Annotated in this window: 104 protein-coding genes (2 of these 104 running past the window's edge); 32 read left to right on the forward strand and 72 right to left on the reverse strand. The window is 69.8% G+C overall.

Translation table 11 applies throughout. The features are described from left to right. Together IWX89_RS05420 and IWX89_RS05425 are read right to left on the reverse strand one after the other, a co-directional pair. Window positions 1-299, reverse strand: partial view of an AzlD domain-containing protein gene (locus IWX89_RS05420; RefSeq protein WP_196902544.1) — the 5' portion only. It extends 13 nt beyond the left edge of the window; the window shows 299 of its 312 coding nt (coding positions 1-299); the start codon lies at window positions 297-299; the stop codon falls past the left edge of the window. Further along, on the reverse strand, window positions 296-1,045 hold the full coding sequence (locus IWX89_RS05425) for an AzlC family ABC transporter permease (protein WP_196902545.1): 750 nt from the start codon (window positions 1,043-1,045) through the stop codon (window positions 296-298). The genes IWX89_RS05420 and IWX89_RS05425 overlap by 4 nt, the downstream gene beginning before the upstream one ends. A gap of 171 nt (window positions 1,046-1,216) precedes the next feature. Between IWX89_RS05425 and IWX89_RS05430 the strand changes: the two genes are divergently transcribed. Next, the gene (locus tag IWX89_RS05430; protein WP_231382923.1) at window positions 1,217-2,152 is read left to right on the forward strand and encodes a DNA-3-methyladenine glycosylase; all 936 of its coding nucleotides are present in this window, start codon (window positions 1,217-1,219) and stop codon (window positions 2,150-2,152) included. Between the two features lie 37 nt (window positions 2,153-2,189). Here IWX89_RS05430 and IWX89_RS05435 read toward each other — a convergent pair whose 3' ends face one another. The 7 genes from IWX89_RS05435 to IWX89_RS05465 all read right to left on the reverse strand — a co-directional run bounded on the left by IWX89_RS05435 (window position 2,190) and on the right by IWX89_RS05465 (window position 9,813). After that, the gene (locus tag IWX89_RS05435) at window positions 2,190-3,470 is read right to left on the reverse strand and encodes an HNH endonuclease signature motif containing protein (RefSeq protein ID WP_196902546.1); all 1,281 of its coding nucleotides are present in this window, start codon (window positions 3,468-3,470) and stop codon (window positions 2,190-2,192) included. Window positions 3,471-3,682: 212 nt separating this feature from the next. Further along, the gene (locus IWX89_RS05440; RefSeq protein ID WP_196902547.1) at window positions 3,683-4,786 is read right to left on the reverse strand and encodes a VIT1/CCC1 transporter family protein; all 1,104 of its coding nucleotides are present in this window, start codon (window positions 4,784-4,786) and stop codon (window positions 3,683-3,685) included. Then, complete coding sequence (locus IWX89_RS05445; protein WP_196902548.1) at window positions 4,783-5,082, reverse strand: hypothetical protein; 300 nt, start codon at window positions 5,080-5,082, stop codon at window positions 4,783-4,785. Before IWX89_RS05445 ends, IWX89_RS05440 begins: the two co-directional genes overlap by 4 nt. Continuing rightward, window positions 5,082-6,587 (reverse strand): Asp-tRNA(Asn)/Glu-tRNA(Gln) amidotransferase subunit GatB, encoded by a 1,506-nt coding sequence (gene gatB / locus IWX89_RS05450; protein WP_196902549.1) that lies wholly within the window; start codon window positions 6,585-6,587, stop codon window positions 5,082-5,084. Before gatB ends, IWX89_RS05445 begins: the two co-directional genes overlap by 1 nt. Further along, window positions 6,587-8,134, reverse strand: a complete 1,548-nt coding sequence (gene gatA / locus IWX89_RS05455) for an Asp-tRNA(Asn)/Glu-tRNA(Gln) amidotransferase subunit GatA (protein WP_196902550.1) — start codon at window positions 8,132-8,134, stop codon at window positions 6,587-6,589. The genes gatB and gatA overlap by 1 nt, the downstream gene beginning before the upstream one ends. Window positions 8,135-8,136: 2 nt before the next feature. Next, window positions 8,137-8,433 carry an Asp-tRNA(Asn)/Glu-tRNA(Gln) amidotransferase subunit GatC gene (gene gatC, locus IWX89_RS05460; protein ID WP_134507059.1) on the reverse strand — a complete coding sequence of 99 codons (297 nt, stop codon included), beginning with the start codon at window positions 8,431-8,433 and terminating at the stop codon, window positions 8,137-8,139. Between the two features lie 36 nt (window positions 8,434-8,469). Continuing rightward, window positions 8,470-9,813 carry an alpha/beta hydrolase gene (locus IWX89_RS05465; RefSeq protein ID WP_196902551.1) on the reverse strand — a complete coding sequence of 448 codons (1,344 nt, stop codon included), beginning with the start codon at window positions 9,811-9,813 and terminating at the stop codon, window positions 8,470-8,472. Window positions 9,814-10,066: 253 nt separating this feature from the next. Between IWX89_RS05465 and IWX89_RS05470 the strand changes: the two genes are divergently transcribed. Together IWX89_RS05470 and IWX89_RS05475 are read left to right on the forward strand one after the other, a co-directional pair. Continuing rightward, the gene (locus IWX89_RS05470) at window positions 10,067-10,591 is read left to right on the forward strand and encodes a PadR family transcriptional regulator (RefSeq protein WP_196902552.1); all 525 of its coding nucleotides are present in this window, start codon (window positions 10,067-10,069) and stop codon (window positions 10,589-10,591) included. Beyond that, window positions 10,588-11,352 carry an alpha/beta fold hydrolase gene (locus IWX89_RS05475; protein ID WP_196902553.1) on the forward strand — a complete coding sequence of 255 codons (765 nt, stop codon included), beginning with the start codon at window positions 10,588-10,590 and terminating at the stop codon, window positions 11,350-11,352. Before IWX89_RS05470 ends, IWX89_RS05475 begins: the two co-directional genes overlap by 4 nt. A 1-nt stretch (window position 11,353) precedes the next feature. On the opposite strand, the gene ligA is transcribed toward IWX89_RS05475, so the two are convergent. From ligA to IWX89_RS05490, 3 genes are all read right to left on the reverse strand, one after another. Beyond that, entirely contained in the window at window positions 11,354-13,642 is a 2,289-nt protein-coding gene (gene ligA / locus IWX89_RS05480) for an NAD-dependent DNA ligase LigA (RefSeq protein ID WP_196902554.1), read from the reverse strand. Further along, on the reverse strand, window positions 13,635-14,777 hold the full coding sequence (gene mnmA / locus IWX89_RS05485; protein WP_196902666.1) for a tRNA 2-thiouridine(34) synthase MnmA: 1,143 nt from the start codon (window positions 14,775-14,777) through the stop codon (window positions 13,635-13,637). Before mnmA ends, ligA begins: the two co-directional genes overlap by 8 nt. A 93-nt stretch (window positions 14,778-14,870) precedes the next feature. After that, the gene (locus IWX89_RS05490) at window positions 14,871-16,058 is read right to left on the reverse strand and encodes a cysteine desulfurase family protein (protein WP_196902555.1); all 1,188 of its coding nucleotides are present in this window, start codon (window positions 16,056-16,058) and stop codon (window positions 14,871-14,873) included. An 82-nt stretch (window positions 16,059-16,140) separates the two neighbouring features. On the opposite strand from IWX89_RS05490, the gene glgX reads away from it, so the two are divergent. Next, on the forward strand, window positions 16,141-18,183 hold the full coding sequence (gene glgX, locus IWX89_RS05495; RefSeq protein WP_196902556.1) for a glycogen debranching protein GlgX: 2,043 nt from the start codon (window positions 16,141-16,143) through the stop codon (window positions 18,181-18,183). A 22-nt stretch (window positions 18,184-18,205) separates the two neighbouring features. After that, a complete protein-coding gene (ybaK, locus tag IWX89_RS05500) occupies window positions 18,206-18,700 on the forward strand; it encodes a Cys-tRNA(Pro) deacylase (RefSeq protein ID WP_196902557.1) in 495 nt (164 codons plus the stop codon). A 38-nt stretch (window positions 18,701-18,738) separates the two neighbouring features. Here ybaK and glgP read toward each other — a convergent pair whose 3' ends face one another. After that, a complete protein-coding gene (glgP, locus tag IWX89_RS05505) occupies window positions 18,739-21,324 on the reverse strand; it encodes an alpha-glucan family phosphorylase (RefSeq protein WP_196902558.1) in 2,586 nt (861 codons plus the stop codon). A 216-nt stretch (window positions 21,325-21,540) separates the two neighbouring features. Here glgP and IWX89_RS05510 point away from each other — a divergent pair, with 216 nt between their 5' ends. Together IWX89_RS05510 and glgB are read left to right on the forward strand one after the other, a co-directional pair. Next, on the forward strand, window positions 21,541-23,526 hold the full coding sequence (locus IWX89_RS05510) for an alpha-1,4-glucan--maltose-1-phosphate maltosyltransferase (RefSeq protein WP_374220490.1): 1,986 nt from the start codon (window positions 21,541-21,543) through the stop codon (window positions 23,524-23,526). After that, window positions 23,523-25,784, forward strand: coding sequence for a 1,4-alpha-glucan branching protein GlgB (gene glgB / locus IWX89_RS05515; RefSeq protein ID WP_196902559.1), 2,262 nt, complete (start codon window positions 23,523-23,525; stop codon window positions 25,782-25,784). The genes IWX89_RS05510 and glgB overlap by 4 nt, the downstream gene beginning before the upstream one ends. 94 nt (window positions 25,785-25,878) lie before the next feature. Here the strand turns inward: glgB and IWX89_RS05520 are convergent, their stop codons facing one another. Together IWX89_RS05520 and IWX89_RS05525 are read right to left on the reverse strand one after the other, a co-directional pair. After that, complete coding sequence (locus IWX89_RS05520) at window positions 25,879-26,853, reverse strand: tetratricopeptide repeat protein (protein WP_196902560.1); 975 nt, start codon at window positions 26,851-26,853, stop codon at window positions 25,879-25,881. Further along, the gene (locus tag IWX89_RS05525) at window positions 26,850-28,646 is read right to left on the reverse strand and encodes a hypothetical protein (RefSeq protein ID WP_307836432.1); all 1,797 of its coding nucleotides are present in this window, start codon (window positions 28,644-28,646) and stop codon (window positions 26,850-26,852) included. The genes IWX89_RS05520 and IWX89_RS05525 overlap by 4 nt, the downstream gene beginning before the upstream one ends. 253 nt (window positions 28,647-28,899) lie before the next feature. Between IWX89_RS05525 and IWX89_RS05530 the strand changes: the two genes are divergently transcribed. Together IWX89_RS05530 and IWX89_RS05535 are read left to right on the forward strand one after the other, a co-directional pair. After that, on the forward strand, window positions 28,900-30,513 hold the full coding sequence (locus IWX89_RS05530) for a DivIVA domain-containing protein (RefSeq protein WP_196902562.1): 1,614 nt from the start codon (window positions 28,900-28,902) through the stop codon (window positions 30,511-30,513). A gap of 23 nt (window positions 30,514-30,536) precedes the next feature. Next, the gene (locus IWX89_RS05535) at window positions 30,537-31,586 is read left to right on the forward strand and encodes an AI-2E family transporter (RefSeq protein ID WP_196902563.1); all 1,050 of its coding nucleotides are present in this window, start codon (window positions 30,537-30,539) and stop codon (window positions 31,584-31,586) included. Here IWX89_RS05535 and IWX89_RS05540 read toward each other — a convergent pair. From IWX89_RS05540 to rpsB, 9 genes are all read right to left on the reverse strand, one after another. Further along, entirely contained in the window at window positions 31,583-32,323 is a 741-nt protein-coding gene (locus tag IWX89_RS05540) for an alpha/beta hydrolase (protein ID WP_196902564.1), read from the reverse strand. The two genes, IWX89_RS05535 and IWX89_RS05540, sit on opposite strands and share 4 nt — an antisense overlap. Before the next feature lie 32 nt (window positions 32,324-32,355). Further along, on the reverse strand, window positions 32,356-32,658 hold the full coding sequence (locus tag IWX89_RS05545) for a hypothetical protein (protein WP_196902565.1): 303 nt from the start codon (window positions 32,656-32,658) through the stop codon (window positions 32,356-32,358). 50 nt (window positions 32,659-32,708) lie between these two features. After that, the gene (locus IWX89_RS05550) at window positions 32,709-33,380 is read right to left on the reverse strand and encodes a lytic transglycosylase domain-containing protein (protein ID WP_307836433.1); all 672 of its coding nucleotides are present in this window, start codon (window positions 33,378-33,380) and stop codon (window positions 32,709-32,711) included. Window positions 33,381-33,434: 54 nt separating this feature from the next. After that, a complete protein-coding gene (locus IWX89_RS05555; protein WP_307836434.1) occupies window positions 33,435-33,983 on the reverse strand; it encodes a DivIVA domain-containing protein in 549 nt (182 codons plus the stop codon). A gap of 46 nt (window positions 33,984-34,029) precedes the next feature. Further along, entirely contained in the window at window positions 34,030-35,043 is a 1,014-nt protein-coding gene (locus IWX89_RS05560; RefSeq protein WP_374220486.1) for a phosphatidate cytidylyltransferase, read from the reverse strand. Window positions 35,044-35,058: 15 nt separating this feature from the next. Further along, window positions 35,059-35,613: a ribosome recycling factor gene (gene frr, locus IWX89_RS05565; protein ID WP_134507028.1), complete on the reverse strand. Its 555-nt coding sequence runs from the start codon at window positions 35,611-35,613 to the stop codon at window positions 35,059-35,061. Between the two features lie 31 nt (window positions 35,614-35,644). After that, window positions 35,645-36,373: a UMP kinase gene (gene pyrH, locus IWX89_RS05570; RefSeq protein WP_196902566.1), complete on the reverse strand. Its 729-nt coding sequence runs from the start codon at window positions 36,371-36,373 to the stop codon at window positions 35,645-35,647. 119 nt (window positions 36,374-36,492) lie between these two features. Beyond that, on the reverse strand, window positions 36,493-37,320 hold the full coding sequence (gene tsf, locus IWX89_RS05575; RefSeq protein ID WP_134507024.1) for a translation elongation factor Ts: 828 nt from the start codon (window positions 37,318-37,320) through the stop codon (window positions 36,493-36,495). A 10-nt stretch (window positions 37,321-37,330) separates the two neighbouring features. Next, window positions 37,331-38,263 carry a 30S ribosomal protein S2 gene (rpsB, locus tag IWX89_RS05580; RefSeq protein WP_196902567.1) on the reverse strand — a complete coding sequence of 311 codons (933 nt, stop codon included), beginning with the start codon at window positions 38,261-38,263 and terminating at the stop codon, window positions 37,331-37,333. Between the two features lie 318 nt (window positions 38,264-38,581). Here rpsB and IWX89_RS05585 point away from each other — a divergent pair, with 318 nt between their 5' ends. Continuing rightward, window positions 38,582-39,094: a M23 family metallopeptidase gene (locus IWX89_RS05585; RefSeq protein ID WP_196902568.1), complete on the forward strand. Its 513-nt coding sequence runs from the start codon at window positions 38,582-38,584 to the stop codon at window positions 39,092-39,094. Here the strand turns inward: IWX89_RS05585 and IWX89_RS05590 are convergent. The 8 genes from IWX89_RS05590 to IWX89_RS05630 form a co-directional block, all read right to left on the reverse strand. Continuing rightward, complete coding sequence (locus tag IWX89_RS05590) at window positions 39,072-40,067, reverse strand: tyrosine recombinase XerC (RefSeq protein ID WP_374220487.1); 996 nt, start codon at window positions 40,065-40,067, stop codon at window positions 39,072-39,074. The genes IWX89_RS05585 and IWX89_RS05590 overlap by 23 nt on opposite strands. Before the next feature lie 91 nt (window positions 40,068-40,158). Continuing rightward, on the reverse strand, window positions 40,159-41,103 hold the full coding sequence (locus tag IWX89_RS05600; RefSeq protein WP_196902569.1) for a phosphodiesterase: 945 nt from the start codon (window positions 41,101-41,103) through the stop codon (window positions 40,159-40,161). 80 nt (window positions 41,104-41,183) lie between these two features. Continuing rightward, window positions 41,184-42,302 (reverse strand): alcohol dehydrogenase catalytic domain-containing protein, encoded by a 1,119-nt coding sequence (locus IWX89_RS05605; RefSeq protein WP_196902672.1) that lies wholly within the window; start codon window positions 42,300-42,302, stop codon window positions 41,184-41,186. Between the two features lie 37 nt (window positions 42,303-42,339). Further along, a complete protein-coding gene (dprA, locus tag IWX89_RS05610; protein WP_196902570.1) occupies window positions 42,340-43,620 on the reverse strand; it encodes a DNA-processing protein DprA in 1,281 nt (426 codons plus the stop codon). Next, window positions 43,617-45,152, reverse strand: coding sequence for a YifB family Mg chelatase-like AAA ATPase (locus tag IWX89_RS05615; RefSeq protein ID WP_196902571.1), 1,536 nt, complete (start codon window positions 45,150-45,152; stop codon window positions 43,617-43,619). Before IWX89_RS05615 ends, dprA begins: the two co-directional genes overlap by 4 nt. Further along, the gene (locus tag IWX89_RS05620) at window positions 45,152-45,508 is read right to left on the reverse strand and encodes a YraN family protein (RefSeq protein WP_196902572.1); all 357 of its coding nucleotides are present in this window, start codon (window positions 45,506-45,508) and stop codon (window positions 45,152-45,154) included. The genes IWX89_RS05615 and IWX89_RS05620 overlap by 1 nt, the downstream gene beginning before the upstream one ends. A 158-nt stretch (window positions 45,509-45,666) precedes the next feature. After that, complete coding sequence (locus IWX89_RS05625) at window positions 45,667-46,392, reverse strand: SGNH/GDSL hydrolase family protein (RefSeq protein ID WP_231382924.1); 726 nt, start codon at window positions 46,390-46,392, stop codon at window positions 45,667-45,669. A 73-nt stretch (window positions 46,393-46,465) separates the two neighbouring features. Then, window positions 46,466-47,584 carry a dipeptidase gene (locus IWX89_RS05630; protein WP_196902574.1) on the reverse strand — a complete coding sequence of 373 codons (1,119 nt, stop codon included), beginning with the start codon at window positions 47,582-47,584 and terminating at the stop codon, window positions 46,466-46,468. A 48-nt stretch (window positions 47,585-47,632) separates the two neighbouring features. On the opposite strand from IWX89_RS05630, the gene IWX89_RS05635 reads away from it, so the two are divergent. Next, window positions 47,633-48,073: a nitroreductase family deazaflavin-dependent oxidoreductase gene (locus IWX89_RS05635; RefSeq protein ID WP_196902575.1), complete on the forward strand. Its 441-nt coding sequence runs from the start codon at window positions 47,633-47,635 to the stop codon at window positions 48,071-48,073. Between the two features lie 26 nt (window positions 48,074-48,099). Here the strand turns inward: IWX89_RS05635 and IWX89_RS05640 are convergent, their stop codons facing one another. The 11 genes from IWX89_RS05640 to rpsP all read right to left on the reverse strand — a co-directional run bounded on the left by IWX89_RS05640 (window position 48,100) and on the right by rpsP (window position 55,703). Then, window positions 48,100-49,584: a glyceraldehyde-3-phosphate dehydrogenase gene (locus tag IWX89_RS05640; protein WP_196902576.1), complete on the reverse strand. Its 1,485-nt coding sequence runs from the start codon at window positions 49,582-49,584 to the stop codon at window positions 48,100-48,102. Between the two features lie 122 nt (window positions 49,585-49,706). Further along, window positions 49,707-50,030, reverse strand: coding sequence for a DUF2469 family protein (locus tag IWX89_RS05645; protein ID WP_130176401.1), 324 nt, complete (start codon window positions 50,028-50,030; stop codon window positions 49,707-49,709). A 12-nt stretch (window positions 50,031-50,042) separates the two neighbouring features. Next, on the reverse strand, window positions 50,043-50,687 hold the full coding sequence (locus IWX89_RS05650) for a ribonuclease HII (protein WP_196902577.1): 645 nt from the start codon (window positions 50,685-50,687) through the stop codon (window positions 50,043-50,045). Continuing rightward, the gene (lepB, locus tag IWX89_RS05655; RefSeq protein ID WP_196902578.1) at window positions 50,688-51,434 is read right to left on the reverse strand and encodes a signal peptidase I; all 747 of its coding nucleotides are present in this window, start codon (window positions 51,432-51,434) and stop codon (window positions 50,688-50,690) included. Between the two features lie 77 nt (window positions 51,435-51,511). Continuing rightward, window positions 51,512-51,856, reverse strand: coding sequence for a 50S ribosomal protein L19 (gene rplS / locus IWX89_RS05660; RefSeq protein WP_196902579.1), 345 nt, complete (start codon window positions 51,854-51,856; stop codon window positions 51,512-51,514). 241 nt (window positions 51,857-52,097) lie between these two features. Continuing rightward, window positions 52,098-52,637 carry an MFS transporter gene (locus IWX89_RS05665; RefSeq protein ID WP_196902580.1) on the reverse strand — a complete coding sequence of 180 codons (540 nt, stop codon included), beginning with the start codon at window positions 52,635-52,637 and terminating at the stop codon, window positions 52,098-52,100. A gap of 28 nt (window positions 52,638-52,665) precedes the next feature. Next, on the reverse strand, window positions 52,666-53,403 hold the full coding sequence (trmD, locus tag IWX89_RS05670; protein WP_196902581.1) for a tRNA (guanosine(37)-N1)-methyltransferase TrmD: 738 nt from the start codon (window positions 53,401-53,403) through the stop codon (window positions 52,666-52,668). A gap of 9 nt (window positions 53,404-53,412) precedes the next feature. Then, window positions 53,413-54,252 (reverse strand): formate/nitrite transporter family protein, encoded by an 840-nt coding sequence (locus IWX89_RS05675; RefSeq protein ID WP_196902582.1) that lies wholly within the window; start codon window positions 54,250-54,252, stop codon window positions 53,413-53,415. A gap of 94 nt (window positions 54,253-54,346) precedes the next feature. After that, a complete protein-coding gene (rimM, locus tag IWX89_RS05680; RefSeq protein ID WP_196902583.1) occupies window positions 54,347-55,012 on the reverse strand; it encodes a ribosome maturation factor RimM in 666 nt (221 codons plus the stop codon). A 26-nt stretch (window positions 55,013-55,038) separates the two neighbouring features. Continuing rightward, entirely contained in the window at window positions 55,039-55,275 is a 237-nt protein-coding gene (locus IWX89_RS05685) for an RNA-binding protein (protein ID WP_134524588.1), read from the reverse strand. A gap of 2 nt (window positions 55,276-55,277) precedes the next feature. After that, the gene (gene rpsP / locus IWX89_RS05690) at window positions 55,278-55,703 is read right to left on the reverse strand and encodes a 30S ribosomal protein S16 (protein WP_196902584.1); all 426 of its coding nucleotides are present in this window, start codon (window positions 55,701-55,703) and stop codon (window positions 55,278-55,280) included. A gap of 301 nt (window positions 55,704-56,004) precedes the next feature. Between rpsP and IWX89_RS05695 the strand changes: the two genes are divergently transcribed. Both IWX89_RS05695 and IWX89_RS05700 read left to right on the forward strand, forming a co-directional pair. Continuing rightward, window positions 56,005-57,144, forward strand: a complete 1,140-nt coding sequence (locus IWX89_RS05695) for a glutamate--cysteine ligase (RefSeq protein WP_196902585.1) — start codon at window positions 56,005-56,007, stop codon at window positions 57,142-57,144. A 145-nt stretch (window positions 57,145-57,289) separates the two neighbouring features. Next, complete coding sequence (locus IWX89_RS05700; protein WP_196902586.1) at window positions 57,290-58,552, forward strand: HNH endonuclease signature motif containing protein; 1,263 nt, start codon at window positions 57,290-57,292, stop codon at window positions 58,550-58,552. A gap of 5 nt (window positions 58,553-58,557) precedes the next feature. On the opposite strand, the gene IWX89_RS05705 is transcribed toward IWX89_RS05700, so the two are convergent. Both IWX89_RS05705 and ffh read right to left on the reverse strand, forming a co-directional pair. After that, entirely contained in the window at window positions 58,558-59,349 is a 792-nt protein-coding gene (locus tag IWX89_RS05705) for an LLM class F420-dependent oxidoreductase (RefSeq protein ID WP_196902587.1), read from the reverse strand. Between the two features lie 50 nt (window positions 59,350-59,399). After that, window positions 59,400-60,980, reverse strand: coding sequence for a signal recognition particle protein (gene ffh, locus IWX89_RS05710; protein ID WP_196902588.1), 1,581 nt, complete (start codon window positions 60,978-60,980; stop codon window positions 59,400-59,402). A 78-nt stretch (window positions 60,981-61,058) separates the two neighbouring features. On the opposite strand from ffh, the gene IWX89_RS05715 reads away from it, so the two are divergent. After that, window positions 61,059-61,370, forward strand: a complete 312-nt coding sequence (locus IWX89_RS05715) for a putative quinol monooxygenase (RefSeq protein ID WP_196902589.1) — start codon at window positions 61,059-61,061, stop codon at window positions 61,368-61,370. 25 nt (window positions 61,371-61,395) lie between these two features. Here IWX89_RS05715 and IWX89_RS05720 read toward each other — a convergent pair whose 3' ends face one another. Continuing rightward, complete coding sequence (locus IWX89_RS05720) at window positions 61,396-61,899, reverse strand: DUF2004 domain-containing protein (protein WP_196902590.1); 504 nt, start codon at window positions 61,897-61,899, stop codon at window positions 61,396-61,398. A gap of 7 nt (window positions 61,900-61,906) precedes the next feature. Beyond that, window positions 61,907-62,782: a signal recognition particle-docking protein FtsY gene (gene ftsY / locus IWX89_RS05725; RefSeq protein WP_134508045.1), complete on the reverse strand. Its 876-nt coding sequence runs from the start codon at window positions 62,780-62,782 to the stop codon at window positions 61,907-61,909. A 67-nt stretch (window positions 62,783-62,849) separates the two neighbouring features. Between ftsY and IWX89_RS05730 the strand changes: the two genes are divergently transcribed. From IWX89_RS05730 to IWX89_RS05790, 13 genes are all read left to right on the forward strand, one after another. After that, on the forward strand, window positions 62,850-63,305 hold the full coding sequence (locus IWX89_RS05730) for a hypothetical protein (protein WP_196902591.1): 456 nt from the start codon (window positions 62,850-62,852) through the stop codon (window positions 63,303-63,305). A gap of 58 nt (window positions 63,306-63,363) precedes the next feature. Continuing rightward, complete coding sequence (locus IWX89_RS05735; RefSeq protein ID WP_196902592.1) at window positions 63,364-64,074, forward strand: sirohydrochlorin chelatase; 711 nt, start codon at window positions 63,364-63,366, stop codon at window positions 64,072-64,074. Window positions 64,075-64,281: 207 nt separating this feature from the next. Continuing rightward, a complete protein-coding gene (locus tag IWX89_RS05740) occupies window positions 64,282-65,991 on the forward strand; it encodes a nitrite/sulfite reductase (RefSeq protein ID WP_307836435.1) in 1,710 nt (569 codons plus the stop codon). Then, a complete protein-coding gene (locus IWX89_RS05745) occupies window positions 65,988-66,746 on the forward strand; it encodes a phosphoadenylyl-sulfate reductase (protein WP_196902594.1) in 759 nt (252 codons plus the stop codon). Before IWX89_RS05740 ends, IWX89_RS05745 begins: the two co-directional genes overlap by 4 nt. Then, the gene (gene cysD, locus IWX89_RS05750) at window positions 66,728-67,681 is read left to right on the forward strand and encodes a sulfate adenylyltransferase subunit CysD (RefSeq protein WP_196902595.1); all 954 of its coding nucleotides are present in this window, start codon (window positions 66,728-66,730) and stop codon (window positions 67,679-67,681) included. Before IWX89_RS05745 ends, cysD begins: the two co-directional genes overlap by 19 nt. After that, on the forward strand, window positions 67,681-69,096 hold the full coding sequence (locus IWX89_RS05755; protein WP_196902596.1) for a sulfate adenylyltransferase subunit 1: 1,416 nt from the start codon (window positions 67,681-67,683) through the stop codon (window positions 69,094-69,096). Before cysD ends, IWX89_RS05755 begins: the two co-directional genes overlap by 1 nt. Further along, window positions 69,093-70,169, forward strand: coding sequence for an ABC transporter substrate-binding protein (locus tag IWX89_RS05760; protein ID WP_196902597.1), 1,077 nt, complete (start codon window positions 69,093-69,095; stop codon window positions 70,167-70,169). The genes IWX89_RS05755 and IWX89_RS05760 overlap by 4 nt, the downstream gene beginning before the upstream one ends. 3 nt (window positions 70,170-70,172) lie before the next feature. Then, a complete protein-coding gene (locus IWX89_RS05765) occupies window positions 70,173-70,994 on the forward strand; it encodes an ABC transporter ATP-binding protein (RefSeq protein ID WP_196902598.1) in 822 nt (273 codons plus the stop codon). Beyond that, entirely contained in the window at window positions 70,984-71,931 is a 948-nt protein-coding gene (locus IWX89_RS05770; RefSeq protein ID WP_196902599.1) for an ABC transporter permease, read from the forward strand. Before IWX89_RS05765 ends, IWX89_RS05770 begins: the two co-directional genes overlap by 11 nt. After that, window positions 71,928-73,217, forward strand: coding sequence for a uroporphyrinogen-III C-methyltransferase (gene cobA / locus IWX89_RS05775; RefSeq protein ID WP_196902600.1), 1,290 nt, complete (start codon window positions 71,928-71,930; stop codon window positions 73,215-73,217). The genes IWX89_RS05770 and cobA overlap by 4 nt, the downstream gene beginning before the upstream one ends. Next, window positions 73,214-74,620 (forward strand): FAD-dependent oxidoreductase, encoded by a 1,407-nt coding sequence (locus IWX89_RS05780; protein WP_196902601.1) that lies wholly within the window; start codon window positions 73,214-73,216, stop codon window positions 74,618-74,620. Before cobA ends, IWX89_RS05780 begins: the two co-directional genes overlap by 4 nt. After that, complete coding sequence (fdxA, locus tag IWX89_RS05785; protein ID WP_196902602.1) at window positions 74,617-74,946, forward strand: ferredoxin; 330 nt, start codon at window positions 74,617-74,619, stop codon at window positions 74,944-74,946. The genes IWX89_RS05780 and fdxA overlap by 4 nt, the downstream gene beginning before the upstream one ends. A 34-nt stretch (window positions 74,947-74,980) precedes the next feature. Continuing rightward, window positions 74,981-75,376: a four-helix bundle copper-binding protein gene (locus IWX89_RS05790; RefSeq protein ID WP_196902603.1), complete on the forward strand. Its 396-nt coding sequence runs from the start codon at window positions 74,981-74,983 to the stop codon at window positions 75,374-75,376. A 5-nt stretch (window positions 75,377-75,381) separates the two neighbouring features. Here IWX89_RS05790 and smc read toward each other — a convergent pair whose 3' ends face one another. Further along, window positions 75,382-78,960, reverse strand: coding sequence for a chromosome segregation protein SMC (gene smc / locus IWX89_RS05795; protein ID WP_196902604.1), 3,579 nt, complete (start codon window positions 78,958-78,960; stop codon window positions 75,382-75,384). 190 nt (window positions 78,961-79,150) lie between these two features. On the opposite strand from smc, the gene IWX89_RS05800 reads away from it, so the two are divergent. Next, window positions 79,151-80,116, forward strand: a complete 966-nt coding sequence (locus IWX89_RS05800) for a GNAT family N-acetyltransferase (RefSeq protein WP_196902605.1) — start codon at window positions 79,151-79,153, stop codon at window positions 80,114-80,116. Here the strand turns inward: IWX89_RS05800 and mutM are convergent. The 10 genes from mutM to IWX89_RS05850 form a co-directional block, all read right to left on the reverse strand. After that, complete coding sequence (gene mutM / locus IWX89_RS05805; protein WP_196902606.1) at window positions 80,067-80,972, reverse strand: bifunctional DNA-formamidopyrimidine glycosylase/DNA-(apurinic or apyrimidinic site) lyase; 906 nt, start codon at window positions 80,970-80,972, stop codon at window positions 80,067-80,069. The two genes, IWX89_RS05800 and mutM, sit on opposite strands and share 50 nt — an antisense overlap. Window positions 80,973-80,995: 23 nt before the next feature. Further along, the gene (rnc, locus tag IWX89_RS05810; protein ID WP_196902607.1) at window positions 80,996-81,685 is read right to left on the reverse strand and encodes a ribonuclease III; all 690 of its coding nucleotides are present in this window, start codon (window positions 81,683-81,685) and stop codon (window positions 80,996-80,998) included. Window positions 81,686-81,808: 123 nt separating this feature from the next. Continuing rightward, a complete protein-coding gene (gene rpmF, locus IWX89_RS05815) occupies window positions 81,809-82,012 on the reverse strand; it encodes a 50S ribosomal protein L32 (RefSeq protein ID WP_134508074.1) in 204 nt (67 codons plus the stop codon). Between the two features lie 2 nt (window positions 82,013-82,014). Next, on the reverse strand, window positions 82,015-82,587 hold the full coding sequence (locus IWX89_RS05820; RefSeq protein WP_307836437.1) for a DUF177 domain-containing protein: 573 nt from the start codon (window positions 82,585-82,587) through the stop codon (window positions 82,015-82,017). Window positions 82,588-82,598: 11 nt separating this feature from the next. Beyond that, window positions 82,599-84,956, reverse strand: coding sequence for a DUF3488 and transglutaminase-like domain-containing protein (locus tag IWX89_RS05825; protein WP_196902608.1), 2,358 nt, complete (start codon window positions 84,954-84,956; stop codon window positions 82,599-82,601). Further along, on the reverse strand, window positions 84,953-86,329 hold the full coding sequence (locus tag IWX89_RS05830; protein WP_196902609.1) for a DUF58 domain-containing protein: 1,377 nt from the start codon (window positions 86,327-86,329) through the stop codon (window positions 84,953-84,955). The genes IWX89_RS05825 and IWX89_RS05830 overlap by 4 nt, the downstream gene beginning before the upstream one ends. Window positions 86,330-86,333: 4 nt before the next feature. Further along, window positions 86,334-87,308 (reverse strand): MoxR family ATPase, encoded by a 975-nt coding sequence (locus IWX89_RS05835; protein WP_196902674.1) that lies wholly within the window; start codon window positions 87,306-87,308, stop codon window positions 86,334-86,336. 149 nt (window positions 87,309-87,457) lie between these two features. Beyond that, a complete protein-coding gene (gene coaD / locus IWX89_RS05840; protein WP_134539322.1) occupies window positions 87,458-87,946 on the reverse strand; it encodes a pantetheine-phosphate adenylyltransferase in 489 nt (162 codons plus the stop codon). Between the two features lie 53 nt (window positions 87,947-87,999). After that, window positions 88,000-90,291: an ATP-dependent DNA helicase RecG gene (locus IWX89_RS05845; protein ID WP_196902610.1), complete on the reverse strand. Its 2,292-nt coding sequence runs from the start codon at window positions 90,289-90,291 to the stop codon at window positions 88,000-88,002. Continuing rightward, window positions 90,288-91,142 (reverse strand): tetratricopeptide repeat protein, encoded by an 855-nt coding sequence (locus tag IWX89_RS05850; protein ID WP_307836438.1) that lies wholly within the window; start codon window positions 91,140-91,142, stop codon window positions 90,288-90,290. Before IWX89_RS05850 ends, IWX89_RS05845 begins: the two co-directional genes overlap by 4 nt. A gap of 87 nt (window positions 91,143-91,229) precedes the next feature. On the opposite strand from IWX89_RS05850, the gene rsmD reads away from it, so the two are divergent. After that, complete coding sequence (gene rsmD / locus IWX89_RS05855) at window positions 91,230-91,808, forward strand: 16S rRNA (guanine(966)-N(2))-methyltransferase RsmD (protein ID WP_196902611.1); 579 nt, start codon at window positions 91,230-91,232, stop codon at window positions 91,806-91,808. 81 nt (window positions 91,809-91,889) lie between these two features. On the opposite strand, the gene thiL is transcribed toward rsmD, so the two are convergent. After that, the gene (gene thiL, locus IWX89_RS05860) at window positions 91,890-92,897 is read right to left on the reverse strand and encodes a thiamine-phosphate kinase (RefSeq protein WP_196902612.1); all 1,008 of its coding nucleotides are present in this window, start codon (window positions 92,895-92,897) and stop codon (window positions 91,890-91,892) included. 24 nt (window positions 92,898-92,921) lie between these two features. Here thiL and IWX89_RS05865 point away from each other — a divergent pair, with 24 nt between their 5' ends. The 3 genes from IWX89_RS05865 (at window position 92,922) to IWX89_RS05875 (ending at window position 94,913) form a co-directional block, all read left to right on the forward strand. Then, window positions 92,922-93,437, forward strand: a complete 516-nt coding sequence (locus tag IWX89_RS05865) for a DUF3515 family protein (RefSeq protein WP_134505893.1) — start codon at window positions 92,922-92,924, stop codon at window positions 93,435-93,437. A gap of 127 nt (window positions 93,438-93,564) precedes the next feature. Then, entirely contained in the window at window positions 93,565-94,626 is a 1,062-nt protein-coding gene (locus IWX89_RS05870; protein WP_196902613.1) for a YeeE/YedE family protein, read from the forward strand. Between the two features lie 59 nt (window positions 94,627-94,685). Next, on the forward strand, window positions 94,686-94,913 hold the full coding sequence (locus IWX89_RS05875) for a sulfurtransferase TusA family protein (RefSeq protein WP_196902614.1): 228 nt from the start codon (window positions 94,686-94,688) through the stop codon (window positions 94,911-94,913). A 36-nt stretch (window positions 94,914-94,949) separates the two neighbouring features. On the opposite strand, the gene IWX89_RS05880 is transcribed toward IWX89_RS05875, so the two are convergent. The 13 genes from IWX89_RS05880 to IWX89_RS05940 all read right to left on the reverse strand — a co-directional run. Continuing rightward, on the reverse strand, window positions 94,950-96,059 hold the full coding sequence (locus IWX89_RS05880) for a D-alanine--D-alanine ligase family protein (RefSeq protein WP_196902615.1): 1,110 nt from the start codon (window positions 96,057-96,059) through the stop codon (window positions 94,950-94,952). After that, on the reverse strand, window positions 95,962-97,089 hold the full coding sequence (locus IWX89_RS05885; protein WP_196902616.1) for an NAD(P)H-dependent glycerol-3-phosphate dehydrogenase: 1,128 nt from the start codon (window positions 97,087-97,089) through the stop codon (window positions 95,962-95,964). The genes IWX89_RS05880 and IWX89_RS05885 overlap by 98 nt, the downstream gene beginning before the upstream one ends. Continuing rightward, window positions 97,079-97,888 carry a lysophospholipid acyltransferase family protein gene (locus tag IWX89_RS05890; protein ID WP_374220488.1) on the reverse strand — a complete coding sequence of 270 codons (810 nt, stop codon included), beginning with the start codon at window positions 97,886-97,888 and terminating at the stop codon, window positions 97,079-97,081. Before IWX89_RS05890 ends, IWX89_RS05885 begins: the two co-directional genes overlap by 11 nt. 7 nt (window positions 97,889-97,895) lie before the next feature. Beyond that, window positions 97,896-99,224: a UDP-N-acetylglucosamine 1-carboxyvinyltransferase gene (gene murA / locus IWX89_RS05895; RefSeq protein ID WP_196902677.1), complete on the reverse strand. Its 1,329-nt coding sequence runs from the start codon at window positions 99,222-99,224 to the stop codon at window positions 97,896-97,898. Between the two features lie 101 nt (window positions 99,225-99,325). After that, window positions 99,326-99,934, reverse strand: coding sequence for a 3-isopropylmalate dehydratase small subunit (gene leuD, locus IWX89_RS05900; RefSeq protein WP_196902617.1), 609 nt, complete (start codon window positions 99,932-99,934; stop codon window positions 99,326-99,328). A gap of 2 nt (window positions 99,935-99,936) precedes the next feature. Beyond that, on the reverse strand, window positions 99,937-101,382 hold the full coding sequence (gene leuC, locus IWX89_RS05905) for a 3-isopropylmalate dehydratase large subunit (RefSeq protein WP_196902618.1): 1,446 nt from the start codon (window positions 101,380-101,382) through the stop codon (window positions 99,937-99,939). Between the two features lie 159 nt (window positions 101,383-101,541). Continuing rightward, the gene (locus IWX89_RS05910; RefSeq protein WP_196902619.1) at window positions 101,542-102,057 is read right to left on the reverse strand and encodes an FHA domain-containing protein; all 516 of its coding nucleotides are present in this window, start codon (window positions 102,055-102,057) and stop codon (window positions 101,542-101,544) included. A gap of 9 nt (window positions 102,058-102,066) precedes the next feature. Then, window positions 102,067-104,442, reverse strand: a complete 2,376-nt coding sequence (locus IWX89_RS05915) for a transglutaminase domain-containing protein (protein ID WP_196902620.1) — start codon at window positions 104,440-104,442, stop codon at window positions 102,067-102,069. Beyond that, a complete protein-coding gene (locus tag IWX89_RS05920) occupies window positions 104,439-105,740 on the reverse strand; it encodes a DUF58 domain-containing protein (RefSeq protein ID WP_196902621.1) in 1,302 nt (433 codons plus the stop codon). The genes IWX89_RS05915 and IWX89_RS05920 overlap by 4 nt, the downstream gene beginning before the upstream one ends. Beyond that, window positions 105,737-106,705: a MoxR family ATPase gene (locus IWX89_RS05925; RefSeq protein ID WP_196902622.1), complete on the reverse strand. Its 969-nt coding sequence runs from the start codon at window positions 106,703-106,705 to the stop codon at window positions 105,737-105,739. Before IWX89_RS05925 ends, IWX89_RS05920 begins: the two co-directional genes overlap by 4 nt. A gap of 68 nt (window positions 106,706-106,773) precedes the next feature. Then, window positions 106,774-112,071 carry an Ig-like domain-containing protein gene (locus tag IWX89_RS05930; RefSeq protein WP_196902623.1) on the reverse strand — a complete coding sequence of 1,766 codons (5,298 nt, stop codon included), beginning with the start codon at window positions 112,069-112,071 and terminating at the stop codon, window positions 106,774-106,776. Between the two features lie 64 nt (window positions 112,072-112,135). Continuing rightward, a complete protein-coding gene (locus IWX89_RS05935; RefSeq protein WP_196902624.1) occupies window positions 112,136-112,831 on the reverse strand; it encodes a hypothetical protein in 696 nt (231 codons plus the stop codon). Continuing rightward, on the reverse strand, window positions 112,828-114,060 hold the 3' portion of the coding sequence (locus IWX89_RS05940; RefSeq protein WP_196902625.1) for a serine/threonine-protein kinase. Its footprint extends 468 nt past the window's final position; the window shows 1,233 of its 1,701 coding nt (coding positions 469-1,701); its start codon lies beyond the right edge, outside the window; it ends in the stop codon at window positions 112,828-112,830. The genes IWX89_RS05935 and IWX89_RS05940 overlap by 4 nt, the downstream gene beginning before the upstream one ends.

The raw sequence follows: 114,060 nt of genomic DNA on the forward strand, positions 1-114,060 counted from the left end.
AGCACCCGGAGCCCGGCGGCCGCGGCGGCACCCGCGATCACGACCACCAGGAACGGCGCCTTCAACCAGAGGGCGACGGCCGCGACGATCAGCGCCCCCACCCGGGAGTCCAGGCTCAGGGTCTGGCCGGTCGCCACGGCGTTGGCCATCGTCAGGGATGCAAGGAGTCCGATGGTCAGGGTGCCCGCCACCCGGGCGATGCGCGGGTTGGTCAACCATTTCCGCGGCACCAGGTAGCCGAGCAGCTTGGTGAGGAAGGCCAGGACGCAGGCCACCAGGATCCAGAACCACAGGCTCATGAGGCGCCCCCTGTTCCCGGCGCGTCAGGGGCAGCGTACGGGTCGATGTCGGGTTCCAGTCCCTCGCCCGCGGGGCCGCGCCGGTAGCCGAACCAGCCGATCAAGCCCGCGACGACGGCCGCGACCAGGATGGGCAGGCCGGGCGGCACGAAAGGCACGACGAGCACGGTTGCGAGGGCGCACACTGCGGCGACGGCCCCGGCCTCGCGGGAGCGCAGGCGCGGCCAGAGCAGCCCGAGGAACGCCGCCACCGCGGCCCCGTCCAGACCCCACCTCTTCGGGTCGCCGAGGCTGTCTCCCGCGAGAGCCCCGACCAGGGTGAACAGGTTCCAAAGCACGAAGATGCCGAGTCCGGCCACCCAGAACCCGCGCTTCTGCTCGAGCAGGTCGGCCTGCCCGGTGCTCGTGGCCAGCGACTCGTCGATGGTCACCTGGGCTGCGGCGAAGCGGCGCCAGCCCCGCGGGTGGATCAGGGCGTTCATCTGCATGCCGTAGACCGCGTTCCGGATGCCGAGCAGGGCCGCCGCGCCCGCGGCCGCCACCGGACTCCCCCCACCCGCGATCACCCCGATGAACGCGAACTGGGACCCCCCGGAGAAGAGCAGCAGGCTCAGCGCCGAGGTCTGCCAGACGCTCAGCCCCGACGCCACCGAGAGTGCGCCGAAGGAGACGCCGTAGAGCCCGGTCGCCACCGCGATCGACAGGCCGACCCGGGCGGCGGGGGAATCGCGCAGTCTCGTCGGCACCGGTCCATGCTACGGGCAGGCGGACAGGCCCGGTCCTCGCGCAGCCGGCCGAACGCGTACACTTTTGCGAAACGATCGCTCCGATCGAGACGCTCATGCCCGGCGTCTGCCCGAGTGCACGCTCGCCCCTGCGGCACACCGGGAGTTGGATGGCTACGGCCGACGAGGACGATGACTCTCCCACCCACGATTTCCCCGGATGCCGCCTCCACCTGGCACCCGCAGCATCCGACCGACGTCGCCCTCACTCTTGCCCGTCTGCGGCGCGGCCGGGCGGACCCGACCCATCAGGTCGCCGCCGACGGATCGCTCTGGCGCACCACACTCACCGTCGACGGACCGGCCTCGCTGCGGTTCGCGCAGTCGGACCTGGACACGCTCACCTGCCAGGCCTGGGGTGCCGGTGCCCGTGCCGCGATCGACGCGGCACCCGCGATGGTCGGGCAGGATGATGACCCGGCCGGGTTCTCCCCCGCCCATCCGGTGCTCGACGGCGCGCACCGGCGGCATCCGGGCCTCCGCATCCCGAAGACGGGACGGGTGATGGAGGCGCTGATCCCGGCGATTCTCGAGCAGCGGGTCATCGCCGTGCAGGCGACTGCGTCGTGGCGGCGGTTGGTGCACGCGTACGGCACGCCGGCGCCCGGCCCGACCCCCCGCCCCATGCTGGTCGTGCCGACCGTGCGCGCCTGGCAGTTGATCCCGTCCTGGGAATGGCACAAGGCCGGCGTCGATCCGCAACGGTCGCGAACGGTGATGGCTGTCCTGGCCGTCGCGCGCCAACTGGAGCGCTGCGTCGAGTTATCCCCGGACGAGGCGATGACCCGGCTCCGATCGGTGCCGGGCGTCGGTGTCTGGACGGCAGCGGAGGTCGCCCAGCGGGCCCTCGGTGACGCGGATGCGCTCTCGGTCGGCGACTACCACCTCGGCGGGTTCATCGGGCATGCCTTGTTCGGCGTGGAGTTCGACGACCGGCAGCTGGTGGCGGCCATGGAGCAGTGGCGGCCGCACCGCTTCCGGGTGGTGCGGCTGGTTGAGACCAGCGGCGTGGCCGGGAGACCCCGGCGCGGACCGCGGATGCCGTTCGTCGACCACCGCGCGCACTGATCGGGAGTCGGATAGCGGGGAACGGCCGGGCCGTGAGTCAGAACGGAGGGTCGTCGGGGAGGTCAGGCGCGGCTGTTTCTGGCGCCCCTGCTGTCGGCGGCCCGGTCGGCAGGACGGTGGCGGGTTCGGTGACGAAGTCCCGCCCGGTCGGGGACGTCCAGGTCAGGATCCCGCCGGGTTTCTGGGCGACGGTCCACCGGGTCTGGGTTTTCAACGCGTGGTTGGGTTTGCACAGGTGGGCGAGGTTGTCGTGCGCGGTCTCGCCGAGCAACCCCCAGTCATGACTGTGGTCGAGCTCCGCACCCCTCGCGGGACGATTGCAGCCTGGAAAGCGGCAGGTCTCATCGCGCAAGCGGAGGAAGCGGCGCATCGCCTTGGGGGTTTTGTACCGGTCCCTCCCGACGGAGAGGATCACCCCGGTCTCCGGGTGGGTGAGCAACCGGGTGAAGCTCGGCGCCCTCGACGCCAGATCCCGCGCCGTCTCCGGGTCGATCGGCCCGTACCCTTCCAAGTAGCCGGGTTCCTCACTGTGCCCGAGGAGCGTCAGCACCGGCACAGTCACGTGCACGGTCGCTTTCACGCCGGTGCCGACACCTGTCGGGGTGACCCCGTGGATCAGCAGGTCACTGAGCACATCGGTGCGGATCTGCGTCAACGTGCGTTCCTCGCCCGGACCCTGCAGGCTCGCGGCGAGGTCGGTGGCCCGGTGGAAGATCGCCTGCACCAGCTCCGCCCCCGTCGTCAGGAACAACGTCGCCATCCCGTCGGCCCCGGCCTCCACGGACGAGGTGCGCTTCGCGATCGACTCGGTATGCCGCGCGGTGATCGTCTCCGGGTGCAGCCGTTCCCGCAGCAGCCGGGCCTTGTGCTTGAGCTTGGCCACAGTGAGGTGCTCGGCCGAGGGCAGCAGGGCCTGTTCGAACGCGGCCAAACCCTCCTCGGGGATCGACCAGGACTGCTGGACTATCGCCTGCGCGTGCCGGTAGCTGATCCGCCCCTCCGCCAACGCCGCCCGGGTGCCGGGGAGGTCTTCGACCAGGGCCTTACTCTCCGCGAGCAGGGTCTCCGCGCTGCGTTCCGGGATCCGTAATGTCACGGCCAACTCGCTGGAGAGCTCCCGCTGGGCGATCTCCTCCCGGCTCCACAAGGACTGCGGGCTGAGCGGAATCGACGTGGCCTGCGCGACGCTGAACCGGCGGGCCCGATCGACCGCCTCGGCCCGCACCGCGAAGCACCGGGCAATCGCCTTGTCGGCCGCCGCGACCTCGTCGAAGAGCCGTCCGAGCTGCTGCTGGGTGGTGCTCACCGGGATGGCCATACCCGCACACTACGACCAGCCACCGACATTCCCCGGGGCACAACCGGACCTCGCGATTGGGTGTGGATAAGCTGATCAAACCCGTTTTGTGGAGGACAAGTCCAGGGTGATTTCGACAAGCTCAATCACCGGGAACGGCGGTCGAGCCTGTCGAGACCCGGTGGGGTGATTTCGACAAGCTCAATCACCCGGATGGAGGGAGACGGGCCAGATCAGGCCATCGACGTGCCGAAGAGCAGTCCGAGCAGGTAGGTGACGCCGGCGGCGCCGAAGCCGATCAGCAGCTGTCGGAGGGCGCGCCGCAGCGGCGGTCCGCCGGAGAGCAGCCCGACGATCGCACCCGTGGCCAGCAGGGCGAGGCCGACGAGCACGGCCGCCACGATGATCGCCGCCGCCCCGCTGAGCCCGAACAGGTAGGGCAGGACGGGCAGGATCGCCCCGGAGGCGAAGAAACAGAAACTCGACGTTGCCGCGCCGAGGCCGGTGCCGATCGCCTCGTGCTCGTCGACCGCGGGCGAGAGACCGCCCCGGGGAGCGACTTCGACCGGGCCCGTGGCGATGGCCACCGTGCGCAGCACCTCACGGGCGTGCACCTCGGCCCGCTCCGCGGTCATTCCCTGCGCCCGGTAGACCAGGGTCAGTTCGTTGGCCGCAAGGTCGAGGTGGGACAAAACCGTTCGGGTCGCCGGGTTCGGGGTGGACGCTTCGAGCAGTTCCCGCTGTGAGCGCACAGACACGTACTCCCCCGCTCCCATCGACAGGGCGCCGGCGAGCAGCCCGGCGATGCCGGTGAACAGGATTGTGGCCGTCGGAACCCCAGTGGCCCCGATTCCGAGCACCAGGGCCAGGTTGCTCACCAGGCCGTCGTTGATGCCGAAGACCGCGGCACGGAAGGTTCCGGCCAGCCGCTGGCGACCGCGGGCCGCGAGGCCGCGCACGACCTCCTCGTGGATGCGTTCGTCCGCCGCCATCGTGCTGGTGGCATCCGCGTCGTCATCGTAGGGCGAACGGGACTCGGCCCGCTGGGCCAGGGCGAGCACGAACACCGAGCCGAACCGGCGGGCCAGGAAACCGAGGAAGCGGGTGCGCATGGCGCCGCGCCGGGGCGTCCCGGCCTGGTCTCCGAGAAGCCCCCTCCAGTGCGCTTCGTGGCGGCCCTCCGCCTCGGCGAGGGCGAGCAGGATTTCCTTCTCCTCGCCGGTGCGGCGCGCGGCCAGGTCGCGGTAGACCGCGGCCTCGGCCTGTTCGTCAGCCAGATACTGTCGCCAGCGACGGATGTCCGCAGCGCCGGCCGGGCGCTCGTGGGTCACGCTCATGCTTCCGGCGCCGCTTCGAGGTGACTCTGCGTCACCCGGGCTGACTCGTGCGGGCCCGACCCGTCGAGCCCGTAGAACGGTTCGTCGAATTGCACGACCCAGACCGCCTCGCGCAGGGTCACCGGGGCGTAGAGCGCGGCGCCTTCCATGTCGCCACCGGCCACGATCACCCCGCTCGGGTCCGGTGCGTCGGAATCCGGGTAGTTGCCGCGGTCGAGCCGCACCACGACCTGGACTCCCACGCCGAACCCGGTTCGCCCGGGTCCGGCCGGCCGCTGCTTCTTTCCGAATGCCATTACTCCGCCGTTCCGGCTCTCTCCAGCACGAGCTCGCGCACCCGTGCGGCATCCGCCTGGCCGCGCATGGCTTTCATGACGGCACCGATCACGGCGCCGGCGGCCTGCACCTTGCCGTCGCGGATCTTCGCGAGCACGTCGGGCTGCGCGGCCAGGGCCTCGTCGATCGCGGCGATGAGCGCGCCGTCGTCCGATACGACCGCGAGGCCGCGCAGTTCGACGACCTCGAGCGGGGTGCCCTCGCCGGCGATGACGCCCTCGAGCACCTGGCGAGCCAGGCGGTCGGTGAGCGTTCCGGCCACGACGAGTTCGATCAGCGCTGCAACCTGCACGGGGTGCACGAGGGAGTCGGCGGCCACGCCGGCCACGTTCGCGAGCCTGGCCACCTCACCGGTCCACCACTTGCGGGCGGCCTGGGCTGCCGAGCCGGCGGCGATGGTGGCCTCGACGGCGTCGAGCAGGTCGGAGTTGACGACGTCCTGGAACTCCAGGTTCGCGAAGCCCCAATTGGCCTGGAGACGTTTGCGGCGGGCGGCCGGGGGCTCCGGCAGGGTGGCACGAAGCTCCTCGACCCATTCGCGCGACGGCGCGACGGGCACGAGGTCGGGCTCGGGGAAGTAGCGGTAGTCGTCGGCATCCGACTTGGGCCGGCCGGCGGAGGTGATGCCGGTGTCCTCGTGCCAGTGCCTGGTCTCCTGGGTGATCGTTCCGCCCGCGGCCAGCAGCGCCGCCTGGCGCTGGATCTCGTAGCGCACGGCGCGCTCGACCGAACGGAGCGAGTTCACGTTCTTGGTCTCGGTGCGCGTGCCCAGGATGTTCGAGCCGCGGGGGCGGAGCGAGACGTTGGCGTCGCAGCGCACGTTTCCCTCCTCCATCCGGGCGTTGGAGACGCCGAGGCCCTTCACGATCTCGCGGATCGCGGCCACGTAGGTGCGCCCGATCTCCGGGGAGTCGGCCTCGCCGCCCTCGATCATCTGGGTGACGATCTCGACCAGCGGCACTCCGCCGCGGTTGTAGTCCACGAGCGAGTAGTCGGCACCCTGGATGCGGCCGGTCGCGCCGCCGACATGGGTCAGCTTTCCGGCGTCGTCCTCCATGTGGGCGCGTTCGATGTCGACCGTGACCAGGCGGCCGCTTTCGAGCTCGATCGTGAGTTGCCCGTTGAACGCGATCGGCTCGTCGTACTGCGAGGTCTGGAAGTTCTTCGCGGTGTCCGGGTAGAAGTAGTTCTTGCGGGCGAAGCGGGAGTACTCGGCGATCTCGCAGCCGAGGGCGAGGCCCAGGCGGATGCTCGACTCGATCGCCTTCGCGTTCACCTGCGGGAGCCCGCCCGGCAGGCCGAGGCAGGTCGGGCAGGTGTTCGTGTTGGCACCCTGGCCGAATTCGTTGGCACAGCCGCAGAACATCTTGGTCTTGGTGTTGAGTTCGACGTGCACCTCGAAGCCGAGCACCGGCTCGAACAGTTCGAGGGCCTTGTCGTAGTCCATCAGTTCGGCCTTTTTCATCAGACGACTCCCTCTTCGCTGGCGAACATTTCGGTGGGCGCGAGTTCGGGCGCCTGGCTGAGCAGGGTGTGCCCCCAGGTCGCTTCGAGCAGGCGCTCGACGGCGGCCCCGAAGGTGTACAGGCGGGCATCCAGTTTCGCCGGCGCCATGATCTGCAGGCCGACGGGCAGCCCGTCCTCGGGCGCGAGCCCCATCGGAAGGCTCATCCCCGGCACTCCGGCGAGGTTCGCCGGGATGGTGGTGACATCGTTGAGGTACATCGCCATCGGGTCGGTCATCTTCTCCCCGAATTTGAAGGCCGTGGTGGGCGCGCTCGGCGACACCAGCACGTCGACCTGGGCGAAGGCCGCGTCGAAGTCGCGCTGGATGAGGGTGCGCACCTTCTGGGCGCTGCCGTAGTACGCGTCGTAGTAGCCGGCGCTCAGGGCGTAGGTGCCGAGGATGATGCGGCGCTTGACCTCGGGGCCGAAGCCGGCGTCGCGGGTGGCCGCCATCACCCGCTCGCTGGTGAGAGGACCTTCGGCCGGGTTGACCCGGATGCCGAAGCGCACCGAGTCGAACCGGGCCAGGTTGCTCGACGCCTCCGCGGGCAGGATCAGGTAGTACGCGGCGATCGCATACTCGAAGTTGGGCGCGCTGACCTGCACGATCTCCGCGCCGGCCTTGGCGAGGAGGGCGAGCGTCTCTTCGAAGCGCTGCTTGACGCCGGGCTGGAATCCCTCGCCGGCGAGCTCCTTGATCACGCCGACGCGCACGCCCTTCAGGGCGCCGTCGGCCAGTCCGGCGCGGGCGGCGGCGGCCATCGACGGCCAGGAGTCGGTGAGCGACGTCGAGTCGAGCGGGTCGTGCCCGCCGATCACATCGTGCAGAAGGGCCGCGTCGTAGACCGTGCGGGTGACGGGGCCGACCTGGTCGAGCGAGGACGCGAGCGCGATCGAGCCATAGCGTGACACTCCGCCGTAGGTGGGCTTGACGCCGACCGAGCCGGTGACGGCAGCCGGCTGGCGGATGGAACCGCCGGTGTCGCTCCCGAGGGCGAGGGGCGCCTCGAAGGAACTCACCGCGGCGGCGGAGCCGCCTCCCGACCCGCCGGGGATCCGGTCCAGGTCCCACGGGTTGTGAGTCGGGCCGTAGGCGGAGAACTCGGTCGACGAGCCCATCGCGAACTCGTCCATGTTGGTCTTGCCGAGGGGAATCAGCCCCGCGTCGCGCACGCGGCGCACGACGGTGGCGTCGTAGGGCGGGATCCAGCCCTCGAGGATCTTGGAGCCGGCCGTGGACGGCATGTCCTGGGTGGCGAGCACGTCCTTGATGGCGATCGGCACCCCGGCGAGCGGGCCGAGGACGTCGCCGGCGGCGCGGCGGGCGTCGATCCGGGCCGCGGTGGCGAGGGCGGCATCCCTGGCCACGTGGAGGAAGGCGTGCACGTCGGTGTCGATGGCCGCGATGTGGTCGAGGTGGGCGCGCGTCACTTCGACGGAGCTCACCGATCGGTCGGCGAGCAGGCCGGACAGGTCGGCGGCGGACAGCTTGATCAGGTTGGTCATGGTCACTCCTCGTCCAGGATCGCGGGCACTCGGAACTTGTCGCCGTCGTGGTCGGGCGCGCCGGAGAGCGCCTGTTCGACGGTGAGCGAGGGAACGACCGTGTCGGGGCGGAAAACGTTGGTCAGCGGCATCGGGTGGCTGGTCGCCGGAACGTCGGGGGTGGCCACTTCGGCCACCTTCGCGACGGAATCGACGATCTGGCCGAGTTCCGTGGTGAGGCGGTTGATCTCCTCCGGGCTGAGGTCGATCCGGGCAAGGTTGGCCAAATGCGCTACCTGCTCGGCCGTGATTTCAGACATGTTGCTCCGATTATCGTCGAGGTGGATTCCCCAATTCTATTCGGAGCCGTTGGTGACCAGATCCGCGTTGTCCGTTCCGATCAGGGCCATGTTGTGCAGCGACTCGCTGCCCCGGTCGAAATATCCGTTGTGGCCGAGCGAACCGGCGAGCCAGGTTCCGGTGAGCCGGTCGTGCGCTCCGAACACGCCCAGCGGCCGGGCGCCGTACGATTCCGCACCCGGGTCGCTGCCGAAGAACGCGCTGTTGACCGCCGGGTCCCAGTCGGCCTTGCCCACGAAGACGTTGCCGTTGGCCACGCTCAGGCTGTCCACGGACTGGATCTGACTGCCCGGTGAACCGACCAGAACCAGCGCGTCGACCTCGAACGATCCGCGGGACAAGGCCGTGAGCGCGACCGTCGAGCCGTAGGAGTGCGCGAACACCGAGACGAAGGGCTGGTCGCCGGCACGGTCCGAACGGATGCCCTGCGAGTACTTCTCGAGGAAGTCGGCGCCCGCGACGGCGTGGTCGAGGCCCCCGACGCTGAACAGGTCCGGGGCTTCGTAGCCGATCCACGACACGACGGCGATGCTGGCGGCGACAGAGCCTCGGGCACTCGCGGCCCGCTCGGCGAGGACTGCGCGCTGCTCCGCGTACAGGGCTTCCGCTGTCGCGGTCCAGTTCACGATCTGGGGTTCGACCCCGTAGTTCATGCCCGGCACCAGATAGCTGACGAATGCGGCGGTGTCCGGGTTGCCGAGGGCGATGGCGGCCCGGCCTCCCGCCACAGTGTCGAGGAGGATCAGGGATCGCCGGGGACCTCCGTCGGTTGGGCGGAGAGCGGCCTGCACATGGGTCAGGATGGCGCGCTCACGCGTGGCGGCCTCCCGGGACGCGTCGTCGAGCGTGCCGGCGAGCCGGCGATCCACCGCGGCCAGGCTCTGGCCCAGGTAGCGGGCGTTGGCCCGCCCGCGTTCGCGGAAGGGTATCCCGTCGAGGTTGCCGACCAGCCGCGGCGCCCCGGCGAGGAGGGACGACCGCTCGGTGCCCTCCAGTCCGGTCCACCACCCGGTGACCTCGGTTGCGGCGGGGGGCACGGCCAGCAGGGAGTCGACCTGCCCGGGGAACTCGGCGACGAAGGTGGAGATGTCGCCGACGGACAGCCGTGAGAGGCCGGCGAGGAGGCTGGCTCCCGACATCCGTCGCACGGAATCGAGAGTGCCGTCCGCGCCCTCGACCAGTGAGGCCGCCGGTTGCACGGAGATGGCCGGTTGCCCGGCGCCGGGCTCCCCGGAGGCCGCGAGGTCCAGTCGGAGCGGCGCGGAAAGGATGACGACGCCCCCCGGGGCCGGGGCGGCCGAGACCCGGGCGCTCACCGCCGGGGGCGTGAGCGAGTGCACCCCGAGGGGCTCACTGACCGTGTGGAAGGTCAGTGAGGCGGATATCAGTGCCGCCGCCGCTAAGAGCAAACTCGGTTACGTCCCCTCACGAACACCGAGCAGTCGGGTAGCTCGACGTGAAACACAAGGCCTGCCTACTCAGAGTACTGAAACGGGGGCCCGGTTGACGGGTTGCGATCCCCCAATAAAGGGGTGCTTTTTTCCCCGAATTTTATACTTGCTAGGTCTTATATATGCATGGTCTAATATAGGCATGTCACTGAAATTCGCCATCCTCGGGGTTCTCGAGCTGAAACCGCACACGGGCTACGACCTCAAGAAGACCATTGAAGCCTCTGTCGCCCACTTCTGGTCCGCCGACCAGTCCCAGATCTACCGCACGCTGGCCCTCCTCGTCGCCGACGGTCTCGCGGAGGTGGAAGTGATCAACCAGGACGGGCGTCCGGACCGGCGCCTGCACCGGATCACCCCGACCGGCCTGGCCGCGCTGCACGAGTGGCTGACCTCACCGCTGCCCCCGGAGACCCCGCACGACGCCTTCCTGGTGCGGGTCTTCTACGTCGGCGAACTCGGGATCCCCGCCGCGGCCGCGCTGCTCCAGTCCCGCCGGGCCGAGGCAGACGCCGTCCTGTCCCGGCTCACCGCCCTGGTCGGGCAGGAAAGCGGGGATCCCGTCGACCTCGCTCACAGGCTCCGGCGCGCCACCCTCCGGTATGGGATCCGCCACGCCGAGGCCGAGCTGGCCTGGCTGACCGAAACCGTGGAGGCGCTGTCATGAGCTACCCCCTCGAACACGGCGCCGAGGCGACCGAAACCGACACCATCGTCTTCCTGCACGGCGGGTCCGTCGCGGCCTGGTCCTGGGAGCCCCAGGTCGCCGGCCTCCCCGGCCGCCACCTGCTCACCCCTGACCTGCCGGGCTTCGGCGCCCGCTCCGACGAGGACTGGCGCTCACTCGCCGAGACCGCCGACGACGTCGCCGCCACCATCGCCGAGCACGCGCACGGCGGCCGCGCCCACCTGGTCGGGCTCTCCCTCGGCGGCCTCGTGGCGGTGCAGGTGATGGCACGCCATCCCGGCCTGCTGCGCTCCTGCCTCGTCTCGGGCGTTCCCCTGGACGGCATCCACGGCCTGGCCCGCTTCGTCAACACCCTGCAACTGCGCCTCTGGGGCCGCCCCTGGTACTGGCGCGCGCAGGCGAAGGCCTTCGGACTGCCCGCGGATGCGGTGACCGTCTTCGTCGAACACGGCCTGGGCATCCGGCCGGACAACGCCGCGCGGGTCTTCGAGGACGTGAACCGCGGCGGCAGCCCCGAGGGACTGGGCGGCTACCGCGGCCCGCTCCTGGCCGTGGCGGGCGAGAAGGAATCCCGGCTCGTGCGGGACAGCCTGGCCACCCTGCAGACGCTCCTGCCGCAGACCCGCACCTGGATCGCGCCGGGCATGCACCACGTGTGGAGCATCGAGGACGCGGAGTTGTTCACGCGGATGGTGGCCGGCTGGATCGACGACGGAACCCCGCCGGCCGCCGGCCGCTGAGTCAGTCGGCGGTGCCGGACGGAGTCTCCCCCGCGCCGTCCGCCGGCGCAGCGTCTCCGAGCGCGCCAGGTCCCTGCGTCACCAGCAGGTGGAACTCGGCGGGGTCGAGGATCCGGAGGCCGAGTTGCTCTGCTTTGGCCAGCTTCGACCCTGCGCCGGGCCCGGCCGCGACGAAGTCCGTGTTCTTCGACACGCTGGAGGCGGACTTGCCGCCGGCGGCGATGATGGCCTCCTGGGCCTCCTCCCGGCTGTAGCCCTCGAGGGAGCCGGTGGCGACGACCGTCAGTCCGCTGAGCACCCCGCCGGCCGCGGCCGCGGCGCCGGGACCCGGATGGCCGGGCGTGGTGAACCGGACCCCGGCGCGCGTCCACTGGTCCACGATCTCGCGGTGCCAGTCGACCTCGAACCAGGCGAGGATGGCGTCCGCGATGATGCCGCCGACCCCGTCGACCTCGGCGAGCTCCTCCCTCGTGGCCGCGCGGATCAGGTCGAGGGACCCGAAGTGGTCGGCCAGGGCACGCGCGGCCACCGGGCCGACGTGACGGATGTTGAGGGCCACCAGCAGCCGCCAGAGCGGCTTGGTCTTCGCCAGTTCGATCTCGCGCAGCAGCTTGATCGCATTCGACGACGGTTGCGGCCCGGTCAGCCCCTGTTTCTTCTCCGCGGCCGACGGGTTGCGCCGGAACGGCGTGCGCAGGCGGATGGAACCGTCCTCCTCCTCGCGCGGCAGCCCGGTCTCGGCGTCCCGCACGACCACCTCGATCGGCAGCAGGTCGCCCAGGGTGAGGTCGAACAGGCCGGCCTCGGTGGAGAGCGGCGGCTCGGCGGGCACCGTCGGCTGGGTCAGCGCAGCCGCGGCGACCTCGCCGAGAACCTCGATGTCCAGGGCGCCCCGCGATCCGATATGTTCGACCCGTCCGCGCACCTGGGCGGGGCAGCTGCGCGCGTTCGGGCAGCGCAGGTCGATATCCCCTTCCTTGGCCGGGGCGAGCGGGGTGCCGCACTCTGGGCAGTTCACGGGCATCACGAAGGCGCGTTCGGTGCCGTCGCGGAGTTCGATCACCGGGCCGAGCACCTCGGGTATGACGTCGCCGGCCTTGCGCAGCACGACGGTGTCGCCGATCAGGATGCCCTTGGCCTTGACCACGTCCTGGTTGTGCAGGGTGGCCTGGCGCACCTCGGAGCCGGCGACGCGCACCTTCTCCATGACCGCGAACGGGGTGGCCCGACCGGTGCGGCCGACGCTCACGACGATGTCGAGCAGTCTGGTGTTGACCTGTTCCGGCGGGTATTTGTAGGCGATCGCCCAGCGGGGCGCCCGGCTGGTGGCACCGAGTTCGGCGTGCAGGGCGAGTTCGTCGACCTTGATCACGATGCCGTCGATCTCGTGCTCGACGCTGGCGCGGTGCACGCCGTAGTACTCGATGAAGCTCGCCGCCTGCGCGGCGGTCGGCTCCACCGTGAAGTAGGTGCTGGTCGGCAGACCCCAGCCGCTCAGCAGCGCGTAGACCTCGGACTGGGCGGCCACGGGCGGGTTCGCCCAGGCGCCGATGCCGTGCACCAGCATCCGGAGCCGGCCGAGCCTGGCGCGCATCAGCCGCAGCGGTTCGGCGGCCCTGCCCTCGGCCTTCTGGCGCAGCGAGCCCGCCGCGGCATTGCGCGGGTTCGAGAAGACCCGCTCACCGGCCGCTGCTTGCTCGGCGTTGAGTTCACGGAAGGCCGCCACCGGGAAGAAGACCTCGCCGCGCACCTCGATCAGGGCAGGGTGGCCGGTTCCGGCCAGCTGTCGCGGGATGCCCGGAACCCAGTGGATGTTCTCGGTGACGTCTTCGCCGACCACGCCGTCGCCGCGGGTCGCCGCGGTGACCAGCACGCCGTGTTCGTAGCGGAGGTTGATGGCGAGCCCGTCGATCTTGAGTTCGCAGAGGTAGTGAACGCTGCGGCCGGCGTCCCGCTCCACCTTCGCGGCCCAGTCCTCGAACTCGTCGATCGAGAACACGTTGTCGAGGCTGAGCATGCGTTCGGCATGCTGCACGGGTGCGAACAGGCTGGTCTCGGCCCGGCCGCCGACGGTCTGGGTCGGGCTGTCCTGGCTGGCCAGCTCGGGGAATTCGCGCTCGAGGACGCCGAGGCGGTGCACCAGGGCGTCGTAGTCGGCATCCGAGATCACGACCTCGTTGCGCTCGTAGTAGGCGTCCCTGGCCGCCAGGATCCGCTGGGTGAGGTCGGCGACCTCCGCCGCTGCCCGGTGCAGGTCGGCCGGGGTTTCGGCGGCCGCGCCGTCAGGCATGTGCGGCGGCGGCCGAGTCGACAGGGACGGCGCTCACGGTGCGGTCGATGGTGCACTGGCCGAGCACGCGGGTGCCGAGGTAGACCACAGCGGTCTGGCCGGGCGCGACGCCGGTCAGGGGCTCGACGGGAAGGATCCGCAGTTCCACCCCGCCCGTGGTCGAACCATCGGTGGTCGAGCTTGTCGAGACCAGCTGCGCCACCGCGGGAACCGGGTCGGCGTGGGCGCGGATCTGCACGTCGCAGTCGAAGGCGATCTCCGGGTGCTCGGGGGCGACGCCGCACCAGGTGAACTTCGTGCCGGCGATCTCCTTGATCGCGAGCGCTTCCTTGGGTCCGACGACGACCGTGTTGGTGATCGGGCGCACCTCGAGCACGAACCGCGGCTTGCCGTCGGCGGCGGGGGTGCCGATCTGGAGGCCCTTGCGCTGGCCGACCGTGAACGCGGCGGCGCCCTCGTGCCGGCCGAGGGTGTTGCCGTCACGGTCGAGGATGTCGCCGGTGGCCGGCGGCACGCGCTCGGCCAGCCAGCCGCGGGTGTCACCGTCGGGGATGAAGCAGATGTCGTAGGAGTCGGGCTTGGTGGCCACGGAGAAGCCGCGCTCGGCGGCCTCGGCACGCACCTCGGCCTTGGACGGGGTCGCCCCGAGCGGGAACATCGAGTGTGCGAGCTGGTCCTGGGTGAGCACACCGAGCACGTAGGACTGGTCCTTGGCCCAGGCGCTGGCCCGGTGCAGCTCACGGTTACCGTCGGCATCCGTCAGGATCGTGGCGTAGTGCCCGGTGGCGACGGCGTCGAAGCCGAGGTCGAGGGCCTTCTCGAGCAACGCGGCGAACTTGATCCGCTCGTTGCACCGCATGCAGGGGTTGGGGGTGCGGCCGGCGGCGTACTCGGCGATGAAATCGTCGACCACGTCGAGCTTGAACCGCTCGGAGAAGTCCCATACGTAATAGGGGATGCCGATGATGTTGGCTGCCCGCTGGGCGTCCATCGAGTCCTCGACCGTGCAGCAGCCGCGGCTTCCGGTGCGGAGGGTGCCCGGCATCCGGCTCAGCGCCAGGTGCACGCCGACCACCTCGTGTCCCGCCTCGACCGCGCGGGCTGCGGCGACGGCGGAGTCCACCCCACCGCTCATTGCTGCCAAAACCTTCACCTGACGAGTGTAATCGGGCCAGGGCGTTTGGCCAACGCGGGCCTTTCGGCGAACTCAGGCCAGTGAGAGCGCAGGTCAGCGACCCGGCACGCGGTCGGCCATGCCGGCCCGGGAGGCCTGGGCGTGCGCGGCCGGGAGTGCGGCGAGCAGGGCGTCGACGTCGGCCATGGTCGAGGTGCGGCCGAGGGTGATCCGGAGGGCCCCGCGGGCCTCCGCCTCGGTGCGGCCCATCGCCCGGAGCACGTGCGAGGGTTCCGGAATGCCGGCCTGGCAAGCCGAACCGGTCGACACGGAGACGCCGGCCGCGTCGAGCAGGAACAGGAGCGAATCGCCCTCGCAGCCGGGGAAGCTGAAGTGGGCCGTTCCGGGCAGGTGGCGGACCGGGTCGGGGTCGCCGTTGAGCTGCGCCGTCGGCACCGCCGCGAGCACCCCGTCCACGACGGCCTGCCGCAGCAGCGCCACCCGCGCGTTCTCCCCGGGCAGGTCGACGCCCGCGGCGGCCGCGGCCACGGCGAACGCCACGGCCGCCGCAACGTCCTGGGTGCCGCTGCGCACCTGCCGCTGTTGCCCGCCGCCGTGCAGGAGCGGCTCCACCGTCGCGCGGCGGGACAGGACCAGGGCGCCGATGCCGACCGGGCCGCCGATCTTGTGCGCCGAGATGCTCACCGCGGACACTCCCCCGCGGCTGAGCGTGCGGAAGTCGATCGGGACGTGGCCGTAGGCGGCCACCGCGTCGACGTGCACCGGGATGCCGTGGGCCGCCGCGAGCGCGGCGACCTCGGCCACGGGCTGGATCGTTCCGACCTCGTTGTTGGCGGCCAGCAGGGTGACCAGGGCGATCTCGTCGGGGTGGGCCGCGATCGCCCGGGCGACCTCGGCCGGGTCGGCCCGGCCGTGCTCGTCCAGGGGCAGCCAGTCGATCACGGCGCCCTCGTGCCTTTCCAGCCATTCGACGGTGTCGACGGTGGCGTGGTGTTCCCCGCCGGGAACGAGGATGCGCCGCCGTGGTGCCCGGGCCCAGAACAGCCCCTTGATGCCGAGGTTGACGGACTCGGTGCCGCCGGCCGTGAACACGACCTCGATCGGGTCGCAGCCCACACTGGCCGCGACGGTTTCGCGGGCTTCCTCGAGCATCCGTTTCTTGAGCTGGCCCTGGCTGTGGATCGACGCGGGGTTGCCCACGACCGTCATCGCTTCGGCGAACGCCGCGATGGCGCCAGGGAGCATCGGCGTGGTCGCGGCGTGGTCCAGGTAGACCGGCATGGGGATCCTCTGCGGGTTTTCGGGCGTAGGCAGGTCTGATTGTGGTCAAAACCGACCGTCTGTACTCATTACTCTAGAACCCATGACTTCCGGTGATCCCCTGCGCAACCTCGGCGTCCGGTTGGGGGCCAACGGCGGCGAGCTACGGGTGTGGTCGAAGAACGCCGACTCCATGGAACTGTGCATTTTCGACGAGACCGACCCCAACTGGATCATCAAGACCGTCCCCATGACCAGGGACGCCAACGACGTCTGGTTCGGGCGGTCCCGCACCCTCGCCCCCGGCCGTCGCTATGGCATCCGGGTCTCCGGTCCTGCCGCGGCGAGGAACTCGTTCCACCCGGAGAAAACGCTGATCGAGCCGTATTCCCGGGGCCTCGTGCGGGTGGGTCCCGACCAGTGGCAGTCCTCCGTCGTGGACGGCGGCTTCGACTGGGCCGGGTCGCTCAAACCGAAGATCGCGCTCGACCACACGGTCGTCTACGAAGCCCACGTTCGCGGCCTCAGCAAGCTCAACCCGGCGGTCCCGGCAGAGCTGCGCGGCACCTACGCCGGCCTCGCCCACGAGTCGACGATCGGGTACCTGAAGAACCTCGGTGTCACCTCCGTGGAGCTGCTCCCGGTGCACGCATTCGTCTCCGAGCAGCGCCTGATCAAGCAGGGCCTGACCAACTACTGGGGTTACAACACCTTTAATTTCTTCTCGCCGCACGCCGACTACGCCACCATGGCCTCCCAGTCCGCCGGCCCGGAGGCCGTGCTCCGGGAGTTCAAGGGCATGGTCAAGCTGCTGCACGAAGCCGGCCTGGAGGTCATCCTCGACGTGGTCTACAACCACACCGCCGAGGAAGGGCCGAACGGCCCGGTCAGCAGCCTGCGCGGCATCGACAACGCCACCTATTACCGCCAGAACGACGCGGGCGCCTACGTCGATGTCACCGGCTGCGGCAACACTCTCAACGTGTCGCACGAGGTGCCGCACCGCCTGGTGCTCGACTCGCTGCGCTATTGGGCGAACGACGTGCAGATCGACGGCTTCCGCTTCGACCTGGCGGCGACGCTCGGCCGGGACTCCAACGTCGATTACCAGCGCGACCACCCCCTGCTGACGGCGATCCGGACCGACCCCGACCTCGCCGACGTGAAGCTCATTGCCGAGCCCTGGGACATCGGGCAGGGCGGCTGGCAGACCGGCAACTTCGCCGACGGCTGGACGGAATGGAACGACCGCTACCGCGACCGGATGCGCTCGTTCTGGCTGACCGACCTCGCCGCGGCGCGCGACGGTCATGCGGGCAGCGGCATCGGCCGCTTCGCGACCCGTCTCGCCGGGTCGGCCAACACGTTTTCGCAGGAGCGCGGGCCGCTCGCCTCGCTGAACTTCATCACCGCCCATGACGGCTTCACCATGGCCGACCTCACCGCCTACAACGTCAAGCACAATGTCGGCAACGGCGAGTCGAACCGGGATGGCACCGACAGCAACAACTCGTTCAACCACGGCGTCGAGGGCCCCACCCGTAACACCACCATCCTCACCACCCGGCGGAAGGCCATGCGCAACCTGCTGGCCACGCTCCTGCTCTCGGCCGGCGTTCCGATGATCACCGCCGGCGACGAATTCGGGCGCAGCCAGCGCGGTAACAACAACGCGTACTGCCATGACAGCGAACTCACCTGGCTGAACTGGGACCTGGATGACTGGCAGGTCGACCTGCACCGGGTCAGCCGGCGCCTGCTCGAACTGCGCCGGGAGAACCCGGCCCTGCGGCCGGTACGGTTCGGCCGGCCGGGCGAAACGACCCTCAGCGCCAGCGAAATGGACTGGTACAACGCGGTGGGCGAGTCGATGTCCGAGGAGGACTGGCACTCGTCGAATGAGCGCACTCTGCAATACCTCGCGGCCAGCACCCCGGAACACGAGGAATTCAACCGGATCCTGCTGATCGTGCAGGGCCGGGAAGCGGATGTCACGGTGACGCTGCCGGTGCACGCGGGAGTCGGCTCGTACACGCTGCTCTGGGACTCGAGCCACGACGACATCAGCGACGCCGTGATCGAACATGCCCCCGGAGCCCGGTTGCTCGTGCCCGGGGCGTCGATGCAGCTCTTCCGGGCCCACTAGCAGTCACCCGGGGACACACGGCATGGGCAGGCGGGCGGACCACGGTGCGGGCACCCCCGCCACGATCGCCCTCGAGAAGGCCGGCATCGCCTTCACCCCGCACCTGTACGATCACGACGCCCACGCGACCAGCTTCGGCCTCGAGGCCGCGGCGAAACTCGGCCTCGACCCGGCCCGGGTGTTCAAGACGCTCCTCGCCGAGGCGGACGGCATCCTCGTCGTCGGCATCGTCCCGGTCACCGGCCAGCTCGACCTCAAGGCGCTGGCCGCGGCCGTCGGTGCGAAGAAGGCCGTGATGGCCGATCCGAAGACCGCGGAACGCAAGACCGGCTACGTCGTCGGCGGGATCAGCCCGATCGGGCAGAAGACCCCGTTGACGACGGTCATCGACGAGGATGCCCAGCTCTTCGACACCGTCTTCGTCTCAGGCGGCCGGCGGGGCTTCGACATCGAACTCGCCCCCGCCGACCTGGCCCGGGCATCCGGCGCCGTCTTCGCGGCGATCTCCCGAGGGTAGGCCGGCCGGGCCGAGCAGGCCGGGCCGGCCGGGCCGGGTCAGCCGGCGACGGCGATGAGCCCCATCTCGGCCGGGCTGATCAGCAGGTCGTTGCGGGGCACGACGCGAACGGTGTAGCCGAACGCGCCGCCGCGGTCCAGCTGGACCGTGCCGGTGAACAGGGTCGCGCTGCCGGGGCCCTGGCTGCCCGTGGCCTCCGGGTCCGGATCGGTCGCGGCCGTGAGCGCCAGCGTGCTGACGTCGCTGAGCTCGTCGTTGCCCAGGCTCTTCCCGTAGACGACCTCGACGGTCACATCCTCCGGCTCCAGGCCGTTCAGGTGCACGTGCGCGCGGAGGTGCAGCTCGTCGCCGACCTGCGGCACGGTCGCGACGCCGCCGGATTCGACGTGGGCCACGGCCACGCCGGGCCAGGCCGCGACGATCCGGCCCTTCCAGACGGCCAGCTCCCGGGCCGCCCGGTAGTTGTTGGCGGAGAGCCGGGCCTCGGCCTGGCCGGCCGGGCGGTAGAGCTTCTGCACGTACTCGCGCACCATCCGGCCGGCGTTCAGCTCCGGAGACAGCCCGGCGAGGGTGTGCCGGATCGACGACACCCACCTTTCGGGCACGCCGTCCGCGTTGCGGTCGTAGAACCGGGGGGCGACGTGGTGCTCGATCAGCTCGTAGAGCGCGTCGGCCTCGATCCGGTCGCGCTCGGCGGAGTCGCCGGCGGCATCCGCCGACGGGATCGCCCAGCCGTTCTTGCCGTCGTAGTATTCCGGCCACCAGCCGTCGAGGATCGACAGGTTCAGCGCGCCGTTCAAGGCCGCCTTCATGCCGGACGTGCCGCAGGCCTCGAGCGGCCGGAGCGGGTTGTTGAGCCAGACGTCGGTGCCCGGGTACATCAACTGCGCCATGCCGATGTTGTAGTCGGGGAGGAAGGCGATCCTGGTGCGCAGTTCAGGATCGGCCGCGAACTGCACGACCTTCTGGATCAGCCGCTTGCCCTCCTCATCGGCGGGGTGGGACTTGCCGGCGATCACGATCTGGATCGGGTGCTCCGGGTGCAGCAGCAGGGCTCGGAGCCGTTCGGGGTCGTGCAGCATCAGGGTGAGCCGCTTGTAGGTCGGAACCCGGCGGGCGAAGCCGATGGTGAGCACGCTGGGGTCGAAGACCTTGCCGATCCAGGACGGCACGATGCCGCCCGGGTTCTGCACAAGCCAGGCCGCCGCGATCCGCCGGCGGGCGTCCTCGACGAACTGGAGGCGCATCTGGCCCCTGACCTGCCAGAGGTCGTCGTCGGAGACGGCGTCGGACGCCCAGTCGGCCTCGGAGGTGTCGCTGGTGCCGAGACGGTTCTGGGCGAGAGCGAGGAGTGCCGGGTCGGTCCAGGTCGGCGCGTGAACGCCGTTGGTGATCGAGGCGATCGGCACGTCCTCCGCGTCGAAGCCCGGCCAGAGTCCCTTGAACATCCGCCGGCTGACCTCGCCGTGCAGCTTGGAGACGCCGTTGGCGCGCTGCCCGAGGCGGAGGCCCATCAGCGCCATGTTGAAGACGTCGGGCGACCCGTCCTGGTAGTTCTCGGCGCCGAGCGCGAGCAGGTCGTCGACCGCCACACCCGGCAGCAGGTCGGTCTCGAAGTAGCGGCGCACCAGGCTGCGCTCGAACCGGTCGATCCCGGCCGCGACGGGCGTGTGGGTGGTGAAGACGGTCCCGGCCCGGGCGACCTGCAGGGCCTCGGAGAAGCTGAGTCCCTCGCCGATCAGGCTGGAGATGCGTTCCAGGCCGAGGAAACCGGCGTGGCCCTCGTTGGTGTGGAACACTTCGGGGTCCGGGCGGCCGTTGAGGTTGCTCCAGAGCTTCACGGCGCGCGCGCCGCCGATGCCGAGGAGCAGTTCCTGCAGCAGACGGTGCTCGCCGCCGCCTCCGTAGAGGCGGTCGGTGACCAGGCGCAGGTCGTCCGCGTTCTCCGGGATGTCGGTGTCGAGCATGAGCAGGCGGATGCGGCCGACCATGGCCTGCCAGACCCGGGCGTGCAGCGTGCGGTTGTCCGGAAGGGCGAGGGATACCTGCACGGCCGAGCCGTCGGCCCGGCGCAGCACCGACAGAGGCAACCCGTCGGGGTCGAGCAACGGGTAGCTTTCCATCTGCCAGCCGTCGGGCGAGATCGCCTGGCTGAAGTAGCCGGCGCGGTAGAACAGCCCGACGCCGACCAGCGGCACGCCGAGGTCGGAGGCGCTCTTCAGGTGGTCTCCGGCGAGGATGCCCAGCCCGCCCGAGTATTGCGGCAGCGCGGCAGCGATGCCGAACTCCGGGGAGAAATACGCGATCGACTCCGGCTTCTCACCCTCGAGTCCCTGGTACCATCGCGGCTGCTCGAGGTAGTCCCGGAGGTCGGCGCGGACGGAGTTCACCCAGGACACGTAGTCGTGGTCGCGGGAGAGAGCCTCGAGCCTGGCCGGGTCCACGGACCCGAGCAGCGCCACCGGGTCGGCGCCGATCTCACGCCACAGCTCGGGGGCTATGTGCTCGAACAGCTGGCGGGTCGGCTCATGCCAGGACCAGCGCAGGTTGCCCGCCAGCTCATCGAGCGCTGCAAGCGACTCGGGCAGGACGGTACGGACGGTAAATTTGCGGATCGCCTTCACGGACCCAAGCCTAGGGCCGGGATGTGTCCATTGCGTTAATGCGCACCGCACCGGGCCGACATTTCGCGCTACGGTCATTACGTGGCTAAGACAGTAAAACGCGCAGGCGCGGCTCCTGAATCCTCCGGTGCGACCCGGACCATCCCGAAAACCACCGCGGCGGCACGGCAGGCAGCGGCCGCGGCCGCAGCGACGCCGGCTCCCCGGACGACGCGGATCGGGCGCATCCCGATCCTTGACCTGTCCCCGCAACTGCCCGACAACCTGTGGCCGGTCAAGGCGTTCACCGGAGAGGTCGTGCCCTTCGGCGCGACGGCGTTCCGGGAGGGCCACGACCTGATCGGCGCCATGCTGCTGCTGACCAGCCCAGACGGCACGCTCACCCGTCACCTGATGAGCCCTGGCGCGCCGGGGACCGACCGCTGGGAAACCAAGGTCCTCCTGGGCAGCCAGGGCCGGTGGGAGTACCGTGTTCGCGCCTACGCGGACGACTGGGCCACCTGGCACCACAACGCGTCGGTGAAGATTCCGGCGGGGATCGACGTCGAACTCATGTTCCTGATCGGCGCCGAACTGCTCACGAACGCCGGAACGGACAAGGGCCGCCCCGTGGCCGAACGGCGGCTGTTCACCGCGGCGGCGAAGACACTCGGCGACGTCACCGCATCCGTCGACTCCCGTTTCACCGTCCTGTCCGATCCCAAGGTACTGGCCGCCGTCGCCGTGCGGCCGATCACCGGACTGGATTCGGTCTCGGAGCCGCGCACGATCCTGGTCGAGCGCCTCCGTGCCGGCGTCGGCTCCTGGTACGAGTTCTTCCCCCGGTCCGAAGGCGCCGTGCGCCGCGAGGACGGCTCCTGGCAGAGCGGCACCTTCCGCACCGCGGCGAAGCGCCTGCCGGCCGTGGCCGCCATGGGGTTCGACGTGGTCTACCTGCCGCCGATCCATCCGATCGGCCGCGCGTTCCGTAAGGGGCCGAACAATACGCTGGGCGCCGGCCCGGACGACCCGGGATCGCCCTGGGCGATCGGCTCGGCCGAGGGCGGCCACGACGCCATCCACCCCGACCTGGGCACCCTGGCAGACTTCACCTTCTTCCAGGGCGCAGCGAAGGACAGCGGGGTGGAGATCGCCATCGACCTGGCGCTCCAGGCCTCCCCCGACCACCCGTGGGTGACCGAGCATCCGGAGTGGTTCACGACACTCCCGGACGGGTCGATCGCCTACGCGGAGAACCCGCCGAAGAAATACCAGGACATCTACCCGATCAACTTCGACAACGACCCGGCCGGCATCCGCGCCGAGGTGTTGCGGATCGTGCGGCACTGGATCGACGCCGGGGTGAAGATCTTCCGGGTCGACAACCCGCACACCAAACCGCTCGACTTCTGGGAGTGGCTGATCGCCACGATCGCCGACGAGGCGCCGGACGTGTTCTTCCTGGCCGAGGCGTTCACCCGGCCGGCGCTGCTGCAGGGACTGGGCAAGGTCGGTTTCCAGCAGTCGTACACGTACTTCACCTGGCGCAACACGAAGGAGGAACTCGAGGAGTTCTTCGACGGCCTCGCCCATGAGACGGCCGACTTCGTGCGCCCGAACCTGTTCGTGAACACCCCCGACATCCTCTCCGAGTACCTGCAGTTCGGCGGCCCGGCCGCGTTCAAGATCCGCGCCGCCCTGGCCGCCACCGCCGCGCCGACCTGGGGCCTGTACAGCGGATTCGAGCTCTACGAGTCCGTGGCCCGCCCCGGCGCCGAGGAGAACATCGACAACGAGAAGTACCAGTACCGTCCGCGGGACTTCGCGGCGGCGGAGAAGCACGGCGCCTCGCTGGCGCCGTACCTCACCCGGCTCAACCGGATCCGGGCCGAGCACCCGGCACTCGGCCAGTTGCGCAACCTCGACATCCACGCCAGCGAAGACGAGGCGATGCTGGTCTACAGCAAGTTCCTCGACGCGCCGTTCACCGGCACGGGCGAGCCCGACGCGCTGATCATCGTCGCCAACGTCGACCCACACTCCGTGCGGCAGACCGTGGTGCACCTCGACGTCACCCGGTTCGGCATCCTCGAGGGCGCGTCGTTCGAGGTCGAGGACCTGATCACCGGTGCCAGCTGGACCTGGACCGCCGATAACTTCGTGCGCCTCGACGCATTCACCGAACCGGTGCACATCCTGCACGTGAAGGGACCAGTCAGATGAAGCACGGCCACCAGGATCCAGGCACCAAGAAGGATCCAGCCACCACGACGGATGCCTCCCCGGCGCTGCCGGTCATCCCCGCCCAGATCCTCGAAGCAGTCGCGGAAGGCCGGTACTACAACCCGCACGAGATCCTGGGCCAGCACCTGCTGAGCCTGTCCGGCGCCGGCACCGTCAGCGACCCGCTCACGGTCATCCGTGCCCTGCGGCCGCTCGCCACCGAGGTCTTCGCCATCCTCTCCACCGGCGCGCACATCGAACTGGCGCACCTCGGCCACGGGATCTGGCAGGGCGTCAGCACCCTGGGACTGCACGACTACACCCTCGAGGCTCGTTACAGCGATGCCCCGACCTGGGTCGTCGACGACCCATACCGGTTCCTGCCCACCCTCGGCGAACTCGACCTGCACCTGATCGGCGAGGGCCGCCACGAACGCCTCTGGGACGTGCTCGGCGCGCACTACCGGGCGCACGCCGGCGCGATGGGCACGACCACCGGCACATCGTTCTCGGTCTGGGCTCCGCACGCCCGGGCGGTGCGGGTGATCGGCGACTTCAACGGCTGGAGCGGCGTGCTCCACTCCATGCGCAACATGGGCAGCACGGGCGTCTGGGAGCTGTTCGTGCCCGGCCTCACCGCCGGCTCCAACTACAAGTTCGAGCTGCTCGCCCAGTCGGGCGACTGGGTGCGCAAGGCCGATCCGATGGCCCGGTACACCGAGATCCCGCCGAAGACGGCGTCGGTCATCGGCGAGACCCGGTACGAGTGGGCGGATGCCGCCTGGCTGACCGCGCGCGGGGCGACCGACCAGCACAACCGCCCGATGAGCATCTACGAGATGCACGTCGGGTCGTGGCGTCCCGGGCTCGGCTACCGCGACCTCGCGGACGAACTCATCTCCTACCTCGAGGAGCTCGCCTACACCCACGTCGAGTTCATGCCGCTGTCCGAGCATCCGTTCGGCGGCTCCTGGGGCTACCAGGTCACCGGGTACTACGCGCCGACCAGCCGATTCGGCCACCCCGACGACCTGCGCTACCTGATCGACCGGCTGCACCAGGCCGGCATCGGCGTGATCATGGACTGGGTCCCCGGGCACTTCCCGAAGGACGACTTCGCCCTGGCCCGATTCGACGGCCAGGCTCTCTACGAACACCCCGACCCGCGCCGCGGCGAGCAGATGGACTGGGGCACCTACGTCTTCGACTTCGGCCAGAAGCAGGTGCGCAACTTCCTCGTCGCGAACGCCCTCTACTGGCTCGAGGAATTCCACATCGACGGCCTGCGCGTCGACGCCGTCGCCTCCATGCTCTACCTGGACTACTCCCGCGAAGACGGCCAGTGGGAGCCGAACATCTACGGCGGGAACGAGAACCTCGAGGCGATCAGCCTCCTCCAGGAGATCACCGCCACGGCCTACAAGCGCAACCCCGGAACGGTGATGATCGCCGAGGAGTCGACGAACTGGGGCGGGGTGACCGCACCGACCTCCGGCGGCGGGCTCGGCTTCGGCTTCAAGTGGAACATGGGCTGGATGCACGACTCCCTGGAGTACATGCAGGTCGACCCGATGTACCGGGCCTACCACCACAACGAGATGACGTTCTCGTTCGTCTACGCCTTCAGCGAGAACTTCCTGCTGCCGATCAGCCACGACGAGGTCGTGCACGGCAAAGGTTCCCTCGTCGCGAAGATGCCGGGCGATTCGTGGCAGCAGCTTGCGAATGTGCGCGCGTACCTCTCGTTCATGTGGGCCCACCCGGGCAAGCAGCTGCTCTTCATGGGCCAGGAATTCGGCCAGCGGTCGGAGTGGAGCGAGTCGCGGGGCCTCGACTGGTGGATGCTGGACCAGCCCGCCCACCGCGGGCTGTTCAACCTCGTCGGCGCCCTCAACCGCACCTACCGGGACAATGCGAGCCTGTGGGCGCGCGACAACGAACCGGGCGGTTTCGAGCTGCTCGACGGCGGAGCCGCCGCCCAGAACGTGATCTCGTTCCTGCGCTGGGACAACGACGGCAACCCCGTCGCCTGCCTGTTCAATTTCTCCGGGCAGCCGCACACCGGCTACCGGGTCGGCCTGCCGTTCGCCGGGGTGTGGGACGAGATCGTCAACACGGACGCGGAGATCTTCGGCGGCTCCGGCGTGGGCAACCTCGGCGCCGTGGACGCGGTCGACGAGCCCTGGGCCGGCCGGCCGGCATCCGCGACCCTCACCCTGCCGCCGCTCGCCGGCCTCTGGTTGCGCCTGCGTCGCTGACCTCCTGTTCACCGCGAGAGTGCAGAATCGGCCGCTTCAGAAGAACTGAAGGGGCCGATTCTGTACTCTCGCGGAAGGAAAAGGGTCGGGAGGGTCAGTAGAGCAGGGCGGTCAGGCGGGACCGGGTCGGCGCAACGCGCGGGTCATCCCGGCCGATGACCTCGAACAGGTCGAGGATGCGCTCGCGGATCCTGTTCTTGCCGGCGGGGTCCTGGGTCGGGAACAGAGCCAGCAGGCGGTCGAACGCGTCCTCGACATGCCCGCCGGACAGGTCCAGGTCGGCGACGAGCAGCTGGGCGTCGAGATCCCCGGGCGCCGCAGCGGCCTCCGCGCGGATCTCGGCCAGGGTCCTGCCCTGCAACCGGGCGAGCAGGCCGACCTGGGCGAGGCCGGCAATGGCCATCTGGTCGCGCGGGTCCTGGGCGACCGCGGTCTTGTAGAGTGCGGTCGCGGCGGCGTAGTCGCCACGCTCGATGGCCTCGTACGCCTCACGGTGCAGCGGCGGCAGCTCGGGCTCGACCGGCACCGGCGCCTCCGCCGCGTCGTCGCCCTCCCCCGTGGGCTCCGGGGCAACGGCGGTGCCCGTGACTCCGTGCTCGGCCGCGAGCTGCAGCACGCGCTGGAGCACCTCACGGACCTGGCCCTCGGGGATCGCCCCGTTGAAGAGCTGCACCGGCTGGCCGCCGATGACCGCGGCGACGGTCGGGATCGACTGGGCCTGGAACGCCTGGGTCAACTGCGGATTGGAGTCGACGTCGACCTTGGCCAGCACGAACCGGCCCTCGTACTCGGCGACGAGCTTCTCGAGGATGGGGGTGAGCTGCTTGCACGGCTCGCACCATTCGGCCCACAGGTCAACGATGACGGGCACCGTCATGGACAGCTCGAGCACCTCGCCGAAGTTCGCGTCGGTGCCCTCCAGGGTGAGGCTCGGCACCGGCACGGCGGCCGGCGCTGCCCCGGCTGCCGCAGCGGGTGCCCCCGGCGTGGAAACCGGTGGACGGTTCACCAGGGACGAGAGGTCGACGGCTCCGCGCATGTTGACGCCGGACGGTGGCACAAGACTCATGGAAGCTCCGTGGATGAGATCAGACCCTGGGCGAAGCCAAGGAGGACGATTTTTTCGGATGAACCGGCGGCCGGCACATGGAACAGGAGCTGGTCGCCGTAGGTGCTCTGGATTCCCTTTGCGGTTGCCGGCACGCCCGACAGGGCCTTGCTGGCGCCCTCCGGGCTGACCGTCGCGCCCGCATCGACCGGTTTCACGGTCTCGGTCTCGGTGATGCTGACGGCGACGATGCTCCCGGAGTCGTTCGTGGCCAGGGCCACCGGTGAACCGGCGCCGACGGCGGCGGCGAAGTCGATCGACGCGGTCGTCGGGAGGGCGGCCCGCTTCTCGTTCTTCTTGTCGAGTCCCACCTGGGTACGGAAGGTGTCGCCCTTCACCTGGAACAGGCCGTAAGACGGGCTCTTGTCCCCTTGGAGCAGGATGTCGGCGTAGGCCGCCGCCACCTCGCCCGGCGGCAGGAGCAGCAGTTTCGAGTCGGGGGCGATGATCGGCGCGCCGATGGTCGCCGGGGCGACATCCGGCACCTTCGCCGCGGCCTCGAGTTGCACCGCGTACTCGATCAGGTAGGCCGAGCGGGGCGTCGCCTGCCTCAGCACGATGGCCGTCGGTGCGACAGCGGCATCGTCCGCGCTCTGGATGACCGTCATCACGACCCGCGGCCAGGTCGAGGATTGCTGGGGAAGCGTGAGCGTCAGCGGGGACGCCGGCAACGCGGGCAACGCGGGGTAGTCGGCGATGGCGGCCCGGATCTTGTAGTTGGCGAGGCGCTGTTCCAACGCCGGGCCGGTGAACCGGGCAGCGAGGGCGTCACCGCCCAGCTTGGCGTCCGCGTCGGTGGTGAGAACGGCGATCCGTCGCACGATGCGTTCGAGCTGGGGCACGGTCACTGCGGGCGGCGGCACGTCCTTGACGGCCTTGGGCACGTCGGTCGCGGCGGCGGTCGCGGTGGCTGCCGCATCGGGCGTCGCCGGGGATTTCGGCCAGAAGTCCGCGGAGCAACCGCTCAGCACGAGGCCGGTCACCAGGAGGACCGGTACGGTGGCGACGAATTTGCGGGTGATGGAACGGCGCGGACCGGTGATCTCGCTCGCCTTGATCGACTTGGGCCGGGGAACCCGGGGCAGCCGCGGCATCCGCGGCCCGCGCGGCAGGTTTCGGCGGGGACCGTGGGAACGGCGCAGGTGGATGAGCGCCCACAGGTAGAGGATCAGCCCGATGACGGCGAACGCGCCACCGCCGGCGATCAGGGGACCGGCCATCGGCGTGGAGTTGTCGGTGGGCCAGGTGAGCGTGATCTTCGTCGGTGCGGGCTTCGTGCCGTCCGAGGCGACGATGACCGAGATCCCGTCGGGCACGTTGATGGTGGTGGTCAGCGAGCCCTTGCCGCTGAACTCCTGCAGCCACAGGTCGGAGCCGACCGGATCGGTGCTCGGTCGTGCATCGGGGGCACCGGCGGGAGCATCCGTCGGCGCTTCACCGGCCGCCGCCGGCGCCTCGGTGAGCTTGCTGCTCAGCCTGGCGGTGTTCCTGACCTGGCGGATGTCGTCGTAGGGTTCGTCGGCGAGCCACGCCTTGACGTCGCCCGACCGTCCGTAGGCGGCGAACACGGTGTCTGACCCGGTGATGGTGAGCGTCTGGCTGCCGGGGAAGGCGGTGAGGGCGCTGGGCTCGATGACCGCGAACCGGACATCGTCGGCGACCGTGGCGCTGAGGCTCGTGGAGGCCGGTTCAAGAAAGACCGTCCGCTGGGCGATGCCGAGAACGATCATCACGGCCGCGAGGACGAATGCCACAATGGCAAGAACAAAACGCACGTAAACCCTCCTGTGTCGCCGGCCGCCGGGTGCACGCACTCGCACGCACCGCCCGGATTCGAGCCCGGGGTGCAGCAGACAGGACGTCTCACGATACTGGGTGCCGCTGAGAGGCGCCTAATAGCCCCTGAACTCGGGACGCGCCCCGGTCTCCTGGACAGACTAAAATTATCACGGCCCTGCCCTACGTGAACCCGAATGCGGGGTCAGAGTCCCATTATGAGGAGATAGCGTGCCGACCGACGAAGCTGATTTCACCCAGGTTTTCCGTGGTTACGACAAGGAAGAGGTCGACAAGGCGCTGCAGGGTTTGCGCCGTGACCTGATCCAGGCGAACAACCAGGCCACCGAGGCCGCCCGGGAGATCAAGCGCCTGGCCGCGCACATCGACGACCTCAACGCCGAAATCGAGGAAGTGGGAAGCCCCACCTTCTCGGGGCTCGGCACCAAGCTCGAGAACACGCTTCGGGTGGCCGAGGAGCAGTCCACCCGCGTCATCGCCCAGGCCGACATCGACGCCGAGCGTCTGCGCGCGTCCGCTGCCGCCGAGGTCGACACCCTCCGCCGCGAAGCGGCCGACCACGCCGAGCGCGTCCTCTCGGATGCCGCGGTGAAGGCCGAGCGCATCCTCGAAGACGCCACCATGGAGGCCGACGACCTGCTCGCCCGTGCCCACGACGACTACACGACCCTCACCCAGGACGGCGTCCAGGAGGCCGCCGCCATTCGCGGCGCGGTCGCCACCGAAGCCGCGGAGCTGCGCGCCACGGTCAAACGTGAGGTGGCGGCCATCCGCTCGGAGGCCGAACGCGAGGCCGCCGAGGTGCGGGTCGTCGCCCAGCGTGAGGCCACGGAGGCCCGCGAGATCGCGGCCGGCCTCACCCGGGAGACCGAGCTCACCCGCGCCGAGGTCGCGCACGAACTGGACCAGCAGCGCGCCGACCTGGCCAGGGAGACCGAGCAGGCCAGGATCGACCTCGCCGCGGAGACCGAACAGGACCGCGTGGACCTGGCCAGGGAGACCGAGCAGGCCAGGATCGACCTGGCTCACGAGACCGAGCTGGCCCGCGCCGAACTGGCCATCGAAATCGAGCAGGCGAAGACCGACCTCGAACGCGAGATCGAGCTGGCCCGGGCCGACCTCGCCATCGAGCGGGAGCAGGCCCAGACCGACCTCACCCGGGACCTCGACCGGCAGCGGGTGTCCCTCGCCAGGGAGATCGAGAAGGCCAGGGCGGATCTCGCCGCGGAACTCGAGCAGTCCCACGCCGACCAGGCGCGCGACAACGAACAGTCCCGCGCGGACTTCACGGCCGACAGCGAACAACTCCGGATCGACCTGGACAACCAGCTCACCGCCGCACGGAAGCGCGGGGAGCACGAAGCGGCGCGCCTGCGGCGCGAGATCGACCAGACCAGGGCCGACCTCGACATCGAGCTCAAGGCCCGCCGCGATGAGGCCGAGCAAGGGCACCTCGCCCGCCATCAGGAGGCCGTCGCCCAGACGCAGAAGTTCCTCGACGAGGCGGCCCGCCAGCTCGCCGACACGAACAAGCGCACGGCCGAGCTGCGCGCCCTGAACGACCAGCTCGACAGCGGCGCCCGCAACGACGCCAGGATCGCGAAGAAGGCGGCCGAGGCCAATGCGGAGCAGATCGTGCGTGAGGCCGAGGCCAGGGCGGCCGCCCTGGTGTCCGAGGCGGAGGCGCGCACACGCGCCCTCGTCACCGACGCCGAGGAGCGCCTCTCGCAGATTAGGATTGAGCGCGACGCGGTTGCCGGCTACTTCGAAAGCCTGCGCGGCCTCCTCACCCAGGCGGAGAGGGTCACGGCCACAGACGACTAGACCGAAGCAGGGGGAACCTCAGAGTGAAAATCCAGAACGCATTCCGAGTCGGACTGATCGGCACCCTCGGTGTCGGCCTCGGACTGCTGATCCTCAGCTCCGTCGTCACCCTCCAGACGATCATCACCTACGTCGGTGCTGCTCTCTTCATCTCCCTGGGCCTGGACCCGGCCGTGTCCTGGCTGGAGAAGAAACGGTTCCCGCGCTGGGCCGCGATCCTCACCGTTCTTGTCGCTGTTGTCGGTGTTCTCACGGGCGTGGTCTTCGCCATCGTGCCGATCATCGTCGACCAGGTTGCCAAGCTCTCCAAGGCCATCCCCGACCTGGTCAAGTCGGTGAACACGTCGACCTTCCTGGCGGACATCCAGCGCCAGTTCCCCGGCCTCAAGGTGAACGAAATCGTCGCCTCGATCACGGACTACCTCGGCGGCAACCTGACCACGATCACGTCGACCCTGATCCAGTCCGGGCTCGCCGTGGTGAGCGGCCTGTTCGGCGGGCTGATCATACTCATCCTGTCGCTCTACTTCACCGCGTCACTGCACAGCATCAAGCGTGCGATGTACCAGCTGGTGCCGGCGACGAAGCGCGAGCGGTTCGCCGATCTGACCGAACAGATCACGACGGCCGTCGGGCGCTTCGTGATCGGCCAGGCGGCGCTCGCGCTGTGCAACGGAATACTGAGCTTCATCTTCCTCTCGATCATCGGGGCTCCGTTCCCGGCGTTGCTGGCCCTGATCGCGTTCCTGCTCTCCCTCATTCCGCTCGTCGGCACGATCAGCGGTTCGGTCATCATCGTGCTGACCTGCCTCGTGCCCGGGATCGGGAGCTCGCCCCTGACCGCCCTCGTCGCGGCGATCTACTATCTCGTCTACATGCAGGTTGAGGCCTACGTGCTCAGCCCCAACATCATGAACCGCGCGGTGTCCGTTCCGGGCGCGGTCGTCGTCGTCGCCGCCCTGGCCGGTGGACAGCTGCTCGGCATCCTGGGCGCGCTGATCGCGATCCCCGTCGCCGCCTCGGTGATCATGATCATCAAACAGGTCGTCATCCCCCGGCAGAACGAGCTTTAGCCCGGTTCCGCCTGGCCGGACCAGACGGTCGGCAGTGGTGCTGCCGACGGATTCACGACGGCGACGATTTCGTCCAGAATCCGCCGGGTCTGGCTCTCCCCCACCCACAGGTGCTTTCCGCCGTCCACGGCGATGAACCGGGTCCCCGGCACGCTCGCGAACCGTTTCCTCGCCTCATCGGGACGCAGATAGTCGTCGTGTTCGGGAATGATGGCCACGAGCTGGCGCTCATTGCCTGCCCAGGCGGCCAGTTCGGCATCCGTCGCCCGGTGCAGCGGCGGGGAGAGCAGGATCGCGCCGCGGATCGGATGCTCGAGGCCGTACTTGACGGCGAGCTCGGTGCCGAACGACCAGCCGACGAGCCACGGATTCGGCAGGTGCCGTTCGGCGACGAAGGCCATGGCCGCTGCCACATCGGCGCGTTCGGCGTCGCCCTGGCCGAAGACCCCGTCGCTGGTGCCCCGGGGCGACGTGGTCCCCCGGGTGTTGAACCGCAGAACGGCCAGTCCGGCCAGGGCCGGCAGGCGCCCGGCGGCCTTCCGCAGGATATGGGAATCCATGAAGCCGCCGTGCGTCGGCAGCGGGTGCAGGGTGACGAGGGTCGCCACCGGGGGGCGATCCGCCGGAGTCGCGAGTTCCCCGACCAGGGTGAGGCCGTCGGTGGTGTGCAGTTGAATGTGCTCGCGCAGGGCCGGCAGCTCGATCCCGCCCCTGATTTCTACGACATTCGGACTCACGGATGCTCCTTCTCGGCCGGCACCGGGCGGCGTCACTTGATCTTCCAGCAGTGTGCGTGCCAGTGGCGGCGGGCGGCGAGGTCGGCAGCCTCGCCCATCAGGCCGTCACCGCGCCAGGCGACGAGGTGGGCCCGGCCCGGTTCGATCTGGAGGTTGCAACCGGGGCAGAGATAGCTCTTCCCCGCCCGCGCCGCGGCGACGGGCTGCACCGTCCACAGGCCGTCGCGGCGCGTCTCCGTGCGGCGCCAGCCGGCACGCAGCCGGTCGAGGCCATCGCCGTCGCCGTTCTCATCCGGCCCGGGCCGGTGGCCCCTGGGTCGGTTGCTGCGTGGCATTGGGCCAGTCTACGTCGACGGCACCGGGCCGGAGGACGGTGTCGCTATGGTCAGTACCAGCCGTTGTCCACGGAGTGCGCCCAGGCGCCGCAGGGCGTGCCGTAGCGGCCCGAAACGTAGCCGAGACCCCATTCGATCTGTGTCCCGGCGTTGGTCTCCCAGTCGGCGCCGGCGGACGCCATCTTCGAACCGGGCAAGGCCTGCGGGATGCCGTAGGCGCCGCTGGACGAGTTCGCGGCGTTGACGCGCCAGCCGGACTCCTTATTCCAGAGCGAGACGAGGCAGTTGAACTGGTCGTCGCCCCAGCCGCGGGCGTTGACCTTGTCGCGGGCGATCGCCTGGGCGGAGCCCGGATCGGGGACGGCCGCCGACGGGGCGCGGCCGCTCGAGCTGGAGGCGGACTTGGCGGCAACCGGAACCGGAACGGGCTTCGGCTTCTCGGTGACGGTGAAGTTGTCGCGGGTGATGGTGTTCGCGTAGGCCCCGGCGACCTGAATCTCCTGCACGGCCTGGCCGCCGAAGCGATCGCCGGCGATCTGGAAGTAGGGAGATGCCGTGGCGCCGGAGTACGGGTCTACGACGCTCACGAGCACGAATGCGGCCGCGGCGGTGAACGCGAAGGTGAACAGCGATGCCTGCCCGCGGGACCGAGGTCGTCGCATCCGGGGTCTGGCGGGCCTGATGGCCGGCTCGGACGCGATGATGTTCAGATGTCTACCCACGATTTCTCGAGCCTAGCCCAGATCCGGGATAACAGCCAGATAACGGAGCCGCATTCAGCGCACCGCCAACATCACGTCGACGACGGCGTCGAGGACCGCGTCGACCTGCGCCTCGCGGTAGCCGCCCCGTTCCGGCTTGAAGACGGCCCCACGCACGTCGTCGACCGTGATCGGGAATCCCGCCTCGAAGTACTTGACGAGCTTGTTGGCGAATCGGTCGACATCCGTGCGGCTGTACCCGACGCTGAGGAAGCTGGTGCGGGAGAACCGGTGGCCGGAGGGCCGGCTGAGCCGGTTGACGAGCACCTGCGCCTTCGCCCGGGCGTCCTCGAGCCAGGCCTGCTTGCCGCCGGTGCGGGAGGCGAGGTCCCGGTCGCGGGAGGCGAAGGCGTCTTCGAGCCGTTCGAGGGCCGCGTCGACGTGCACGGGCGAGTAGCCGCCCCTCTTCATGGCGAAGGCCGTGTGCCGGATCGTCTCCGCCGTGAGCGTCGCGCTGTCGTCTGAACCGTCATACGCCCGCCGGGCAGCCTCGAGAAACTCGTCGACCTGGGCCGCGCTGTAGCCGAGCGTCTTCTTGGGCGTGCGGGGGAAGGTGGTGGTCACTGCTTCATTCTGCCCCACCCTGCGCATGGTGTCGAAAACGGGCACCTCAGGCGAAGATCAGGTACAGCGCGTACGCGGCGGCAGCCGACGGCAGGATCGAGTCCAGCCGGTCGAGGAAGCCCCCGTGGCCCGGCAGCCAGGAACTCATGTCCTTGATGCCCAGGTCGCGTTTGATCAGGGACTCGGCCAGGTCGCCGAAGGTCGCGCTGAGCAGGATGACCACACCGAAGATGAGCCCGAACCACCAGGGCTGATGCATCATGAAGACGGCGAGGACGACTCCGGCGATCAGGCAGACCGCGCCGGCGCCGGCGAAACCCTCCCAGGTCTTCTTGGGGCTGATCGTGGGAACCATTTTGTGCTTGCCGAAGCTGAGTCCGGTCGCGTAGGCGGCCGTGTCGGCGGAGATGACGAGGAGCAGGAAGGCGAGGGTCCACCACTGTCCGTCGGGCTGGGCGGCCAACAGAACGGAGAAACTGCCCAGGAACACCACGTACGACTGGATGAAGAACCCGGAGCCGATGTCACCGACCACGTCGCGGGCGGCCGCCCGGTGAGCGGGAAGGATGAGCAGCGCCACCCGCCAGAGCGCGATCAGCACGATGCCGCCCAGCATGGCCAGCCATTGGCCGGGCGCCCCCAGGTAGAACGCCGCGGGGACGACCGACACCGCCGCGAGCACCACGGGAATGCGTGGGACGTTACGGCCCGCGTGCCGGAGCGCCTGGGCCAGTTCGAAGGCGGTGAGGCCGACGAACGCCGCCGCGCAGACCATGAAGAGCTCTTTGATGAAGATGAGGCTGAAGAGCATGAACAGGCCGAGGGCGAGCCCGATCAGGATCGCCAGGATCAGGTTGCGGCCGGTGCGCGCCTCGATCCGTTCGTTGGTCGCGTCGAGCTGCGCCCGGGTGGCCTGCACCTGCCGCTCGAAGTCGGCGCGGGTCGACTGCATCTGCCGCTCGATGTCGCTCCTGGCCGCGTGCACCTGGGCCCGGAACTCCGCGCGGCTGACCCCGTGCGCGCGCTTGGGCGGCAGTTCCTTGTTCGGATCGTCCGACATGACGCTGACTCCGCCCTAGATCTCGAGGAGTTCGGCTTCTTTGCGTTTGAGCGCATCGTCGATGGCGTCGACGTGGGTCTTCGTGATCTGCTCGAGTTCCTTCTCGGCCCTGGCCACGTCGTCGTCGCCGACCTCGCTCTTCAGCGCATCGAGCTCGTCCTTCGCCTTGCGACGCAGGTTGCGCACCGACACCTTGGCATCTTCAGCCTTGGTGCGAACGATCTTGACGTATTCCTTGCGACGGTCGGCCGTGAGCTCCGGCAGCGTGGCCCGGATGACGTTGCCGTCGTTGCCGAGGTTGGCGCCGAGGTTGGGCGTGTCGCGGATGGCCTGCTCGATGTCGCGCAGGGCGCCCTTGTCGTACGGGCCGATCAGCAGCGTGCGCGCCTCCTGGTTCTGCAGGGAGGCGAGTTGCTCGAGCGGCGTCGCGGTGCCGTAGTAGTTGACGAGGATCTTCGCGAACATCTGCGGGTTCGCGCGTCCGGTTCGTACGGTCGCGAAATCGTCCTTGGCGGCTTCGAGTGCCTTGTGCATGCGTGCGGTGGCATCGGACAGAACATCCGTGATCACGGTGACTCCTTCTTCGGTGGCTTCAATAATCCTAGTTGGAGACGAGGGTTCCCAGATCGGCGCCGAGAATGGCGGCGGTCACGTTGCCGTGCGGAGCCATGCCGAAGACCTGCATCGGCATCCCGTTGTCCATGCAGAGGCTGAACGCGGTCGAGTCGACGACCTTGAGGCCGCGCTGGAGGGCGTCCTGGTAGGTGATGTGGTCGATCTTGCGCGCGTCCGGGTCGGTGCGCGGGTCGGCGGAGTAGACCCCGTCGACGCCGTTCTTGGCGACGAGAACGATGTCCGCGTCGATTTCCAGGGCGCGCTGCGCGGCGACCGTGTCGGTCGAGAAGTACGGGAGTCCGGCGCCGGCGCCGAAGATGACGACGCGGCCCTTCTCCAGGTGGCGCTCGGCGCGGCGCGGGATGTACGGCTCCGCGACCTGGGTCATCGCGATGGCGGACTGAACGCGGGTCTCCGCGCCGGCCTGCTCGAGGAAGTCCTGCAGGGCCAGGGCGTTCATCACGGTTCCGAGCATGCCCATGTAGTCCGCACGACCTCGGTCCATGCCGCGCTGAGACAGTTCCGCGCCGCGGAAGAAGTTGCCGCCGCCGACGACGATGGCGATTTCCACGGTCCTGGCTGCTTCGGCGATTTCGCGCGCGAGGGCGCTGATCACGTCGGGGTTGACGCCGAGGCTGCCCGCCCCGAATGCTTCACCCGACAGTTTGAGGAGGACCCTGCGTTTTTTGCTCGGCTTCGTTTGCGTGTCTGACATGCCCGTGAGCGTCCTTCCGTTGTGCGTGTTCTAAAACTACTGTGTGTGCTACTGGGGGCCCACACAGAGAAAGAGACCGGATTGCGACTGCAACCCGGTCTCCCTCATTGTGAATCCTGTTACGCGCCGACCTTGAATCGGGCGAAGCCCGACACGGTCAGTCCGGCATCGGCCAGGACCTTGCTGACGGACACCTTGTTGTCCTTGGCGTAGTCCTGTTCGAGCAGGGCAACCTGCTTGAAGAACGCGTGGATGCGACCCTCGACGATCTTGGGCAGGGCCGCTTCCGGCTTGCCTTCGTTCTTCGAGATCTCGGTGACGATCCGGCGCTCGGCCTCGACGGCGTCCGTGGGGACGTCTTCCTTGGCCAGGTACTCCGGGTTCGCGAACGAGATGTGCTGGGCCACGCTGCGCGCGGTCTCAGCGTCGTCACCTGAGTAGCCGAGAACAACGCCGACCTGCGGGGGCAGGTCCTTGCTGGTCTTGTGCAGGTAGATCGCGAACTTCTCACCCTTGACGGATGCGACGCGGCGCAGTTCGAACTTCTCACCGATGATCGCGGCTTCGCCGTCGATCAGTTCGCCGACGGTCTGGCTGCCGGCCGGGGCGGCCAGGCCTTCCTCGACCGTGGTGGCGCCGGCCGCGGCAACCGCGTCCAGGACCTTGTCGGCCAGCGCGACGAACTTGTCGCCCTTGGCGACGAAGTCGGTCTCGCAGGCGAGCTCGATCAGGGTGGCGGTGTCGCCGATTTCCTTGGCGGCGACGAGGCCCTCCGAGGTGGAACGGTCAGCGCGCTTGGCGTTGCCCTTGGCACCCTTCATCCGGAGGAGTTCGACGGCCTTTTCCATGTCGCCTTCGGCTTCAACGAGGGCGTTCTTGGTGTCGACCATGCCGGTTCCAAGACGCTCGCGCAGTGCCTTGACGTCTGCGAGGCTGATGCTTGCCATACTCGATTCCTTACTTGGCTTCTTCGGTGGGAGCGTCGGCGGCAGCAACGGCTGCGGCTTCCTCTTCCACAACGGGGACCTCTTCGACAACGGCCTCGGCGGCGACCTGCTCGGCGGCGACGGCGACGTCGGCAACCTCAGCGGTCTCGGCGGAGGACTGCTCGGGGGTCGCATCGTTTGCAGCGGCTTCACCGGTCTGCAGCAGTTCGGCTTCCCAGGCGGCGAGAGGCTCGACTTCGGCCTCCGGCTTGGCGTGGCGCTGGATGAGACCCTCGGCCGCTGCGTCCGCGATGATGCGGGTCAGCAGGCCGACCGAACGGATGGCGTCGTCGTTGCCCGGGATCGGGTACTGGACGTCGTCGGGGTCGCAGTTGGTGTCGAGGATCGCGATGACGGGGATGCCGAGCTTGCGCGCCTCGTCGATGGCAAGGTGCTCCTTGTTGGTGTCGACAACCCACAACGCGGACGGCGTCTTCGTGAGGTTGCGGATACCACCGAGGCTCTTGTGAAGCTTGATGAGCTCGCGCTTCTTGATGAGCATTTCCTTCTTCGTGAAGCCGCTCTTGGCGGTGTCCTCGAAGTCGAGCTCTTCGAGCTCCTTCATGCGGGCCAGACGCTTGGAGACGGTCTGGAAGTTGGTGAGGAGCCCACCGAGCCAGCGCTGGTTGACGTAGGGCTGGCCGACACGGGTCGCCTGCTCCTGAATCGATTCCTGCGCCTGCTTCTTGGTGCCGACGAAGAGAACGGTGCCGCCGTGGGCGACGGTCTCCTTGACGAAGTCATAGGCCTTGTCGACGAACCCGAGCGACTGCTGCAGGTCGATGATGTAGATGCCGGACCGCTCGGTGAAGATGAAGCGCTTCATCTTCGGGTTCCAACGGCGGGTCTGGTGCCCGAAGTGCACGCCGCTGTCGAGCAGCTGGCGAATGGTTACGACGGCCATGAGCCGTACTCCTTGTCCGGCGGGCCTGCAGGGCAGAGCAACGCCAATCGGTTTGTGTCGTGATCGGATGACCACTACTCCTGGTGCCCGGCACGCATCCGCCTGCTTCCGGGGAAGCGAGGACCGAGTGGATACGGAGGCCGATTGGGCACGCGTAGTCAGCGCACGAAGCGCTGCTTGGACGAGTTTAGCACCCGGCAGGAGGGCCGCCGTGCACCGGCGGTGCCGGGGTTCCCACCACAGCCGGAACACGGACGCTCCCTCCACGGATGCCCGGCCGGCGGGCCGCGCGCGCACGGACATCGGCAGGGTGGCGGCATGCAGCTCCCCCGCCTCTTCGCCGCAGCGGCACTGGCCGCCGCCGCCTTCGTTCCTGCCGCAGTGCCCCCACCTCAGGCATGGGTCTGGCCGCTGACGGCACCCCGGGTGCTCGCCGGGTTCGTGGCGCCTGCCACTGACTATTCCGCGGGACATCGTGGTCTCGACCTGGCCGCGGGCGAGCGGGAACCGGTCTTCGCCGTTTCCGACGGCGTGGTGGCGTTCGCGGGAATCGTGGTCGACCGACCGGTGCTGTCGATCCGGCATGCCGGCGACCTGACCTCGAGCCTGGAGCCGGTGGCCGCGGTCGTCTCGGCGGGTGAGACGGTCGCCCGCGGCCAGCTGGTCGGGCACGTCGGGTCGGGTGGTCACTGCTCCGAACGGTGCGTGCACCTGGGGGCGCGCCTGCACGGGCGGTACGTCTCCCCGCTGCTGTACCTCGGCGGCATCCGTCGGGCCGTGCTGTTGCCGCTCGCCGGGGAGGGGCCGGTTACGCCCTGGGGTGGGCGGTGAGGTAACTCTGCTTGAGGCGTTCCGCCGACACGTGGGTGTAGATCTGGGTGGTGCCGAGGCTCGCGTGACCGAGCAGCTCCTGGACCGCCCGGAGGTCGGCACCGCCATCGAGCAGATGGGTGGCCGCCGTGTGGCGCAGCGCGTGCGGTCCGGCCGGGCCGTTGCCCGGCACATCGGCGAGGAGGGCGGCGACGAGGCGGTACACGGCCCGCACGCCCAGCCTCCGCCGGGCGGTGCCGAGGAACAAGGCCGAGGCTGCGACCTGGGGCGCGGCGGCATCGAGCACAGCGGCATTGAGCACAGCGGCCTCAGGCTGGAGTTTCGCAGCGGCGAGCACCGGGCGCCCCCTGTCGAGGTACCCGAGGATGGCGGACTGGGCCGGGACGCCGAACGGCACGACCCGCTCCTTCGATCCCTTACCGGTCACCCGCACGGTGAGCCTGTGCAGGTCGATGTCGCCGGTGTCGAGTCCGACGAGTTCGGAGACGCGCAGCCCCGACGCGTAGAGCAGTTCGACGATCGCGAGGTCCCGGAGGGCGTGCGGCTCGCCGCCGGCCGCGCGCTGCTCGAGGTGGCCCAGGAGGTCCTGCATCTGGGAGCGGTTGATCACCCGGGGCAGGGTGCGGCCCGGCTTCGGTGAGCGCAGCCGGATCGCCGGGTCGGCCGGGCTCGCACCGGTGCGCGCCAGCCACGCGGTGAAGGCGCGCGCCGAGGCGGATCGGCGGGCGATGGTCGCCCGCGCCAGCCCGGCCTGAGTGCCGACCCAGAGCCAGTCCCGGAGGAGGTCAAGCGTGAGTGCGGACGAGGCGGTCACACCACGCCCGTCGGCGAAGGAGAGCAGACCGGCCAGGTCGCTCCGGTAGGCGCGGATGGTATGCGGGGAGAAGCCGCGCTCCGCGGCCAGGTAGACGGCGAAGTCCTCCACGGCTGCGGTGAGGGATATCGTCTGGCCCGTCACGGTCTGACCTGTCACGGTCTGACCTGTCACGGTCTGACCTGTCACGGTCTGACCTGTCACGGTCTGACCTGTCACGGTCTGACCTGTCACGGTCTGACCTGGGCTGTCACGCCACGCTTCCGGTCGAGTCGGCCTGGCGGGAGAAAGCCTCGGTGCGTTCCTCGGGGCTGAGCGACTGCATCCGGGCCAGGAAGGCCGCGTCGAACCTGGTCGCGACGTCGAATTCGCCCAGCGGCACGGTCGAGTGCACGATCTGGTCGTCGTAGACGTGCACGAGGTTGATCGACTGCCCGCCGCTCTGGCCGACCAGTTCTCCCTGCGGGGCGCTCGCATCGAGGGTGTAGCAGGTGGCGGCGGCGACGGAGACCGGGATGCCCGCAAACAGTCCGGTCGTGGCGTAGTGGAGGTGACCGCCGAGGATGGCCCGGATGTCGGTGCCGGCGATCACCTCGGCGAGCCGGGCCTGGCCGCGGAGTTCCAGGATGCTCATCAGCGGGATCATGGTGGGGATGGGCGGGTGATGCAGGGCCAGCACCGTGCCGTGGGGTGCAGGGTCGCCGAGCACGTCGGCCAGCCAGTCCAGCTGGGACGGGGCGAGTTCACCGTGGTGGTAACCGGGAACGCTGCTGTCGAGCGCGATCAGGCGGACTCCCCCGAGGTCGAACACCGCGTCGACCGGTGCGTCGGACCCGGCCTGACCGAGGAGGTCGGTGCGGAAGGCGGCTCGCTTGTCGTGGTTGCCCATCACCCAGACGACCTGGGCGCCGAGTCGATCGGCCGACGCCTCGACGAGGGCGCGCACCCGGCGATAGGCATCCGCTTCTCCGGTGTCGGCGATGTCGCCGGTGAAGACGAGCGCGTCGGGGCGCAGCCCGGAGCGTTCGAGTTGGGCCAGCGCCTGGCGCACGGGCGTGTCGGTGTCGACTGTTCCGTAGAGGGCCCGGGAGCCGCCGAGGAAGTGCGTGTCGCTGATGTGGACGATCAGATGGCTGGCGGGTCCGTGCTGGCCCATCTGGATCTGCTGGATCTGCTGGTTGGGGACGACTGCCATGCCTTGCCTTGCCTTTCATCGATGTCGCTCACACTACGGCTCGCCCCCGACGTTCGCGGGGTACGCCGCGTGAATCCGGTTCAGGCGAAGGCGAAGAGCCGCCGCACCACGGCTCCGTCGGCCAGCGCGTCGAGGCCTTCGTTGAGCTCGGCTATCGGCTTCGTGTCGGTGTGGAGCAGTTCGACGGGAAGGGTGCCGTCGCGCCACATCTGGAGGTAGAGCGGGATGTCCCGTGCCGGCACGGAATCTCCGAGGTAGGAGCCGAGCAACCTCACGCCGGTGCCCGCGAACTGCAGCGCCGGCACGCTGAGGATCTGGTCGGGGTGCGGCAGCCCGACCGAGACCAGGGCGCCGCCTCGGGTGAGGAGCCCGAGGCAGGCTTCCATCACCCGGGCGCTGCCGACGGCCTCGATGGCGACGTCGACGCCGTCCCCGGCGTACTCCGCGACGAGCGCCGCGGCCTCGTCGGGGGAACCGGCATGATGGGCGCCGGCCCGGATGGCGAGGCGTTGCTTCTCGGGGAGCGGATCGATGGCGATCACGCAGGTTCCGGGAATGCGGGCGGCCGCCATGACCGCCATCAGGCCGACCGCGCCCAGACCGAAGACGGCCACGGACTGCCCGGGGGCGAGCCGGGCGGTGTTCCGCACGGCGCCGATCCCGGTCAGCGCCGCACAGCCGAACAGGGCCGCGACGTCGAACGGGACATCGTCGTCGATGACGACCACGGACTCGCGGGCGACCACCGCGAACCCGGAGAAGGCGGAGACGCCGAGGTGGTGGTTGAGTCTCATTCCCGACGCCGTCCTGAGGGCGGCCGACCCGTGCAGGAGGTCTCCGGTTCCGTTGGCCTCCGCGCCGCGATGGCACAGGGCCGGCCGGCCGGCGTCGCAGGCTCGGCAGTCGCCGCAGCTCGGCACGAAGACGAGCACGACCCGGTCGCCGGGCTGGACATCCGTCACGCCGGCGCCGACCTCGGCGATCGTCCCGGCCGCCTCGTGCCCGAGGGCCATCGGCAGCGGACGCGGCCGGGACCCGTTGACCACGGAGAGGTCGGAGTGGCACAGGCTGGCCCGTTCGATCTTCACCAGCACCTCGCCCACACGTGGCGCCGGCACCGTCACCGTCTCGCGCCGCAGCGGCCGGCTGTCGGCGTAGGGGCGCGGCAACCCGGTGTCGTAGAGGATTGAGCTGAGCATCGTTGCCTGCGTCATGCTGTCCAACCTAACCCGCGGGTCAGGTGGAGGCGCGCACCCAGCCGGTCTCGCGTTCCCGGGCGGCGCCCTCGAGGTCGAGGCCGCCGAGGGCACCCTGCACGGCCGCGACGGACAGTCCGGCCCGGCGGGCCACGTCATGCACGGTGCGCGGGGACCGAGCGCTCAACGCGTCGAACACCCGGATCTGGTCGCTGGTGCGTTCCCCCCGGCCCGGTGCGCCGCCCCGGGCTCCGTCGCCCGTCTCGCTATCGCCGGGGAAGTCGAGCGGAACCTGGACCACCCGGTCGCCGACGAGTTCGGCCATCTCCGCCGCCGTGGTCACGCACACGGCGTCGTATTCGCGGATCAGCCGATGGCAGCCGGCCGACGTCGGGCTGGTGACCGGGCCCGGCACGGCGCCCAGCGGACGCCCCAGGGCTGCGGCATGCCCGGCCGTGTTGAGCGAACCCGACCGCCAGCCTGCCTCCAGCACGATCGTGGCCGCACTGGACGCCGCGATCAATCGGTTGCGTTGCAGGAAACGCCACTTCGTCGGGGCGGCCCCGCACGGTAGTTCGGAGACCACCGCGCCATCGGCCACGATGCGCCCCAGCAGCGCGTCGTGGCCGCTCGGGTAGAACCGGTCGACTCCCCCGGCGAGGAACGCGACGGTGAGCCCCGAGCTGGCGAGGGCAGCCCGGTGGGCCATCCCGTCGATGCCGTAGGCAGCCCCGGAGACGATCGTGAAGCCGCGGTCGACCAGCCCGGCCGAGGATTCCATGGCGATGTGTTCGCCGTACCCGGTGGCCGCCCTCGCTCCGACCAGGGCGATCGAGTTCGCCAGCGAAGCCAGGGCCGGGGCGGTGCCGCGCCACCACAGGGCGAGCGGGGCATTCCGGCCGAGGTCGTCGACTCCGCCGGGCCACACAGCGTCACCAGGCAGGGCCAGCCGGGCGCCCACCCGGGCCGCCTGTTGGAGGCAACGGGTGACGTCCCCCGATGACAGCCGCGGACGCCATCGCTGCAGGGCCTGCCCCAGTTCCTCCGCGAAGCCCTCCGGCACGCCGGTGTCCCCGAGCTGCGCGGCGAGCCTGACTGGCGAGCCCGGCTCGAGCACGGCCGCCAGGGCCGCGCCGGCACCGAGCCGGTCGACCAGCATCCCGGCGGTACCGTCCCCCGGCTCGGCGATGCAGGTCCAGGCCGCCCGGGCGAACACCTCGCCCGCGAGGCAGGGTTCCATCCGTGCCCGGGGGGCGTGCGACGGGCGCACCCCGGCCGCAAGCCCGGCCACCGCGACCTCGTCGAGTCCGAAAAGAGTCATGAGGTCATTCCCTTCCGCAGGTAAAGCGCCTGCCCGACCTGTTCCGCGCCGGGGCGTGCAACGCCGCTGAGGTCGGCGATCGACCAGGCCACCCGGAGCACCCGGTCGTAGCCGCGCATGGTGATCCCGCCGCGTTCCAGGGCCCGGTCGAGGATCGCGGTCGCCTCGCCGGGCAGTCTCGCGTGTGCTCCGCGCAGCCACGGGCCGGGCACCTCCGAATTGAGCGACCACGGCGTGTCCGCCAGCCGTTCCGCCGCCGCGGCTCTGGCTCGCTCGACATGCGCCCTCGCCGTCGCACTGGTCAGGCGCGGTCCGTCGGAGGCCAGGCGCAATTGCGCGGCGGTGACCCGCTGCACCCGCAGCTGGATGTCGATCCGGTCGAGCAGCGGGCCGGAGAGCCGGGCCAGGTAGCGTCTCCGGGCGCTCGGCGGGCAACTGCAATCGAGGTCGGCGGCCCCGTACTGGCCGCAGGGGCAAGGGTTGGCGGCCATCACAAGCTGAAACCTGGCCGGGAACCGGGCCACGGCGTTCGCGCGATGGATGCTGATCACACCCGACTCGAGCGGCTGGCGGAGCGCGTCGAGCACCGCCGAGGCGAACTCCGGGGCCTCGTCGAGGAACAGGACGCCATGGGAGGCGCGCGCCGCCGCGCCGGGGCGGATCCGGCCACTGCCCCCACCGACCATCGCCGCCGCGGTGGCGGTGTGGTGCGGGGCCTCGAGCGGCGGCCGGGTCGCCAGGGCGGGACCGACCCCGCGGCCGCTGAGCGAACGCATCGAGCTGACCTCGAGGGAGGCATCCGGGTCGAGGTCGGGCAGAAGGCCGGGCAGCCGGGCCGCCAGCATGGTCTTGCCCGCACCCGGCGGACCGACCATGAACAGGTGGTGGCCGCCGGCCGCGGCGATCTGCAGCGCCAGGACCGCGTCGTCATTGCCGATCACGTCGGCCAGCTCCGGCTCGATGGGCTCGACGCCGCCCTCGCCCGGCGCCGCGATCGCGTCGACCGGGACCGGTTCTAGCCGGGAACCATGCCAGATGGCGGCGTCCCGGAGGCTGGCGACACCGATGACCCGCATCCCCGGCACGAGGGCGGCCTCCGCTGCGTTGCCGGCCGGGACCATGACGGTGCTGTGGCCGAGCCTGGATGCGGCGATCACCGCCGGGAGCATTCCGGACGTCGGACGCAGGCGGCCGTCCAGGGCCAGTTCACCGATGTGCACCACCGCACTCACCGACTCCGCGGAGACGGCCTCGTCGGCGGCGAGGCAGGCCAGCGCAATCGCGAGGTCGAAGCCGGATCCGTGCTTGGGCAGGGCCGCCGGTGACAGGTTGATGGTCAGCTTGTTGCGGGTGAGCGGGCAACCCGAATTCTTCGCAGCGGCCCGCACCCTCTCGGTGGCCTCCGACAGGGCGGCATCCGGCAGGCCGATCAGCACGATGCCGGGCAGCTGGCCCGAGATGTCGGCCTCCACCTCGACCAGCGCCCCGGTGAGGCCGAGCAGCGCCACGGCGTGCGTTCGCGCGAGCGCCATCAGAACACCCCCACCAGGTGCTCGATCACCGGGTCGGCCCCCGGCCGGAGGATGACGGCGACCGCGTCGATCCGGATGCGCGCGGGCCGGGGCACCGACTGGTCGCACCAGGCCGCGGCCAGCCGCCGCAGTCGAGCGAGCTTGTGCACCGTGATCGCCTCGAACGGATGCCCGAAGCCCGTTCCTGACCGCGTCTTCACCTCGACGAAGGCAACTTCGCCGCCCTGCTCGACGATCAGGTCGATCTCGCCCTGGTCGCACCGCCAGTTGCGGGCGATGACCCGGTAGCCGGCCGCGGCCAGGAACCCGGCCGCGCACTCTTCGCCGCGCCTGCCCAGGTCGTCTTTGTCTGCCACGAGTGCCTCCGGGTCCACCCTGCCCGGAGGCCGGCCGTGTCCCCGGCGCTTTCCCCGATCGGTGCGACCCGCGGCCGTCCCCGCCCTGTGGAGGGTGAGCCGTGCCGACCAGGCTTCGCGGCGACTCGAGGGAGAGGCGGTGAATCCACCGGAACCGGTCAGAGGCCCAGTTTCGCCAGCTCGGCGTCCATCCGCACCGCGATCTCGCGGTAGCCGACGTCATTGGGGTGCAGGTTGTCTGCGGCCTTCCATTCCGGATGCCCGTCCATCCAGTGGGAGGCTCCCGGGATGTAGTCGGCGTCGATGGCCACGGCCGCGTCCCCCACCCAGCCGATGATGCGTTCCACGGATTCGGGCCGCTCGTCGGCATACCAGAACGGTTCGACGATGATGAAGCGGGCGTGGGGCAGTGCCTTCTTGAGCTCGGTGAAGTCCGTGGTGATCGCGGCCCGCACGTCGTCGGCGCGGCCGGGCATCACGAAGTTGTCGTTCAAGCCCATGGTGCTGATCACGATGTCGGGTTGCGCCTTGATCACCCGGTCGACGAGGTCGGGGCCGGGCAGGTTCGCCCGGTTGTTCACGAAGCCGAGCCCGTTCGTGCTCGGGTTGACCTCGGTCCAGCCGCGCTCGGCGGACACGATGGTCGACCAGCGGGCGGCCCGGCTTGATGCGCCCGTGCCGCGCGTGTAGGAGTCGCCGTAGAACGCGACAACGGGCGAACCGCCGGCCGGCGATCCCGTGGCCGTCGATCCCGGCGTCGAGTCGGCGACGCTCGCGCCTCCCGTTCCGGTCGCCCCGCCGAGCACCCCGGCGACAACGGCGATGGTCCCGGCGCACAGCACGCCGATCACGGTCAGGAGGGCGATACGTCGGCGCAGGGTCATGACTCTCATTCGGCAGCGGTGGCCCGTCCGGATTGGTCGCGCCCTCGCTCGAGGCTACCCCCGGGGGCACGGCTCAGCGCACGAGCAGCGGGATCCCCCCGCCGGCCGCGGCGAAGGCCGCATCCGTAACGCGCAGCACGCGCAGGATGTTGCCGCCGGCCAGGGCGGCGAGATCCTCCGCCGGCCAGCCCCGCCCCGCGAGCTCGGCCAGCAGCGCCGGGTAGCCGTCGACGCCCTCGAGGCCCGTGGGGAATTCATCCGTGCCGTCGAAGTCACCGCCCAGGCCGATGTGACGGATGCCGGCGACCCGGCGGGCATGCTCGATGTGATCGGCGACCTGCGCGATCGTCACGGCGGGCGCCGGGGTGTCCCTGGTCCCGTCGAACCAGGCCGAGTACTCGGGGGTGAGGAATTGCGGCACGAAGGTGAGCATGATCACGCCGTCGTTCGCGGCGAGCCGGCGGAGCACGTCGTCGGGCACGTTCCGGGGATGGTCTGCGACCGTGGAGACGCAGCTGTGGCTGAAGATCACCGGCGAATCGGTCAGGTCGAGGGCCGCGTGCGCCGTGGCAGGCGACACGTGCGAGAGGTCGACGAGCATCCCCAGCCGGTTCAGCTCCCGGATGTACTCGGCCCCACGGGCGGTGAGACCCCCGTGGACGAAATCGTCGGTGCCCGAATCGGCCCAGCTGGTGTTGTGCACGTGGGTCAGGGTGAGGTAGCGCACGCCCAGCCGGGCGAACATCCGCAGCACGGCCGGCGAGTCGTTGAGGCTGTGCGCCCCCTCCGCGCCGAGCAGGGAGGCCACCCGGCCGTCGGCCCTGGCGGCCTCGACGTCGGCGGCGCTCCGCGCGATGACGAACTCCCCGGGGTACCGGGCGGCGAGCCGGTAGACCCAGTCGATCTGTTCGAGGGTGCCCTGCACGGCGTCGGCGCCGGCGTGGTCGTCGCTGACGTAGACCGACCAGAACTGGCCACCGACCCGGCCGGCCCGGAGGCGGGCGATGTCCGTGTCGGTCGCGAGTCCCTGTTCGAGGCCCTCGACCGAGTAGTCCCGTTCCTCGCGGCAGACCCAGGCCCAGTCGTTGTGGCCGTCGATGAGCGGCGCGAGCCGCAGCGCCTGGGCGACGACGGCCGCGGCACCGGCAGCGGGGGCGGGGGCGGGGGCGGCGGAAGCAGCGGCGGGATTCATGCCTCCACGCTATCGCTCGACGGCAGGCTCCTCTCGTAGTCTGGATCCATGGGATTGCGCAATGAGCTGGTCGACCTGCAGATGAAGACGATGAACGTGCTGCACCGGGCCGTGTTCACGCTCTCCGGCGGGCGCGTCCTCGCCAACTTCGGGTCGATGCCCGCGGTCGAGCTGCACACGATCGGCCGGTCGAGCGGCAAACGGCGGGCGACGATGCTGACGGCGCCCGTGCACGACCGGCACCGGTACGTGCTGATAGCGTCGAAGGGCGGCGACGACCGCAACCCGCAGTGGTACCTCAACCTGGTCGCGAACCCCGACGTCGAGCTCACCGTGTACGGAACCACCATGCCGATGCGCGCCCGCACGGCGAACCCGGAGGAGAAGGCCGAGCTGTGGCCGCAGATCGTCGCCGCCTACAAGGGCTACGACGGCTACCAGCAGAAGACGAGCCGGGACATCCCCGTGGTCATCTGCGAACCCCGCTAGCTCACGCCCACACCCGCCCCGCTCGCTCAGGCCTGCAGCACCGCGTCCGGAAGGTCTGCCTCGGCCTTCGGGAAGACCGGCGGATGCGCGCCGGCCATCTCTTCGAGCACCCGGATGACCTGGCAGCTGTAGCCGTATTCGTTGTCGTACCAGACGTAGAGCACGGCCTTCCGGCCGGTGGTGATGGTGGCCAGCCCGTCGACGATCCCGGCCCGGCGCGAGCCGAGGAAGTCGCTGGAGACGACCTCGGGCGAGTCGATGTAGTCGATCTGCTTGTGCAGTTCGGAGTTCAGGCTCATCGACCGGAGGTAGGCGTTGAGCTCGTCCTTGCCGGTCTCGCGCTCGAGATTCAGGTTGAGGATCGCCATCGACACGTCAGGCGTCGGAACGCGGATGGCGTTGCCGGTCAGTTTTCCGGCCAGCTCCGGCAGTGCCTTGGCCACAGCCTTCGCCGCGCCCGTCTCGGTGAGCACCATGTTGAGGGCGGCCGAGCGGCCCCGGCGGTCACCGGAGTGGAAGTTGTCGATCAGGTTCTGGTCGTTCGTGAACGAGTGCACCGTCTCGACGTGCCCGTCGACGATGCCGAAACGGTCGTTGACCGCCTTGAGCACGGGGGTGATCGCGTTGGTGGTGCACGAGGCCGCCGTCACGATGGCGTCGTCGGCGGTGATCGAGGTGTGGTTGATGCCGTGGACGATGTTCTTCAGGTTGCCCTTGCCGGGCGCGGTGAGCAGCACCCGGGCCACCCCGGGGCAGGCGAGGTGCTGGGAGAGCCCCTCGGCGTCGCGCCAGCGGCCGGTGTTGTCGACCACGACCGCGTCGTGGATGCCGTACCGGGTGTAGTCGACACTGGCGGGGTCGGAGGAGTAGATGACCTGGATCAGCGTGCCGTTGGCCAGGATCGTGTCGTTTTCCTCGTCGACGGTGATGGTTCCCTCGAACGGCCCATGCACGGAGTCCCGTCGCAGCAGGCTGGCCCGCTTGACGATGTCGTTGGCGGACCCGCGGCGCACGACGATGGCGCGCAGGCGCAGGCCCTGGCCGCCGCCGGCGTGCTCGATCAGGATGCGGGCGAGGAGACGTCCGATCCGGCCGAACCCGTAAAGCACGACATCGGTGCTCGTGCGCGGGTCGGCGCCCTGCTGGCCGACGACGTCGGCCAGCTCCTCGCGCAGGAAGTCGTCCAGGCTCCGGCCGGTTTCGTCAGCGCGGTAGGCCAGGTTCAGCCGGGCCAGGTCGATCGACGCGGCGCCGAGCCGCAGCCGAGCGAGCGCCTGCAGCATCGGCAGGGTCTGCTCGAGGGGAAGTTCGACGTCGTCGATCTGCCGGGCGAAGCGGTGCGCCTTGAGCAGCCCCACCACCGACTGGTTGATCAGGCTGCGCCCGTGCACGCTGGTGACGACGTTGTTGTCCCGGTACAGTCGGCCGATCAGCGGGATCATCGCCTCCGCCAGTGCTTCCCGGTTGATCCATGTGTCTCGGCAGCGATCAGCATCCTGAAGCAAGGACATACCTTTCTCTCCCGGCCGCATCGTTGCGCCGGGTTGTGCAGGCTGGCAGCCTGGGCCGGGCAGACCGGCGGTGGTCGGCCCGGAATCGGGGGGCGCGACCGCCGGGGCGGCCGCGGGTCGAGCTATTCGTCGAGCGCGAGCTCCTTGGGCAGCTCGAACTCCTTGGAGGCGAGCTCCTCCACGTTGACGTCCTTGAACGTCAGCACGCGAACCGACTTCACGAACCGGTCGGAGCGGTAGACGTCCCAGACCCAGACGTCCTTCATGGTCAGTTCGAAGTAGAAGTCGTGCTCAGTGTCCCGGCGCACCAACTCCACTTCGTTGGCGAGGTAGAAGCGTCGCTCGGTCTCGACGACGTACTGGAATTGCCCGACAACATCTCGGTACTCTCGGTACAGGGCCAACTCGACCTCGCGGTCGTAGTCCTCGAATTCTTCTTCTTCCATGGTGTTTCAATCCTACGCTGTGATCTTGAGCCACGATTTGCGGTGCAGCCCGGTGGGGCCGAGCAGGGCGATCGCTTCCAGGTGGGCCGCACTCCCGTAGCCCTTGTTGCCCGCCCAGCCGTAGCCGGGGTGCCGGGCATCCGCTTCGATCATGAGCCGGTCACGGTGCACCTTGGCGATCACGGATGCCGCGGCCACCGAACCGCAGTCCTGGTCGGCCCGCACCCGGGTGACCACGTTCAGCGGAGTGTGCAGGGCCTTGTTCAGCCAGTCGTCGTTGCCGTCGAGCAGCACGACGCTCCCGGCGATGTCGACCCCGGCGGCGTGCAGCGCCGCCAGCGCCCGTTTGCCGGCGAGCCCGAGGCAGGCGATGATGCCGAGCTCGTCGACCTCGGCGGCCGAAGCGAGCCCGACCGCCGAGTGCAGCGCCCAGGCGGCCGCGAGGGGCGCCAGAGCCTCCCGACGGGGCTCGCTGAGCATCTTGGAATCACGCAGTCCGTCGGGGATGGCGGGCGCGGCGGGTCCGACGACGGCCACGCCGACGCCGACTGGTCCGGCCAGCGCACCCCGGCCGACCTCGTCGCAGCCGATCACGCAGGTCGCGCCGGCGGCCATCATGGCCAGCTCGACGTCGAGGGTCGGGTCCACGACGCCCACCTAGTCGGTCTCCGCGGAGACCCCGCGGAAGACCTCCGGGTAATCGTCCAGCCAGGTCCAGCGGGCCAGCGGCCAGCTGATCACCAGGGCACGGCCGACGACGTTCTCGATCGGCACGAAGCCCTTGCCCGGCGTGTCGCCGTTGTACCGGGAGTCCTTGGAGTTGTAGCGGTTGTCGCCCATCACCCACAGTGATTTCGCAGGTACGACCACGTCGAAGGCGTCCTTGGACACCTGCGTCTGACCGGTCGGGAGGTTCACGTACGGTTCGGAGAGCGGGATGTCGTTGACGCTCATCTGGCCCAGCGCGTTGCAGCAGACGACGTGGTCACCCGGAAGCCCGATGACACGTTTGATCAAGTGGTCGTTGCTGTCGGGGGCGGAAAGACCTACCACGGAGAGCACCCAGTCGACGCCGGCCACGATCGGGTTCTGCTGCACCGGAGCCTGCGGCAGGAGCCAGCCGCCCGGATCACGGAAGACGACGACGTCGCCCCTGGCTATCGGGATGAGCCCGGGTTCGAGCTGGTTCACGATGATCCGGTCGTTGACCAGCAACGTCGTCTCCATCGACCCGGAGGGGATGTAGAACGAGCGGATCAGGAACGTCTTTATCAGGAACGAGATGAGCAGGGCCACCACGAAAATGACCAGGAGGTCGCGAAGGAAGAGTGCAACGCCGCGCTTCTTGCGCTTCGTATCTGATTCCAGGCGATGTGATCGCGTGGGCAGAGAATTGTCTGTCATTAAACCGCCTGAGCTCCTGACCCAGTGTAAGGGTGAGGAGCTCAGGGAGAAATCCAGCGAAGGCTGGGAGTCGACTGTTAGTCGCGCTTCTCTTTGATCTTGGCCTTCTTGCCGCGCAGGTTGCGCAGGTAGTACAGCTTCGCGCGACGCACGTCACCGCGGGTGATGACCTCGATGTGGTCGATCACCGGGGAGTGCACCGGGAAGGTGCGCTCGACGCCGACCTGGAAGCTGACCTTGCGAACGCGGAACGTCTCGCGCACGCCTTCGCCGGAGCGGCCGATGACGACTCCCTGGAAGACCTGGACACGAGAGCGGGCGCCCTCAACGATGTTGACGTGGACCTTGACGGTATCGCCGGCGCGGAAGGCCGGGATGTCCTTCCGGAGTGATGGTGCATCCACCTGGTCGAGAATATGCATAGTGATTCGCTCTCTGTATCCGCCACAGGACGACTACGATTTGTGCCGCGCGACCCGCTGTGAGCGACCCGCGTCGGCAACCGACTGAGTATGTTCATGCCGATACGTTGCAGCTCCCCTGTGGCAGAGGCTTGCTACGGCACAAACGCTGATTATGTCACGAAAGCGGTCGTTGCCGCAAAAGAAGCCGCCCCGGCCATCGAGCCGCGTCGGTCGTCGAGCTTGTCGAGACGGATGCCCGTTACTGCTCGGCGGGCTTCTCGTGGATGACGATCACCGCGGGATCGGCCGTGCTGTCGAAACGGGGAGGCCTGGGTGCACCAGGGGCGGACCCCGGGGGTGAACCCTGCACACCGCCGGCCGGCACCGTGCCGAACCGCGCGGTCTCCTCGATCACGACCAGCATCTCGCGCATCCTTGCCCGGGCGGCGCTGTAGAACTCCCAGATGACGAACCAGAACGCGGCCAGCCCGACGACCACGACGAGCACGGGAAGCCCGGAGGACGAGGCCGTGAAGCCGAGGGCGATGATCAGGGCGTGCCAGAGGGTGAGCACACCGACATCCGCCAAGGACACCGCCCGGGCGGCGCGCACGTCCTTGCGGGCGTAGATCAGCAGGGCGACCATGAGCAGGCCGATGCCGAGGAGGACGCCGCCGAAGAAGCTGCCGAGCACCATCCAGCCGCTGACGCCGAAGACCGACGCGCCGACCAGCAGCCAGGCGGGCAGCACGACGACGGCGATGAACTGCCAGTAGTAGAAGAGTCTGCGTACGAACACGAGATCAGACTACTCGCGTGATTCTGACTTACTCCTCGGAGTTCGCTGGGGGCAGAAGGTCGGGCCGCACCTGCCTGGTGCGCGCGAGCTGCTGCTCGCGGCGCCAGGCGGCGATGGCCCCGTGGTTCCCGCTGAGCAGCACGGGCGGCACGTCGTGCCCGCACCAGCTGGACGGCTTGGTGTAGCTCGGGTATTCCAGCAGGCCGTCCTCGTGCGACTCCTCGACGAGACTCTCCGGGTTGCCGACGACGCCGGGGATCAGCCGCCCGATGGCCTCGATCATGGCCATCACGGCGACCTCTCCCCCGTTGAGCACGTAGTCGCCGAGGCTGATCAGGCGCACCCGGCCGGAGGCGGCGTAATGGTCGAAGACGCGCTGGTCGATGCCCTCGTAGCGCCCGCAGCCGAAGACCAGGTTCGGTTCCTCCGCGAGGGATCTGGCCATCTTCTGGGTGAACAGTTCGCCGGCCGGGGACGGGAAGATCAGGACCGGTCCGGCATCCGCCCCGGCATCCGCCCCGGCTGCGCCACCGGACACCTCGCCGATGATCTCATCGAGCGCCTCGCCCCACGGCTCAGGCTTCATCACCATGCCGGCCCCACCGCCGTAGGGTGTGTCGTCGACGGTGTTGTGCCGGTCGTGGGTGTGATCGCGCAGGTTGTGCACGCGCAGGTCGATCAGCCCCGACTGGCGCGCCTTGCCGACGAGCGAGACGTCGAGGACGGAAAAGAACTCCGGAAAGATGGTGAGGATGTCGATGCGCACCAGAGAAGTCTAGGAGCGGATCAGCACCGGCCCGTTCGCACCCTCGAGTGCGGCGGCGCGGTTCACCCTGGTGCGGTGGGAGAAGTAGATCGGCAGGGCGGTGAAGAGCACGGCGCCGAGGAGGTTGCCGATCAGGACCGGACCCTGGTTCCAGACCCACCATTCGCCGAAGCTGATGTTCGCGCCGAGCATCATCCCGGCCGGGATGACGAACATGTTCACGATGGCGTGTTCGAGTCCGAGGCTGAAGAAGGTGGTCACCGGCAGCCACATGGCGAGGATCTTCCCGGCCGTCGACTTCGACGTGTAGAACATGATCGTGCCGATCGCGACCATCCAGTTGCAGAGCATCGCCTTGATGATGGCGACCAGGATGCCGCCGGCACCGACCGCTTCGTAGGGCAGCACCTTGTGCTCGGCCATGTGGATGATCGCCTGGATCATCGGGTCGCTCGTCTCGGTGCCGAGGTAGGTGATCGAGGCGACGTACAGTGCCGCGTAGAGCACGGCGCCGAAGAGGTGCGCGCAGATGACGACGGCGAAGTTGGTGAGGCCCTTCTGGAGGGTCGTGCGGCCCTCCATGATGGCGAGCGGGATAAGGGCGAAGCTGCCGGTGACGAGTTCCAGTCCGAGCAGGAGGATCATCGCGAAGCCGACCGGGAACAGCACGGCGCCGACGATCGGGAGCCCGGTCTGGGCTGCGGCCGTCAGCGCGACCGTGGTCGCCGCGCCGAGAATGGCGCCGGCGAGGGTGCCGCGCACGAACATCTGCTTAATGGTCAGGTTCGATTTAAGGACACCGGAATGGATGATGTCATCGATGAGTTGATCCGGTTTGACGTACGACATGCTGCGGTTCTCCTTGGAGGGTGTGCCGCGTCATGACGAGCTGGGAAGTCGGACGGGCGCGGCGCGCCACTCCCCGGGTGTGGTCGGGTCGCGTCTATGCGCCTTCGCTGTCGGGGGTCTCCACCGGAGACGTCAGCGTCTCGGGTTCGGAGTCTGCTTCCGGCTCGGTGTCCGGTTCCTCCGGCAGGTCGTCGTCGGGTTCCTCCGGCAGCTCTTCGAGCAGTCCGGGTGGAGGGGTGATGGTGACGATGCCGGTCGTGATGTCCACCGAGGGCACGATCGCCTTCACGAAGGGGATCATCACCTCGCCGGCCGGGGTCTTCACGATGAGCAGGTCCTGTGCCGGGAGGTGCTCGAGCCGGGTGATGGTGCCGATCTTCTCACCGTCGCGTACGACGGCGAGTCCGACGAGCTGGTGGTCGTACCAGGCGTCTTCTTCGTCGGGCTGTTCCTCGTCGTCCTGGTCGATCCAGAGGATCGCCTTGGCGAGAGCCTCGGCGGCTTCCCGGTCGGGGACGTCCTTGAAGAAGCCGACGGCGTGCTGGTTGTACCAGCGGAGCTCGACGAGCTCGAGGGTCTTGCCGTGCCAGGGTGACCCTGTGGGGACCTGGAGGGTGAACACGGCGCCCGGGACGAAACGTCGCCCCGGGTCATCCGTGAACAGTTCGAGCTTGATGGCGCCCTTGAGGCCATGGGCCTTCGTCAGACGCCCCACCCGGAGTTGACTACGGGGCGGCGTGCTGTCGTTCACCAAGCTCATTACCAACTACTCGCTAACAGTTTTCTTCAGAAATCGGTGTCGACGACGTCGACCCGCACGCGCCTGCCGTCGGCCAGCGCGGCCACGAGGGTGCGCAGGGCCTTGGCGGTACGGCCGGAACGACCGATCACGCGGCCGAGGTCTTCAGGGTTCACGCGAACCTCGAGGACCTCGCCACGTGGGGAGTTCTGAGCCGAAACGTGCACGTCATCCGGGTGATCGACGATCCCCTTGACGAGGTGCTCAAGCGCGGGAGCGAGCAAGACTACGCCTTGTCCTCTTCGGGAGCGGCGGCGTCAGCCACGGTCTCCTTGGGGGCCTCTTCCTTCGCCACGGGCTTGTCGGCCTTCGGCTTGAGAACGGGCTTCTTCTTCTCGTCGGCGACGAAAGCAACCTTGGCTTCCTTGACCTTCACGGTGCTGACGGCGTTCTTGTCACCCTTGAAGATGCCCCAGTCGCCGGTCAGCTTGAGGAGAGCGGCAACCTGCTCGGTCGGCTGTGCGCCGACGCCGAGCCAGTACTGCGCGCGCTCGGACTTGACCTCGATGACGGAGGGCTCCTGCGTGGGGTGGTAGATGCCGATCTCTTCGATGACACGGCCGTCGCGCTTGGTGCGCGAGTCGGCGACAACGATGCGGTAGTACGGTGCACGGATCTTGCCCATGCGCTTCAAACGAATTTTGACAGCCACAATTCTCCTGTGTATTTGATTTTTGGCGAACTGACGGCCGTGAGCGTGGGGGCACACTCGGCACAAGCTCAATAAGGTGGTTTTTTCCTGCGTCTGAGTAGAGGGTCGAACGCAAGAGAACTCGACTAACCATTCTGCCAGACGATGCCCCGTTTCCGATAATCGGCGGCCATCCCTCTCCTGGTGCGTCGGGCGGTCCGGCACCCCCGGGCGGCTGCGCGTGGCGGAGCGCGCCCGATCGGTGTCAGGATTGTGCCACGACACACCCGTTCGGGGTGACGCCCTCCTCGAAAGGCTCCACGTGGGAATCGACTTCGTGCGCTCAGAGCGGTCGACAATCGGCATCGAGTGGGAGCTCGCGCTGGTCGACCGCGATACGGGCGACCTGGTCTCCCTCGCCGACGAGGTGCTCGACGCGCTCCGCGGCGCAGACGGCTCACCGCACCCGAAGATCACCGGCGAGCTGCTCCTCAACACGGTCGAGCTGGTTTCGGGGGTCCATCACACGGTGGCCGGGGCGGTCGCGGATGTCGTCGGCCAGGTCGGCGAGGTGCGCGCGATCACCGATCCGCGAGGCGTCGATCTGATCTGCAGCGGGTCGCATCCGTTCGGCCAGTGGTTCGACCAGGAGGTCACGGACAAGGCCAGGTACCACCGCCTGATCGACCGCACCCAGTGGTGGGGGCGCAACATGATGATCTGGGGCATCCACGTGCACGTGGGCATCGAGGACCGCGCCAAGGTGATCCCCATCCTGAACGGACTCCTCACCTACCTGCCGCACCTGCAGGCGCTGTCCGCGTCGAGTCCGTTCTGGGCGGGCGTGAACACCGGTTACGCCTCGAATCGCGCCCAGATGTTCCAGCAGCTCCCAACGGCGGGGCTTCCGTGGATCCTGGACGACTGGGCAGCGTGGGAACGCTACGTCGAGGACATGACCGTCCCCGGGATCGTCGACGACGTCACCGAGGTGCGCTGGGACATCCGCCCGTCGCCACGCTGGGGCACGATCGAGATCCGCGCCTGCGACGGCGTGTCGACGGCCGAGGAGCTCGGGGCGATCGCCGCGTTCATCCAGTGCCTGGTCGAGTGGATGTCGACGCGGCTGGACGCGGGCGAGACCGTGCCGCAACTGCAGCCCTGGTTCGTGCGCGAGAACAAGTGGCGTGCGTCGCGGTACGGGCTCGACGCGGAGATCATCCTCGACGCCGCCGGGGCCGAACGCCACGTCATCGACGATGTGCGTCGCCTGATCGGCGTGCTCTCCCCCGTGGCCGAGCGCCTGGGGTGTCTGGCGGAACTGCTCCAGCTGAACGTGATCCTCGGTGCCGGGGCGAGCTACCAGCGCCAACTGCGGGTGGCCGACGCGGCCGGCGGAAACCTGCCGGCGGTCGTTCACGCACTCGCCGACGAGCTGCGCACAGGGCTCATCGCGCGCTGAGCGGGCTCTCTTCCCGGGGATTGAGCCTGTCGAAATCACCCCTGGCTCGTCCTCCACAAATCGAGTTTGATCAGGTTATCCACACCCCATCGTGAGGCCGGGTTTGGGGACGGTGAATGTCGGTGGCTGGTCGTAGTGTCAGGTTATGGCCACCCCGGTGAGCACCTCCCAACACGAGCTCGGACTGCTCTTCGACGCGGTCGCGGCAGCGGACAGGGCGATCGCCCGGTGCTTCGCCGCGCGGGCCGAGGCGGTCGATCGGGCCCGCCGGTTCAGCGCCGCGCAGGCCGCGTCGATTCCGTTGAGCCTGCAGTCCCGGTGGAGCCGGGAGGAGATCGCGCAGCGGGAGCTCTCCAGTGAGTTGGCCGCCACACTCCGGATCCCGGAGCGCACGGCGCAGACCCTGCTCGCGGAGAGCCAGGCATTGGCCGAGCACCTCCCCGCTACCCGGGCCGCGATGGCGGCGGGGCGGATCAGTTACCGGCACGCGCAGACGATCGTCCAGCAGTCCTGGTCGATCCCGGTCGAGGGGCTCGCCGCCTTCGAACAAGCACTCCTGCCGGCGGCGGAGACACTCACGGTGGCCAAGCTCAAACACAAGGCCCGGCTGCTGCGGGAACGCCTGCACCCGGAGACGATCACGGCCCGGCGGGCGAGGTCGATCACCGACCGCACCAGCGGGGTGACCCCCGAGCACGACGGGATGGCGACCCTGTATGTGACGACGGGGGCGGAACTGGTGCAGGCGATCTTCCACCGGGCCAACGACCTCGCCGCGAGTCTGCAGGGGCCCGACGAGACACGCACGCTGACGCAGATCCGCACCGATGTGCTCAGTGACCTGCTGATCCACGGGGTCACCCCGACCGGCGTCGGCACCGGCGTCAAAGCCACCGTGCAGGTGACCGTGCCGGTGCTGACGCTGCTGGGGCACAGTGAGGAACCGGGGTACTTGGAAGGGTACGGGCCGATCGACCCGGACACGGCGCGGGATCTGGCGTCACGGGCGCCGAGCTTCACCCGGCTGCTCACCCACCCGGAGACCGGGGTGATCCTCTCCGTCGGGAGGGACCGGTACAAAACGCCCAAGGCGATGCGCCGGTTCCTCCGCCTGCGCGATGAGACCTGCCGCTTCCCCGGCTGCAATCGTCCCGCGAGGGGTGCGGAGCTTGACCACTCCCATGACTGGAGTCTGCTCGGCGAGACGGCGCACGACAACCTCGCCCACCTCTGCAAACCCAACCACGCGTTGAAAACCCAGACCCGGTGGACCGTCACCCAGAAACCCGGCGGCATCCTGACATGGACCTCCCCGACCGGGCGGGACTTCATCACCGAACCCGCCACGATCCTTCCGACCGGACCGCCGTCGACGGCGTCTGATCTCCCCGACGACGCACCGTTCTGATGCCGTCAGGCCTGGTTCTTGGAGTCCCGCCAGGCGAGCCAGTCGGTCAGCCGGTCGAGTTTGTAGTGCGGGCCCGACAGACCGAGCGTGAACAGGCGCGCCCCGAGGTCGTAGAGCTGGTCGGCTTCCTCCACACTCCTGCCGCGGAGTTCGATGGAGATCTCGATCTCGGCCAGGTCCCGGCCCACCTTCTCGCACCAGCCGGCCAGCACGCCGAGCTTGTGCTCAAGCACCTCCGGGCTCGAGAACGAATGCCAGATGTCGGCGTGCTGAGCGACGATGCGGAGCGTCTTCTTCTCGCCGCCGCCTCCGATGAGCACGGGGATCTTGCGGGTGGGCGGCGGGTTGAGCCTGGCCCACCGTGCCTCGATCCGCGGCAGGTTCTCGGCCAGCGAGTCCAGTCGCGTGCCGACGGTGCCGAAGTCGTAGCCGTAATCGTCGTAGTCGCGTTCGAACCAGCCGGAGCCGGTGCCGAAGATGAACCGGCCCCCACTGATGTGGTCGATGGTGCGGGCCATGTCGGCCTGCAGGTCGGGGTTGCGGTAGCTGTTGCAGTTGACCAGCGCGCCCAGCTCGATGGTGGAGGTCTGCTCGGCCCAGGCCGCCAGGATCGTCCAGGATTCGAAATGCAGGCCGTTCGGGTCACCCGACAACGGGAAGAAATGGTCCCAGTTGAAGGCGACGTCGGTGCCCATGGCCTCGACCTGGGTCACCGCCTCCCGGATCGTGGCGTACTCGGCGTGCTGCGGTGCCAATTGCGCGCCGATGCGCACCGGACGGGAGGCTTCGGAAGTCATGCGCTCATCCTAAACCGGAGTTCGCCTCTCGGAGCAGGCCGGCTCGGCCGCTACCGTCCGAGCATCTTCTGGAGCGCTGCCATCTCGTCTTCGGTCGGCCCGCCGGCCTTGCCCGCGACGGGCTTGCTGCCGCCCAGGCCGAAGCCTGTGCCACCGGCTGCGACGGCTCCGGCGGGCTTCTCGCCGGAGGCCAGCGCGGCGTTCTCCGCCGCCCGCTTGGCCGGGTTGCCCGACTTCGAGCCCTTCTTCTTGGGCTGCTGCTTGCCGCGGTTGCCGCCGAGTCCGGCGCCCGCCATCGGGCCCATCCCCGGGATGTTGGGCATGCCGCCCTTGGCGACCGTCTTCATCATCTTCGCTGCCTGCTCGAAGCGCTGCACGAGCTGGTTGACCTCGGTCACGGTGGAGCCGGCACCGCGGGCGATACGCAGCCGGCGGGAGCCGTTGAGGAGCTTCGGGGTGGTGCGTTCGGCCTTGGTCATCGACTGGATGATGGCCTCGGTGCGCACGATCTCACGCTCGTCGAAGTTCTCGAGCTGTTGCTTCATGGCGCCCGCGCCCGGCAGCATGCTCATCATCTTCTTGATCGAACCCATGTTGCGCAGCTGCTGCATCTGGCCGAGGAAGTCGTCGAGCGTGAACGTGTCGGTGGAGAACTTCTCCGCCATCTTGCGCGCTTCGTCCTCGTCGAAGGCCCCCTGGGCCTGTTCGATCAGGGTGAGGATGTCACCGAGGTCGAGGATGCGGCTGGCCATGCGGTCGGGGTGGAACGGCTCGAAGTCGTCCAGACTCTCACCCGTCGACGCGAACATGATCGGGCGGCCGGTGATCGACGCCACGGAGAGTGCGGCGCCACCGCGCGCGTCGCCGTCGAGCTTGGTCAGCACCACACCGGTGAAGTCGACGCCGTCCTGGAACGCCTTGGCAGTCGCGACGGCGTCCTGGCCGATCATCGCGTCGATGACGAAGAGGACCTCGTCGGGCCCGATGGCCGCGCGAATATCCGAAGCCTGCTTCATCATGTCAGCGTCGACGCCGAGACGGCCGGCGGTGTCCACGATGACCACGTCGTGCATCTTCTGCTGGGCGAACTTGACGCCGTCACGGGCGACCTGCACCGGGTTGCCGACGCCGTTGCCCGGTTCGGGGGCGAAGACGGCAACGCCGGCCTGCTGCCCGACGACCTGGAGCTGGGTGACCGCGTTGGGGCGCTGGAGGTCTGCCGCGACGAGCACGGGGGTGTGGCCGTCTTTGGCGAGCCACTTGGCCAGCTTGCCCGCGAGGGTCGTCTTTCCCGCGCCCTGGAGGCCGGCGAGCATGATGATGGTCGGCGGCTTCTTGGCGAATTCGAGCCGGCGCTGCTGGCCGCCGAGGATCTCGACGAGCTCTTCGTTGACGATCCGGACCACCTGCTGCGCCGGGTTCAGCGCCTTGCTGACCTCGTCGCCGAGGGCGCGCTCGCGCACCTTGCCGGTGAAGTCCTTGACCACGTCGAGGGCGACGTCTGCGTCGAGGAGGGCGCGACGGATCTCGCGGACGGTGCCGTCGACATCCGCCGCACTGAGCTTGCCCTTGGTGCGGAGATTCTTGAACGTCTCGGCCAGGCGATCTGAGAGGTTTCCAAAAGTAGCCATTGTGCTTCTACTTTAACCGGTCCGGAGGTCTATCGTGAGCGGGTGCGCCGCTGGCGCATTCTCAGGTCTGGAGCCATCGTGTCCGTAGTCGTCATCGCAACACTCACCCCGAAGCCCGGTCGCAACCAGGAGATCCTCGACGCGCTGGCCGTTGTCGCCCCCAAGGCGCACGCCGAACCGGGCTGCGAGCTCTACGCGGCGCACACCGACGGTGACCGGGTCTTCATGGTCGAGCGGTGGTCCACGGCCGAGGACCTGGCCGCCCACGCCGCCGGCCCGGCCATCGCCGAGCTGAACGCGCTCACCGGCGACGCCGTGGCCGGTCCGGCCGAGGTGCACGTGCTCACCAACGTGCCCTTCGGTGATCCGGCCAAGGGCACAATCCAGTAGTCGTCCCGGCCGGTCCCGGCGCTCGCTACTGCTCGACGGCGATGACGACGGGGTCGCCGTGCACGTCGATCGTCACCACGAGCAGGGCGTCGGTCTCGTCAGGGCTGATCGAGTACTCGAGCACCGCGAAGTGCTCCTCGCTGCGGAAATGGTGCGGGTGGAAGCCCACCCGCTGCAGCTGGATCGAGCGGAGGAAGTCGATCTGCTTGTCGCCGGAGTCCCAGATGAGGGCGTCTTCGAGGGCCTCAGGGTCCATCTCGTCGAGTTCGGTCGTGATGTAGGCGCTCGTCACCGAGCGCTCCGCGCTGAGGTCGGCCACGAGCGACTCGCGGGCCTGGGAATCCAATTCCTCGAGCGCGTTGACCATGGCCGCTGCGATGTCGAGGGCCTCGACCGACACGGAGTCTTCGTCTGGCGAGCTCAGGTCGATCTGCACGTCCTGGTCGCCCAGTTCGGCCGTGTCCGACCAGTACACCTCGCCCGCGTCGTCGCTGCCGAGGATTCCGAAGAAATCGTGTTCGATGGTCATGTACGTCCTATCCGACGAGTTGTTGCGCGAAGACGTGCGGCGTGAAACCGGTGAGGTCGTTGATGCCCTCACCCTGGCCGACGAGTTTGATGGGAATCCCTGTCTTCTCCTGCACGGCGAGCACGAAACCGCCCTTGGCGGAGCCGTCCAGTTTGGTGAGCACGAGTCCGGTCACCCCGGCGTGTTCGATGAACGCCTCGGCCTGGGCGAGCCCGTTCTGGCCCGTGGTCGCGTCGAGCACGAGGAGGACCTCGGCGATCGGGGTCTGCTTCTCGATCACCCGGCGGATCTTGGTGAGCTCGTCCATCAGGCCGCCCTTGGTCTGCAACCGGCCGGCGGTGTCGATGAGAACGATCTCGATGCCCTCGTTCATGGCCTTCTGCACGGTTTGGAAGGCGACGGATGCCGGATCCTGGCCGTGTGCCTGCGGCCGCACGATGTCCGCCCCGGCCCGTTCGGCCCAGGTGGCGAGTTGCTCGACGGCGGCGGCCCGGAACGTGTCCGCCGCCCCGATCAGCACACTGCGGTCGTAGCCGCGGAGGAACTTCGCGAACTTCCCGATCGTCGTCGTCTTGCCGACGCCGTTGACGCCCACAACGAGAACGACCGCGGGGCGGGCGCTGAGGGTGAGGGTCGGGTTGTGCCGGGCGAGGCGTTCCTCGATGCCTTCGCGGAGCATCCGTTGCAGGTCCACCGGGTCCGTCGTGTGGTACTTCGCCACCTTCGCCCGAAGCTCGGCGACGATCGCGTCGGTCACGGCCGGCCCGAAGTCGGCCTGGATGAGCGCATCCTCGAGGTCGTCCCAGGTGTCGTCGTCGATCGTCTTCTTCGTGAACATGCCGCGCAGAGCGCCGGAGAGTGACCAGGAGGTGCGTTCTGCCATGCCTATAGCCTATGGCTCGGGACCTTCGGACCTAGCCGAACGGGCGGGCCGGCACGACACTGCACTCATGTCGACGTACACCACGACGCCCGGCCGCACGGGCTCGAGCCTCGCCCGGCGGATCGGCTACGCGATCGCAGGCGCTGTCAACGCCGCCCTGCTGTATGCGGCGAACGTGTGGCCGGGCTGGCACGTGCTGCCGTTTCTCAGCGCGGACACGGTCCTGGTGCTCGGCCTGGTCAATGTGTCGTTGATCGTGGGGATCATCGTGAATGCCGTCTACCTGGTCGTCGACCAGCCGGCGGTGAAGGCCGCGGGCGACCTGGTCACCCTGGGCATCGGCCTTGCCGTGCTGCTGCGCCTCTGGCAGGTGTTCCCCTTCGACTTCGGGGACTCCGTGTTCGACTGGACCCTGCTGCTGCGCATCGTGTTCGGTGTCGCCATCGCCGGCACCGTGATCGGCCTGGTCGTCCAGATCGTGGTGCTGATCCGGAGGCTCCTCGGCTTCCCCGGACCGGTCTGACCGGACCCCGGTCGACATCCGCGGTAACACAGCGGGTGCGACCCGCCAGAATGGTCGAGTGAGCACTCAGACTCCCCCAGCGCTCGTCGGGATCGCCCACGGCACCTCCTCGGCCCACGGCCAGGCCGCGGTAGCCGGCCTGATGCGCGCCGTGGCCGCCGCCCGGCCCGACCTGACGGTCGCCTCCGGCTTCGTCGACGTGCAACAGCCCGACGCCCCGGCGACTCTGGCCGCCCTCCCGGCGGGGCTTCCGGCTGTCGTCGTGCCGCTGCTCCTGTCGGCGGGCTACCACGTGCACGTCGACCTGACCGAGGCCGTGCGGGCCGAGACCGGGCGCTCGGTGCTGCTGGCCGGCGCGCTCGGGCCCGACGACCGCATCATCGCCGTGCTCCGCCGGCGACTCGCGGAGGCCGGTCTCCGACCGGACGACGTAGTCGTGCTGGCCGTCGCCGGCTCGAGCGATGCGCGGGCCGTGGCCGCCTGCCGGGTCGTTGCCGAGCGCCTGGCGGATGCCGCCGGGCGCGAGGTGGTCCTCGGCTTCCTCTCCGCCGCCACACCCCGCCTGGCCTGCGCGGTGACGAGGGTCAGGATCAACCGGCCGGGCCGGCGGGTCGTCGCCAGCAGCTACCTGCTCGCCCCCGGTTACTTCCAGGGACTGGTCGAGAAGGCCGGCGCGGATATCGTGACCCGCCCCCTCCTGGTGCCGGATGAGCCGGCCCCGGCGCCCCTCGTCGAGGTCGTCATCGACCGGTATTCCGCCGCGCGATAGCCGCCCTCGCGACGCTCGAGCGCGGCATCCGTTCCTGGCGCACCATAGCCGACCCGGCCCGCCGAGCCCCAGTGTGACGCCGCGCTACGGCGCGTGACAGGCCGTTACACGCCGGGGAGACACCGGCCCCCCGTTCTCGGTACGTTTTCTCCCACCCGGTTCGGCATCCGTTGTCGCCGTCGCCGCGTTCAAGGAGGAGGACCCATCGTGTCACCGAGTCAGACCGAGACGGCCCCGACGGCCAGCCCGAAGCGCCAGGCGTCGCGTCCGAACGGACAGTGGAAGGTCGATGGCACCGCGCCCCTGAACGGCAACGAGCTCTGGAAGCAGGAGGACGGCGGGCTGAACGTGCGGGAGCGGATCGAGAAGATCTACTCCAAGCAGGGCTTCGACTCGATCGAGGGCACTGACCTGCACGGCCGGATGCGCTGGTGGGGCCTCTACACCCAGCGCAAACCGGGTATCGACGGCGGGAAGACCGCAACCCTCGAACCATACGAGCTCGAGGACAAGTACTTCATGCTCCGTGTGCGCATCGACGGCGGCCAGCTCACCACCACCCAGCTTCGCGTCATCGGCGAGATCTCCACCGAATTCGGCCGGGACTCCGCCGACCTCACCGATCGGCAGAACATCCAACTGCACTGGATCCGGGTCGAGGACGTGCCGGAGATCTGGCGCCGCCTCGAGGCCGTCGGCCTGCAGACCACGGAGGCCTGCGGCGACGTGCCGCGCGTCGTTCTCGGTTCCCCCGTCGCCGGGATCGCCGTCGACGAGCTCATCGACCCGACCACGGTGATCAGTGAGATCACCGCGCGGTACATCGGGGTCCCCGAACTCGCCAACCTGCCCCGCAAGTTCAAGACGGCCCTGACCGGGCACCCGAGCCAGGACGTTGTGCACGAGATCAACGACATCGGTTTTGTCGCCCTGCGGCATCCGGAGCTCGGCCTCGGCTACGACCTCTGGGTCGGCGGCGGCCTCTCCGCCAGCCCTCGCCTCGGCGAGCGCCTGGGCGCCTTCGTCTCCCCCGAGAAGGTCGCGGATGTCTGGCTCGGCGTCGCCTCGATCTTCCGCGACTACGGGTACCGGCGGCTGCGCAATAAGGCCAGGCTCAAATTCCTGCTCGCCGACTGGGGGCCGGAGAAGTTCCGGCAGGTGCTCGAGGACGAATACCTCCACGAGGCGCTGCCCGACGGCCCGCCCGCGCCCACCCCGACCCAGCAGGGCGACCACATCGGCGTGCACAAGCAGAACGACGGACGGTTCTACATCGGCGTGACCCCGTTCGTGGGCCGCGTGTCGGGCACGATCCTCACCGGCCTCGCCGACCTGCTCGAGCAGCACGGTTCGACCCGGCTGCGCACCACGCCGCACCAGAAGCTCGTGCTGCTCGACATCGTCGAGCAGAGCGTCGAACCGCTCATCGCCGCGCTCGACGCACTGGGGCTGGCCGCACGCCCCAGCCTGTTCCGTCGTTCGACCATCGCCTGCACCGGCATCGAATACTGCAAGCTCGCCATCGTCGAGACCAAGCAGACCGCCACCGACGCGGTGCTCGAACTGGAGAAGCGCCTGGCCGGGATCGACGTTCCCCAGCCGATCAGCCTGCACGTCAACGGATGCCCGAACTCCTGCGCCCGCATCCAGACGGCCGACATCGGCCTCAAGGGTCAGCTCCTGCCGGGCGCCGACGGCGAACAGGTTCCCGGATTCCAGGTACACCTCGGCGGCGGCCTGGCCTCGGTCGGACGGGACGAGGCGGGCCTCGGCCGCACCGTGCGCGGCCTGAAGGTCACCGCGGACGACCTGGCCGACTATGTCGAACGCATCGTGCTGCGGTTCATCGCCGACAAGAGCGCCGACGAGACCTTCGCCCAGTGGGCACACCGCGCCGAGGAGGAGGCACTCCAATGAGCATCGACAGCACCGGCATCCACAGCACCGCCGTCCACGGCACCGGCCGGGCGGTCACGCTCCGCTCCGCAGACGAATTGCGCGCCCTCGCCGAGAGCGGCGCGGCCGAACTGGGCGAGGCCGGCTTTGAGCAGGTCGTCGCCTGGGTCGCCGCGAACTTCGCGGTCGACGCCGTCGCGGTCGCCTGCTCGATGGCCGACGCGGTGCTCCCCCACGTCGTCTCCGCGCAACTGCCCGGCGTCGACGTGCTCTTCCTCGACACCGGCTACCACTTCAGCGAGACCCACGAGACCCGGGCCGATGTGGCCCGGCTGCTGCCCGTGCGGGTCGTCGACGTGCTGCCCGGACACTCGGTGGCCGAACAGGACCGGCTGCACAGGGCGGAGCTCTTCAACCGCGACCCCAACCTGTGCTGCGCCATGCGCAAGGTCGAGCCGCTGCACCGCGCCCTGGGCAGCTACGAACTGTGGTTCACCGGCGTGCGCCGGGACGAGGCGCCCACCCGGGCGAACACGCCACTGGTCACCTGGGACGAACGCAACGGCCTGGTCAAGGTGAACCCGCTCGCCGCGTGGAGCTTCGAGGACATCCTCGACTACGCGGCGGCGCACCAGGTCCCGGTCAATCCGTTGATGGCCCAGGGCTATCCCTCCATCGGCTGCGCGCCGTGCACGAAACCCGTCGCCCCCGGCGACGATCCCCGATCCGGACGCTGGGCCAGCCTGGCGAAAACAGAATGCGGACTCCACCTGTGAACGCCACCGACACCGCCTCGCCGATCCGTGCCACCGGCACCCACCGCCTGTCCCAGCTCGACGTGCTGGAGAGCGAGGCCATCCACATCATCCGTGAGGTGGTGGCCGAGTTCGAACGCCCCGTGCTGCTGTTCTCCGGCGGCAAGGATTCCGTCGTGGTGCTCCACCTTGCCGCGAAGGCGTTCTGGCCGGGCCGGGTGCCCTTCCCGCTCCTGCACGTGGACACCGGGCACAACTTCCCCGAGGTCATCGCCTTCCGTGACGAGACCGTGGAGCGCCTCGGCCTGCGACTCGAGGTCGCCAGGGTGCAGGACTACATCGACGACGGCCGGTTGCACGAGCGTGCCGACGGCACCCGGAACCCGCTGCAGACCCTGCCGTTGCTCGACGCGATCGCCGCCGGGCGGCACGACGCCGTCTTCGGCGGGGCCCGCCGCGACGAGGACAAGGCCCGCGCCAAGGAGCGCATCCTCTCCCTCCGCGACGAATTCGGCCAGTGGGACCCGCGCAACCAGCGGCCCGAACTGTGGAACCTCTACAACGGCCGCCACACGGTCGGCCAGCACGTGCGGGCGTTCCCGATCAGCAACTGGACCGAGCTGAACGTCTGGCGCTACATCGAACGCGAGCAGATCGCGCTGCCCCCGCTCTACTACGCCCACGACCGCGAGGTGTACCGCCGCGACGGGATGTGGCGCTCGGTCGGCCCGGTCAGCATGCCCCGGGCGACCGAGACCATCGAGAACCGCACGGTGCGCTACCGCACCGTCGGCGACATGAGCTGCACCGGCGCGGTCGAGTCGGATGCCGCATCCGTCGACGCCGTCGTGCGCGAGGTCGCCCTCAGCACGATCACCGAACGTGGCGCCACCCGCGCCGACGACCGGATCTCCGAAGCAGCAATGGAAGACCGAAAAAAGGACGGGTACTTCTAATGACCCAGGCACTCATCGACAGCCAGGCCCCCATCGACAGCCGGGCACCCGGCTCGGCACAGGCAGCCCTCTCCGCGGCCGAAACCCTGGCCGGCGGCACCCTGTTCCGCTTCGCCACCGCCGGCTCGGTCGACGACGGCAAGTCGACCCTCGTCGGCCGGCTCCTGCACGACTCGAAGGCCGTGCTCGCCGACCAGCTCGACGCCGTCACCCGCACCTCCACCGAGCGCGGCTTCGGCGGCGCCGCGGGCGGCATCGACTTCGCCCTGCTCACCGACGGGCTGCGCGCCGAGCGCGAACAGGGCATCACGATCGACGTCGCCTACCGCTACTTCGCCACCAACCGGCGCTCCTTCATCCTCGCCGACTGCCCCGGGCACGTGCAGTACACCCGCAACATGGTCACCGGGGCCACCACGGCCGACGCCGTCATCATGCTCATCGACGCCCGCAAGGGCGTGCTCGAACAGACCCGCCGCCACCTCTCCGTGGTGCGCCTGCTCCGGGTGCCGCACATCATCGTCGCCGTCAACAAGATCGACCTGCTCGGCTACGACGAGGCCGCCTACACCGGGATCGCGGATGCCGTGCGCACGGTCACCGGGGAACTCGGCCTCGGCGCGGTGCACGTCATCCCCGTCTCGGCCCTGGCCGGCGACAACGTCGTCGACCGGTCCCCGCGCACCCCCTGGTACACCGGACCCAGCCTGCTCGAACTGCTCGAGACCCTGCCGGTCGTCGACGAGGTCGAGAGCGCCCTCGAGTCCTTCCGGCTGCCGGTGCAGCTCGTGCTGCGCCCCCAGGGCGCCGTCGCCGTTCCCGCGGCCGACGCGCCCGCCTTCCGCGACTACCGCGCCTACGCCGGGCAGGTCACCTCCGGCACCGTGCGGGTCGGCGACGCCGTGACCGTGCTGCCCGGCGGGGCCGGCACCGTCGTCACCGGGATCGACTTCGCCGGCACCGAACTCACCGAGGCCTTCGCACCGCAATCGATCGCCCTCCGGCTCAGGGACGACCTCGACATCGCCCGCGGGGCGGTGATCGGCGCCGCCGGCACGCTCCCCAACCCCACGAAGGAGCTGACGGCGGCCCTGTTCTGGCTCGATCCCCGGCCGCTCACCCCCGGCGACCGCGTCCTCGTGAAGTTCGGCGCCAACACGGTGCAGGCCATCGTCACCGCCGTCACCGGCCGGCTCAATCTGGACACGCTGGAGCAGGAGACGGCGACGAGCCTCGACATCAACGACATCGGCCACGTCACCGTGCGGCTCGCCGCGGCGCTGCCGGTCGAGACCTTCGCCTCCAGTCGCCGCTCGGGCGCCTTCCTCGTCATCCATCCGCAGGACGGCGCGACCCTCGCCGCCGGCATCGTCACGGCCGCCGGCATCGTCACGGCCTCCGGGGTGCCGGCATGACCCGGCGCACCGGCCTCGCCTCGCGCACCGGCCTGGCCCTGGCCGCGATCGCCCTCGTTCCCGTGCTGCTGGGCGGATGCTCGGCGCAGGGCAGCGCGGCGGCGCCGGCCGGACCGGCCGAGGAACTCCGCCTCGGCTACTTCGACAACGTCACGCACGCCCCCGCGCTCGTCGGACTGGAGAAGGGCCTCCTCGCCGACAGCCTCGGCGGAACGAAGCTGAGCAGCCAGATCTTCAGCGCCGGGCCGGCCACCATCGAGGCCCTGAGCGCCGGAGCCATCGACGCCACCTACATTGGCCCGAATCCCGCCGTGAACAGCTTCGTCAAGAGCGCCGGGCAGTCCGTGCGGATCGTCGCCGGGGCCGCCAGCGGCGGCGCCGCCCTGGTCGTGCGCGCCGGCATCGACGGACCCGCCGACCTGGCCGGCACCACCATCGCCACCCCCCAGCTCGGAAACACCCAGGACGTCGCCCTCCGCGCGTGGCTCGGTGAGCAGGGCTACGACACCGACACCGCGGGCGGCGGCCAGGTGCACATCGCACCCACCGACAACGCCCAGACCCTGGCCCTGTTCCAGAGCGGCAAGATCGACGGGGCCTGGCTGCCCGAACCCTGGGTGTCCCGGCTCGTCCTCGACGCCGGCGCCACCGTGCTCGTCGACGAGGCATCCCTCTGGCCCGACGGGGCCTTCCCCACCACGGTGCTGCTCGTGCGGAGCGAGTACCTGGCCGCGCACCCGGAGACCGTGCGGGCCCTCGTCGCCGGGCACACGGCATCCGTCGACTGGCTCACCGCGCACCCCGACGAGGCCGCCGCCGTGATCAACAAGAAACTGACCGAAGACACCGGAAAGGGCCTCTCCGACGCCGTGATCACCCGGGCGCTCGCCCATGTGACCTTCACGACCGACCCGCTCGCGGCGACCTTCCCGGTGCTGCTCAAGGCCGGCGTCACGGTCGGCACCGCGAAGCCGGGCACATTGAACGGACTCTTCGACCTGACGGCCCTGAACGCCGTGCGCGCAGAGGCCGGCGTCGCGCCGGTCGGCGCCGCCGGACTCGGAACGGAGTAAGCCATGATCGACACCAGGACGGCACCGGTCACGGTCACCCCGACCACCGGCACTGCCACCACGGCCGCCACCCAGACGCAGGTCGACGCCCCCGCCATTCGGGTCGACGGCCTCACCAAACGATTCGGCACCGACGGCCCGGTCGTGCTCGACGACATCACCCTGTCGATCGAGCCCGGCGAGTTCGTCTGCCTTCTCGGCGCGTCCGGCTGCGGAAAGTCGACCCTTCTGGGCATCATCGCGGGCCTCGAGCATCCGACCAGCGGCACCGTCACCGTCACCAGCGGCAGTGCCGCGGTGATGTTCCAGGAGTCGGCCCTGTTCCCCTGGCTGACGGCCGGCCGCAACGTCGAACTCGCCCTCAAACTCCGCGGAGTGCCCAGGGCCCAGCGTCGCGGCCAGGCCCTCGAACTGCTCGACCTCGTCAACCTCGCGGATGCCGCGCACAAGCGCCCGCATGAACTCTCCGGCGGCATGCGCCAGCGAGTCGCCCTCGCCCGCTCGCTCGCCCAGGACCGCAAGGTGCTCCTGATGGACGAACCGTTCGCGGCGCTCGACGCGATCACCAGGGACCTGCTGCACGAGGAACTCGAGCGGATCTGGCGGGAGACCGGCCGCACGATCGTCTTCGTCACCCACAACGTGCGCGAGGCGGCCCGGCTCGGCCAGCGGGTGCTGCTGATGTCGTCCCGCCCGGGGCGGATCGCCAACGAGTGGCGCCTGGCCGACACCGGGCCGCGCCGGATCGAATCCCCGGAGGTATCCCGCCTGTCGATCGAGATCACCGAGCAGCTGAGACAGGAGATCCGCCGCAATGCCCACTGAAACACGCACTGAAACGAGCGCCGACCAGGGCACGGCCGTCGCGGCGCTCCCCACGGCCGCCCGCGCCACCTCGAACGACGATTTCCGCACCCTCGAGGCCGGACTCGACGCGCTGCAGACGGTTCCGCTCGCCGAGCGGGGCCCCTGGCGGCGCATCGTCGACGGGGTTCTGCCGCCGGTGCTGCTGCTCGCGGCGCTCGTCGTCGCCTGGCAGTTCTACGTCGTGATCGCGCAGCCGCGCCCCGACCTCGTGCCGGGGCCGTTCAACGTCGCGGCCTCGATCGGCGAACTCTGGTCGAACGGGCGCCTGCAGCAGGCGGTGCTCACGAGCCTCGCCCGCGGCGGCGCCGGCTTCCTGATCGCCGTCGCCATCGGCACCCCGCTCGGGCTGTTGCTGGCCGAGTGGCGGTTGCTCCGCCGCGCACTCGGCCCGCTGCTCTCCGGGCTGCAGGTGCTGCCCTCGGTGGCGTGGGTGCCTGCCGCGATCATCTGGTTCGGGCTCACGGATGCGACCGTCTACTTCGTGGTGCTGATGGGCGCGGTCCCCTCGATCGCCAACGGACTTGTCGCCGGGATCGACCAGGTTCCGCCGCAGCTGCGCCGGGTTGGCACTGTGCTCGGCGCCTCCCGCCTCCAGCTCGCAACCCTGGTCATCCTGCCCGCCGCCCTGCCCGGCTACCTGGCCGGACTCAAGCAGGGCTGGGCGTTCTCCTGGCGCTCGCTGATGGCGGCGGAGATCATCGCGATGGGCGGGTCGATCGGCTTCGGACTCGGCTCGATGCTGCAGCAGAGCCGGGACCTGGCCGACCTGCCCGGGGTGCTCGCGACCATCCTCGTCATCCTGTTCGTCGGCATCCTGGTCGAACTGATCGCATTCGCCCCGGCGGAGCGCAGCCTCCTGCGCCGCCGCGGCCTGACCTCCGGAGGCCCCCGATGACGCACTCCCCTCACGCTGTCGACCCTCGCCCTGTCGACCCTCGCCCTCTCGCGCTCTACCCGCTCGGCCTCAGGCTCTCCGGCCGCGCCGTGCTCGTCGTCGGCGGCGGGGCTGTCGCCGCCCGGCGCGCGTCGGGCCTCCTCGCCGTCGGTGCGATCGTCACCGTCGTCGCCCCGGAGGCCGGGGCGGACCTCCGCGCCCTCCTGGCCACCGGCGCCGTCACCTGGCGGAACCGCCGCTATCGCACCGGCGACCTGGCCGGGGCCTGGCTGGCCCACACGGCGACCGGCGTGACCGAGGTCGACGCCCGGGTTGCCGCCGATGCCGAGGCCGCGCGGATCTGGTGCGTGAACGCTGGCGATCACACGGCCTCCGACGCCTGGGTTCCCGCCGTCACCCGGCGGGACGACGTCACGGTCACGGTGTCGACCGGTGGCGACCCGCGCCGGGCGATGGCGCTGCGGGATGCGATCGCGACCTCCCTCGACGCCGGCGAACTGCCGCTCCGCCACCACCGCCGCACCGCGGGCACCGGCACCGTGCACCTGGTCGGCGGCGGCCCCGGCGACCCCGGCCTGATCACCGTGCTCGGCCGGAGGCTCCTCGCCGAGGCCGACGTCGTGATCGCCGACCGTCTCGGCCCGCGCTCCCTCCTCGGCGAGCTCGACCCCGAGGTGCTCGTGATCGACGTCGGCAAGCTCCCCGGCCACCACCCGGTTCCCCAGGACGAGATCAACGCGCTGCTCGTCGAGCACGCCCGCGCGGGGCGCCGGGTCGTGCGACTCAAGGGCGGCGACCCCTATGTCCTCGGCCGCGGCGGCGAGGAGGCCGCCTACTGCCGCAGCCACGGCGTCGCCGTCGAGGTCGTGCCCGGCGTGACCAGCGCCATCTCCGTCCCGGCGGCGGCCGGCATCCCGGTCACCCACCGCGGTGTCGCGACCGGCTTCACCGTCGTCACCGGGCACGAACAGCTCCGCGCGCTCCCCGGCGGACGGGACCACACCGTGATCCTGCTGATGGGCGTCAGCGCCCTGTCCGGCTCCGCCGGGGTGCTCGCCACCGGCACCCGCGGCGAGGACTGCCCCGTCGCCATCATCGAGGACGGTTACGGCCCCGGCCAGCGGGTCACCATCGGCACCCTCGCCACGATCGCCGCCCTGGCCGAGAGCCGCGGGGTCGCCTCCCCGGCCGTCGTCGTGGTCGGTGACGTCGTCACGCTGAGCCCGCACGCACGCACCCCCAGAAGAGAACTCGTCTCCACCGCACCCCGAAAGGCCCACTCATGACCCGGACCCCCACGGCGCCCCAGCCCCTTCGCGTCGCGATCATCGGCGCCGGCCCGGCCGGCATCTACGCCGGCAACATCCTCGCCCGGGCCGCGCAGGACGCCGGCGGCGAGGTCGGAATCGACCTGTTCGACTCGCTCCCGGCCCCCTACGGCCTGATCCGGTACGGGGTGGCCCCCGACCACCCCCGGATCAAGGGCATCGTCAACTCGCTGCACGAGATGCTCGACGCCGGCACCATCCGCTTCATCGGCAACGTGGACTACGGCACCGACCTCGACCTGGCCGACCTCCGCGCCCACTACCACGCCGTCATCTTCGCCACCGGGGCGATCCGGGATGCCGTGCTCGGCATTCCCGGCATCGACCTGCCCGGCTCCTACGGGGCCGCCGACTTCGTCTCCTGGTTCGACGGGCATCCGGATGCCCCCCGCGACTGGCCGCTCGACGCGACCGACATCGCCGTGATCGGCAACGGCAACGTCGCCCTCGACGTGGCCCGGATGCTCGCCAAGCACCCGGTCGACCTGCTCCCGACCGACATCCCCGCCACCGTGCACGCCGGGCTCGCCGGCTCGCCGGTGACCGATGTGCACGTGTTCGGCCGCCGCGGACCGGCCCAGGTGAAGTTCACCCCGATCGAACTGCGCGAGCTCGGCGACATCCCGAACGTCGACGTGCTGGTCTACGAGGAGGACTTCCCGCGGGACGAGCACTCCGAGCAGCGGCTCGCCGCGTCGAACAACCAGGTCAAGGTGATGACCCGCACCCTGAACGGCTGGCTGACCCGGGAACCGACCGGGGCTCCCCGCCGGCTGCACCTTCACTTCCTGCACAGCCCGGTCGAGGTGTACGGCGCCGGCCGGGTCGAGGGCATGCGCTTCGAACGCACCGAACCCACGAGCGACGGAGGCGTCCGCGGCACCGGGGAGATCATCGACTACCCGCTCCAGGCCGTCTACCGCGCGGTCGGCTACCGGGGCAGCGCCCTGGCGCAGGTGCCGTTCGACGAGGCCAGCGGTGTCATCCCGAACGACGGCGGACGGGTGGTCGACGGTCAGGGAACCCCGATGTCCGGCCTCTACGCGACCGGCTGGATCAAGCGCGGACCGGTGGGCCTGATCGGCCACACGAAGAGCGACGCGCTCGAGACCGTGACGAAGCTGCTCGAGGACCATGACCTCACGGGGCAGCCCGGCCGACCGGAGGAGGACGCGATCCTCGCCCTGCTCGACGAGCGGGGCATCCGTTTCACGACCTGGTCCGGCTGGCTCGCCCTCGACGCGCACGAGCGCGCGCTCGGCGAGGCCGACCTGTCCACGGTGGACCGCGAGCGCGTCAAGGTCGTGCCCCGCGACGAACAGGTCGGCATCGCCCGCGCCGAAAGCCTGGTGGTGTCGTGACCTACGTCATCGCCCTGCCGTGCGTAGACGTGAAGGATCGCGCCTGCGTGGACGAATGCCCCGTCGACTGCATCTACGAGGGCGACCGTTCGCTCTACATCCACCCCGATGAATGCGTCGACTGCGGTGCCTGCGAACCGGTCTGCCCGGTCGAGGCGATCTACTACGAAGACGACGTGCCCGAACAGTGGGCCGAGTACTACACCGCCAACGTGGACTTCTTCGTCGAACTGGGTTCTCCCGGCGGGGCAGCCAAGACCGGCGTGCTCACGTTCGACCACCCGATCATCGCGGCACTGCCGCCGCAAGGCGCGGCCGACGCCTAGCGACACGGCCCCGTACCGGCGCTAGGGTGTCGGCATGCCCGTTAATGAGTGGCCGGCGGATTCGATCGAGGCAGGGATCACCCAGTGCCTCACCGCCTGTGACGCACTGGTGAAGGTCAGCGAGGACTGCGCGGATGCCTGCCTCGCCATCGAGGGCAACGGCGAGGTCACCGCCTGCTTCCTGGCCGACCTGGACTGCGTTGAAATCTGCACCACCACGACCAGGGTCTTGTCCTGGCACACCCGCAACGACGGTCCGACCGCGATCTCGATCCTGGAGACCTGCCGCGAAGCGAGCCAGGTCTCGGCGGCGGCCTGCGAGCGGATGAAGGCCATCCACCCCTCGTGGCAGACCTGTTCGATGGCCTGCCGCCGGGTCGGAGACTCCTGCAACCGGTTGCTCATCGCCCTGGGCCACCGCTCGGGGTGACGGCGTCAGGACGCCCGGGCTTCGTCCTTCGCGAGCCGCTGCCCGACAACGGCCGACACCCCGTCCTGCCGCATCGACACGCCGTAGAGGGCGTCCGCGATCTCCATCGTGCGCTTCTGATGGGTGATGATGATCAGCTGGCTCGCGGCCTTCAGGTCCTCGAAGATCGTGAGCAGCCGGCCGAGGTTCGCGTCGTCGAGGGCCGCCTCAACCTCGTCCATGATGTAGAACGGGCTCGGCCTCGCCTTGAAGATCGCGATCAGCAGGGCGACCGCCGCCAGCGAGCGCTCCCCGCCGGAGAGCAGCGAGAGCCGTTCGATCTTCTTGCCGGCCGGTTTGACCGAGACCTCGATCCCGGTCGTGAGCAGGGAGTCAGGGTCGGTGAGGCGGATGCTGCCGCTTCCGCCGGGGAACAGCACCGGGAAGACCTCGGCGAACGCCGCCTGGGTGTCGTCGAAGGCGCTGCCGAAGATGGCCCCCATCTTCTCGTCGATCTCCGCGATGATCGTGAGCAGGTCGGTGCGGGTGTTGGTGAGGTCGGTCAGCTGTTCGGTGAGGAACTTGTGCCGTTGCTCGAGGGCCGCGAACTCTTCGAGGGCGAGCGGGTTGATCCGGCCGAGTTGCGCGAACCGGCGTTCCGCCGCGGCGAGGCGCTGCTGCTGCTCGGCCCGGTCGTAGGGCAGCCGCGATGGGTCGGCGTCGCCCTCGGACGGGATCGGCTGGTCGGGTCCGTATTCGGCGACGAGCACGGCCTCGACCAGGCCCAGTTCGCTGCCCGCCCGTTCGAGCAGGCCGGACAGGTGGAGCTTCTTCTCGTAGATCTCCAGTTCGAGGCCGTGCACGTTCTCGGTGACGGCCTGGAGCCGGTCGCGCAGGGCAGTGTCCTCCCGCCGGAGGGCCGAAAGTTCCTCGTTCTGGCTGGTCCGCTCCGCCTCGGCCTGGGCCAGGCGGAGGCGGGCCTCGCCGACCGCGCCGTCGACGGAGGTGAGCACCCGGGGCAGCGCCTGGGCGACGCCCATGGCCGCCGCCACCTGGCGGCGCCGGATCACGGCGCGCCTGGCTGCCTCCTCGGCTGCCGCCCGGTCGGCCTCCAGCCGCCTGGTGAGGCCGGCGCTTCGGGCCTGGCCCGCCCGCACGCGTTCCCTGGCGGTCTCCACCTGAAGGCGTGACTCGATCTCGGTCTCCCGGGCGGCCTCCACCTCGGCGTGGAGGGCGCCCCGCGCACTCACGTCCAGGACAGGGCGAGGTCGCGCCCGCAGCGCCTCCAACTCCGCAGAGGTGCGAGCGGACTCGGCCTCCGCGCCGGCGACGGCAACGCCTGCCACGTGCAGGGCGGTGGAAAGCCGGTCGAATTCGGCGGTGGCCGCCTGGACCTGCACGGTGGCCCGGCCGGCCTTCTCGGCGCGGGCGGAGACGCGGAACTCTGCTTCCCGCCGCGCGGCACGCGCTGCGGTGAGTTGCTCCTTGCCCTGGCGGAGAAGTCCGCGCTGTTCGGCAAGGTCGGCTCCCACGCGCTCGACCAGGGAGCGGACCTCGCCGAGCCGGTCGGCCGCCGCGTCCCGGTCGGCGACCAGTTCGAGTCTGCTCCGCCGTGCGCCGGACCCTCCGCGCAGCACGTGTTCGCTCAGCACGTCGCCGGCCAGGGTGATGAACGTCAGCGGCGGCGTGGCGCCACCGGCCAGCAGGTCCTCGGCGGCCCGGGCGCACGCCTGGTCGTCGGCGACGACGACGTGTTCGAGCAGGGCGAGGACCCCGGCCGGCGCCTCGACGACCGAGCGGGCCCAGGCCAGGCCCGGCCGGTTCGACAGGTCAGGGAGGCTCGACAGGTCCGACACCTCGGGCAGGGCGGACCCGCCGGTCCTCGCGGCCGGTCCCGGTTCCCCGCTGTCGGCGACGATGAGTTCGACCCGGCCGAGGTCGTCGGCGCGTGCCGTGCCGATGGCGTCGAAGGCGGCATCCCGGGTCTCCGCCAGAACGGCGTCGGCCAGCGAGCCGAGGGCGGCAGCGATCGCGGCCTCGAAGCCCGGGTGCACGTGCACATGCTCGGCGACGAGGCCGCGGATGCCGGCCCTCGCCTGGGCGACGAGCGCGGACGAGCCGTCTTTCTGGTCCAGGGCGAGCGAGAGGGCACCCGTGCGGGCCGCGAGCGCGTCCCGTTCACGCTCGAGCGTGTGCAGTTCCTCGCGCAGGCGCTCCACCTCGGCCTCGGCCTCGGTCACGGCGGTCTGGGATCGTTCGCACGCGTAGGCGAGGTCGCTTTCGTCGGTGCCCTCGGCCCCGGCGTCGGCGTCGAGAGCGTCGAGCACGGCCTGGGCCGCATCCGCTCGCTGCCTGGCCGCGTCGAACGCGTTCTGCTGGCGGAGCACCTCGCCCCTGACCGACGCCAGCCGGGACGCCGCGGTCTCGGCCTGCCCCTTCAGTGCGGCGATCTCCAGGTCGTGGCGGGAGACCAGCGCCGCCTGCGCGGCGATCTCCAGGTCGAGCGCGTCGAGCCGGCTGCGCGCGGCGGCGGATGCCTCGCGGGCGTTCGCGTGCCGGGTCTCGGCCAGGCCGATCCGTTCCCGCAGCGCGTCGACCTCGGCGGCGGCATCCCGCAGCATGGCCGGGGTGACACTCGGCCCGGTGTCGACGGATTCGGCCTGGTCGGCGAGCAGGGCCAGGCGCTGGTTGGCCAGCGTGTACAGCCCGCGGAGGCGTTCCTGCACGGACTCGAGGCCGAAACTGGTGCGCCGGGCCAGGTCGACGGCGTCGCCGATCTGGGCCTCCTCGAGACGGTGCAGGCGCAGGCGTTTCTGGTCGAGTTGCTCCTGCAGGACGATGCGTTCGGAGTGGCGTTCGCTTTCGGTGCGCCCGTGCGCGTCGAGGGCCGTGCGCAGGGTGACCACGTCGTCGGCGAGGAGGCGCGCCCGCGCGTCACGCACGACCGCGGCGATGCCCTGGGCTTCGCGCGCGACCTCGGCCTGCCGGCCGAGAGGTTTGAGCTGGCGCCGGATCTCCCCCGCGAGGTCGCTGAGCCGGGTCAGGTTGGCCTGCATCGCGTCGAGCTTGCGGAGGGTCTTCTCCTTGCGGCGGCGGTGCTTGAGGATGCCGGCTGCCTCCTCGATGAAGCCGCGCCGCTCCTCGGGGCTGGCCCGGAGCACGGCGTCGAGTTGCCCCTGACCGACGATGACGTGCATTTCCCTGCCGAGACCGGAGTCGCTGAGCAGTTCCTGCACGTCGAGCAGACGGCAGGTCTGCCCGTTGATCGCGTATTCGCTGGCCCCGTTGCGGAACAGGGTGCGGGAGATCGTGACCTCCGAGTAGTCGATCGGGAGGGCCCCGTCGGTGTTGTCGATCGTCAGCGTCACCTGGGCCCGGCCGAGCGGACCCTTGGTCGACGTGCCGGCGAAGATCACGTCCTCCATCTTGCCGCCGCGTAGGGTCTTGACGCCCTGCTCCCCCATCACCCAGGCGAGCGCATCGACCACATTGGACTTGCCGGAGCCGTTGGGGCCGACCACGCAGGTGACTCCGGGCTCGAAGGCGAAGGTCGTGGGCTGCGCGAACGACTTGAACCCCTTGAGGGTGAGGCTCTTCAAATACAACGCTGCGCCCTTTCCGGTCGTCGGTGCCAGGTCTGTGTTGCCAGCTCTGTGTTGCCAGCTCTGTGTTGCCAGCTCTGTGCGGGTCTGCCGCCCGGTTCCACGGTACCGGACAGATCGCGCCGTGCCGGGGAGGCGCGGGCCCCTGCGCGAGGCTGTACGACTGCCCCGGGTCCGGCTACGCTGGCCGAGCATGACCGACCCTGGTTTCACACTCGACGAACTGGCCATCCCCGCAGCTCACGGGGCGCCGGGCTGGGACGATTTCGAGGCGGCGGCGCAGGTCGCCGCCACCGTTGAGGCCGAAGGATACGGCAGCACCGAGCTGGCCTTCTCGGCCGCCGAGCTGCTTCCCGGCTGGCAGAACCAGGCGTGGGAGCCTCGCCGCCTTTTCGTTGCCCGCGTGGACGGCCGGATCGTGGCGCGCGGGGTCTACGAGACCCTGCCGGAGGAATCCGCCACCCACGCGTGGCTGGCCGTGCAGGTGCTCGCCGCCGAGCGCCGCCGCGGCATCGGCTCGACACTGTTCGAGCATCTCGAGGCGCTCGCCCTGGCCGAGTCCCGGCCGAACCAGATCGTCTACACTGTGTCGCCGGATGCCCCGGGCGACCGCCTGCCTTCCCCGACCGGTTTCGGTTCGGTACCCCTCCACAACCCGGAGGTGCGGTTGCTGCTCGGGCGCGGATATCGGCTCGAGCAGGTGGTGCGGGCCAGCCGCCTCGCCCTCCCGGGCGACGCAGTGGCCCTCGATGGGCTTCGCCGGTCTGCGGAGCTCCGCGCCGGAACCGACTACGAGCTCGTGTTCTGGAGAGACCGGACACCGCCGGAATGGCTGGACGACCTTGCCCTGCTCTACACGAGGATGAGCACGGATGCGCCGAGCGCCGGCCTCGAGGAACCGGAGGAAGTGTGGACCGCCGACCGGGTCTCCGACGAAGAGGAAACGGCTGCGGCAAGCCCGCGCAGCACTCTCACCGCCGCCGCGGTGCATCCCTCGGTCACGACGTTCAACGCGGAGGAGAACCGGCACATGCTCGCGGTCAACGAAGCCCTGGGCTTCCGGCCGATGGGCTACGAGGGGGCGTGGCGCCGGACGGCCGGCGGCCAGGTCAGCGCAGCCGCTGGCACCGCGGGCAGAGGTGGGACGACCGGTTCATGAACTGCTGCCTGACCAGGACGGTGCCGCAGCGCGGGCACGGTTTGCCCTGCTGTCCGTAGGCGGTGAGGCTGTGCGAGAAGTAGCCGGATTCGCCGTTGACGTTCACGTACTGGGCGTCGAAACTCGTGCCGCCCTCCGCGAGGGCCCGGCCCAGGATGACCCGCACCGAGTCGAGCAGGAGTCGTGCCCTGGCGCAGGACAACGAGTCGGCCGGCTGGTCGTAGTGCAGCCGGGCGTCGTAGAGCGCCTCGTCGGCGTAGATGTTGCCGATGCCGCTGATCAGGGTCTGGTCGAGGAGCGCCCGTTTGACACCCGTCTTCCTGCGCGCGAGGGCGGCCAGGAACGCGTCCGCTGAGAAGTCGGGGTCGATCGGATCCCGGGCGATGTGGGCGACCTGCGACGGGATCAGCGCTGACCAGTCGCCCGACGCCGCTCCGGAGTATCCCCCGGCCAGACCGTCGCGCGTCGGCTGCAGGGTGTCGACGGCCATGCTGCCGAAGATGCGCTGGTCGACGAAGTGCAGCAGCAGCTCGCCGTGCGCGGGGTGGTCGAGGTGCAGGCGCACCCGGAGCATCCGGTCGGGGTCGGAACCGGGGGCGCGAAGGAGAACCTGCCCGCTCATGCCGAGGTGGATGACGAGGGCCCGCCCCGAATCGAGAGGAAGCCAGAGGAACTTGCCGCGCCGCACGGCGCCGAGGATGCGCCGGCCCTCGAGCAGCCCGGCGAACGTGCCGGGCACGGGGTCGTGGCGCCGCAGCGAGCGTTCCTCGAACACCTCGACGGCGGCGATCACGGCATTGGTGGCCGCCGGTTCGATTCCTGACCGGACGACCTCCACCTCGGGGAGTTCGGGCACGTCACGCGCCTTTCAGCTGTGGATCAGAGGTCGCTGAGCAGAGTCCAGGCGTCGAGCGCCGCAGCCATTTCGGCGTGCTTCTTGCTCGTGCCCTCGCCGGTGGCGCTGATGACGCCCACGGTGACGGTCGCGATGAAGACCTTCGAATGGTCGGGGCCGCTCTCGGCGATCTCGTAGACGGGCACACCGGAACCGAGCCGGGCGGCGGCCTCCTGCAGGCTCGTTTTCGGGTCCATCGAAACGCCGAAGTGCCCCGGGTCGTTCAGCAGGGGCGCGATCAGGCGCAGCACGAGCTGTGTCGCGACCTCTCCGCCGGAGTCGAGGTAGACGGCACCGATCAGCGCCTCGACGGTGTCGGCGAGGATCGAACCCTTGTCCCGTCCGCCGGTGAGGATCTCACCGCGACCGAGGCGGATGAACTCGCCCAGGCCGATCCCGCGGGCGATTTCGGCGAGGGCGACACTGGACACCAGGCTGGCCCGGCGCTTGGCGAGGTCTCCCTCGTCGAGGCGCGGGAACTCGCGGTACAGCATGACCGTGACGGCCTGGCCGAGGATCGAGTCGCCGAGGAATTCGAGGCGCTCGTTCGTGGGCACGCCGCCGTGCTCGTACGCGTACGACCGGTGGGTCAGTGCGAGTTCGAGCAGGCCGGGGTCGATCGATACGCCGAGGATCGCCGGAAGAGGAGATATCCCGGCTGCGTCGGAGCTCATGCGCCGGTCTCCGGGCACAGGAAGATGCCGCGCCTCGAGGTGGAACAGCCCGCATTCGGGTTGTTCGTGCTTCGACGGCGCGGCATCAGACGAACCAGCATCTGCTGACCTGAAACCTTCTGACTAGACGTCAGCGACCTTGCGGCCCTTGTATTCCATGAACATCGCGGTGCCGGCGGCGTCGGTGACGACCTTGGCACGGTGCGGGAGGCTGTAGACGACCTTGCCGTTTTCCATGGTCTTCACCAGGGTGGGGGCTTCGGCCTTCCAGCAGGAACGACGTGAGCGGGTGTTCGAGCGTGATTGCTTGCGCTTCGGGACTGCCATGACTACTTCTCTTCTCTATCTGATTCAGCCTGGATGTCTTCATCCGTGCCGATGCTTGCGGAAGCCTGGAATTCCATCAGCGCGGCCCACCGGGGATCGCGCTTTTCTTCTGGTTCGAGTTCAGGGGCCTCGGCAAGCCGCTGCCCGGTCTCTGGGTCGAGACCTGGGCAATCCGGCCGGCAAACCGGCTGGAAAGGCAGTGATAACACCACTGCGTCCCTGATCAGAGGTTCAAGATCCACGTGGTCATCTTGAACTTCACACTCATAAGCTTCGTCTAGAGAGTACGCGAAAAGCTCGTGAAACTCGACTTGGACAGGCAACTCGATGTCAATCAGGCATCTTCCGCACTCTCCGGCGGCCTTTCCGGAGATCTGGGCGGACACGAGGATGCCCTCGTGCAGGGTCTCCAGGCGCAGGTTCACGGTCAGCGTGGAACCGGCCTTGACGGCCACCAGGCCCTCGCCGAGGTCACCGGGCACGACGATCTCGAGGTGGCGCTCGTGCATGGTGCCTGGCCGGTTGATGAGGTCGCGCACATCGACCTTGTACGGGGTCTTCTTAAACTTGGTCACGGTGGGAGATTCTACGCGTCCGCGGGCAGGGTCCCGTTCCGTGCCACCCTCGACGGCCTCCGCAACGAGGCAGGCAGCACGATCGCACGGATGCGCACCGGCCAGGAGGCGCCGGCGTGGATCGCGCGGGTGACCTGGTCGAGGTCCGCGGCCAGCCCAGCCGGGGCCTCGCCCGGCGTGGCGGCGCCGGGCCGGCCGAAGCGCTGGCGTTCGGCCGCCACCAGCAGCCGCCGCAGCACAGCGACGTGGTCGCCGGCCGTTGGGGAGACCAGACCGGGAAGCAATTCCAGGCGCGCGACCAGTTCCCGCGGGGTCTCCGTGTCACGCACCCGCACCCCGTGGTCGACGGCCGTGTCGACGAGTTCGTCCCAGGCCCAGCCTGCGGAGCCCGGGCCGGCGCGGACGCGCCGGCGCCGTCCCTGCCTTCGGAGTGCTCGCGCGCCGCCGGGGAGCATCAGCACGATCAGGACGGCCGCGAGGCCGGCGGTGAGGTTTCGGGTGGCATCGCTGCCTCCGCTCGGGGAGGTGGCGGCGCGGCGACCGTCCGACGGGTTCTGGGCGCCCGGGTCGGCATTCCGCGGCGCGGCCGTCGAGAGCCCGCCGACCTCGCCGCCGAGCGGAACCTGGGCATCCGTCGCCCTCGTGTACGCCGGCACCGTGCCGCGCCCCGGCGTCGGCTCGAACGCCAGCCAGCCGATTCCGCCGAAGTACAATTCCGGCCAGGCGTGCAGGTCGTGCGCGTCGACGTTGAACCGGTCCCGCCCCTCGATGTAGCTCGTCGACCGCGACCCGGGCAGGTACCCGATCGCGATCCGTGCGGGGATGCCGACGGACCGGGCCATCACCGCCATCGCCGAAGCGAAGTGGACGCAGTAGCCGCGTTTCACCTCGAGGAACTTGCCGACGACGTCGACGCCGCCGCCGTCGTAGCCCTCGGCGACCGGGGCATCCGTGTCGTAGCTGAACTCGCCGCCCCTCAGGTAGGTCTGCAGGGCGACGGCCGCGTCGTAGGGCGAGATCGCCCCGCTGGTCACGTCGCGGGCGGTCTGGTCGATGATGGCCGGACGATTCACGGGCAGGTCGAGGTTGCGCCGGATGCCGACCGGGTAGCGGGTGCCCGCGGCCCGGAGCTGCTCGGGCGTCGGAGCGAGTTCGAGCGCCGTGACGGTGTACTGCTGACCGCGGGTGATGCTGTTCGCGCTGGCGATGGTCGAGGTCGACCGGTCCCAATACCAGTCACCGACGAGGCCGGTGACCTTCTTCGGCGCGAACGGTGTCGGCAGCCACCGGGCCGCGACGCCGTCGATGACGATCTGCGTCGTGGTCTCCCTCGTGGCGACCTGGGAGGAGAGACCCTGCGGCAACGCGATGTCCTCGACGTTTTCGTTGGGACGGGACGGTTCGACCCTGGCCATCCACGTGGCGCCCACGAAATTGTCGAGGGTCAGCAACTTCAGGTAGGGCGGCGGGGACGCACTGGTGCGGTAGTGCAGGGCCGCACTGGACTGGGGGCGCCTGAGATCCTGCCCGAGGTTGATCAGCGGGGTGACGCCGCTCCCGAAGAGCAGCGTGCCGACGTGCCCGGTGCCGGCGAAGCCGCCGCCGGGCACGGCAGGGGTGGCGACGCTGAGCAGGAGCGCCCCCACGATGCCGATGCTGCCGACCACCATCGCCCCCCACAGCGGACCGGGGCCGCGCCGGCGCACCGGGCCGACCACCCGGGGCGCGTGCGGCCCGGCCGGCGGATTCTCGGCCTCCCTGGTTCTCCGCACCCGCACCTCCACGCGCAACAGGATGAGGAACGCGATGGCCGTGAGCACAAGGGACAGCGGGTCGGCCCCGCCGTCGACGATGAGGCCGGGCACGGCGACGGGCACGAGCGCGGGAAGCCCGGCGAGCGCCGGAACCCGGAGGGTGATTGCGAGCAGGTGCATCATCATCGCGATCACTCCTGCCCCCGCGCAGAGCAGCAGCAGGATGCCGGGGACAGGGTCGGCCGGCGTGCCCTGCTGCTGGATGGACTCCATCCCGGAATCGACCAGCCTGCCGAACCGGGCGAGGGTCTCCAGCGACGGGACAAGCCACAGCAGCCCCGTGCCGCCGCCGAACAGCAGGGTCAGCGTGGCGAGCAGGATGCCGAACCCGGCGACCGGGGCGAGCGACTCCGCCAGGCCGGCCCGGCGGAGCCCGGCCAGACCGAGCAGCACGGTCGCGGACACGAACGCCATCAGCCACCACCAGGTGGTGGACTGCAACAGCGCGCCGAGGGCCCCGTTCGCCACGAGCAGCAGGAGCAACAGCGCGCCGGTGACCGGCCACTCGGCGCGGAACGGGCGCCGCCGGCGTGTTGCCGCCTCGGGCCGGCTCATCCGGGCTCCCGTCCGGTGAAGGAGGCCGCACCCGTGGCCGCACCCTGGGCACGCGCGGCGTCCAGCCAGACGGCCGGGATGTCCCGGGCCGAGCGCACGGGCACACAGCGCCAGCCGGCGTCGCGCAGCGTCTCGATCGCGGGCGGTCGCATCGTGTCGAGAATGAAGGCCACCGCGGGCCGGGCGGCGGCGCCGAGGGCTGCCAGCTCAGCGGCATCCTGCTCGTCGATGTCGACGAGGACTGCGAAGGTCGGCAGCGGCAGCTGCGATGCGTAGCCGCCGGAGCGCGCGGGCGCGGGCGGGGCCCCGCCGGCCGGGACCGGCTCGAGGGGGACCACGCCGGCCAGGCCCTCGAGCAGCAGCCGCATTCCGCCGGCCGCCTGGAAATCCACGGCCGGGTCCCCGCGCAGGCCGCCGCGGCCCGTCCCGGTGCGGGCGGCGAACTGGCTGGGCCCCAGTTCGACGAGGTCGAGCCGGAAGCCGGCGTCCAGGAGGTGCACTCCGACCGAGGCGACGAGTTCAACGGCCACTTCGAAGGCCTGGTCGTGCCGGAAGCGGCGGTCGGGTCCCTGGCCGGGCGGCGGCGCAGGGCGGCCCCGCAGCGCGGTGTCGAGCACGATCCTGGCCACCGGGTTGCTGCGGTGTTCCTCCTGGCGCACCATGATCTCGCCGTGCCGCGCGGTCGCGGGCCAGTTCACGCGCCGCAGCGGGTCCCCCGGCCGGTACTCCCGGGCGATCAGTTCGTCCGAGTTGTGGTTGAGGTGCCGCAACCGCTCACGGGCGTCGCCGTCTCCGCCCGCGCCGGTCAGACCCACCCCCGGCAGCGGAGTCGCGGTCGGGGTGACCACGAGATCGAGGGGCTCGCCGACCGCCCATTCGCTCGAGGCGAGGCCGAACGGGTCATAGCGCTCCAACCGGAGTGGGCCGCTGGAGTAGATGCCGCGGTGCCGGGGAATCAGCGAATATTCGAGCCTGACGGCATCCGCGCCGTTGTCGCGTCCTCCCTCGAACCGGTCGAGTCCGGGCAGCACCAGGGCACCGGGGGCGGTGAGCCCCGGGGCGCCGGTGTCCCTCCAGCGCAGGCCGTAGAGCGGGCGGACGGACAGGTTGCGCACGGTGAGGGACACGATCGTTTCCCGGCCGGCCTCCACGACCGCGGGCCGGAACGCGCGGCCCACCTTCACCGCCACCGGGCGGATCGCGACATAGGCGGCGGCGGTCACGGGAACGAGCAGGAGCAGACAGGCCACGAAGAGGATGTCCCGTCGCCCGGTGAAGAGGTACTGCACCAGGAAGAGAGCGCCGACACCGAGGAACGCCCCGCCCCGGAGGGTGAGCCGGGGAAACCACAGGGGCCGCCGCGACGAGGACATGGGCCTAGGGGCATCCCTGGGCGCCGACCGGCACCGGCGTGGCGTCGACGATGCGGGTGACGATCTCCTCGATCAGGGGGGCGGCATCCTGGTGGTGATGGCCCAGCACCCTGCTGCTGGCGACCATGCGGTGCCCCAGCACGGACACGGCCAGCGAATCGATGTCGTCGGGCAGCACGTACTCCCGGCCGTGGAGCGCGGCCTGCGCCTTCGCCGCGCGGATGAGCTGCAGGGTCGCCCGCGGGCTGGCCCCGAGGCGCAGGTCCCGGTCCTCCCGGGTCGCCCGCACCAGGTTGACCGCGTATTCCTTGACCGCGCCGGACGCGAACACGGCGCGCGCCGCGGTCATCATCCCCCGCAGCTGGGCTCCGGAGACCACTGCGGAGATGCCCGCCAGCGGGCTCGAGGTGTCCCGGGAGTCGAGCATGGCCAGCTCGGATTCCTTGTCGGGGTAGCCCATGGAGATCCGGGCCATGAAGCGATCGCGCTGGGCCTCGGGCAACGCGTAGGTGCCCTCCATCTCGATCGGGTTCTGGGTGGCCACCACGGTGAACGGCAGGGGCAGGAGGTAGGTGGAGCCGTCGACCGTGACCTGGCGTTCCTCCATGCATTCGAGCAGGGCGGACTGGGTCTTCGGACTGGCCCGGTTGATCTCGTCGCCGATGACGATATTGGCGAAGATGGCGCCCGGCTTGAATTCGAAGCGCCGGTCGGCCTGGTTGAACACGGACACCCCTGTGACGTCGGACGGCAGCAGGTCGGGGGTGAACTGGATCCGGCTCACCGTGCAGTGCACCGACTTGGCCAGGGCCTTGGCGAGCATGGTCTTCCCGACCCCGGGGACGTCCTCGATCAGGAGGTGCCCCTGCGCCAGCAGCACGGTCAGTGCCGTCCTGACCGCCGCGTGCTTGCCGTCGATGACCGTCTCCACGTTGCGGATGATCGCCCGCGCGGACGCCTCGACGGCGGCGAGGTCCATCGGCGTCTCCACCTCGGCCTCGTCGACGAGCCCGGCCACGGCTCCGACCGCGGTCCCGGCGACCGCCGGGCCCGCCACCACTCTGACGGGTGCTCCGTTCACACTGGCGCTCCGTTCACACTGGTGCTCCGTTCACACTGGTGCTCCGTTCACACTGGTGCCTTCTGCAGGAAGTCGGCGACGACCCGGGGGACGTAGGGTGCGATGTCCCCGCCGAGCGCGGCCACCTGCCGCACCAGCGAACTGGACACGTGCGCGTTGGCCGGGTTCGGCAGCAGGAAGACGGTTTCCACGGATGCGAGGTTGCGGTTGACGATCGCCATGGGGGTCTCGTATGCCACGTCGATCTGGGAGCGAATGCCCTTGACCAGCACGCTCGCGCCGACCTCGAGGCAGTAGTCGACGAGGAGACCCATGCTCCACGACGCGACCGTGATGTTGTCGGGCAGTCCGGCATCCTTGATGGCCAGCTGCAGCAGCGACACCCGCCGGCTGATCGGCAGGAGCGCCGACTTGGCGGGGTTGTGCACGACGAGGACATGCAGCTCGTCGAAGAGACCGGCCGCCCGTTCGATCACGTCGAGGTGCCCCAGTGTGACGGGGTCGAATGATCCAGGGACGACGGCGATCCTGCGCATACGTTTCACCCTAGCCCCACACCGTGAACGGCGCCCGTGCGGAGCCCTTCTCGTCAGCCTTTCGTCAGCGAGGCGCGTTCGGAGTCGTCGAGCCGGCGCCGCACAGCGTCGCGCAGGGCGGGCACGCTGTCCAGTTCGGGGTCCCACCCGATCAGCGCCTGGGCATGGCCTCTCGCCTCCCCGATCAGGTCGCCGTCGGTGACCACGCGCAGCAGGCGCAGCGAGGATCTCCCGCCGGACTGGTTGCTGCCGAGGACGTCGCCCTCCCGGCGCAACTCGAGGTCGACCTGCGCGAGTTCGAAGCCGTCGAGGGTCGCCGCGACGGCCTCGACCCGCTCACGGGACACCGATTCGGCTTCGGCGGTCGTGACGAGCAGGCAGAGCCCCGGCACTCCCCCGCGACCGACCCGGCCGCGCAGCTGGTGCAATTGGGAGACACCGAACCGGTCGGCGTCCATCACCACCATCGCCGAGGCGTTGGGCACGTCGACGCCGACCTCGATCACGGTCGTGGCGACGAGCACATCGATCTCGCCGGCGGCGAAGGCGCGCATGACCTGGTCCTTCTGTTCGCTGGTCATCCGGCCGTGCAGGGGCTCGATTCGCGCCGAGGCGAAGATCGGCTTGGCGCGGAGGTCGGCGAGCATCTCCTCGACGGAGGCCGGCGCCCTGGCCTCGGGGTCGAGGACCTCACCCTCCTCGAGCTGCTTGGGCGCGATGGCCGGGCACACCACGAACGCCTGCCAGCCCAGGGCGAGCTCCTCCGCGAGCCGCTGCCAGACCCTCGTCGCCCAGGCCGGCTTGTCACCGAGGGGCACGACGAACGTCTCGATGCCCTGCCTCCCCTCGGGGAGCATGGTGATCGTGCTCACGTCGAGGTCGCCGAAGACGGTCATCGCGATCGTGCGCGGAATGGGGGTGGCGGTCAGCACCAGCACGTGCGGCGGCACCGCCCCCTTCTGCCGGAGGGCCTCACGCTGGTCGACGCCGAACCGGTGTTGCTCGTCGACGACGACGAGTCCGAGGTCGAAGAAGGTGACCGCGTCGCCGAGCAGCGCGTGGGTGCCGATCACGATGCGCGACTGGCCGGACACCGCCCGCAGCAGGGCCTTCCGGCGTTCGGCGACGGGCAGCTGCCCGGTGAGCAAGGTCGGCATGAGTTGCACGGCCAGGTCTGGTCCGAGGGCGCGCACGATCGAGCGCAGGTGCTGCCCGGCGAGGACCTCGGTCGGGGCGAGGAAGGCGGCCTGCCCGCCCGAGTCGGCTACGGCGAGCATCGCCCGGAGCGCGACGACCGTCTTGCCGGAGCCGACCTCGCCCTGCACCAGGCGGTTCATCGGCGCGTCCTCGGCGATGTCGCGTGCGATCTCGTCGCCGACGACCGCCTGGTCGCTTGTGAGGGTGAATGGGAGGGCGGCGTCGAAGCGCTCGAGGAAGCCACCGGGAACCGGCAGCCGTGGCACGGCCTTCTGGGCGCGGGCGGAGTTGCGCTGCTGCACGAGCGCGGTCTGCAGCACGAACGCCTCGGTGAACCGGAGGGTGTCCCTGGCCCGGTGCCAGTCCGAGTCGGTCTCGGGCCGGTGGATGAGTTCGAGCGCCCGGCCGTGCGGGAGAAGGCCCCGTTCGGCCCGCACCGCGGCCGGGATCGGGTCGGGCACCCGGCGGATCGCGTCGAGCACGACCTCCACCGTCTTGGTGATCTGCCAGCTCGCGATGGCGTTCGTGGCCGGGTAGATCGCGATCGGCTGCTCGATCCAGAGTTTCGCGTCCGCGGCATCCGTGGGCATGTCGGGTTCGTCGTCCTCTCCCGAACCGAACAGCCGGTAGGTCGGGTGGGTCAGCTGCAGGTGACCGCGGTAGTCGGACACCTTGCCGGCGAACATGCCGCGCATGCCCGGTGCCAGTTGTCTCGCGCGCCAGGACTGGTTGAAGTAGGTGAGGCTCAGGATGCCGCGGCCGTCGGAGATCTTGACCTCGACGATCGACCCCTTCCGGGCCTTCATCTGGCGTTCCTCCACCGTGCGGATCTCGGCGATGATCGTCACGTTCTCGTCGAGGGGCAGATCGCTGATCGCCGAGAGCTCGCCCCGGCGCGCATAGCGGCGCGGGTAGTGGCTGAGCAGGTCGCCGACCGTGACGATGCCGAACGCCTTGGTGAGGGCGGTGGTCGTGCGGCCGCCGACGACGTTCGCCAGCTTCGTGTCGAGCGTGACGGTATCGAGCGTGACGGGTGTGTCGGCACCGGATTCATCGGCACCGGATTCATCGGCACCGCGTTCGTCGGCACCGCGTTCGTCGGCACCGGGCGTGTCGGCACCGGGCGTGACGGCAGCCGATTCGGTCATGGCTCGATCGTAGGCTCGGCCCCTGACACTCCGGTCGCGTCGGCGGCCTGGTCGAGCAGGGCCAGTTCGGCGCGCACGAAGTCGTCGTCGGGCCGCTCGGCGGCCAGCTGCTGTTGCAGGGTCCTGGCCTCGTCGGTCCGGCCGAGGGTGCGCAGGCAGCGCGCGACGGCCCAGCGGCCCAGATGGCGCTGTTCATGGGTGCCGACGGTGTCCGCCGCGCCCAGGGCCGCCTCGAACTCCGGCAGGGCTTCTTCCGGGCGGCCGGAGTCGTGCAGGAACCAGCCGAGGTTGTTGTGCAGCGCGACTCCCCAGCGCCGGGTGCGGGCATCCGTGGCCGTGTCGAGGAGTGCCAGACCCTCGGCGGCCCACTCCTCCTCGTGCCCGGTGTCGGTGATGGCCAGCATGTGCAGGGCGTCGAGGGCGAGGAACTGGGTCCCGGCGGATGCCGCCTTCCGCACTGCGAGGGTGAAGAAGGGCACGGCCTCATCCGGCCGGTCCATGCTGCGCAGGAGCCGGCCGTGTTCGAGGGCGACGCGCGCCTGCAGCCGGTCGGTGGGTTCCCCGGTGCTCTCCTGCACCGCGGCGAGGGCGGCCAGTCCGTCGTCGAAGCGGCCGAGGAGGCCGAACGCCCGGGCTAGCTGGGTGGCGAGCTCGGCCCGTGCCTCGTCACCACGACCGGCGTCGTCCGCGGCCTGCTGGAAACGCTGGGCGGATGCCGCCGCGTCGGTGAAGTCCCAGAGGGAGTCGAGCAGGGCCTGACTGACCGGGCCGGTCCCCCGCGGGGCCGGGCTGGGCGGCACGGTGGCGGCCGGCGGAATCGGATCCGCCGCGAACGCTGCTGTATCGGTCACCGGTCCATCATGACATCCGGCGCCCTCCGCCGCAGCCGGCGGGAGGGCGGCCGACGGCAGGGCGGCGGGCGATAGGCTCGATATCTCATGACGCGAATTGTCGCCGGGTTTGCCGGTTCCCTGCCCCTGGCCGTGCCGAAGACCGGTACCAGACCGACCAGCGACCGGGTGCGCGAGGCGATCTTCTCCGCCCTCGATGCCCGCGACGTCGTGCGCGGCGCCCGCGTTCTCGACTTGTACGCGGGGTCGGGGGCGCTCGGGCTCGAGGCGGCCAGCCGGGGCGCACGCATCGTGACGCTGGTCGAGAACAGCTTCGGGGCTGCCCAACTGTGCCGCAAGAACACGGACGCCGTGCTCCGCGCGGCCCCGAAGAAGAACGCCCCGAAGATCAAGGTGACCTCGCAGGCCGTTCAATCGTTCCTTGCGGCCACCGGCGAGGGTTTCGACCTCGTCTTCCTCGACCCGCCGTACGACCTGCCGGAGATCGAGCTGGGGCACAACCTCGCCGCGCTCGCCCCGCTCCTCGACGCGGACGCCCTCGTGGTCGTCGAACGCAGTTCCCGCTCCCCCGAGCCGGCCTGGGGTCCCGGCCTCGAGAGCGAACGGCGCAAGGACTACGGCGACACCACCGTCTGGTACGCCGCTCCCGTCGCCGCGCAGGCCTGACCTGTTGCGCAGGCCTGACCGGTTGCGCAGGCCTGACCGGTTGCGCAGGCCTGACCGGTTGCGCAGGCGCCGGCCGGAGGCTCAGCCCGCCGCGCCGTCCCAGCCGCGGTAGGGGTCCCAGCCGCCCTGCGTGTGCGGGGTCCCGTCGACCAGCACCACGCCGGCCGCGGCTGTGACGACCCCGAGCCGGCGGAAGCCGTCCGGCAGTTCGACACCCGCCGGGAAGGTGGCCAGTAGCCCGTGGTCCTCGCCGCCGCCGAGGGCGCGCTCGACCTGGCCGCCCAGCGTCGTCGAATCGAAGTCGATCCCCACCCCGCTCGCCCTGGCGAGCCGGCCCGCGTCGATGGCGAGCCCGTCAGACACATCGAGCATCGCGGTCGCCCCGGCGAGCGCGGCGGCAGGGCCGCGGTCGATCGGCGGCTCCGGGGCGAGCTGGGCCCCGATTTCCCGGGGATGCCGCTCCCGCAACGCCGCGGCGAGCGCGGCATCCGGGGTGCCGCCGGCGTCGACCCCGAGCCGGAACAGCAGGCTCAGCCCCCACCCGGCGTCGCCGAGCCGCCCGGCAAGCGCCACGACGTCGCCTGGGCGCGCCCCGGAGCGCAGCACGGGCTCGCGCCCCTCGAGGTCTCCGAAAGCCGTCACAGCCAGCGTGAGGGCGTCGGAGGCGGACAGGTCGCCGCCGACGACGCCGCAACCGGGGGCCAGGGCCTCGCAGCCGTCCCTGAGCCCGTCGGCGATTCCCTCGATCACCCAGATCGGCGTCGACGGGGGCGCGGCGATGGCGACGACCAGGGCGGTCGGTCGTGCTCCCATGGCGGCGACATCCGACAGGTTGGTCGCGGCGGCCTTCCAGCCGAGGTCGTGCGGGGTCGACCAGGCGAGCCGGAAGTCCGGGCCCTGGATCATCATGTCCGTCGTCACCACGTAGCGCCCGTCGGGCGCCCGCAGCACGGCGGCGTCGTCACCGGGCCCAAGCAGCTGGGCGTCCGAGCCGGGCAGTCGCGGGAAGATCCGGGCGAGCACCTCGCCCTCGCTGAGGTCGGCGAGCGTCTCGCTCGAGGGGAGCGGTGCGGCCGCAGCATTCGTCATGCATCAAACGGTAGCCTGAATGCAATGACCCCCCGCTCCCGTCTCCTTCGCGCCGCCCTTGGCATCACGCTCGTCGCCGGCACTGTGCTGCTGACCGGTTGCACCGCGATCGTGCCGCTCGAGCCGTCGAAGGACGCCGCCAATCCGACCTGCGCCGACCTGATCGTGCGCCTGCCGACTGCCGTCGCATCGTTGCCCGAGCGTGAGACGAACGCTCAGGCCACAGGCGCCTGGGGCACCCCGGCCGCCGTGCTGCTGCACTGCGGAGTCACCGTGCCGGTGCCCACCACCCTGCCCTGCCTCAACGTCAACGGCATCGACTGGATCGAGGACGACTCCGAGGCGCCGCTCTACCGGTACACGACCTACGGCCGGGACCCCGCGACCGAACTGGTGATCGACTCGGGGAAGGTCAGCGGTTCGACCGTCCTGGTCGACCTGGCCAAGGCGGTCTCCGCCATCCCCGCGACCGGGCAATGCGTCGGCGTGGACGACCTCACCATCCCCACCGACGGCGGCACGGCGGTCCCCGCACCGTAACTGTCAAGTGTTACGTCTCATCCCGTCACGGGGAGACGCCGGGGAACGGGCGAGTCTCCCCGAGGCGTAGCGTCGCCTCCGAGTCGTCGTCGTCGGACGCGGCCGCCAAGGGACGGACACACAGGCAATGCTCCTCACGGGCCTCGCACTCGGAATCGCGCTCGGCTTCACGATGCAACGCGGCCGTTTCTGTGTGACCGGCGCGTTCCGGGACCTCTGGATCACCGGCAGCACCCGCTGGCTGACAGCGTTTCTCATCGTCGTCGCGGTGCAGAGCGTGGGCGTCTTCGCCATGGATACCGCGGGTGTGATCACCCTCGCGCCGCGGGACTTCGCCTGGCTGGCCACCATCATCGGCGCCTTCGTCTTCGGCTTCGCGATCGTTCTCGCCGGCGGCTGCGCGACCGGCACGTACTACCGCGCGGGCGAGGGCCTCGTGGGCAGCTGGTTCGCCCTCATCTTCTACGCCCTCTTCGCCGCGATGTCCAAGACCGGTGTGCTCGCGCCGGCCGTCGACGGCCTGCGGGCCGTGACCGTCCACGCCTCCACGATCCACGGGCTCCTCGGCCTGTCGCCGTGGATCCTGGTGCTCGTGCTGGTCACCGGCGTGGGCCTGCTCGCCCGCCATCACCTCTCCAGGCGACCTGAGCTCCCGGTGGCCGCGCTCCCGCCGCGAAAGAGCGGCCTCGCCCACCTCCTGTTCGAGAAGCGCTGGGGTGCCTTCAGCACGGCCCTGGTCATCGCCGCGCTCGCCATCCTCGCCTGGCCGCTCAGCTGGGCGACCGGCCGGGAATCCGGGCTCGGCATCACCGGCCCGTCCTCCGCCCTCGTCAACTACCTCGTCGGCGGCGATTCCCAGGTCGTCGACTGGGGCGTCTACCTCGTGATCGGCATCCTCACCGGATCCTTCATCGCCGCCGCGGGCAGCGGGGAGTTCCGGGTGCGACTGCCCGACGCGGTCACGACCGTGCGCAGCATCGCCGGCGGCGCGCTGATGGGCATCGGTGCCAGCCTGGCCGGCGGCTGCACGATCGGCAACGCCATGGTCGACACGGCCACGTTCGGCCTGCAGGGCTGGGTGTCCCTGGTCTTCATGATCCTCGGCACCGGCGCGGCGACGCGCGTGTTCATCACCGGGCCCGCGACGGCGACGGCCGCTGCCCGGGTTGCGGTGCCGGCGGGCCGTTAGAACCCGCGGCTCCCAGAGACTCATCCCCGAAAGCTCATCCCGAAAGAAGGAGCACCACCATGTCGCAGCACGTCCTCGAAACCGACGGCCAGGTCTGCCCGTTCCCGCTGGTCGAGGCGGGGGCGGCAATCGCCCTCCTCGCGCCGGGCGATGAACTGGTCATCAACTTCGACTGCACCCAGGCCACGGATGCCCTCCCGCAGTGGGCTGCGGAGCACGGCTACCCGGTCACCAACTTCGAACGCGTCGGCAACGCCCAGTGGACCATCACGGTCCTGAAGGCGTGAACCCGGGACCAGAGCCCGCGTCCGCTCCAGTGCCGCTCAGGCCGCGCGGACTCCGCGGCGGCTGAGCGCCACCTCGATCAGCTCGTCGATCAGCTGCGGATAGGTGTAGCCGCTGGCGAGCCAGCAGCTGGGGAACATCGAGATCGGCGTGAATCCGGGCATCGTGTTGATCTCGTTGATCACCCAGCCGTCCGCGGTGTGGAAGAAGTCCACCCGGGCGAGGCCGGCACCGTCGATGGCCTCGAACGCGCGGATCGCGAGCCTCTGCATCTCGGTCAATTCCGTCGCCGACAGGTCGGCCGGGCAGACCAGGTCGATGCCGGGCGCGCCCAGGTACTTCGCGGCGAAGTCGTAGAAGTCACGGCCGCTCACGAGCACCTCGCCGGCGACGGATGCCCGGGCCGGCTCCCCGCGACGCCCCTGGAGCACGGCGATCTCGAGTTCGCGCCCGACCAGGCCGGCCTCGATGAGCACCTTGTCGTCCTCGGCGAGTGCGACCCGCATCGCCTCGGGGAGCTGGTCCCGGGTCGATACCTTGCTGACGCCGACGCTGGACCCGGCCCTGGCGGGCTTGACGAACACGGGAAGCCCGAGCTCCTCGATCGCCGCGTGGGCCATCCCGGGGGCCTCGGTCCAGTCATCCGCCGTGATGGTGCGCCACGGCGCGACCGGGAGGGACGCCTGCTGGAAGACGGTCTTGGTGAAGTGCTTGTCCATGCCGAGGGCCGACGCGAGCACGCCAGACCCCACATAGGGCAGTCCGGTGAGCTCGAGCAGGCCCTGGACGGTGCCGTCCTCACCGAACGGCCCGTGCAGGATCGGGAAGACCAGGTCCACGTTGCCGAGCGAGCGGGCGCCGAGCCCGGCGCCGTCGGTGACGGTCAGCTGCCGGCTGAGAGTGCTCTCCGGCCAGCGCACCCGGCTGCCATTGTCGAAGACCTCCGGCAGCTCGGCCTGGTTCAGCGCGAACCGGGCCGGGTCGTCCTCCTCGAGCACGAAGGCGCCGTCCCTGGTGATCCCGATCGGGATGACGTTGTAGCGTTCGCGGTCAATTGCCGCCAGGACGCCGCCCGCCGTGGCGCAGCTGATCGAATGTTCGCTTGACCGACCCCCAAAGAGCAGCGCCACCGTGAGCTTGTGAGTCATCGATCGTCCTTTCGCCCTGCGGCTCATCCGAGTCCGTGGTGAGGTGCGGGGCGAGGTCCCGCGGTTTCAGAGTACCGGCCAGCACCTGGCGGACCTGCTCGACGATGGGCATGTCCACCCCCTTGGCGCGGGCCAGGTCGAGAATGGGGCCGACGGATGCGAGGCCTTCCGTGGTCTGCTGCATCTGCTTGACGACGTCGGCGATGCCGTAGCCCTGGCCGAGGAGCCGGCCGGCGGTGTTGTTCCGCGACAGCGGCGACTGGCAGGTCGCAATGAGGTCGCCGAGCCCGGCCAGCCCGGCCAGGGTCTCCGGCTGGGCGCCGTAGGCCACGGCGAAGTCGGTCATCTCGACCAGGCCGCGGGTGATGATCGACGCCTTGGTGTTCTCCCCGTAGCCGACCCCGTCGACGATGCCGATGGCGACCGCGATCAGGTTCTTGAGCACGCCGCCGAACTCGGTGCCGATGACATCCGTGTTGACGTAGGAGCGGAAGTACCGGTTCGTGGCGAGCATGGCGACCGCCTGGGCGGTTTCGAGGCTGTTGGAGGAGACGACGGCCGCGGTGGGCTGCTCCTTGGCGATCTCGAGGGCGAGGTTGGGTCCGGAGATGGCCGCGATCAGGTCGGGGTTGATCGGCAGGACCTCGGCGATGATCTCGCTCATCCTCATGCCGGAGCCGCGTTCGACGCCCTTCATCAGGGAGACGACGATCGCGCCGGGCGCGAGGAACGGTTCGGCGAGGATCAGGTTCTCCCGGAGCGACTGGCTCGGCACGGAGACGAAGACCTGTTCCGCGCCGGCGAGGGCGAGGTCGAGCCGTGAGGTGGCGCGGAGCCCGGCGGGCAGGTTGATGCCGGGGAGGTAGTCGCTGTTGCGGCGCCCCTCGGTGATCTCCCTGGCCAGTTCGGGGCGGCGGGCCCAGAGCACGACGTCCGCTCCGCCGTCGGCCAGGATCTTCGCGAATGTGGTGCCCCAGCTGCCGGCACCGAGAACGGCGACCCGCTTGCCTGGCTGAACCTTAGGCTTCAAAACGGCCGGTCTCTTTCTGATCGTGTTCGGCGGGATTCCAGCGCTTCACGGGCGCCTTCTCCCCGCGGAGGTCTTCGAGCAGGTGCGTGATGGCTTCCATCACGACGGTGGTCGCCTCGTTCAGCGTCGCCGTGTCCAGGTTGCGGCCGCGGAATTCGGCCAGGTCGATCGGGTCGCCGATCTTGACCAGCACGGTCTTGCGCGGAAACAGGCTGACCCGCTTCGAGTACCGGGGCATCAGCGCCTGGGTGCCCCAGTGGGCGACCGGGACGATCGGGATTCCCTGCTCGAGGGCGATCCGCACAGCCCCCGTCTTGCCGCGCATCGGCCACAGGTCGGGGTCGCGGGTGAGCGATCCCTCGGGGTAGACGACGACCATCTGGCCGTTGCGGACGAGCCGTTCGGCTGCCTTGACCGGTTCGTTGCCGCGCACGGCACCGCCGCGGGCGACCGGGATCTGCCCGGACTTGCGCAGCAGGGCCCCGAGCACGGGGATCGCGAAGACGGATGCCTTGGCCATGAACCGGGGCGCACGGCCCAGCTTCCAGCTCAGCACGCCCATCACCAGCGGGTCGATCTCGCTGAAGTGGTTGGGCGCCATCACGAACGCGCCCGACCGCGGGAACTTGCCGGCATCGGTGATCTTGTAGCGCACCGACAGGTTGATCAGGGGCAGCACGAGCGCCGCCAGCACCCAGAACACCGACGGCCGGGTGGTCTCCGACCCTTCCCTGGTCTTCGTCACTGGTTTCTTCGGCAGTCGTTCATCCGGCTGGGACTCTTCATCGGGAACTGGCACAGGCCCATTATCCTTCGAGATCGAAGTCAGCCCCCAACAGTTCGAGCTTGGTGATGAAGTTCTCGTAGCCGCGGCTGATGATCCCCACGTTGCTGACGGTCGAGGTGCCCTCGGCGGTGAGCGCCGCGATCAGGTGGCTGAAACCGCCGCGCAGGTCGGGAACCTCGATGTCGGCGCCGTGCAGCTTCGTCGGGCCGGTGATGACGGCCGAGTGGTTGAAGTTGCGCTGGCCGAAGCGGCAGGGGTGGCCGCCGAGGCATTCGCGGTGGATCTGGATCGTGGCACCCATTTCGACGAGGGCGTCGACGAAGCCGAACCGCTGCTCGTAAACGGTCTCGTGCACGATCGAGACGCCGTGCGCGTGGGTGAGGGCGACGACGAGCGGCTGCTGCCAGTCGGTCATGAAGCCCGGGTGCACATCGGTTTCGATGATGACAGGCTTCAGGTCGCCGCCCGGGTGGTAGAAGCGGATGCCGTCGTCCTCGATGTCGAACGCGCCGCCGACCTTGCGGAACACGTTGAGGAACGTCAGCATCTCCGCCTGCTTGGCGCCGCCGACGAAGATGTCGCCGTCGGTGGCCAGGGCGGCGGCGGCCCAGCTGGCGGCCTCGTTCCGGTCGAACAGCGCGCGGTGGTTGTAGCCCTCGAGGCGTTCGACGCCCTCGATCCGGATCACCCGGTCGGTGTCGACCGTGATGATGGCGCCCATCTTCTGCAGGATGTTGATGAGATCCATGATCTCCGGCTCGATCGCCGCACCCTTGAGCTCGGTGATGCCCTCAGCACGCACGGCGGTGAGGAGCACCTGCTCGGTCGCTCCGACGCTCGGATACGGCAGCGACACCTTGGTGCCCGTGAGACCGTTGGGTGCGGACATCCGGATGCCGTTGGGCTGCTTCTCGACCACGGCGCCGAACTTGCGCAGCACGTCGAGGTGGTAGTCGATCGGGCGGTCGCCGATGCGGCAGCCGCCGAGGTCGGGGATGAACGCCTCGCCGAGCCGGTGCAGCAACGGACCGCAGAACAGGATCGGGATGCGGGAGGAACCGGCATGCGCGTCGATCGCGGCGAAGTGGGCGCTCTCGACGTCGACCGGGTCGAGGAGCAGTTCGCCGGGCTCGGCACCGTCGGTGACCTTGACACCGTGCACCTCGAGCAGCTCGCGCACGATACGCACGTCGCTGATGTTCGGCACGTTCTTGAGCACGCTCGGGCTCTCCCCGAGCAGGGCAGCGACCATGGCCTTCGTGACCAGGTTCTTCGCGCCCTTCAGCTCGATCCGGCCGCGCAACGGGATGCCGCCGCGGATGGTGATCTTGTCGCCCTTCAACCCCACGGCTGCGCCCCAGTTCTGGGCGTTCTGGGCGTTCTCGCGGTTCTGCTCATCTTCACGCTGCTGCGCGACTTCACGATTGCGCTCGATTTCGCTGATTGTGCTCACTGATTTACCTGCTTCACGGGGAGAGTACGGGGCCGCCAGGGCTCCCGATGGGATTCGAATTCTGAGATCCGCGCCTCGTCGCGCAGGGTCAAGCCGATGTCGTCGAGGCCTTCGAGAAGGCGCCAACGGGTGTAGTCGTCGATCACGAACGGGATCGTCAGATCGCCGACCCGTGCAGTGCGGGCAACCAGATCGACGGTGAGTTCTATTCCCGGGTCGGCCTCGATGACGTCCCAGAGGAGTTGGGCGTCCGCCTCGGTGATCTGGCCCGCGAGCAGTCCCTGCTTGCCGGAATTGCCCCGGAAGATGTCGCCGAAGCGCGGGCTGAGCACGACGTCGAAACCGTAGTCGCGGAGCGCCCACACGGCGTGCTCGCGGGAGGAGCCGGTGCCGAAATCGGCACCGGCGACGAGCACCCTGGCCCCCTGGTAGGCCGGCTGGTTGAGCACGAAATCGGGGTCCTGCCGCCAGGCGGCGAAGAGGGCGTCGTCAAACCCGGTCTTGGTGACCCGCTTGAGGTAGACGGCCGGGATGATCTGGTCGGTGTCGACGTTGGATCGGCGCAGCGGCAGCGCGATTCCTGTGACGGTCGTGAACTTCTCCATGGTCAGTTGTCTCCATCCTGGATCAGGTCCCACGGGCTGGACAGGGTGCCCCGGATCGCGGTGGCCGCGGCGACGAGCGGGGACACGAGGTGGGTGCGTCCGCCCTTGCCCTGCCGGCCTTCGAAGTTGCGGTTGCTGGTCGAGGCGCAGCGTTCACCGGGGGCGAGCTGGTCGGGGTTCATGCCGAGGCACATCGAGCAGCCGGCGAACCGCCACTCGGCGCCGAAATCGGTGAAGACCTTGTCGAGGCCCTCTGCCTCGGCCTCGATCCGCACCCGTGCGGACCCGGGAACGACGAGCATCCGCACTCCGGCGGCGAGGGAGTGTCCCTTGACGATCTCGGCGGCGGCGCGGAGGTCTTCGACCCGGCTGTTGGTGCAGGAGCCGAGGAAGACGGTGTCGACCCTGATCTCCTTCATCGGGGTGCCCGCGGTGAGGTCCATGTATTCGAGGGCGCGCTCGGCGGCGGCGCGTTCGTTCGCGTCGATGATGCCGGCCGGGTCAGGCACCATCTCGCTGAGCGAGACGCCCTGGCCGGGGTTGGTGCCCCAGGTGACGAAGGGTTCGAGGGAGTCCGCGTCGAGCACGACCTCCGCGTCGAAGACGGCGCCGTCGTCGGTCGGGAGGGTGTCCCAGTAGGCGACGGCGTCCTCCCAGTCCTGGCCGGACGGCGCGTGGGCGCGGCCCTTCAGATAGGCGTAGGTGGTCGCATCCGGGGCCACCATGCCGGCCCGCGCGCCGGCCTCGATGGACATGTTGCAGATCGTCATCCGACCCTCCATCGAGAGGTCCCGGATGGCGCTGCCACGGTACTCGAGCACATAGCCCTGGCCGCCGCCGGTGCCGATCTTCGCGATCACGGCGAGGATGATGTCCTTGGCGGTCACCCCGGGGCGCAGGGTGCCGTCGACGGTGATCGCCATCGTCTTGAACGGCTGCAACGGCAGCGTCTGCGTGGCCATGACGTGTTCGACCTCGCTGGTGCCGATGCCGAGGGCCATAGCCCCGAACGCGCCGTGGGTGGAGGTGTGGGAGTCGCCGCATACGACGGTGATCCCGGGCTGGGTGAGCCCGAGTTGCGGTCCGACGACGTGCACGATGCCCTGCTCGATGTCGCCGAGGGAGTGCAGGCGGACGCCGAATTCCTCGCAGTTGCGGCGCAGGGTTTCGATCTGGGTGCGGCTGGTGGGGTCCGCAATGGGCCGGTCGATCGCCAGGGTCGGGGTGTTGTGGTCTTCCGTGGCGATGGTCAGGTCGGGGCGTCGCACGGGGCGGCCGGCCAGGCGGAGTCCGTCGAAGGCCTGCGGGCTGGTCACCTCGTGCACGAGGTGCAGGTCGATGTAGATGAGGTCGGGCGTGCCGTCCTCGCCCTTGGCGACCAGGTGCTTGTCCCACACTTTTTCGGCCAGGGTGCGCGGCGGGGTGCCCGTGAATGTTGCGTCAGTCATGTGTGTGTGCGTCTTCCTCAAGATTGGTGGCAGCCAACGACAGACTCCGCGACGAGGGAGGCCTCAGAACTGGGACTCGTCGCGGCAGAGAAGAAGAAGTCGACCGAACAGCACTCCGACAGGCTAACACTTCGCCTGCGACGAGACGGGAAGCGGTGCTCATTCGCGGCTGACGGTGACGCCGAATTCGCCCAGGATCAGGTGTGAACCGGATTCAAGAAATCCGTGCCCGCCCGGGTCGAGATCGGTCACGAGGCCGTCTGGGGCGGTGATGGACACCCCGTTGGTGGAGCCGAGATCGGTCACCGACAGGGTCTGGCCGTCGAGGTCGATCACAGCGTGCGTCTTCGAGACCGACCTGGCGGGGTCGTGCACGGGGACGAGCCCGGCGTGCGGGCGGGAAGCGACCTGGGCCGGGTCGCGGCCCAGAACGAGCGCCCCCGTGACGGCGATCGATTGCCCATCGTCGAGGGTCAGTCGCCAGCCGGCCACGGATGACTCCTCCGCGGCGGGCACGGACCGCGGGGGCAGTGCGGAGGCGGGCATCCCGCCGATCGGGGCAGGCAGGAAGGCCGGGAACGAGGCCGGTGCGACCTCCTCCGCCGGGACGGTCGATTCACCGTCCCGCTCGGGAACGAGCCATGGCGGGGGAACGATGAAGCCTGGTTTGTCCACCCCGCCACTCTACCGATGGGCGCCGGTTCGCTCAGTCCCATCTGTCCGGTCCCGCTTCCGCCAATCCTGCTTGTTCCAGTCGCGCCGGGAACGGATCCGGAACCGGCTGACCAGCCGGCGCAGACGTCCTGCCTTCGTCCCGGCGATCCCGAGTGAGTCGAGGGCCTCGGCCCAGCTCTGCTTCACGAGGACATCGTCGATCTCCCGGCCGTTGAACACGGCGCGGTCGACCCGGCCGGCCAGCGGGGTGAGCCCGGCTGGTGCCGGCTGCCGGCCGACCGGTTCCTGGTCGACCAGCTGGCTCTCCAGCGCGGCGGCGACGACGAGCCGGGTGGTGCCGCGGGGAACTTCGAAGCCCAGCTCGGAGTATCCGTCGGTCAGTTCGTCCCAGGATCCGGCCACCCGTACGTCGCCGCTGCCCGTGCCGCGCCGGCGACGGCGGCGCCGCGCCTTGAGCGCGCCGATCACGAGCACGGGGCCGCCGACCAGGAGGGCCGGGATTCCGACGACGCCGATGACGGCCCACGCCCACCCGGGCAGCACCAGGCCTTTGTCCTTGTCGTCCTTCTTGGTGTCGTCGATCTCGACGGCCGTGAGGAGATCATCGGACTGGTTGTCGGAGCGTGGCGGCTGGCGCACCTGGGGCTGCGGCACCGACTTGGGCTTCGGGGTCTGGTCCTGCGGGACATCAGTCTGGTCGGGAGTCGGGAAGAACGGCACCCAGCCGATCCCGTCGAAGGCCACCTCGACCCAGGCCGTGACGTCGGAACCGGTCACCTCGACGCTCGCGGCGCCCTCCGGCACGTCAGGGGCGAAGCCCATCACGACCCTGGACGGATAGCCGAGGCTGCGGGCCATCAACGCCATGGCGGCGGCGTACTGCTCCTGGTCGCCGACCATCTGACTGCGGGTGAAGAGCTCGTCGATCCGGTCCGCACCGTGGCCTGCCCGGGAGGGGACGCCGTCGGAGGCCAGGCCGTGGCTGAGGAAGCCCTGCGTCTTCAGGGCCTTCTGGATGGCGCGGAGCTTGTCGATCGGGGTGTCGGCGCCGCCGGTGTACTCCGCCGCCTTGGCCACGACGACGTCAGGGATGTTCTCCGCCGCCGGCAGGGTCATCGCTGCGACCGGGACGGCCTCGAGGTCCTCGTCCTTGTAGTTCCGCTGCACCTGGGCCCTGGTGGTGTAGCGGTAGCCGCTCTTCACGCCGGCGGTCAGCACGGCGGTGCCGCTGCCGGCATTGTAGCGCAGGCTCTCGGCCTCCGCACTGCTGGCGGGGTCGTCGAAGTCGATGGTGCTGGGGTAACCGACGCCGGGCAGCCAGACGTCGGCGTAGCCGGAGTCGGTGATCGTGACGACGCTCGATTGAACGCTTGTCACCAGCGGGGGGCGGGGAATCGTGCGCCCGACGAGGCGGAAGCTGCCGGATCCGCCCGCCTCGTTGTCGGCCGCCGCGACGTTCCACAGCTTCCCGTCGTAGGAGTCCATGCTGGCTAGGCGGAGGACCTGCCCGGTGGCCATACCGGTGGCCGTGAACAGCGCGGTGTCGGCGAGGGTCTTGGTGTACCGGCGGAATCCCGCCAGCGGGCTCGGGAACTGCAGCGGGTCGAACTGCGGCTGGATCTCCTCCCGCAACACGAATCGGTCGTTCTGCACGGGGGCGAGCACGGTGCCGGCCAGCGAGCCGACCAGGATGGCCCCGACCACGACGACGGCCGTGCCGGCCAGTTTGCGGCGCAGCTGCCGTCCTGCTCCCGGCACGTCGCCCCGGTCGGTGTCGGGGCGGCGCCAGCCCAGCCAGACGAGGGCGATCACGGCGAAGGCGACGCCGCGCAGTCCGGCCAGGTAGGGCTCGTCGGTGCCCATCAGGATGCCGGCCAGGTAGAGGAGGACGGGGCCGGCGAGGAGGGCGCTCGCCCGCCAGACCGTGCGCCGACGCCGGGGCAACCAGCGCAGGGCGAGCATGCTGCCGACCACGGCGATCAGCCAGGCGGCGAAATAGGGCAGCACGGGCATGTAGTATGGCGCCTCGACGGGCGTTCCGAGGGTGACGATGTCGGCCCAGCCGAAGACCGCGCCGACGGCGAGTCCGGCGGCGGAGGCGACGCTGGGGAACACGATGAGCAGACCCTGGGCCGGCATCGTGAACGGGGTGCCGAGAAGGAAGTAGGCGAGGATCGCGGCGAGGATGCCGACCAGGGCGCCCAGGCGCAGGCGGAAGGCGAGGATGGCGACGCCGGTGCCCACGATCAGTCCGCCGAGCCCGGCGAGCAGGAAGTTGTAGTCGCCGAACGACGTTTCCAGGCCGAGTACGCCGAGCACGGACAGGGTGCCGAGCACGGCCAGGTCGGCGCCGGCCCGGGCGGGGAACGGCTGGAACCGGCTCATCGGTTCACCCGGCGCAGCAGTGCGGGCAGGTCGGTGAGGTGGCCTACGGTGATCACGGTGAGTCCTGACACTGCGGAGAGGCGAGGCGTCGCGCCCGCGTCGATGCGGAAGGCCACCGTCTTGGCGTCCTGCCCGAAGAGCGTCTGCACGGCACGGAACTGGGCCAGGTCGACCTGTGATCCGGCGATGATCATGACCACGCTCGGGTCGGGCAGGCGCCGGGTGGCGTCCCTGGCGAAATCGCGCAGGGTCGGGTATCTCCCGGACACCGGGTCGATCCGACAGGAATCGTCCAGCAGGGCCACCGGGGTCGCCGTCTTCAGCAGCCTGCCCTCGGTGACCACGCTCACCCGGGTGCCGTCGCGGATCACCTGGAGGGCGAGGGACGCCGTGACCGATACTCCGAGCTCGAATTCCTCGTCGGAGGAGTAACCGGCCGACTCGGCACTGTGCACGATGGTCAGCTGGGAGCGCCGCGTCTCCTCGAACTGACGCACCATCAGCTGGCCGGTGCGGGCCGACGTGCGCCAGTGCACGTTCCGCAGCGCGTCGCCGGGCACGTAGGCCCGGAGCGCGTGGAAGGAGATGTCGTTGTTGGTGATCTTCTTCGTGACCTCGCCCTCGAGATCGCGCACGAGTCCCGCCGCGGAGGTCTGGAGCCGGGCGGTGACCGGGTGCACGAAGAGCTCGACCGGGTCGGTCCAGCGCACGGTGCGGCGCAGCAGGCCGAGCTGGTCGCCGCGCACGGACACGGCCGGTCCGGCGACGATCACCGCTCGCCGGTGGGTGGGCACGGCGAACAGTTCCTCGTGCCGGGCCGCGGCGGCCAGTCCGGGGATGACGAACTCGGCCAGCCCGTTGCCCACCGGCAGTTCCATCCGCGCGGGGAGCAGCCCCTTCTCCCCGGTGTTGGTGACCGCCATCTGGCCGAGGGCGCGCTCCCCCGCCACGACCCGGTGCGGGTTCAACTGCAGTTCGACGGCGTAGGTCGCCCGGCCGAAGACGAAGCCCACGGCGATGAGGAACGCGGCGAGGAGGGTGGTGGCGAGGTAGGTGAACTCGCTCCAGCCGAACGTCCCGGCGAGAGCGAACGCTCCGGCGGCGGCGGCGAGCACGAGCCAGCCGACGGGGCCGACGACATCCGTCACCGGCGTGATGAATGACCAGCCGCGGGCCAGGAGCGCTCCGGTCAGGCGGCGGGCGTGGCGGAGGGCGTCGCCGAGGGCACGCCGGATGCCGCCCAGCGCCTGTTCGGCCTGGGTGACCGGGCGGGGTGCCTTCTCGGCGACGCGGCTCATGCGGCGCGGTAGGCGGGCGGTGCGACCTCGACGAGGATCCGGCTGACGATGTCCTCGGCCGTGACGCCGGCGAAGTCGGCCTCCGGGTCGACCATGATGCGGTGCGCGAGCACGGGAACGGCGAGGTCGCGGATGTCGTCGGGGGTCACGTAGGTGCGCCCCTGGGACAGCGCCCAGGTCTTCGCGGCCCGGGCGAGGGCGAGCGCGCCGCGCATGCTGACGCCGAGGGTCGACGAGGGGTCGGTGCGGGTGGCCGTGACGATCTCGTTCAGGTAGCTCAGCACGGCGGCGTCGACGAACACGTCGGAGGCGAGCTGGGCCATCGTGTTCACGGAGCCGGACGCGATGATCGGGGTGATCTTCGAGTCGCGGGCCCGGTTGGACGAGTCGAGCAGCAGGGTGACGGCGGTGTCGTGGTCGGGGTAGCCGAGGCTCGTCTTGATCAGGAACCGGTCGAGCTGGGCCTCCGGCAGCGTGTAGGTGCCGGCCTGCTCGACCGGGTTCTGGGTGGCGATCACCATGAACGGGTTGCCGACCTCGTGGCTGACCCCGTCGACCGTGACCCGCCCCTCCTCCATGACCTCGAGCAGCGCCGATTGGGTCTTCGGGCTGGCCCGGTTGATCTCGTCGGCGAGCACGATGGACGCGAAGATCGGCCCCTTGTGGAACTCGAAGATGCCCTTGCCCTGGTCGTAGATGGTGACGCCGGTCACATCGGAGGGCAGCAGGTCCGGGGTGAACTGGATCCGGGAGTTGGTGCCGTCGAGCGTCTTCGCGAGGGCCTTGGCGAGCACGGTCTTGCCGGTGCCGGGGAAGTCCTCGAGCAGAACGTGACCGCTGGTCAGCATCGCGGCGACGACGAGGCGCACGACGTGGTCCTTGCCGAGGATCGCCTGGTTGACGTTGTCGGCGAGTTTGCCGAAGGCGTCGGCGAACCAGTCCGCCTGCTCCTGGGTGACTGTCATGTGGTGTTCTGTCCTTTTCCTCGGTGCCGATCAATCCCGGCTACTGGCGCCAGTAGGGCGGGTGTGCGCTACACGCACGGTGTCGCGTTCTTCCATTGCATAGCGGGGCTGGTGTAGGTTCCTCCGGGGCCGACCATTTGGACGTACTGGGACCTGTCTCCGTAGGTACTGGTGATGTCCATCCAGCTGAAGGTCTGCATCGTGCCCTGGCTCAGGCTCGTCGGGATCGTCGCGGGCGTGAAATTGGCGTCGCCTCGAACCGTGACCTTGTAGGACCCGGGAACGATGTTGAAGTATCGGAGGCCGAAGTAATACTCATTGCCCGACTTCCGGTCGGCACGGCACAATTCGATGCGTGTCACCGGCGGTGGCGGGTCGCTGACCTGCACCGGGCTGGATGCCGCCACGGGGCCGACTGCCCCGCCGCCGCTGTTGATGGCACGCACCTCGAAGGAGTATTGCCCGGCGCCCTTGCCGGAGACCGACGCCGACGTGGCCGTCGTGTCGTTCCAGCCGCCGGAGTTCAGCTGCCACTGGTAACGCACCGGGCCGCCGCCGGTCTGGGCCGGGGCGTTCCAGCTCATCGTGAGCCTGGCGGGCGCGTTCCCATTGGACGAGATGTCCGGGTTCCGCGGCGCCGTGGGAGCGCCGTAGGGGGTGACCGCCCGGCTCGCGGGCGACGGGGCACCCTCGTCGATGGCGTTGACGGCCGCGACCGTCGCCGTGAATGATTGCCCGTTCGTCGCGGGCAGCACGCAATCGACCCCGGCCGTGCACCCTCTCTCGGTCTTGCCGTCGTAGCGCACGACATAGCCGGTGATCGGCGAGTTGTTCGCGGCCGGCGCGCTGAAGCGAATGGTGACGCGTCCGTCGCCGGCGCTGGCGGACGGCTGCTTGGGGGCGTCGGGAGCGTTGCGGATGACGAGGGTGACCCGTCCCTGGGTTTCTCGCAGGGGGTCTTTGGTGGCGTCCTGGATGCGGTAGACCACGGTGAGGGTGCCGGTCGCACCGGACCCGGTCTTGACGGTCACGCCGGAGGCGGTGTGGCTGAGTGTGGCGGTGCCGACCTGCTGTTCGATGTCGGCCTTGATCACGGTGAGGGGTTTGGCCTCGGCCGAGTACGGGTTGTAGTCGTTGTCGAGCACGGGGATGGGCAGGGTGGTGCCCGGCCGGGTCTCGATGCCTTTCCCGTTCGGGCCGGCGTCGTCCACGGCCTGCGGTTTCGCACGGGTCGAGGACACCACGGTCACGTTCACCGAGCCCGGGATGGTGAATTCCTTGTAGGTGACCGTGAACGAGAGGGTGACCTTGCTGCCGGGCTGCACGCCCAGCGGCGCCGAGACGACGAGGTTCGCCCCGTCGAGGTTGGCTGCGACATCCGTGCTCGACCCGGTCAGGGTCCCGTAGCGGAGCTGCTCGATGACCTGCGGGTTCGGGTGGCCGCTGGAGGCGCGCAGGTTCACGGCCAGGGCCTTCTCGCCGGCCTCGATCGTCACGTTCGGCGGGGTGAACGTGGGCGGCACGTCTTCGGAGTTCGGGTCGCCCACGGTGACCGGGATCGTCAACGTCGCCTGGTTGCCCTTCGGGTCCGCCGCGGAGCTGCCGTCGGTGACGACGAAGGTGACCGACGCCGGACCGCGGAAGTCTTTCTGGGGCACGAAGCCGAGCGTGGTCGGGTCCAGCTGCACCGCGGCCCCGTTGCTGTTGGTCGCCGTCGCCGACACGACCAGCGCGGGCCGGCCCGAGGGCACCTCGACGATGTCGGCCACGGTCCAGGTCTTGGACCCGTTCATCCGCACGAGCTGCTCGGGCAACGGCTTGAGGAACGGCGGCGGGAACGCCTGCTCCTCCACCGGTTTCTTCTTCTCGTTGCCGTCGGGCTTGGCCGGCACGATGATGAACGCGGTGGCGCTGAGATGGTCGATCTCGTTGGTCAACCGGTACGCGATCGCCTGGCGCACGTTCGTCGGCGTCACCGTGACCTTGCCGCCCGGCCCGATCTCACCGGAGGCCGCGTTCGGGCCCTCGAGGCTGACCGTCAGGTCCTCGACCAGGCCGCCCGGGTTCTCGGCCTTGTCGCGCACCGTCAGCGTGACGGTGTCCCTGGCGAGAACCTGCTTCGGCTCGAGGTAATGGTCCGTGGCCGTCGGGTACTGCGCCTTCGCGTCCCGGGTGACCTTCACCTGAACGAACGCGGTCGCCGCCCCGCCATGGCCGTTGCTGATCGCGTAACGGAGCGTGTAGGTGCCCTCAACCTCGGGCGCGTCGACGATGATCCGGCTGCCGTCGACCTTCGCCCGGATGCCCTCAGCCACCTCGGGCAGCTTCTTCGTCAGGGTCAGCTTGTACCCGTTCGGATCGGAGTCGTTGAGCACCACCGGGATCGACCCGGTGCGCCCCGGTTTGATCTCGATCGCATCATCGACCGCGTTCGGCGGCAGCAACGCCACCGGCCGCGGAATCACCCCGATCCGCACCGTCCCCTTCGCCGTGGAACCGAGGGTGTCCTCCACCTCGTAGGTGAACGTGTCCGTGCCGGCCGTGCCGGGGAACGCCTGGTACACGAACGAATCGCTGCCCTGCCGGATGATCCGGCCCAGGCCCGGCGGACTCGTCACCTCCTTCAGGAACACGGAGTCCCCGTCAGGATCGATGCCGTCCAGGGGCACCTTCACCTCGATCGTCGAATCAGCGAAGGTACGCATCGTCAACGGCACCGGCGTCGGCGCCTGGTTGTTCGCCACGTCCGACCCCACCACCGTGAAATGCACCACCGCCGTCGCCGTCTCCAGATACGGGTCGGTGATCGTGTACGCGACACCGAACGCGCCGGGCTCCTTCGGCGCCTGGAACCGCACCTCGTTGCCCGTCACGAACGCCAGCCCGCCCGCGTTCGTCACATCCGCCAACACCGGCACCACGCTCATCGTCGCCGAATCCGGGTGGTAATCATTGGCCAGCACCGGGACACTGACAATGTCCCCCGCCCGCACATTCACCGAATCATCCACCGCCACCGGCGGCTGATGCTTGACCAGCGGCGGCACCGGCACCACCGTGATCCCCGCCGTGGACGTGCCCTGCCCGTCACTGACCGTGTACGTGAACTGCACCTGCTGCGTCAACGCCGCCGACGTCGTCACCCGCAACACCGTGTTGGTCAGGATCTCGACCGTGACCAGGTCGTTGGTCGCGCTCGTGTCCACCGACTGCACCGCCAGCACCCGCCCGGACGGCGACACATCATTGTTCAACACCGGAACCGTCAACGGTTCCCCCGCCCGCAGATACGCGGTGTCCTTGACCGCGATCGGCGGCGACTGCCCGGCCGGGCTCTCCTTCACATCCACCCGGATCAACCCCACACTCGACGTTGCCCCCGCCCCGAGACTGTAGGTGAACACGTAACTGCCGGCCTCCGGCGCCGAGAACGCCACCGTGCCCCGATCCAGGTTCGCCACCGCCGACACCGACCCGGGAACATCCGTCACCCCGATCAAACCCAACGCCGCCCCCGACGGCGACACATCGTTCTTCAACGGTTCGACCAGCACCGTCTCACCCACGAATGTGCTCGCGAAATCGGGCGTGCCCACCGGATTCAACGACCCGGGAGCCTTCACCTCCACCGTGAGCACCCCCGACGCCTGGACGACACCGTCCGACACCACGAACGGCACCTCCTTCACCCCCAACTCCGCCGTCTTGCTCTCGAAAGTCACGAACCCCTCCGGGCCGAACCGCACCCCGTCACCCGTCGTCGGCGACGCACTGACCAGATAGATGTCATCGCCGTCCGGGTCGATCCAGTCGCTGAGCACGTTGTAACTGACCAGCTGACCCTGCTCCACACTGATCGCGCCCGCCCGATGCGACACCGGTGCCAGATTCTGCTCCATCGGACGCACCGTCAGATTCACGCTCGCCTCCGCGACCGCACCCCGCCCATCCGCCACCGTGTACCGGAAACTGACCGTGCCCGCCATCGCCGCCGCCGGTGTGAACTGCAACGCCCGCCCGCCGTCGATGTAGTCCAGCCGTCCCTGCGCCTCCGAAAAACCGTTGGTATTGACCACGGTGAGCACATCACCGTCGGGATCGGTGTCGTTCTCCAACACCGGCAGCACCGTCGTCTTGCCCGGTCGCACCCCGTACTCGTCGTCGTGGGCGAGCGGTGCCCGGTTCTGCGGCGTCCGCTCCGCCAGGGTGTCCTCGAACGATTGCTGCGACGCCTTCTCGTCGCCCTCCTCGGAGTCCTCCTCCTCGGGCGGCGTCACCTCATCCCAATTCTCGACCAGGCGCATATTCGCGTCGACCAGCCACACGTTCCCGTTCGACAGGTTGTTCAACGCGATCACATTCCGGTTCACCCGGAACTCCAGCGTCGACCCCAGAGTCGGCTGCGCGATGGCCTGCGCGCTCGGTTTCTTCCCCGCGCACGCGGCCAGGTAGCGTTGCGCGCCCGCCCACGCCCCGTGCGCACACCCGTCCAGCCACACCGGGTTCGACACCGCCTTCGGATCGGTCACCGCCCGTTCCATCCCCGCCGACACAGCCACCGCCGTGCCGCCTCCCAACGGCACCTCCAGCAGCCCCTCACCCGTCGCCACCACCGCGAACGGGTTCTCCGCGCCGCTTTGTTGCAGCTTCAGCCCTTTCGCCGGCAACACGACCGGCTCGCCGCCGTCGACGATCAGCCGGTTCTTCACCGTGTCGAGGACAACCGCCTTCTCCCCCACCGCGGCCACCTGATGCGCACTCAGCTTCGGCAGGTCCGTGCGGCTGGGCTTGTCACCGGTCCGGGCCAGCGTCACGAGCTGCTTCGTCAACGGGGACGTGCCGAACACCGCGCCCGCCGGAGACACCGCGATATGGGCGCCCTTGCCCAGCTTCATCACCGGATCGGACTTCTTCGGATCGAAATTCAGGTCGCTGCCCGCGTTGATCACCCACACCGCCCCCGAACCGGGTGCCATCACCGCCAGGGTGTCCCCGCCGAACGCGACCTCGGACCCCACCGGCACATCCACCCGCTGGCCCAGCGTCGTGAACGATGCATCCACCCGCTCCAGCGACCCCGCACTCCCGTCGAACAGGAACACGTCGTCGCCGTCCTGGAACACGTCGAACGCGCTCGACGCTGCGTTCACCGAACCGTTCAGCTCCTCGATCTGCCGATTCAGCCGGCCCGCGAGCAGCTGCTTCCCATTCGTCACCCACACATCCCGGGCGCTCAAATCCACATCCGTCACCGGGAAACCCTGATGCAACACCGCAAACGACAACGGCACACCAACGATCACCGCAACAGCCAGCACCGACGCCGTCGCCTTGCGCAGCCGAAACCACGATGCAATGGCCCCCATCGTCGATCCCTCCACGCCGTTCACACCCCGAAACGACCAACCCCGGACCATTCCGCTCACAAAGCTAACACGCGGGCGGCGCATCCAGCAGGACCAGGTCGTCGGCGCTGACCAGGCGGATGGCGATGGCGTACTCGACCAGGCGGCCACGCCTGTTCGTCGCGAGTTTGCCGCGTCCCCCGCGGAGTCCGTCGACGCCGAGCTTGTCGAGCTTCTCGCAGACGTTGTCGAGCTTGCGGTTGAAGGTGGTCATGTTCCAGCCGAGCCGGGCGGCGGCCTCCGCCGAGCTGGGGATCGCTCCGCGCCCGGGGACGGTCTGGCGGAGAACGCCCTCGGCGAGGGCGACGACCAGGAGGCGCTGGCTGCTCGTGAGGGATACCGGCAGGATGGTGGTCGTGCCGGCGTCACTGGACGCCGAGACGGAGGTGTTGAAGTAGTCCTCCTCGGCGTGGATCGTGAAGTCGTAGGTCGTCGACCCCGCGCTGAACATCACATGCATCGTCTGGAAGACGATCGGCAGCTTGGCTCCGGGAGCCAGCCAGGCCTGCACTGTGCCGGTGGTGTCGGACACCGTGGCGGACAGGAGGGTGCCCACGTTGGAGAGCCACCACATCCCGTATTCCTCCGACAGGCGCAGGAAGGTGCGATGGAGGTAGGGGTTGTCGTCGATGGTCAGGTCGGATTCCCGGCCGATCGAGAAGTCGCTGCCGGGCTGGGTCGTGTGCCACTCCCCGCAGTACTCGATCTTGAGGGGCTTCATCGGTTGCAGACTCGGTTCGCCTCGGACAGCTTGCCGTCCTGGCGTTGCAGGTACAGGTCGAGGCAGACCTTCGACCCGGGTGTGACGCCGTCGACGGCGATGTCGCCCGTCGCGCTGATTTTCGGCTGGGAGGGTTCGTCGGCGCGGGCCCACCGGAACACATCGCCCTTCTTCGGGTCGGTGTTGCTCACCGTGAAGGTCACGACCGTGCCGTCGACCGACGTGGCCGTGCCGTCGAGCCTGGGCTGGGGCACCCCGGCCACGAGATTGGCGTCCCCGCCCCCGCCGCTGGTCGCCCGCGGTGTCGGGGCGAGGTCGGGCGACTGGCTTCCGTTGAGCGACACGGCGGCCACGATCGCGCCCACGAGCACCAGGCCGGCCGCGACCGAGATCGCCAGCACCAGGGCACGGCGACGCGCCGGTCGCGGCGGCGGTGCGGCATCCGGCTCGGGGGTCGCGGCGACGCGCCGGGGCCGCAGGACGGTCTCGGTTCCGCCTCCGCCGAGCACCGTGCCCTCCGCCGGGGGCGGCCCGGCCGGATCCGCGGTGGAGTCCGGGTTCGCGGCGGTTCCGCGAGGGTCGATGACCACGGCGCCGCGCACCCGTGTCTGGTCGGCCTCCGCGGGGCCGGACGGGGCCGGTGATTGGGCCCGGTGGGCGGCCGGCTGGGCCGCGATCGTGGTGACCGAGCGGGCGCGTGTTTCGTTCTCGTCGGTGGGGGTGGCACGTTCGTCCGGCCCGGACTGCGGCAGGCGCGGAACCTCGATGCCGGTGGCGGCATAGCCGAGCTCCAGTTCGATCCGCTGCAGGGCCCGGGCGAAGTCGACGGCCGTCGCGTAGCGGTTGCCGGGGCTGGTTGCCATCCCCTTGGCCAGCACAGCGGTCAGCGACCTGGGCACGTCGTCCCGGCCGATCGGGGTGATCGCCCCGCGTTCGATCCGGCCGATCAGGTCGAGGGTGCCGTTGGAACGCCCACGGATCTCGAACGGCGTCTGGCCGGCCAGCAGGGTGTGGATCGTCGCGGCCAGGGAGAACACGTCGCTGCGCACATCCGGCTTCGGGTCGTCCTCGAACATCTCCGCCGGTGACCAGGGCACGCTCATCCCGACCGATTGGCCGTCGCTCGTGCCGGTGCCCTCGCGGGCCGCGCCGGTGCCGCCGGCGCCAACGGGAAACGGGCCGCTCTGGGTCTGCACGGGGAGGTCGTCCTCGAGGCTGGACGAGATGCC

Origin of the sequence: Cryobacterium sp. MP_M3 (genome assembly GCF_015752155.1) — a bacterium.
Lineage (GTDB): Bacteria > Actinomycetota > Actinomycetes > Actinomycetales > Microbacteriaceae > Cryobacterium.

Excerpts from the sequence above, each read along its gene's own strand:
- IWX89_RS05430 (WP_231382923.1), top strand. The coding sequence starts at position 1,217 with ATGACTCTCCCACCCACGATTTCCCCGGATGCCGCCTCCACCTGGCAC.
- IWX89_RS05435 (WP_196902546.1), bottom strand. The coding sequence starts at position 3,470 with ATGGCCATCCCGGTGAGCACCACCCAGCAGCAGCTCGGACGGCTCTTC.
- IWX89_RS05440 (WP_196902547.1), bottom strand. The coding sequence starts at position 4,786 with ATGAGCGTGACCCACGAGCGCCCGGCCGGCGCTGCGGACATCCGTCGC.
- IWX89_RS05445 (WP_196902548.1), bottom strand. The coding sequence starts at position 5,082 with ATGGCATTCGGAAAGAAGCAGCGGCCGGCCGGACCCGGGCGAACCGGG.
- gatB (WP_196902549.1), bottom strand. The coding sequence starts at position 6,587 with ATGAAAAAGGCCGAACTGATGGACTACGACAAGGCCCTCGAACTGTTC.
- gatA (WP_196902550.1), bottom strand. The coding sequence starts at position 8,134 with ATGACCAACCTGATCAAGCTGTCCGCCGCCGACCTGTCCGGCCTGCTC.
- gatC (WP_134507059.1), bottom strand. The coding sequence starts at position 8,433 with ATGTCTGAAATCACGGCCGAGCAGGTAGCGCATTTGGCCAACCTTGCC.
- IWX89_RS05470 (WP_196902552.1), top strand. The coding sequence starts at position 10,067 with ATGTCACTGAAATTCGCCATCCTCGGGGTTCTCGAGCTGAAACCGCAC.
- IWX89_RS05475 (WP_196902553.1), top strand. The coding sequence starts at position 10,588 with ATGAGCTACCCCCTCGAACACGGCGCCGAGGCGACCGAAACCGACACC.
- ligA (WP_196902554.1), bottom strand. The coding sequence starts at position 13,642 with ATGCCTGACGGCGCGGCCGCCGAAACCCCGGCCGACCTGCACCGGGCA.
- mnmA (WP_196902666.1), bottom strand. The coding sequence starts at position 14,777 with ATGAGCGGTGGGGTGGACTCCGCCGTCGCCGCAGCCCGCGCGGTCGAG.
- IWX89_RS05490 (WP_196902555.1), bottom strand. The coding sequence starts at position 16,058 with ATGCCGGTCTACCTGGACCACGCCGCGACCACGCCGATGCTCCCTGGC.
- glgX (WP_196902556.1), top strand. The coding sequence starts at position 16,141 with ATGACTTCCGGTGATCCCCTGCGCAACCTCGGCGTCCGGTTGGGGGCC.
- ybaK (WP_196902557.1), top strand. The coding sequence starts at position 18,206 with ATGGGCAGGCGGGCGGACCACGGTGCGGGCACCCCCGCCACGATCGCC.
- glgB (WP_196902559.1), top strand. The coding sequence starts at position 23,523 with ATGAAGCACGGCCACCAGGATCCAGGCACCAAGAAGGATCCAGCCACC.
- IWX89_RS05520 (WP_196902560.1), bottom strand. The coding sequence starts at position 26,853 with ATGAGTCTTGTGCCACCGTCCGGCGTCAACATGCGCGGAGCCGTCGAC.
- IWX89_RS05545 (WP_196902565.1), bottom strand. The coding sequence starts at position 32,658 with ATGCCACGCAGCAACCGACCCAGGGGCCACCGGCCCGGGCCGGATGAG.
- IWX89_RS05560 (WP_374220486.1), bottom strand. The coding sequence starts at position 35,043 with ATGTCGGACGATCCGAACAAGGAACTGCCGCCCAAGCGCGCGCACGGG.
- pyrH (WP_196902566.1), bottom strand. The coding sequence starts at position 36,373 with ATGTCAGACACGCAAACGAAGCCGAGCAAAAAACGCAGGGTCCTCCTC.
- tsf (WP_134507024.1), bottom strand. The coding sequence starts at position 37,320 with ATGGCAAGCATCAGCCTCGCAGACGTCAAGGCACTGCGCGAGCGTCTT.
- rpsB (WP_196902567.1), bottom strand. The coding sequence starts at position 38,263 with ATGGCCGTCGTAACCATTCGCCAGCTGCTCGACAGCGGCGTGCACTTC.
- IWX89_RS05585 (WP_196902568.1), top strand. The coding sequence starts at position 38,582 with ATGCAGCTCCCCCGCCTCTTCGCCGCAGCGGCACTGGCCGCCGCCGCC.
- IWX89_RS05600 (WP_196902569.1), bottom strand. The coding sequence starts at position 41,103 with ATGGCAGTCGTCCCCAACCAGCAGATCCAGCAGATCCAGATGGGCCAG.
- IWX89_RS05605 (WP_196902672.1), bottom strand. The coding sequence starts at position 42,302 with ATGCTCAGCTCAATCCTCTACGACACCGGGTTGCCGCGCCCCTACGCC.
- dprA (WP_196902570.1), bottom strand. The coding sequence starts at position 43,620 with ATGACTCTTTTCGGACTCGACGAGGTCGCGGTGGCCGGGCTTGCGGCC.
- IWX89_RS05615 (WP_196902571.1), bottom strand. The coding sequence starts at position 45,152 with ATGGCGCTCGCGCGAACGCACGCCGTGGCGCTGCTCGGCCTCACCGGG.
- IWX89_RS05625 (WP_231382924.1), bottom strand. The coding sequence starts at position 46,392 with ATGACCCTGCGCCGACGTATCGCCCTCCTGACCGTGATCGGCGTGCTG.
- IWX89_RS05630 (WP_196902574.1), bottom strand. The coding sequence starts at position 47,584 with ATGAATCCCGCCGCTGCTTCCGCCGCCCCCGCCCCCGCCCCCGCTGCC.
- IWX89_RS05635 (WP_196902575.1), top strand. The coding sequence starts at position 47,633 with ATGGGATTGCGCAATGAGCTGGTCGACCTGCAGATGAAGACGATGAAC.
- IWX89_RS05640 (WP_196902576.1), bottom strand. The coding sequence starts at position 49,584 with ATGTCCTTGCTTCAGGATGCTGATCGCTGCCGAGACACATGGATCAAC.
- IWX89_RS05645 (WP_130176401.1), bottom strand. The coding sequence starts at position 50,030 with ATGGAAGAAGAAGAATTCGAGGACTACGACCGCGAGGTCGAGTTGGCC.
- lepB (WP_196902578.1), bottom strand. The coding sequence starts at position 51,434 with ATGACAGACAATTCTCTGCCCACGCGATCACATCGCCTGGAATCAGAT.
- rplS (WP_196902579.1), bottom strand. The coding sequence starts at position 51,856 with ATGCATATTCTCGACCAGGTGGATGCACCATCACTCCGGAAGGACATC.
- IWX89_RS05675 (WP_196902582.1), bottom strand. The coding sequence starts at position 54,252 with ATGTCGTACGTCAAACCGGATCAACTCATCGATGACATCATCCATTCC.
- rimM (WP_196902583.1), bottom strand. The coding sequence starts at position 55,012 with ATGAGCTTGGTGAACGACAGCACGCCGCCCCGTAGTCAACTCCGGGTG.
- IWX89_RS05700 (WP_196902586.1), top strand. The coding sequence starts at position 57,290 with ATGGCCACCCCGGTGAGCACCTCCCAACACGAGCTCGGACTGCTCTTC.
- IWX89_RS05705 (WP_196902587.1), bottom strand. The coding sequence starts at position 59,349 with ATGACTTCCGAAGCCTCCCGTCCGGTGCGCATCGGCGCGCAATTGGCA.
- ffh (WP_196902588.1), bottom strand. The coding sequence starts at position 60,980 with ATGGCTACTTTTGGAAACCTCTCAGATCGCCTGGCCGAGACGTTCAAG.
- IWX89_RS05720 (WP_196902590.1), bottom strand. The coding sequence starts at position 61,899 with ATGACCATCGAACACGATTTCTTCGGAATCCTCGGCAGCGACGACGCG.
- ftsY (WP_134508045.1), bottom strand. The coding sequence starts at position 62,782 with ATGGCAGAACGCACCTCCTGGTCACTCTCCGGCGCTCTGCGCGGCATG.
- IWX89_RS05730 (WP_196902591.1), top strand. The coding sequence starts at position 62,850 with ATGTCGACGTACACCACGACGCCCGGCCGCACGGGCTCGAGCCTCGCC.
- IWX89_RS05745 (WP_196902594.1), top strand. The coding sequence starts at position 65,988 with ATGAGCATCGACAGCACCGGCATCCACAGCACCGCCGTCCACGGCACC.
- cysD (WP_196902595.1), top strand. The coding sequence starts at position 66,728 with ATGCGGACTCCACCTGTGAACGCCACCGACACCGCCTCGCCGATCCGT.
- IWX89_RS05755 (WP_196902596.1), top strand. The coding sequence starts at position 67,681 with ATGACCCAGGCACTCATCGACAGCCAGGCCCCCATCGACAGCCGGGCA.
- IWX89_RS05760 (WP_196902597.1), top strand. The coding sequence starts at position 69,093 with ATGACCCGGCGCACCGGCCTCGCCTCGCGCACCGGCCTGGCCCTGGCC.
- IWX89_RS05765 (WP_196902598.1), top strand. The coding sequence starts at position 70,173 with ATGATCGACACCAGGACGGCACCGGTCACGGTCACCCCGACCACCGGC.
- IWX89_RS05770 (WP_196902599.1), top strand. The coding sequence starts at position 70,984 with ATGCCCACTGAAACACGCACTGAAACGAGCGCCGACCAGGGCACGGCC.
- cobA (WP_196902600.1), top strand. The coding sequence starts at position 71,928 with ATGACGCACTCCCCTCACGCTGTCGACCCTCGCCCTGTCGACCCTCGC.
- IWX89_RS05780 (WP_196902601.1), top strand. The coding sequence starts at position 73,214 with ATGACCCGGACCCCCACGGCGCCCCAGCCCCTTCGCGTCGCGATCATC.
- IWX89_RS05790 (WP_196902603.1), top strand. The coding sequence starts at position 74,981 with ATGCCCGTTAATGAGTGGCCGGCGGATTCGATCGAGGCAGGGATCACC.
- IWX89_RS05800 (WP_196902605.1), top strand. The coding sequence starts at position 79,151 with ATGACCGACCCTGGTTTCACACTCGACGAACTGGCCATCCCCGCAGCT.
- rnc (WP_196902607.1), bottom strand. The coding sequence starts at position 81,685 with ATGAGCTCCGACGCAGCCGGGATATCTCCTCTTCCGGCGATCCTCGGC.
- rpmF (WP_134508074.1), bottom strand. The coding sequence starts at position 82,012 with ATGGCAGTCCCGAAGCGCAAGCAATCACGCTCGAACACCCGCTCACGT.
- IWX89_RS05825 (WP_196902608.1), bottom strand. The coding sequence starts at position 84,956 with ATGAGCCGGCCCGAGGCGGCAACACGCCGGCGGCGCCCGTTCCGCGCC.
- IWX89_RS05830 (WP_196902609.1), bottom strand. The coding sequence starts at position 86,329 with ATGTCCTCGTCGCGGCGGCCCCTGTGGTTTCCCCGGCTCACCCTCCGG.
- IWX89_RS05835 (WP_196902674.1), bottom strand. The coding sequence starts at position 87,308 with ATGGACCTCGCCGCCGTCGAGGCGTCCGCGCGGGCGATCATCCGCAAC.
- coaD (WP_134539322.1), bottom strand. The coding sequence starts at position 87,946 with ATGCGCAGGATCGCCGTCGTCCCTGGATCATTCGACCCCGTCACACTG.
- IWX89_RS05845 (WP_196902610.1), bottom strand. The coding sequence starts at position 90,291 with ATGACCGAATCGGCTGCCGTCACGCCCGGTGCCGACACGCCCGGTGCC.
- rsmD (WP_196902611.1), top strand. The coding sequence starts at position 91,230 with ATGACGCGAATTGTCGCCGGGTTTGCCGGTTCCCTGCCCCTGGCCGTG.
- thiL (WP_196902612.1), bottom strand. The coding sequence starts at position 92,897 with ATGACGAATGCTGCGGCCGCACCGCTCCCCTCGAGCGAGACGCTCGCC.
- IWX89_RS05865 (WP_134505893.1), top strand. The coding sequence starts at position 92,922 with ATGACCCCCCGCTCCCGTCTCCTTCGCGCCGCCCTTGGCATCACGCTC.
- IWX89_RS05870 (WP_196902613.1), top strand. The coding sequence starts at position 93,565 with ATGCTCCTCACGGGCCTCGCACTCGGAATCGCGCTCGGCTTCACGATG.
- IWX89_RS05875 (WP_196902614.1), top strand. The coding sequence starts at position 94,686 with ATGTCGCAGCACGTCCTCGAAACCGACGGCCAGGTCTGCCCGTTCCCG.
- IWX89_RS05880 (WP_196902615.1), bottom strand. The coding sequence starts at position 96,059 with ATGACTCACAAGCTCACGGTGGCGCTGCTCTTTGGGGGTCGGTCAAGC.
- leuD (WP_196902617.1), bottom strand. The coding sequence starts at position 99,934 with ATGGAGAAGTTCACGACCGTCACAGGAATCGCGCTGCCGCTGCGCCGA.
- leuC (WP_196902618.1), bottom strand. The coding sequence starts at position 101,382 with ATGACTGACGCAACATTCACGGGCACCCCGCCGCGCACCCTGGCCGAA.
- IWX89_RS05915 (WP_196902620.1), bottom strand. The coding sequence starts at position 104,442 with ATGAGCCGGTTCCAGCCGTTCCCCGCCCGGGCCGGCGCCGACCTGGCC.
- IWX89_RS05920 (WP_196902621.1), bottom strand. The coding sequence starts at position 105,740 with ATGAGCCGCGTCGCCGAGAAGGCACCCCGCCCGGTCACCCAGGCCGAA.
- IWX89_RS05925 (WP_196902622.1), bottom strand. The coding sequence starts at position 106,705 with ATGACAGTCACCCAGGAGCAGGCGGACTGGTTCGCCGACGCCTTCGGC.
- IWX89_RS05930 (WP_196902623.1), bottom strand. The coding sequence starts at position 112,071 with ATGGGGGCCATTGCATCGTGGTTTCGGCTGCGCAAGGCGACGGCGTCG.
- IWX89_RS05935 (WP_196902624.1), bottom strand. The coding sequence starts at position 112,831 with ATGAAGCCCCTCAAGATCGAGTACTGCGGGGAGTGGCACACGACCCAG.